This window comes from Bacillus sp. FSL W8-0645, from assembly GCF_038007905.1.
GTDB classification, from domain to species: Bacteria; Bacillota; Bacilli; order Bacillales; family Bacillaceae; genus Bacillus; species Bacillus pumilus.
In genome coordinates this window covers 634,201-749,543 of sequence record NZ_JBBOYC010000001.1, presented here as the reverse complement: position 1 = coordinate 749,543, position 115,343 = coordinate 634,201, and the positions used below count along the sequence as shown (strand labels likewise).

At 39.6% G+C, this 115,343-nt stretch carries 107 protein-coding genes, 2 pseudogenes, 2 riboswitches and 1 other annotated feature (1 of these 112 running past the window's edge); of the genes and pseudogenes, 15 read left to right on the top strand and 94 right to left on the bottom strand.

The features are described from left to right. The 15 genes from NST39_RS03685 to NST39_RS03615 all read right to left on the bottom strand — a co-directional run. On the bottom strand, positions 1-1,196 hold the 5' portion of the coding sequence (locus NST39_RS03685) for a non-ribosomal peptide synthetase (RefSeq protein WP_341027152.1). 1,474 nt of this gene lie to the left of the window's left edge; the window shows 1,196 of its 2,670 coding nt (coding positions 1-1,196); its start codon is at positions 1,194-1,196; the stop codon falls past the left edge of the window. A gap of 20 nt (positions 1,197-1,216) precedes the next feature. Further along, the gene (locus NST39_RS03680) at positions 1,217-10,306 is read right to left on the bottom strand and encodes a non-ribosomal peptide synthetase/type I polyketide synthase (protein WP_341027151.1); all 9,090 of its coding nucleotides are present in this window, start codon (positions 10,304-10,306) and stop codon (positions 1,217-1,219) included. A 19-nt stretch (positions 10,307-10,325) separates the two neighbouring features. Continuing rightward, positions 10,326-11,468 (bottom strand): acyl-CoA dehydrogenase family protein, encoded by a 1,143-nt coding sequence (locus NST39_RS03675; protein ID WP_003214249.1) that lies wholly within the window; start codon positions 11,466-11,468, stop codon positions 10,326-10,328. Then, entirely contained in the window at positions 11,455-11,724 is a 270-nt protein-coding gene (locus NST39_RS03670; RefSeq protein ID WP_003214412.1) for an acyl carrier protein, read from the bottom strand. Before NST39_RS03670 ends, NST39_RS03675 begins: the two co-directional genes overlap by 14 nt. A 27-nt stretch (positions 11,725-11,751) precedes the next feature. Then, a complete protein-coding gene (locus NST39_RS03665; protein ID WP_126741174.1) occupies positions 11,752-12,807 on the bottom strand; it encodes an HAD-IIIC family phosphatase in 1,056 nt (351 codons plus the stop codon). Positions 12,808-12,821: 14 nt separating this feature from the next. Continuing rightward, positions 12,822-13,679: a 3-hydroxyacyl-CoA dehydrogenase family protein gene (locus NST39_RS03660; protein WP_126741175.1), complete on the bottom strand. Its 858-nt coding sequence runs from the start codon at positions 13,677-13,679 to the stop codon at positions 12,822-12,824. Next, complete coding sequence (locus NST39_RS03655; RefSeq protein ID WP_126741176.1) at positions 13,676-14,386, bottom strand: thioesterase II family protein; 711 nt, start codon at positions 14,384-14,386, stop codon at positions 13,676-13,678. The genes NST39_RS03660 and NST39_RS03655 overlap by 4 nt, the downstream gene beginning before the upstream one ends. Further along, the gene (locus NST39_RS03650; protein WP_341027149.1) at positions 14,383-15,363 is read right to left on the bottom strand and encodes a C39 family peptidase; all 981 of its coding nucleotides are present in this window, start codon (positions 15,361-15,363) and stop codon (positions 14,383-14,385) included. Before NST39_RS03650 ends, NST39_RS03655 begins: the two co-directional genes overlap by 4 nt. Then, positions 15,326-16,867 (bottom strand): serine hydrolase domain-containing protein, encoded by a 1,542-nt coding sequence (locus NST39_RS03645; RefSeq protein ID WP_341027147.1) that lies wholly within the window; start codon positions 16,865-16,867, stop codon positions 15,326-15,328. The genes NST39_RS03650 and NST39_RS03645 overlap by 38 nt, the downstream gene beginning before the upstream one ends. After that, positions 16,864-21,333 (bottom strand): amino acid adenylation domain-containing protein, encoded by a 4,470-nt coding sequence (locus NST39_RS03640; RefSeq protein ID WP_341027146.1) that lies wholly within the window; start codon positions 21,331-21,333, stop codon positions 16,864-16,866. Before NST39_RS03640 ends, NST39_RS03645 begins: the two co-directional genes overlap by 4 nt. Positions 21,334-21,424: 91 nt before the next feature. Further along, positions 21,425-22,624, bottom strand: a complete 1,200-nt coding sequence (locus NST39_RS03635; protein ID WP_341027145.1) for an MFS transporter — start codon at positions 22,622-22,624, stop codon at positions 21,425-21,427. Positions 22,625-22,757: 133 nt separating this feature from the next. After that, entirely contained in the window at positions 22,758-23,945 is a 1,188-nt protein-coding gene (locus NST39_RS03630; RefSeq protein WP_427847107.1) for a CamS family sex pheromone protein, read from the bottom strand. Between the two features lie 15 nt (positions 23,946-23,960). Then, positions 23,961-25,967 (bottom strand): NAD-dependent DNA ligase LigA, encoded by a 2,007-nt coding sequence (gene ligA / locus NST39_RS03625; protein WP_212046324.1) that lies wholly within the window; start codon positions 25,965-25,967, stop codon positions 23,961-23,963. Positions 25,968-26,011: 44 nt separating this feature from the next. After that, positions 26,012-28,234: a DNA helicase PcrA gene (gene pcrA, locus NST39_RS03620; protein ID WP_341027143.1), complete on the bottom strand. Its 2,223-nt coding sequence runs from the start codon at positions 28,232-28,234 to the stop codon at positions 26,012-26,014. A 57-nt stretch (positions 28,235-28,291) separates the two neighbouring features. Continuing rightward, positions 28,292-28,984, bottom strand: coding sequence for a heptaprenylglyceryl phosphate synthase (locus NST39_RS03615; RefSeq protein ID WP_041816135.1), 693 nt, complete (start codon positions 28,982-28,984; stop codon positions 28,292-28,294). A gap of 272 nt (positions 28,985-29,256) precedes the next feature. On the opposite strand from NST39_RS03615, the gene NST39_RS03610 reads away from it, so the two are divergent. Beyond that, positions 29,257-29,652: a DUF2283 domain-containing protein gene (locus tag NST39_RS03610; RefSeq protein ID WP_283924205.1), complete on the top strand. Its 396-nt coding sequence runs from the start codon at positions 29,257-29,259 to the stop codon at positions 29,650-29,652. Between the two features lie 197 nt (positions 29,653-29,849). Here the strand turns inward: NST39_RS03610 and NST39_RS03605 are convergent, their stop codons facing one another. Then, positions 29,850-30,080 carry a hypothetical protein gene (locus NST39_RS03605; RefSeq protein WP_003214314.1) on the bottom strand — a complete coding sequence of 77 codons (231 nt, stop codon included), beginning with the start codon at positions 30,078-30,080 and terminating at the stop codon, positions 29,850-29,852. A gap of 139 nt (positions 30,081-30,219) precedes the next feature. On the opposite strand from NST39_RS03605, the gene NST39_RS03600 reads away from it, so the two are divergent. Beyond that, positions 30,220-31,800 (top strand): FMN-binding glutamate synthase family protein, encoded by a 1,581-nt coding sequence (locus NST39_RS03600; RefSeq protein ID WP_341027140.1) that lies wholly within the window; start codon positions 30,220-30,222, stop codon positions 31,798-31,800. 99 nt (positions 31,801-31,899) lie between these two features. Next, positions 31,900-32,388 (top strand): annotated as a pseudogene (locus NST39_RS03595) (DUF3916 domain-containing protein). 276 nt (positions 32,389-32,664) lie between these two features. On the opposite strand, the gene NST39_RS03590 reads toward NST39_RS03595, so the two are convergent. The 3 genes from NST39_RS03590 to NST39_RS03580 form a co-directional block, all read right to left on the bottom strand. After that, the gene (locus NST39_RS03590; protein WP_445662377.1) at positions 32,665-33,135 is read right to left on the bottom strand and encodes a bleomycin resistance protein; all 471 of its coding nucleotides are present in this window, start codon (positions 33,133-33,135) and stop codon (positions 32,665-32,667) included. Between the two features lie 93 nt (positions 33,136-33,228). After that, complete coding sequence (locus tag NST39_RS03585) at positions 33,229-33,543, bottom strand: YerC/YecD family TrpR-related protein (protein ID WP_003214053.1); 315 nt, start codon at positions 33,541-33,543, stop codon at positions 33,229-33,231. A 548-nt stretch (positions 33,544-34,091) separates the two neighbouring features. Further along, a complete protein-coding gene (locus NST39_RS03580; protein ID WP_106036058.1) occupies positions 34,092-35,834 on the bottom strand; it encodes an adenine deaminase C-terminal domain-containing protein in 1,743 nt (580 codons plus the stop codon). 124 nt (positions 35,835-35,958) lie between these two features. On the opposite strand from NST39_RS03580, the gene NST39_RS03575 reads away from it, so the two are divergent. After that, on the top strand, positions 35,959-36,180 hold the full coding sequence (locus NST39_RS03575) for a YgaP family membrane protein (RefSeq protein ID WP_044141533.1): 222 nt from the start codon (positions 35,959-35,961) through the stop codon (positions 36,178-36,180). Between the two features lie 215 nt (positions 36,181-36,395). Here the strand turns inward: NST39_RS03575 and NST39_RS03570 are convergent, their stop codons facing one another. The 4 genes from NST39_RS03570 to NST39_RS03555 are packed head-to-tail and all read right to left on the bottom strand — an operon-like array spanning position 36,396 to position 40,380. Next, on the bottom strand, positions 36,396-37,661 hold the full coding sequence (locus NST39_RS03570) for a peptidase (RefSeq protein WP_185107487.1): 1,266 nt from the start codon (positions 37,659-37,661) through the stop codon (positions 36,396-36,398). 14 nt (positions 37,662-37,675) lie between these two features. Next, positions 37,676-38,341: a 3-oxoacid CoA-transferase subunit B gene (locus NST39_RS03565; RefSeq protein ID WP_126741180.1), complete on the bottom strand. Its 666-nt coding sequence runs from the start codon at positions 38,339-38,341 to the stop codon at positions 37,676-37,678. After that, positions 38,317-39,003, bottom strand: a complete 687-nt coding sequence (locus tag NST39_RS03560) for a CoA transferase subunit A (RefSeq protein ID WP_081277220.1) — start codon at positions 39,001-39,003, stop codon at positions 38,317-38,319. Before NST39_RS03560 ends, NST39_RS03565 begins: the two co-directional genes overlap by 25 nt. Positions 39,004-39,015: 12 nt before the next feature. Further along, positions 39,016-40,380 (bottom strand): aspartate aminotransferase family protein, encoded by a 1,365-nt coding sequence (locus NST39_RS03555; protein ID WP_126741181.1) that lies wholly within the window; start codon positions 40,378-40,380, stop codon positions 39,016-39,018. 190 nt (positions 40,381-40,570) lie between these two features. Here NST39_RS03555 and NST39_RS03550 point away from each other — a divergent pair, with 190 nt between their 5' ends. Beyond that, on the top strand, positions 40,571-42,229 hold the full coding sequence (locus NST39_RS03550; RefSeq protein ID WP_126741182.1) for a PucR family transcriptional regulator: 1,659 nt from the start codon (positions 40,571-40,573) through the stop codon (positions 42,227-42,229). Here the strand turns inward: NST39_RS03550 and ablB are convergent. From ablB to NST39_RS03455, 19 genes are all read right to left on the bottom strand, one after another. After that, positions 42,224-43,069 (bottom strand): putative beta-lysine N-acetyltransferase, encoded by an 846-nt coding sequence (gene ablB / locus NST39_RS03545; RefSeq protein WP_341027133.1) that lies wholly within the window; start codon positions 43,067-43,069, stop codon positions 42,224-42,226. The two genes, NST39_RS03550 and ablB, sit on opposite strands and share 6 nt — an antisense overlap. Before the next feature lie 15 nt (positions 43,070-43,084). Continuing rightward, entirely contained in the window at positions 43,085-43,279 is a 195-nt protein-coding gene (locus NST39_RS03540) for a hypothetical protein (protein ID WP_106066658.1), read from the bottom strand. A gap of 113 nt (positions 43,280-43,392) precedes the next feature. Continuing rightward, positions 43,393-44,667: a phosphoribosylamine--glycine ligase gene (gene purD, locus NST39_RS03535; RefSeq protein WP_341027130.1), complete on the bottom strand. Its 1,275-nt coding sequence runs from the start codon at positions 44,665-44,667 to the stop codon at positions 43,393-43,395. 12 nt (positions 44,668-44,679) lie between these two features. Beyond that, positions 44,680-46,218, bottom strand: coding sequence for a bifunctional phosphoribosylaminoimidazolecarboxamide formyltransferase/IMP cyclohydrolase (gene purH, locus NST39_RS03530; RefSeq protein WP_044141523.1), 1,539 nt, complete (start codon positions 46,216-46,218; stop codon positions 44,680-44,682). 15 nt (positions 46,219-46,233) lie between these two features. Beyond that, a complete protein-coding gene (gene purN / locus NST39_RS03525) occupies positions 46,234-46,803 on the bottom strand; it encodes a phosphoribosylglycinamide formyltransferase (protein WP_341027129.1) in 570 nt (189 codons plus the stop codon). Continuing rightward, positions 46,800-47,840, bottom strand: coding sequence for a phosphoribosylformylglycinamidine cyclo-ligase (gene purM, locus NST39_RS03520; RefSeq protein WP_113768216.1), 1,041 nt, complete (start codon positions 47,838-47,840; stop codon positions 46,800-46,802). Before purM ends, purN begins: the two co-directional genes overlap by 4 nt. A gap of 95 nt (positions 47,841-47,935) precedes the next feature. Beyond that, positions 47,936-49,366: an amidophosphoribosyltransferase gene (gene purF, locus NST39_RS03515; protein WP_341027127.1), complete on the bottom strand. Its 1,431-nt coding sequence runs from the start codon at positions 49,364-49,366 to the stop codon at positions 47,936-47,938. Further along, complete coding sequence (gene purL, locus NST39_RS03510; protein WP_341027125.1) at positions 49,342-51,573, bottom strand: phosphoribosylformylglycinamidine synthase subunit PurL; 2,232 nt, start codon at positions 51,571-51,573, stop codon at positions 49,342-49,344. Before purL ends, purF begins: the two co-directional genes overlap by 25 nt. Further along, positions 51,557-52,240, bottom strand: coding sequence for a phosphoribosylformylglycinamidine synthase subunit PurQ (gene purQ / locus NST39_RS03505; RefSeq protein WP_044141518.1), 684 nt, complete (start codon positions 52,238-52,240; stop codon positions 51,557-51,559). Before purQ ends, purL begins: the two co-directional genes overlap by 17 nt. Continuing rightward, entirely contained in the window at positions 52,237-52,491 is a 255-nt protein-coding gene (gene purS, locus NST39_RS03500) for a phosphoribosylformylglycinamidine synthase subunit PurS (protein ID WP_003214349.1), read from the bottom strand. Before purS ends, purQ begins: the two co-directional genes overlap by 4 nt. Further along, entirely contained in the window at positions 52,484-53,206 is a 723-nt protein-coding gene (purC, locus tag NST39_RS03495) for a phosphoribosylaminoimidazolesuccinocarboxamide synthase (RefSeq protein ID WP_044141517.1), read from the bottom strand. Before purC ends, purS begins: the two co-directional genes overlap by 8 nt. A 72-nt stretch (positions 53,207-53,278) precedes the next feature. After that, positions 53,279-54,574: an adenylosuccinate lyase gene (gene purB / locus NST39_RS03490; protein ID WP_044141516.1), complete on the bottom strand. Its 1,296-nt coding sequence runs from the start codon at positions 54,572-54,574 to the stop codon at positions 53,279-53,281. Beyond that, complete coding sequence (gene purK / locus NST39_RS03485) at positions 54,571-55,713, bottom strand: 5-(carboxyamino)imidazole ribonucleotide synthase (protein WP_341027121.1); 1,143 nt, start codon at positions 55,711-55,713, stop codon at positions 54,571-54,573. The genes purB and purK overlap by 4 nt, the downstream gene beginning before the upstream one ends. Then, positions 55,706-56,194 (bottom strand): 5-(carboxyamino)imidazole ribonucleotide mutase, encoded by a 489-nt coding sequence (gene purE, locus NST39_RS03480; protein ID WP_044141605.1) that lies wholly within the window; start codon positions 56,192-56,194, stop codon positions 55,706-55,708. The genes purK and purE overlap by 8 nt, the downstream gene beginning before the upstream one ends. Positions 56,195-56,363: 169 nt before the next feature. Next, positions 56,364-56,465, bottom strand: a riboswitch (purine riboswitch). A gap of 79 nt (positions 56,466-56,544) precedes the next feature. Beyond that, complete coding sequence (locus NST39_RS03475; RefSeq protein WP_341027120.1) at positions 56,545-56,745, bottom strand: NETI motif-containing protein; 201 nt, start codon at positions 56,743-56,745, stop codon at positions 56,545-56,547. After that, entirely contained in the window at positions 56,742-57,296 is a 555-nt protein-coding gene (locus tag NST39_RS03470; RefSeq protein ID WP_003214176.1) for a DUF2179 domain-containing protein, read from the bottom strand. Before NST39_RS03470 ends, NST39_RS03475 begins: the two co-directional genes overlap by 4 nt. A 205-nt stretch (positions 57,297-57,501) precedes the next feature. Further along, positions 57,502-58,269: a hypothetical protein gene (locus NST39_RS03465; RefSeq protein WP_341027119.1), complete on the bottom strand. Its 768-nt coding sequence runs from the start codon at positions 58,267-58,269 to the stop codon at positions 57,502-57,504. A 399-nt stretch (positions 58,270-58,668) separates the two neighbouring features. Continuing rightward, positions 58,669-59,994, bottom strand: a complete 1,326-nt coding sequence (locus NST39_RS03460) for an NCS2 family permease (protein WP_106066648.1) — start codon at positions 59,992-59,994, stop codon at positions 58,669-58,671. A 144-nt stretch (positions 59,995-60,138) separates the two neighbouring features. After that, positions 60,139-60,240, bottom strand: a riboswitch (purine riboswitch). Positions 60,241-60,355: 115 nt separating this feature from the next. After that, positions 60,356-61,252: a LysR family transcriptional regulator gene (locus NST39_RS03455; RefSeq protein ID WP_106066647.1), complete on the bottom strand. Its 897-nt coding sequence runs from the start codon at positions 61,250-61,252 to the stop codon at positions 60,356-60,358. 101 nt (positions 61,253-61,353) lie between these two features. Between NST39_RS03455 and NST39_RS03450 the strand changes: the two genes are divergently transcribed. Then, entirely contained in the window at positions 61,354-62,541 is a 1,188-nt protein-coding gene (locus tag NST39_RS03450) for an MFS transporter (RefSeq protein ID WP_341027118.1), read from the top strand. A gap of 18 nt (positions 62,542-62,559) precedes the next feature. Here the strand turns inward: NST39_RS03450 and NST39_RS03445 are convergent, their stop codons facing one another. Both NST39_RS03445 and NST39_RS03440 read right to left on the bottom strand, forming a co-directional pair. After that, positions 62,560-64,005 carry a DUF4179 domain-containing protein gene (locus NST39_RS03445; RefSeq protein ID WP_341027117.1) on the bottom strand — a complete coding sequence of 482 codons (1,446 nt, stop codon included), beginning with the start codon at positions 64,003-64,005 and terminating at the stop codon, positions 62,560-62,562. Further along, positions 63,974-64,519 (bottom strand): sigma-70 family RNA polymerase sigma factor, encoded by a 546-nt coding sequence (locus NST39_RS03440; protein ID WP_341027116.1) that lies wholly within the window; start codon positions 64,517-64,519, stop codon positions 63,974-63,976. Before NST39_RS03440 ends, NST39_RS03445 begins: the two co-directional genes overlap by 32 nt. A 179-nt stretch (positions 64,520-64,698) precedes the next feature. On the opposite strand from NST39_RS03440, the gene NST39_RS03435 reads away from it, so the two are divergent. From NST39_RS03435 to NST39_RS03425, 3 genes are read left to right on the top strand one after another with little or no spacing between them, the layout of a single operon-like run. Further along, the gene (locus tag NST39_RS03435) at positions 64,699-64,884 is read left to right on the top strand and encodes a Fe3+ hydroxamate ABC transporter substrate-binding protein (protein ID WP_341027114.1); all 186 of its coding nucleotides are present in this window, start codon (positions 64,699-64,701) and stop codon (positions 64,882-64,884) included. Positions 64,885-64,888: 4 nt separating this feature from the next. Next, a complete protein-coding gene (locus NST39_RS03430) occupies positions 64,889-65,449 on the top strand; it encodes a GNAT family N-acetyltransferase (RefSeq protein ID WP_341027111.1) in 561 nt (186 codons plus the stop codon). A 31-nt stretch (positions 65,450-65,480) separates the two neighbouring features. Continuing rightward, on the top strand, positions 65,481-66,257 hold the full coding sequence (locus NST39_RS03425; RefSeq protein WP_341027110.1) for a hypothetical protein: 777 nt from the start codon (positions 65,481-65,483) through the stop codon (positions 66,255-66,257). Positions 66,258-66,738: 481 nt separating this feature from the next. On the opposite strand, the gene NST39_RS03420 is transcribed toward NST39_RS03425, so the two are convergent. From NST39_RS03420 to NST39_RS03405, 4 genes and pseudogenes are all read right to left on the bottom strand, one after another. After that, positions 66,739-67,776: a hypothetical protein gene (locus NST39_RS03420; protein WP_341027108.1), complete on the bottom strand. Its 1,038-nt coding sequence runs from the start codon at positions 67,774-67,776 to the stop codon at positions 66,739-66,741. A gap of 2 nt (positions 67,777-67,778) precedes the next feature. After that, positions 67,779-68,492 carry a hypothetical protein gene (locus NST39_RS03415; RefSeq protein WP_341027106.1) on the bottom strand — a complete coding sequence of 238 codons (714 nt, stop codon included), beginning with the start codon at positions 68,490-68,492 and terminating at the stop codon, positions 67,779-67,781. Beyond that, on the bottom strand, positions 68,489-69,004 hold the full coding sequence (locus NST39_RS03410; protein ID WP_341027104.1) for a TetR family transcriptional regulator: 516 nt from the start codon (positions 69,002-69,004) through the stop codon (positions 68,489-68,491). The genes NST39_RS03415 and NST39_RS03410 overlap by 4 nt, the downstream gene beginning before the upstream one ends. A 298-nt stretch (positions 69,005-69,302) precedes the next feature. Further along, positions 69,303-69,605, bottom strand: a pseudogene (locus tag NST39_RS03405) (GMP synthase (glutamine-hydrolyzing)); the annotation flags it as partial. Between the two features lie 129 nt (positions 69,606-69,734). On the opposite strand from NST39_RS03405, the gene NST39_RS03400 reads away from it, so the two are divergent. The 4 genes from NST39_RS03400 to NST39_RS03385 all read left to right on the top strand — a co-directional run bounded on the left by NST39_RS03400 (position 69,735) and on the right by NST39_RS03385 (position 74,547). Then, on the top strand, positions 69,735-70,622 hold the full coding sequence (locus NST39_RS03400; RefSeq protein ID WP_341027102.1) for an AraC family transcriptional regulator: 888 nt from the start codon (positions 69,735-69,737) through the stop codon (positions 70,620-70,622). 243 nt (positions 70,623-70,865) lie between these two features. Next, positions 70,866-71,130 (top strand) — a binding site (T-box leader). Positions 71,131-71,186: 56 nt separating this feature from the next. After that, the gene (locus NST39_RS03395; protein WP_341027100.1) at positions 71,187-72,848 is read left to right on the top strand and encodes a 2-isopropylmalate synthase; all 1,662 of its coding nucleotides are present in this window, start codon (positions 71,187-71,189) and stop codon (positions 72,846-72,848) included. Beyond that, positions 72,849-73,907 carry an AraC family transcriptional regulator gene (locus NST39_RS03390; protein WP_341027098.1) on the top strand — a complete coding sequence of 353 codons (1,059 nt, stop codon included), beginning with the start codon at positions 72,849-72,851 and terminating at the stop codon, positions 73,905-73,907. 154 nt (positions 73,908-74,061) lie between these two features. Continuing rightward, a complete protein-coding gene (locus tag NST39_RS03385; RefSeq protein ID WP_341027097.1) occupies positions 74,062-74,547 on the top strand; it encodes a YbaK/EbsC family protein in 486 nt (161 codons plus the stop codon). A gap of 148 nt (positions 74,548-74,695) precedes the next feature. On the opposite strand, the gene NST39_RS03380 is transcribed toward NST39_RS03385, so the two are convergent. The 6 genes from NST39_RS03380 to NST39_RS03355 form a co-directional block, all read right to left on the bottom strand. Continuing rightward, positions 74,696-75,928 carry a tyrosine-type recombinase/integrase gene (locus NST39_RS03380; protein WP_341027095.1) on the bottom strand — a complete coding sequence of 411 codons (1,233 nt, stop codon included), beginning with the start codon at positions 75,926-75,928 and terminating at the stop codon, positions 74,696-74,698. Positions 75,929-75,930: 2 nt separating this feature from the next. Then, the gene (locus tag NST39_RS03375) at positions 75,931-76,137 is read right to left on the bottom strand and encodes a DUF3173 family protein (protein ID WP_341027093.1); all 207 of its coding nucleotides are present in this window, start codon (positions 76,135-76,137) and stop codon (positions 75,931-75,933) included. Further along, complete coding sequence (locus tag NST39_RS03370; protein ID WP_341027092.1) at positions 76,130-76,744, bottom strand: replication protein; 615 nt, start codon at positions 76,742-76,744, stop codon at positions 76,130-76,132. The genes NST39_RS03375 and NST39_RS03370 overlap by 8 nt, the downstream gene beginning before the upstream one ends. A gap of 133 nt (positions 76,745-76,877) precedes the next feature. Further along, entirely contained in the window at positions 76,878-77,474 is a 597-nt protein-coding gene (locus NST39_RS03365) for a hypothetical protein (RefSeq protein WP_341027090.1), read from the bottom strand. After that, positions 77,475-78,545 (bottom strand): cell division protein FtsK, encoded by a 1,071-nt coding sequence (locus tag NST39_RS03360; protein ID WP_341027087.1) that lies wholly within the window; start codon positions 78,543-78,545, stop codon positions 77,475-77,477. Continuing rightward, entirely contained in the window at positions 78,545-78,859 is a 315-nt protein-coding gene (locus NST39_RS03355; protein ID WP_341027085.1) for a hypothetical protein, read from the bottom strand. The genes NST39_RS03360 and NST39_RS03355 overlap by 1 nt, the downstream gene beginning before the upstream one ends. A gap of 168 nt (positions 78,860-79,027) precedes the next feature. Between NST39_RS03355 and NST39_RS03350 the strand changes: the two genes are divergently transcribed. Next, entirely contained in the window at positions 79,028-79,999 is a 972-nt protein-coding gene (locus NST39_RS03350; protein WP_341027083.1) for a hypothetical protein, read from the top strand. A 107-nt stretch (positions 80,000-80,106) separates the two neighbouring features. Here NST39_RS03350 and NST39_RS03345 read toward each other — a convergent pair whose 3' ends face one another. From NST39_RS03345 to NST39_RS19930, 38 genes are all read right to left on the bottom strand, one after another. Continuing rightward, the gene (locus tag NST39_RS03345; protein WP_341027081.1) at positions 80,107-83,205 is read right to left on the bottom strand and encodes an HsdR family type I site-specific deoxyribonuclease; all 3,099 of its coding nucleotides are present in this window, start codon (positions 83,203-83,205) and stop codon (positions 80,107-80,109) included. Positions 83,206-83,246: 41 nt separating this feature from the next. After that, on the bottom strand, positions 83,247-84,443 hold the full coding sequence (locus tag NST39_RS03340) for an AAA family ATPase (protein ID WP_341027078.1): 1,197 nt from the start codon (positions 84,441-84,443) through the stop codon (positions 83,247-83,249). Between the two features lies 1 nt (position 84,444). Continuing rightward, on the bottom strand, positions 84,445-85,680 hold the full coding sequence (locus NST39_RS03335; protein ID WP_341027075.1) for a restriction endonuclease subunit S: 1,236 nt from the start codon (positions 85,678-85,680) through the stop codon (positions 84,445-84,447). After that, the gene (locus NST39_RS03330; protein WP_341027073.1) at positions 85,677-87,221 is read right to left on the bottom strand and encodes a type I restriction-modification system subunit M; all 1,545 of its coding nucleotides are present in this window, start codon (positions 87,219-87,221) and stop codon (positions 85,677-85,679) included. Before NST39_RS03330 ends, NST39_RS03335 begins: the two co-directional genes overlap by 4 nt. A gap of 577 nt (positions 87,222-87,798) precedes the next feature. Continuing rightward, positions 87,799-89,076, bottom strand: a complete 1,278-nt coding sequence (locus NST39_RS03325; RefSeq protein ID WP_044141490.1) for a tyrosine-type recombinase/integrase — start codon at positions 89,074-89,076, stop codon at positions 87,799-87,801. Then, positions 89,073-89,282: a hypothetical protein gene (locus NST39_RS03320; protein WP_044141489.1), complete on the bottom strand. Its 210-nt coding sequence runs from the start codon at positions 89,280-89,282 to the stop codon at positions 89,073-89,075. The genes NST39_RS03325 and NST39_RS03320 overlap by 4 nt, the downstream gene beginning before the upstream one ends. Next, positions 89,279-89,488 carry a DUF3173 domain-containing protein gene (locus NST39_RS03315; protein WP_044141488.1) on the bottom strand — a complete coding sequence of 70 codons (210 nt, stop codon included), beginning with the start codon at positions 89,486-89,488 and terminating at the stop codon, positions 89,279-89,281. Before NST39_RS03315 ends, NST39_RS03320 begins: the two co-directional genes overlap by 4 nt. Positions 89,489-89,760: 272 nt before the next feature. After that, entirely contained in the window at positions 89,761-90,261 is a 501-nt protein-coding gene (locus NST39_RS03310; protein ID WP_341027070.1) for a hypothetical protein, read from the bottom strand. A gap of 9 nt (positions 90,262-90,270) precedes the next feature. Then, positions 90,271-91,248: a bifunctional lytic transglycosylase/C40 family peptidase gene (locus NST39_RS03305; protein ID WP_341027068.1), complete on the bottom strand. Its 978-nt coding sequence runs from the start codon at positions 91,246-91,248 to the stop codon at positions 90,271-90,273. Continuing rightward, entirely contained in the window at positions 91,245-93,623 is a 2,379-nt protein-coding gene (locus NST39_RS03300) for a CD3337/EF1877 family mobilome membrane protein (RefSeq protein ID WP_341027066.1), read from the bottom strand. The genes NST39_RS03305 and NST39_RS03300 overlap by 4 nt, the downstream gene beginning before the upstream one ends. Before the next feature lie 800 nt (positions 93,624-94,423). Continuing rightward, a complete protein-coding gene (locus tag NST39_RS03295) occupies positions 94,424-96,925 on the bottom strand; it encodes an ATP-binding protein (protein WP_445662376.1) in 2,502 nt (833 codons plus the stop codon). After that, positions 96,828-97,334, bottom strand: coding sequence for a conjugal transfer protein (locus tag NST39_RS03290; RefSeq protein WP_341027064.1), 507 nt, complete (start codon positions 97,332-97,334; stop codon positions 96,828-96,830). Before NST39_RS03290 ends, NST39_RS03295 begins: the two co-directional genes overlap by 98 nt. Before the next feature lie 11 nt (positions 97,335-97,345). Next, a complete protein-coding gene (locus tag NST39_RS03285; protein WP_106031467.1) occupies positions 97,346-97,600 on the bottom strand; it encodes a hypothetical protein in 255 nt (84 codons plus the stop codon). A 12-nt stretch (positions 97,601-97,612) separates the two neighbouring features. Then, the gene (locus tag NST39_RS03280) at positions 97,613-98,611 is read right to left on the bottom strand and encodes a conjugal transfer protein (protein ID WP_341027062.1); all 999 of its coding nucleotides are present in this window, start codon (positions 98,609-98,611) and stop codon (positions 97,613-97,615) included. Next, positions 98,592-98,840 carry a hypothetical protein gene (locus NST39_RS03275; protein ID WP_341027060.1) on the bottom strand — a complete coding sequence of 83 codons (249 nt, stop codon included), beginning with the start codon at positions 98,838-98,840 and terminating at the stop codon, positions 98,592-98,594. Before NST39_RS03275 ends, NST39_RS03280 begins: the two co-directional genes overlap by 20 nt. Before the next feature lie 70 nt (positions 98,841-98,910). After that, on the bottom strand, positions 98,911-99,066 hold the full coding sequence (locus NST39_RS03270; RefSeq protein WP_216927811.1) for a hypothetical protein: 156 nt from the start codon (positions 99,064-99,066) through the stop codon (positions 98,911-98,913). Between the two features lie 27 nt (positions 99,067-99,093). Further along, positions 99,094-99,240: a hypothetical protein gene (locus tag NST39_RS03265; protein WP_341027057.1), complete on the bottom strand. Its 147-nt coding sequence runs from the start codon at positions 99,238-99,240 to the stop codon at positions 99,094-99,096. Between the two features lie 11 nt (positions 99,241-99,251). Then, positions 99,252-99,611: a hypothetical protein gene (locus NST39_RS03260; RefSeq protein ID WP_341027055.1), complete on the bottom strand. Its 360-nt coding sequence runs from the start codon at positions 99,609-99,611 to the stop codon at positions 99,252-99,254. After that, positions 99,612-100,370: a hypothetical protein gene (locus tag NST39_RS03255; RefSeq protein WP_341027051.1), complete on the bottom strand. Its 759-nt coding sequence runs from the start codon at positions 100,368-100,370 to the stop codon at positions 99,612-99,614. 3 nt (positions 100,371-100,373) lie between these two features. Then, positions 100,374-101,189: a hypothetical protein gene (locus NST39_RS03250; protein WP_341027049.1), complete on the bottom strand. Its 816-nt coding sequence runs from the start codon at positions 101,187-101,189 to the stop codon at positions 100,374-100,376. After that, entirely contained in the window at positions 101,173-102,408 is a 1,236-nt protein-coding gene (locus NST39_RS03245; protein WP_341027045.1) for a CpaF/VirB11 family protein, read from the bottom strand. Before NST39_RS03245 ends, NST39_RS03250 begins: the two co-directional genes overlap by 17 nt. Then, complete coding sequence (locus NST39_RS03240) at positions 102,405-102,794, bottom strand: hypothetical protein (RefSeq protein ID WP_341027042.1); 390 nt, start codon at positions 102,792-102,794, stop codon at positions 102,405-102,407. Before NST39_RS03240 ends, NST39_RS03245 begins: the two co-directional genes overlap by 4 nt. Positions 102,795-102,824: 30 nt before the next feature. Continuing rightward, positions 102,825-103,106 carry a hypothetical protein gene (locus NST39_RS03235; RefSeq protein ID WP_341027040.1) on the bottom strand — a complete coding sequence of 94 codons (282 nt, stop codon included), beginning with the start codon at positions 103,104-103,106 and terminating at the stop codon, positions 102,825-102,827. Positions 103,107-103,123: 17 nt separating this feature from the next. Next, positions 103,124-103,387 carry a hypothetical protein gene (locus NST39_RS03230; RefSeq protein ID WP_341027038.1) on the bottom strand — a complete coding sequence of 88 codons (264 nt, stop codon included), beginning with the start codon at positions 103,385-103,387 and terminating at the stop codon, positions 103,124-103,126. A gap of 31 nt (positions 103,388-103,418) precedes the next feature. Continuing rightward, a complete protein-coding gene (locus tag NST39_RS03225) occupies positions 103,419-103,694 on the bottom strand; it encodes a hypothetical protein (RefSeq protein WP_341027036.1) in 276 nt (91 codons plus the stop codon). 21 nt (positions 103,695-103,715) lie between these two features. After that, a complete protein-coding gene (locus tag NST39_RS03220) occupies positions 103,716-103,988 on the bottom strand; it encodes a hypothetical protein (protein ID WP_341027032.1) in 273 nt (90 codons plus the stop codon). A gap of 76 nt (positions 103,989-104,064) precedes the next feature. After that, complete coding sequence (locus NST39_RS03215) at positions 104,065-104,331, bottom strand: hypothetical protein (RefSeq protein WP_341027029.1); 267 nt, start codon at positions 104,329-104,331, stop codon at positions 104,065-104,067. Positions 104,332-104,564: 233 nt separating this feature from the next. Then, a complete protein-coding gene (locus NST39_RS03210; RefSeq protein ID WP_041092952.1) occupies positions 104,565-104,756 on the bottom strand; it encodes a hypothetical protein in 192 nt (63 codons plus the stop codon). Positions 104,757-104,781: 25 nt separating this feature from the next. After that, positions 104,782-107,349, bottom strand: coding sequence for a thioester domain-containing protein (locus NST39_RS03205; protein WP_341027021.1), 2,568 nt, complete (start codon positions 107,347-107,349; stop codon positions 104,782-104,784). 22 nt (positions 107,350-107,371) lie between these two features. Continuing rightward, positions 107,372-108,028, bottom strand: a complete 657-nt coding sequence (locus NST39_RS03200) for a hypothetical protein (RefSeq protein ID WP_341027017.1) — start codon at positions 108,026-108,028, stop codon at positions 107,372-107,374. Positions 108,029-108,093: 65 nt separating this feature from the next. After that, the gene (locus NST39_RS03195) at positions 108,094-108,384 is read right to left on the bottom strand and encodes a hypothetical protein (RefSeq protein ID WP_341027015.1); all 291 of its coding nucleotides are present in this window, start codon (positions 108,382-108,384) and stop codon (positions 108,094-108,096) included. Between the two features lie 6 nt (positions 108,385-108,390). Then, positions 108,391-108,648: a DUF3850 domain-containing protein gene (locus NST39_RS03190; RefSeq protein ID WP_341027013.1), complete on the bottom strand. Its 258-nt coding sequence runs from the start codon at positions 108,646-108,648 to the stop codon at positions 108,391-108,393. Positions 108,649-109,014: 366 nt separating this feature from the next. Then, positions 109,015-110,064 carry a replication initiation factor domain-containing protein gene (locus NST39_RS03185; protein WP_341027010.1) on the bottom strand — a complete coding sequence of 350 codons (1,050 nt, stop codon included), beginning with the start codon at positions 110,062-110,064 and terminating at the stop codon, positions 109,015-109,017. Further along, complete coding sequence (locus NST39_RS03180) at positions 110,033-111,484, bottom strand: FtsK/SpoIIIE domain-containing protein (protein WP_341027007.1); 1,452 nt, start codon at positions 111,482-111,484, stop codon at positions 110,033-110,035. The genes NST39_RS03185 and NST39_RS03180 overlap by 32 nt, the downstream gene beginning before the upstream one ends. 15 nt (positions 111,485-111,499) lie before the next feature. Next, the gene (locus NST39_RS03175; protein WP_341027005.1) at positions 111,500-111,883 is read right to left on the bottom strand and encodes a YdcP family protein; all 384 of its coding nucleotides are present in this window, start codon (positions 111,881-111,883) and stop codon (positions 111,500-111,502) included. Between the two features lie 351 nt (positions 111,884-112,234). Beyond that, positions 112,235-112,516 carry a hypothetical protein gene (locus tag NST39_RS03170; protein ID WP_341027003.1) on the bottom strand — a complete coding sequence of 94 codons (282 nt, stop codon included), beginning with the start codon at positions 112,514-112,516 and terminating at the stop codon, positions 112,235-112,237. Positions 112,517-112,574: 58 nt separating this feature from the next. Next, entirely contained in the window at positions 112,575-112,817 is a 243-nt protein-coding gene (locus NST39_RS03165; RefSeq protein WP_341027000.1) for a hypothetical protein, read from the bottom strand. An 82-nt stretch (positions 112,818-112,899) separates the two neighbouring features. Next, on the bottom strand, positions 112,900-113,109 hold the full coding sequence (locus NST39_RS19930; RefSeq protein WP_410552144.1) for a helix-turn-helix domain-containing protein: 210 nt from the start codon (positions 113,107-113,109) through the stop codon (positions 112,900-112,902). Between the two features lie 149 nt (positions 113,110-113,258). Here NST39_RS19930 and NST39_RS03160 point away from each other — a divergent pair, with 149 nt between their 5' ends. Then, complete coding sequence (locus tag NST39_RS03160; protein WP_012009095.1) at positions 113,259-113,645, top strand: helix-turn-helix domain-containing protein; 387 nt, start codon at positions 113,259-113,261, stop codon at positions 113,643-113,645. Positions 113,646-113,829: 184 nt separating this feature from the next. On the opposite strand, the gene NST39_RS03155 is transcribed toward NST39_RS03160, so the two are convergent. Both NST39_RS03155 and NST39_RS03150 read right to left on the bottom strand, forming a co-directional pair. Next, on the bottom strand, positions 113,830-113,967 hold the full coding sequence (locus NST39_RS03155) for a hypothetical protein (protein ID WP_189282673.1): 138 nt from the start codon (positions 113,965-113,967) through the stop codon (positions 113,830-113,832). After that, positions 113,964-115,082: an AimR family lysis-lysogeny pheromone receptor gene (locus NST39_RS03150; RefSeq protein ID WP_341026996.1), complete on the bottom strand. Its 1,119-nt coding sequence runs from the start codon at positions 115,080-115,082 to the stop codon at positions 113,964-113,966. The genes NST39_RS03155 and NST39_RS03150 overlap by 4 nt, the downstream gene beginning before the upstream one ends. Positions 115,083-115,343 lie beyond the last annotated feature (261 nt).

Below are 115,343 nucleotides of genomic sequence, written 5' to 3'. Positions count from 1 at the left end.
AGATTCTCTTTTATTGATGATTCTTGAAGCATGTCTTGAATCACATGAATCTCGACATCCAATCCTTCGTGTCCTTCTGTATCCGAGACAATAGCTGTAGCGCCGCTGTTTTTGAGCATATACCGAATTCTTTCAATCGGCAGATGGACATCAATCGGTAAATAAGCATAGCCAGCCTTTAATATTCCAAGAATGGCAATGACAAGTTCAGCAGATCGATACATTCTGAGTCCAACAGGAGTCTCACGTGTTATCTGACTTTGAGATAGTCTAAGCGCAATGCGATCTGATAAATGATCAACCTCTTCATATGTATAGGAGGTGGTGCCAAACACAACAGCCGTTCGTGCTGGATGCAATTGGACTTGTTGTTGAAATAACGACACAATATCACGATCCACTGGATAAGCGAGCGACTCCCCTTGAAACGAATCAAACAGCTGATTTTTCTCTATATCAGATAAAAATGAGTGTGTGCTCATCGTTTGCTCAGGCGTTTTGAGACATTGCTCTGTGAATCGCATGAAATGATTGGAGAACTGCTCCATCATGTGGTCATCATAAATGGAAGCATCCCAGTGAACTTCAACATGAAGTTGATCTTGTTCTTTCTTCCAAACAATAAGCACATCCGCATGCAGCTGCTCTCGGTCAGCTTGCCCATGCAATGGCTCAAATGCACATGCCAGATTGACACGCTTCTTGTCTTCTCCTACTGAACGCCAAAGCTCATCCATTAAAATATGAACAGGATAATTTTGATGACGCACTGCCTCCTGAAACGATTGTTTCACTGCCTCTAGCCCTGCGCTAAAGCTCATATGAGGCTCAATCTCTGCCTTAAGTGGCAGCATATGATTGATGGCTGATTGATTGGCAGACTGTTCCATTGTAGGAACAGTCACCATCAACTCAGTTTTCCCGCTATAACGTTGAAGCAAGCCAAAAGCAGCTGTGGTCAGCACGATAAACAGGCGCAAATCAGAATCTCCACATAATTGCTTTAACGAATGATTCATAGCCACAGGGAAGGACGAATGAAGCGATCGGTTCATTGCAGCAGGCTTGGCTTGTGAAACCGTATGAGGAATGCGGCCATCAAGCTGGACACCTGATAAGATCGATGTCCAGTAGGATCTTTCCCTCACCCTTTCCTTCGCCGCTGCTTTCAGTTGAAAATCATCATGTTCAATCACTCTTCCATTCACCTCTTTACTTATATTTTCAAGTCATCTAATTCGAAAAGAGATACGTCATCTAATTGCTCGAATGAAGAAGTCAGTTCGATCTCCTCTATTCTTACAGCATCTACTGAAACAGACCGCATGATGTCTTTCAGCAAGCCCGCAATCCGCTCGATGGTTTCCTCTGTGAAAAGCTCAGTATTATATTCAATCGTTGAAGAAAGACCGTCTTCCTGCTCATACGCAATCCAGAGTAAATCAAAGCGTGACGTTCCTGTCTCATACGGATAATCACTAAAGGTTAAGCCGCCTACCTTCAGTTCTGGCTGATTCATATTTTGCAAGGCAAACACAGCATCAAACAATAAATTCCGGCTGACACTCCGGCTTAACTGGAGATCTTGAACCATTTGTTCATATTGATAGTCTTGATGTCCGAAATCATCGATGACATGTGCTTTCACATCCTGTAGGAATTGCTGGTACGTCAGCTCTGCTTTAGGATACAAACGAAGTGGTAGCATATTGACAAAAATACCGATCACTTGCTGCAGCTCCTCTTGTTTTCTCCCTGCTACCGGAACCCCGACCGTGATATCTGATTGTCCGCTTAATTTATGAAGCAAAATCTGATATACACTTAACAAACCCATAAACAGTGTGGCGTCTTCCTTTAAAATCACCTGCTTAAACGCGTTCAGCTCCGCTTCTTCTATATGGAACGTATAATGTCCGCCGCGGAATTGCCTCACTTCCGGCCGATCGAAATCTGTTGGCAGATCAAGAAGCGAGGCACCCTCTAAACGGTTTTTCCAGTAATCACTCGATTCTTTCAGTGCTTCCGACGCAAGCAAGTCATTTTGCCATTCTGAAAAATCTTTATATTGCAGAGCGAGAGGCTCAAGCGTCCTACCGTCATATAACTGCATAAAGTCATTGACCAAAATATCTTGAGAAAGACCGTCTGAGATAATGTGGTGCATGTCTAGCATAAGTACGAATTCCTCTTCTGCCAGCTTCATCACGCCGACTCTCATCAATGGAGCCTCACTTAACGTAAAGGCAGTCAAAAATTGTTCAATCACTTGTTTTTGATCTTCCTCAGATCCTTGTGTCGATCCGTTAGTGAGGTCAAATAATGTGACTGCAAATGGTACCTCTTCTTCAATCTTTTGATAAGGGACGCCATTCTCTAGTACAAACGCTGTCCGCAAACTTTCGTGTCTCTTAATAAGCTGCTGAAATGCCCATTCCAACCTGCTAATATCGAGTTTCCCTTTGATTCGTCCCGCTTTAAACTCGTTGTATCCTGTGCTGTTTACATCCATTTGCTGCATGAGATACAACCGTTTTTGCGCAGACGACAGAGGATAATGCTCCTTCACTTCGGCTTTTTCAATCGCATGATAAATAGCAGTATCTGCTTGATCGATATATGCTGCCATTAATCGTATCGTAGGGATTTGGAAAAATTGTGGCAGCGTCAGCTCTACACTAAATGCACGATGAATGATGCCAATGAACGTAATCGCCTTTAGAGAATCTCCACCCATTTCAAAGAAATGATCATCTATGCCAATTTCATCAATCTTAAAGAATGCTTGCCAACGTTGACTTAATGCCTTCTCCAGCTCCGTTTCAGGTGCCGCATAATTCGTGGAAAGCGCTGGACGAGAATACAAGTTTCCATCTTGTTCATTCTCTCCGCCGCTCTCTTCCTCACGGGATAAACGGTCTACATATCGGTGAATACGATCATGTAAAGATGTTGTCGAAATAACCATTTGTTCCACTTGATCCAGCGAAAGCAATCGTTCAAAGATCATTCTTCCTTCTTTTTCTGTAATTAACGTTTCGGTGACATCATCTCCGATTGGAAGATCAAGCTGCTTCCCTTGCTCAAATTCCCAGCCGTCAAAACTAATGACAGACCACTGTGTTTCTGAACGTAGATTGCGTTCATACACATACGCATCGATGAAATGATTCACAGCTGTATAGGCTGTAAAACCGAGTCCACCCAAGATCGGTGACAAAGATGACAGGACAAAACAGAAATCAAGGGATCGATCTCCTAAGGCGGCATCAAGATGAAGCACACCATTCATCTTCGCTTCAAAATGCGGCTCTGAAAATGTGACATCTGTTTGCTCCATCACCTGGAAAGATTGGTCGCCTGTCACTCCAGCTGCATAGATCACGCCATCGATCTGCCCATATGACGCATCCACTGTGTTGATCAATTGCTGGATATCTTCCTTGTGACGAACGTCTACTTTCTGAATGAGAACGTCTGCGCCTGTCTCTTCCAGTGCCAGTACCTTTTGGATTTTTTTCTTTGTTGGATCCTGATCATCATGCGTAGACAGCCATTCTTGCCACTTGCTTCTATCAGGGAGTCCAGACCTGCTCGTTAAGATCAATGTTCCCTTCGTTTGCTCGGCCAAAGTCTGGGCGATATTCAATCCAATAAATCCAAGTCCGCCAATTAAAATGTATACACCATCTTTTTTAGCCAAATGAGCCTGTCCCATTTCGGGAACTGAACTATTCGCATACTTTTTCACATATCGCTTATTTCGTCGATAGACCGTGAGAAGCTGTCCATACGCTCGATCTAGCTCATCGCTTATTTGCTTTAGCAATCTCTTTTCTTGAACCCCATTTTCCACTGGGCGATCGATATCAAGAATGCGGTAACGTAAGTTCGGTGTTTCTTGTGAAATCACCATCGCAGGCCCTAGATGGATCGCTTTTTCAGGATAAAGTACAGGCTCACCGCCAACGGCATACGTCAATGAGGAAAGAACTGTAATTGACACCTTTTGGTCCAACACATATTTTTTCAGTGCCTGGCCGATATAAAGCAAGGAGTAATAAGCATCTTGCTGCGTTTGCTTCACCCATTCTTCTTCCGTGTGAGATGTGTGTCGTTCTGAAAGCCCCCATAGATGACAAACTTTTGACACGTTGATTTCATCATCTGCCAGATTTGATATGAGCCTTTCATAATCAGATGGCTCATGTGACCGAATGGTATAGCTTTTTTCGTCATGCTTCGTAAATTCATTTCCTTTACGAACCACTACGGACTCGTTCCGTTTCGTCATGAGCTCAGCCGCAATCTTCTCTCCAAAAGCAGATGGATCTGCAAACAAAAGCAAGGCTCCGCCAGATGTATCTTCTGATGGCACGCAAGGTAAAAGATCCGCTTCCCAATGAGGGGTATAGAACCATTCATCCATTTGCTGCTTTCGTCCAGACTGCTTTGGTTTTTCTTGTTTCACACGATCTGCTGCATCATACCAATAGGAGGTTTGATCAAACGCATACGTTGGCAGCGGCATTTTCCGCGGCTGACGGTTTAGATGGAACCTGTCCCAATCAATAGATAATCCGTTTGTCCATAGACGTCCCATTTGACTAAGTAAAAATTCAGTATCCGTCACATCTTGTTTTGCATGTCTTAACACATGACATACATGCTGGTTCAGACCGTTCAGCGACCGGTTGACCATCACGCTTAAATCTTGTCCTGGGCCAATCTCAATTAATTGAATATTGTCCTCTTGTAAAAGATTTGTGATACCTTCAGCAAAGCGAACTGTATCGGTCATATGCCTTTTCCAATAAGACATATCTTTCGCACTCGTATCTGTCATCCAATCTCCTGACAAATTCGAAATGAATGGAATACGAAGCGACTTGGCTTTCATATGCGTTAATTTTTCTCCGAATTGCTCCGCTGCCTCCTTCATGACATGTGAGTGGGCGGCAATGGTTCCACCTAATCGCATACACATCAATCTGTTGCTTTTCAGCTCTTGTTCAAATTCACTTATCGCCTCTTCTAGACCTGACACGATACATGATGAATCATTGACAACCGCGAGAGAAATATCTTTTGGAAGCATCGGTTTGAGCTCTGCCTCAGGTAATGGAACACTCATCATGACGCCGGGTGGTGACGACTGCATCGCATTCGCACGATAGGCGACCATGGACATTGCGTCCTTTAAGCTGAATAGCCCTGATATGGCGGCTGCTGTTAATTCGCCAAAGCTATAGCCGATCATTGCATCAGGACGAACGCCCCATTCAATGAAAAGCATGGATAAGGCATATTCAATGGCAAAAATGGCTGGCTGTGCATATTGAGTACTTGCCAATTGTTCACGTGCCTTTTCTGTTTCAGCCGCTAATGGGTACAGAATACGGGCAAGACTTCGTCCTGTTGCTTCTTCATATGCTTGAAAACAAGCATCCATTTGCTTCTTAAAGTAAGGCTCTTCTCGGTACAAATCTAATCCCATATTGAGATATTGATTGCCTTGTCCAGAAAACATAAAAATAATCTTTTGCTTCTCCACATGCGAATGCATGAGCTTTCCAATGCCCTTGCCTTGCTTTTCTGTTAATACTCTTAGAGCATCTTCTCTGTTTGCCGCAACAAATGCCTGACGGAAATCAAAGGATTGTCTTCCTGTTTGCAGCGTATAAGCTGCGTCTGCCAAATTGATAGAAGGCGTGTTTTCTATTTGGCTTGCGAGTTTGTCTTTCATTCGTTCCAAGCTCGTTTTGCTCTTTGCTGAAAGAACAAGCAGCTCAGCAGAACGAGGCATTTGCTGACGATCTCTTTGTGGTGCTTCTTCTAAAATGACATGTGCATTCGTTCCACCCATTCCAAATGAGCTCACCCCAGCCCGCCGCAAATGGGAAGCTGGCTGCTTCCAGTCGATCAGCTCAGTGTTGACAAAGAAAGGGCTATGTTCAAATGCAATGTTTTCATTGGCTTTTTTGAAGTGTAGACTAGGTACAAATGTGTGATGCTGAAGCGAAAGCACAGCTTTGATCAAGCCAGCTGCTCCTGCCGCTGCATCTAAATGTCCAATATTTGTTTTCACAGACCCAATGCGGCAAAATTGTTTTTTCTCTGTTTCGAAAGCCTTTGTGAGCGCCTCTATTTCAATCGGATCACCAAGTGATGTGCCAGTTCCATGTGTTTCCACATATTCAATCGTATCTGGTGAAACATCTGCTTGATGCAGGGCATCCTGAATGACACGTGTCTGTCCTTCGACGCTCGGAGCATTGAAACCAACCTTTTGATCACCATCATTGTTGATGGCAGAGCCCTTAATAACCGCATAAATATGGTCACCATCTTCTATGGCTTCACTCAGTGCTTTTAAAGCAACAAGACCAACACCATCTCCGCCAACAGTTCCATCCGCTTGATCGTCAAAGGCGCGGCAATGGCCATCGCTTGATTTCACCATGTTCTGTTGATAAACGTAGCCTGATTTCACTGGGTGCAGGATCGACACACCTCCCGCAAGAGCTACATCTGAATCACCATTTGCAATGGATTGACAAGCCAAATGCAAGGCGACCAAAGAAGTTGAACAAGCGGTTTGCAGCGTAAGCGCCGGTCCTTTCAAATTCAATTTATGGGCAATTCTTGTACTGACGGTATACGTATCATTGAGTGAACCCACTTCAAACAGCTCTGACATGCTGCTATCAAGGGAAGCGGCAAAACGCTGAATCCATTGGAAGTTCGAAGTGGACCCAGTAAACAAACCGACCTTCCCCGTATAATCTTCTTGCACATACCCCGCATCTTCCAGCGCCTTATAGGCGTACTCATGCAGGAGGCGTATTTGAGGATCCATCATTTCTGCCTGACCTGGCGAATAACCGAAGAAGGATGCATCAAATAAATCAGGTCCATCAATGACACCCTTTGCCCTCACATAATCAGATCGCTCGAAGGTTTGACGGTCAATACCAGCTTCAAGCAGTTCTTCATCGGAAAAGAAGGAAATTGATTCTTCTCCATTCTTCAAATTTCGCCAAAATGCCTCAACATTTTTCGCGCCAGGGAATTTACCAGCCATTCCAATAATGGCAATCGGCTCATTGGCTTTTCTTGTCTTTTGTTTCACAGGCTGCGCGCCTGCCGCTGCCTGCTCTGAATCGCCGCTTAAATATGCGGCAAGCTCTCTAATCGTTGGACGGCGGAACATTTCGACCATTGGAATGCTTTGATTCAATTGCTTAGCGAGCTGTTGATTGACGTGGATCAAATTGAGTGAATGCCCGCCAATATCAAAGAATTTGTCATGGACACTTACCTCTTCTAAGCCGAGGACCTTTTTCCAAATGTCTTGAATGACTTTCTCCGTATCAGAAAGATGGTCCGAGCCCGCCTGTTTTTTCGTTTGCTGCGCCTGTTTCAAAGCAGGTAAAGCTCGTTTATCTAGTTTGCCATTGGCAGTCAGCGGCATATCGTCCAATTGAACAAAGTGAGTTGGGATCATATAATCCGGCAGTTGATCAGCCAACGCTTGTTTTATTGCCTCTTGATCAAGTATGGCTGTCGTGACAACATATGCGGCCAAACATGGTGTACCAGAAACATCTGGCTTTACAACAACAGCTGCTGCTTTTATTCCTGGCTGTTCATTCAACCAAAATTCAATCTCACCAGTTTCAATCCGGTAGCCTCTCAGCTTCACTTGATCATCATTTCGACCTAAAAATTGAATGAGCCCATTAGGGAGAATGCGGGCTGCATCACCTGTTTTATAAATTTTTTCACCCGGCTGGAAAGGATGGTCGACAAATCTTTCTTCGGTTAGTTCTGGGCGATTCAAATAGCCTTTTGCGACACCTTTTCCGCCAATATATAATTCACCGACGGCTCCTTCCGGCATGAGATTCATATGTCTGTCAAACAGAAGAATATCTGTATGCTGTGCAGGCTTTCCAATCGGTACATACACGTCTTGATCAAGGTCCTGGTCATATCGATGAATCATGCAGCCAACGACCGTTTCAGTTGGTCCATATTCATTCACAATTTCAATTGGCTGCGGGAAGGACTGCTGAATGGATTTCGCTAAAGATGTTTCCAGCTGTTCTCCGCCTAAAATGAAACATTTCATTTGGCTGTCTGGGAAAGACAAATGCTTAATAAACTGTAAATGAGATGGTGTCAGTTTCATCACATGTACGCGATTGTCTTTTATGATGTCTTCGACAAGCAGCTGCCGGTTTTCATGGTGATAAATCATGATGGTATTTCCTGAAATGAGCGGCGTGAAAATAGAAGTAACCGTCAGGTCAAAGGACAGTGAAGTATACAATGCAAAATGCCTTGTTTCTCCTCGAACATATACTTGCTTCGCCCAATCAATATAGTTGGCTAAGCCAAGATGATGAATGAGTACACCTTTAGGTCTTCCTGTCGTACCTGATGTATAAATGCAGTAGGCTGTTTGGTCTGAGGTGATGGCTTCTGCCAAGTTGTCTGATGGTCCGGTGTATAGATCCGGCTGTGTGATATCAATTTTTTCTCCATGATAGGCATAGGTGAGCTCTTTCATTGGATGGGTTAAGAGCCATTCTACTCCGCTGTCTTCTAATAGATATTCTATTCGTTCCTGCGGATATTCAGGATCAATCGGCACGTAAGCACCGCCAGCTTTTAAGATCGCTAAGCATGCTATCACCATTTCAATGGAATGCTCTGCTAAAATGCCGACACGCTGCTCCTGTTTGACCCCTTTGTTTTGTAAATAATGTGCGAGCTGGTTCACTCTCTTATTGAGTTGTTCATATGTAACCGTCGTATCGCCAAACTCAACTGCGGCTGCCGCTGGCGTTCGCTCTACTTGTTCTTCAAATAGGTCAATCACGGTTGGCTCATTGCTAGATGTTGCTCCGCCATATTGCTTGAAGACCGCTAACTGCTTTTCTTTCTCTTTTTCTGATAGCAGCTGTAGTTGAGCAGCAGATTTGTGCGGATGTGCACATGCATCAGACAGGAGATGAAGAAAATGCTGACACCACTTTTCGATTTGTTCAGTTGAAAAGCTGACGGGGTTATACACCAATGAAAAGTGCAGCTGATCATCAAACGCCTGAACACTAAGCGTGAGATCGAATTCTGTCTGCTCAGTCATCTCAAATCCACGAATACGAATTGGCTGATCGTTTTTCGTGAGCATTTGATCTAGTGGATAGTTTTCAATGACGACGATTGAATCAAATAATGATTGCTCTGCAGTCATTCCTGCATATTTCTTTAAGTCAGATAGCGGGGTATGTTCATATTCATTTCTTACAGCGATCTCACGGCTCACTTCCTGCATCTGTTCAAGAATTGGCCGCTCTTGTTCGAATGAGACCCGCAGCGGTAATGTGTTAATGAACAATCCAGTCATCTTTTCAATATGAGGGACATCCGCATTTCTCCCTGAGACTGTTGTCCCAAAGACAATATCATCTTGGTTCGCATACTTAGATAGCAAAACTCCCCACAGCGTATACATTACAGATGCCAGCGTCACGTCATATTGATTCGTGAATTTGCTCAAGCTCTCCGCAATGGAAGTATCCACTTGATGTTCATATTGATGAAACACTTCTGAATTTTCATGTGCGCCGCTTGACTTCGGAAGCAGTTCTGCATAACTCCAACCGTTGAAAACATTTTTCCAATAGGCGGCTTGTGCTTCTGTCTGTTGAAGGTTTTTCTGCTGCCATTTGACAAAGGATTGGTAGGACGGTCTTTGTTCCAAAAGAGGTTTGTCCCCATTCGATAAGCGCTCATATGCACTCATCCAATCGCTTAATACAATCCCAAGGCTCCATCCGTCTAATAAAATATGATGGAAGCTAATGAGAACCCAGCTGACTTCATCATTCACTTCACATAACGTCAGACGAAATGGGACTTCCTGCAGATCAAAGCGTTCTTCTCGGTTCTGAGCCGTCACCTCCTCTTTCAGCACATGAAGAGGCTCCTTCGCTTTTGTCAAATCACGGTATCGAATGTCTGGCTGATGCTCCTTCAGCACAATTTGTACTGGTCTTGCGAGTTCCTGCCATCTGAACAATGTTCTAAGCATTTCATGCTGTTTGGTGACATTCGTCCATGATTGTTCAAAAATGTCTCGATCTATCCGTCCGTCTATTTCGATCAGCAGTTGTTCAAAATAAGCTGTTCCGTTCGGTTCCATTAAATGATGAAACAGCAGTCCCTCTTGGATCGTAGTGATAGCTAACATATTTTCAATGTTCTGTTTATCCAGCTTCTGCGGCTGTAAAGCCATGGGATCATCTCCTTTCTCTCTAAGAATGTTTCACGAAATAATGGCGTAAACCATAGTTAGCAATAACCTGTTGCTGAATTTGCGAAGTTCCTTCAATAATTTCAAGCACCTTCGCTTCACGATATAGTCTTGAAGCTGAGTTTTCCCGGCTAAATCCACTTCCGCCATGAATTTGGACATTTGTATTTGTAATGTCAACAGCGATTTTAGAGGTGAAATATTTTGCAATGGATGTTTCTGTGATTGCATCAGGATGATTCGCTTCTCTCATTTCCCCAGCCTTTAGGCATAAGGCTCTCGCTGCATGGAGCTGGGTCACCGCATCTCCGATCATGCCTTTGATCATTTGATGCTTGTACAATTTCTCATTAAATTGTGTTCTTTTACGTGAATACGTAACAAGAGAATCAACGGCTTCTTGTGCAATGGCAAGCCCTGCCCAAGCGACACTGTATCTTCCATGGTCTAATGCGAGTGACACCACATGGTTAAATCCGCCCCCAACTGGTCCTAAGACACAGTCTTCATGCACCTGGACATGATCGAGGGTGATTTCCGCTAAATATGACGCTCGGTTGGCCATCATTCCTGTAATTCTCTCAATCTCTACACCCGGCTGATCTCGATCGACAAGGAATGCCGTGACTTGTTCACCGTCTCTTGCAATCACAATAAAGAAATCGGCAATCGCTCCAAAGGAAATCCACTTTTTCTTCCCATTTAATACATAGGATTGTCCTTCCTTTTGATAGCTTGTTTCAACATGATTGGCATCTGAACCAATATTCGGCTCTGACAAAGCAAAGGCACCGATTTTTTCTCCTTTAGCTAATTCAACGAGCCAGCCTTGTTTTTGATCTTCTGTTCCATAACGAAGAATGGCTTCTCCTACAAGTGAATTCACTGTCAATAATGTCCGGACATTACAGCAAGCTTTTCCCACTTGTTCCGTAAACTGTCCATATGCGATTGGATCAAGCCCCAGCCCTTGATAGGAAGACGGGATACCTGCTGCCAAGTAGCCTCGTTTCGCCATATCTCGAATCAGCGACTCTGGCAAATGTTCCGTCTCATCGAATTCATTGGCAAACGGACGGATATGTTCATCGCAATACTGTCGTATTTCTTCAATGGCATTGATCGTTTGTTCAGCTGTTTTCATGAAGAGCCGCCCCCTGTTGTTTTCTCTCAATTAAGGCGACAATGCGATTGACGGTACTAAAATGAGCAATGTCGAGGTCTTCGTTATCTAATTGGAATTGAAAGTCATGTTCGATATAGTTCACTAGTTTCATCGCAAATAGAGAATTCACAAAGCCTTGTTCAAAAATATGATCATCATTTCCAAGCTCAATTTCCTCATCAAATACCACTAGGTTTTGCTCGATATAGGCTCTTACTTGTTCGTGTAGGTTCATGATTTAATCTCCTCGCTTTTCGCTTTTTTATTGTTTGGCCGGGTCTTTCTGATTTAATTCAATATTGACATCTACGTATTCTGGGAAAGGCTGAATCATGCTTAAATCATTCTCAAACAAGATATAGCCGTTCTCCCCCTTCTCGATTTCTTTGAAATTGGCAAACTTATATGTGATGTACATCATGCGGTTTCGGTCGGTTTGTTTAAAGTCAGCGACAAGCCGCTTTCCTCGCTTTTTCGCTTCTTGCAAAATCGTTGTAAGTAAGATGGTCCCGACACCACGAGACATGACGCGGCAAGACATCAGCAGCAGTTTGACATGCCATGTGTCACCTTTTTCTTCTATTAATGAGAGTCCAATTTTTCCATATGAACCGAATTTATCTTCAAGTTCACAGACAAGCAGTAAGTGAGAATCTGATTGACGGAAGAAATCAAGCTCTTCATAATCGTAGGTTTTCCCGCTCGCATTTAATTGATTGGTACGGACAGTCAATTCTTCAGCACGCTGGAGGTCTTGTTCTCCTGCTTCTGATATCACGAATTTCATATGTAAAGACGCCAAGAATTTCTCAGGCGGCCCTTCATATTTCTCTTCTTCCTGCTGCCTTTTGTCCGCTTCTAAGTACATTCTTCTGCGTCGTCTAGCATCTTCTGTGATAAAGACTGGACGCAGGCGATCATCAGTGAGTAATGACAGATAATCCACTGCATCCCAGCACGTAATCTCTGGATGAACAGCCTTCACTTCTTCTCGTTCAAACGGCTGATCATCAATAAAGAGAATGGTATCTTTATGAATATTTAAGCGCTGACTGATTCTCTCTAATGAACTAGATTTGGCATTCCAATGAATCTCTGGATAGAGAAAGAAATGTTCGATTCCGAAGGCAGAAAGCTTTTCCTTCACGGCTGTTTCATCATTCCGGCTTGCTATAGAAAGAAGGATGCCGCGCTCATCTAACTCTGTTAGTACTTCCTTCATCGATGGTTTTAACGTCACTTCATCTGACTCAAGTAAAATTCCATCCCATAATGTATGATCTAAATCCCAGACAACACACTTGATTTGCTTAGCCATTGGTTATTCTCCTCTCACATGTCATATTGGAAAAAGCCCTTGCCTGATTTTTTGCCGTACTCGCCTGCATCAACCATTTTGACTAGCAGAGGACATGGACGGAACTTCGGATCTTTGTAGCTCTCGTATAAAACAAGCAATGAATTCAAAATCGTATCAAGCCCAATTAAGTCTCCCGTCGCAAGTGGTCCCATTTTATGACCGAAACCTCCGCGGAAAATTTTATCGACATCCGCTGGCGTGGCGACTTGATCTTGCACCGCCCAAATCGCTTCATTGATTGTCAGCATCAGCACACGGTTGGAAACAAATCCCGGAAAATCATGCACCACAACTGGTGTTTTATCAAACGATTTCAAGAAATCTTTTGCCGTTTCCACTGTGCCATCAGAAGTTGCTTTTCCTCTAATGACTTCAACTAACGCTTTGAGAGGAACAGGGTTCATAAAGTGCGCCCCAATGACATTCTCAGGGTGATGCATAAGGGACCCTACCTTTGTGATGGAGATACAGCTTGTGTTTACAAAATAGATGGTTTCTTTCGCACAAATACCTCGTAGCTCTTCATAAATAGGTTTTTTAATCTCCCAATCTTCCGTCACATTTTCAATGACGATATGCGCGTCATGTAATCCTTCAAGTGAAGTTGACAGTTGGATTTGAGACAATACATCTTCTAAAGACAATGAGATTTTCTTCTTTCTCACAAATTGAACCAATTGATAGGTCTTCTTAATTTTTTCTAGCGCTTCGTTTAACTTTTCTTCTGTGACATCAACTAATGTGACTTGATAGCCATTTGCTGAAAGGTCTAATGCCATATCAGCCCCCATGACACCTGCTCCAATCACGCCTACGTGCTTCGTGTTCATTTCTCCAACACTCCAATTCGCTTTAAAATGACATTGATTTTTTCTACAACTTCATTTGTGAATGAATGAATAAAAAAGTGATCTCCATCGAATTCGAAAAACGCACAATCTTCGCTTGTATATTGAACCCAATCGTCTAAATCGAACAGCACAGAAGGCAAATCACGTGTACCATAAAAAATAGAAATTGGACAAGCAACCGGAACGACTTCATCACACAAATAGGTCTCCAAAAGCTGAAAATCTGCTCTTAAAATCGGCAGAAAGAAATCAAGCACTGCATGGTTATCAGCAAGTTCCTCTGGAACGCCTCCCATCGCAATGATCGCTTCTTTTAATTTGGAATCTGACAGCTGATGATAGACTTTCTTTTCTGGAATATGTGGTGGAAAGCGCCCAGAATAAAAGACATGGACAGGCTCTCTGTTTAACCTTGTTTTCATTCTTTTTTGTAATTCATATGCAAGGACGGCTCCCATGCTATGACCGAACATGGCATAGGGCTCTCCTTCTTTTAAGGAGGAGGACGCCTGTACATATAGATCATCTGCGACCTGCTGTAAATCGGTTAGTACAGGCTCTGTCATTCTTGTCCCGTGCCCAGGGAGTTCAAGTGCATGAATTTCTATCGACCGGTCTATATAAGATTTCCACGTACTGAATACGGTACTGGCTCCACCTGCGTACGGTAAACAAAATAACTTCACGACACGCCACACTCCCTTTTGCATTTGATTGCCAACACTTCCAGCCAATGTTTTTCATCATGGATGATTTGTTCTAAAGAGGCTGTGATATTGGCTTGGTACCTACTAGACATCTCACCTGAAAAAAGGAGTTTTGCTGCCTGATGCCTTGCTTTCTCCCATTCTGCTAAAATACGTTCCATCCATCCCACCAGCTCAGGTAGATCGCCTTTGATGAGATTCAGCCGATACAGCTCTATTTTCTTCGTATTGATGATCTGATTGAACGACGCCACGAGCTTCTCGATATCATCCCATTGCGAAAACTGCTCATAAAATGTTTCAAGAGCTGTGATTCCTTTTTCTATTACGTCAATCTGACCATGCATATTTCTCAGGAAATAAGTCGTTTTTTGATCAAATAACTCAGTCGAGAGTTTGTCTGGATCAAAGTAGAAGGCCGCATAGGAATGAAATTGATCATTCGGCTGAAAATGATCATGAAAGGTGTCATATCCTTTCTGTACATCTTTAAATGACAGCACTTGATGCTCATAAGACAAATTATCTAAATGCCGATTCTCTAATACTTGAAAGATTTGCTGATTTTCATCGAATCCAATCATTAAAATGGAATGACGGCTATGGGTTGTCAAATACTCTTTTCTGCCTCGCTGAACGTAGGGGTCTACCCATACAATTACCGGGCGGTCACGCCTCACATCTTGTTTGACCTTTTCAATGAGGTTGGGACAATACGTCATTTTTTCCACTTGAATGCCTTGTAAATTCATAATCTTTTCTGGATCGTGTGCCGACATCCAGTCAATCTGTAGCAAGCCATTCTCTGTAAGCCCGTAGGCAAATTGATCATTTAATAAGTATGGAAAAACTTCTTGATCATGCAGCTTCACAATTGGAAAAAAGCAATTGAAAAAACAGCTACGATAAAACAAATCATTATAAGGATGAATGCCCGAAATCTGTTTGAAGGTCATCTTTTTTTCCTCTCTTTCCAGCAGGAGATGTCACCATAAATCCTTTGATGAAACCAATCGTACAAAACCAAATGAAAAACAAATAATAAGAAATTGCTAATTCAATGAGAGAGGAAGGTCCCCATACAAAAGTCATTTTCCAAGGCAGCCCATTAAAGGCTAGCTGCGCAACAATGATTGGCAGGATCAATATCCCAATTAGCAGCAGCACCCAGCCGCTACTTTTCAGCCAGATGCCAAGTGACATGTCCCTGCGAACGAAAGCGCCGTTTTTTACACGCTTTTTCCACTTGATAAAACGAACGATAGACACTATTTGCAGCAATATGAAAAGACATGTGGCCCCAAGACTCAATTGATCGATGAGCTGAAAAGGATCCATTGATGACTCTGCTTCTTCATTTGCACCCGTGATCGTTTTCGCAATAAGACGTGCCGTTTGCTCTGTGTAGCTGCTATTCATATTCGCTAACACTCCGATCGCAATCTCTTCTTTTGGCTGGATCAGAAAAAATGATGAATAGTTTGGGTTAGAGCCTGCATGAAAAAGCGAGTCTACCTGCTCATGCGCCTTTTCTATATACCAGCCGGCATTGTAATAGACATGCTTCCCTTCTTCTGGGACATTCACAGTTAAGTGATCAGGATTTTTTACAAAGCGAGACCAAGTTGAATCGGTCAATTGATATTGCAGCCAAGTCCCCACATCCTGACTATTCATCACAATATAGCCTGCAGGCGTATTGCCTCGATATTCTGGTGCTTCATAAGCATGCGGAGCAAGGAATTGCAGTTTAAACCCTTCTGAGACAGCACCGGATGTCATCCGTTTTAGCCCAGCCTCTGTTTGGTCAAGATGATGCCTTTTAAACAGTTCCTTCATATGGGCCTCATACGATGTTCCTGTTACATTTTCAATGATGAGACCAAGGACATCATAGTTGATGGTCGCATATTCAAAGGAGCTGCCTGGCTTACGATTAAGCTCGATTGATTTCAGCTGATCAACTGTTTTTTTCAACGCATCCTTTGCAGTATCAGGCTGGATAAGCGCAATGGATTGAAAGGGAATGCCGCTTGTGTGATGCATTAATTGCTCCACCGTTAAACGCTGAGGCTTTCCATTGTATGTTGGAAAAAAACCTGGAATATAGTTGCTCACCGGATCTTTTAAATGAAGTTTCCCTTGCTTCTCTAACTCCACAATCGCAAGAGCGGTAAACGCCTTTGATGTAGATCCAATTTCAAAGAAAGTGCTGGCTGTCACTTGCTTCTTTTTCTTTCGATCCGCATAACCAAAGCCTTTTTGGTACACCACTTCGTCTTTTTTCACAACCACAATGGACATGCCTGGAATGCGTCCAAGCTCCATCTGTTCCTCTATCACTTGATCAATGGCTTTAGATGAAATCACTGCTTTTGCATGTGTCCCCCCGGCAAAGCTGCTTATCCATAAGACCGCTAATAAAAATGAAATGTAGATAACATACTGATTTTTCCTCATGTAAATAATGAATCCATTTCTTCAAGAGACATATCCACTGTTTCAAAATCAGACGGTGTAAATTCGATTCCTTCTTTCTCTAAGCAATGCTGTACAAGACGCTCAATTTGCTGTTCTACCGCTTGTAATAGCTGCGTCATGTCTGTTTCACATAGCTGTTTTTCGCTGAAAGAAAGATGGAAAATCAGCTGACCGCCCTTGATGGTAGCGACCATATCGATGACGGTTGTTAATGGATTATCCAATGACGAATCAATCCCCGATGTAAAGTAAGACATCTCATAATCAGATGATTGTTTCAGCACTTGATCAATTTCACCTAGATAGTTAAAACGTAATTGCGGCGCTGAATGAGGAGGAAGCTGCTTATTGATGAGTGACAACAGCCCATAGTCTGCACCTTTATTTGGCACTTCACGTATCATTTCTTTGATAGTTCGTATGTGATCTGAGAGAGATTCAGACACATGAACATTCACAGGATACATGGTGGTGAACCAACCAAACGTTCTAGATACATCGATATCATCCTCTACTGCATCCCTGCCATGACCTTCTAATTCCAAAGAAATCCGCTCTTGATTCGTTTGCTCATAACAGGCTTGCGACAAGGCTGAAATTAACAGTTCATGCGGCTGCGTTTGATACGCTTGATTCGCTTGATTGAGCAATTGATTTGTGAGTTCCACTGATAATGCCTTGGTTAATTTGATTTCGTCTCTGACATATCCTTCATTTGAAGAAACTTGATACAGAGGCTGAATATCCTGCACCGCTTTTTGCCAATAGCTGAGCGACTCTTTTACACCCTCTGATACTGCATACTGATTCACCCGCTCGGCAAATGTTTGATAGGAATGGGTTTTAGGCGGAAGCACTTCAGCTGTGACCTTCTCTGCACGCAATAATTGAATCAAGTCCTCCACAAGAATTTGCCATGACATACCATCAGCTAATAGATGATGGGCGGCAAAAATGAGATGTGATTGAGAATCAGTTTGACAAAGTGCTGCCTGAATCAATGGTCCTTGATAAAGATGAGTCCTTTGCTTGACCTGATATCCTACTTCTTGTAGCGCTTCTTCCACATTCTCTTCTGACAATGCCGTGAAATCGTGTACCATCAGCGGAATATCTTGAATGTCTTCATCATAATAAAGTGTGTTTGTTGCCTCATGTACTTTTAACCTTAGTCCGTCGTGATGAGTGACGAGCTCTTTGAGAGCATCCTGCACGATGGTTTCATCCATCTTTTTCTTTGAATGAACAATGATGGATTGATGCCAGAAATGTTCATCTTTTAACCGTTGGGACCAGAACCATTCGATAATTGGAATCGATTTCACATCACCCACAGCTTGCTCTTGTGAGATATGTATGACAGGTTCCTGCTGAACGACTTGTGCCATTTCTCTAAAAATGGGGTAAGTAAAAAGATCCTTGGTTTTTAAATAGAGTCCTTTGTCTTTTAACTTCGCAATAAATTGAATCGCCTTAATGGAATCTCCGCCAAGCTGATAAAAATGATCAGCCGGTTCGATTGTTTTATGTCCTAAAATGTCTTTTGCTGTATCTACTAAGATCTCTTCAATGTCCGCTGTTTCCTTGGACCATTCAACGGCTGTTTCCACTTGGGACAGCATTGGATCAGGCAGTGCTGACCGATTGATTTTTCCGTTTTGGGTAAGCGGGAGCTCATCTAGTACAACAAAATAGGCCGGTACCATATAAGCTGGAAGCTGATCTGATAATTTCTTTCTAAGTAAAAAGGACGTCATCTTTTTTTCTTTTAATTCAATATAGGCAGCCAGCTGTTTTTCTCCAGATTCATCGGTTAGATCAATGACAGCTGCTTTATCAACTTCTTCAAGTGCCATAAGCGCAAGTTCAATTTCACCGAGCTCAATCCGGTATCCTCGCAGCTTGATTTGATGATCAATTCTGCCAATGTAATCAATCTTTCCATCATTTGCTCGTGTGGCGATATCACCTGTTCGATACATGCGGCGGTCGTTTACAAATGGGTTGGGCAGAAAGCGCGATTCCTGCAAATCAGGTCTTTGCCAATATCCTCTGCCAACACCCGCGCCTGAAATATAGATTTCTCCTACTGTCCCTGGCAGCACGGCTTGCTGATGCTCATCTAAAAGGTAAATCTCTGTATTTGGCATTGGTACACCAATTGACACAGATGTCCCCCCATCATCTTGATGGAATTGATGAATCATACAGCCAACGGTTGCTTCAGTTGGTCCATATTCATTAAAGATGGATATCCTTCCATCACTTGCCTCTGTGATTCTTTTGGCCAAAGCGGTCGATAATTGTTCTCCGCCCACAATCATCCGTTTCACAACTGATTGAGAAAGTGCAGCATCAGTTAACAGTGCCATATGAGCTGGTGTCAGCTTGATGACTTTTGCTTTTTGATCAAGCAAAATATGTTCTAATAAAAAGCCTGGCTGATCCTCTTGACGATAGATCATCACGGTACTGCCAATGACCAATGGCGTATAAATAGATGTCACGGTTAAATCAAACGCAATGGATGAATACAAGGCAAAATGATCATCTGATGAATCAGTATAGTGTGTTTTGGCAGACATGATATAGTTCACTAAGCTTCTGTGCTCAATCATGACTCCCTTTGGCTGTCCTGTAGAGCCAGACGTATAAATCATATATGCGACGTCTTCAGCATTCCCAGTGAATGGATGTTCCGGATTATACTGAGCCAGCTGATTCCACACGCTGCTGATATTGTACGTATCGCCATTAAATTGGTATGAAGATGCGTCATTTGTGAAAAACAGCTTTACCTGGCTGTCATCCAAAATAAACTGAATGCGTTCCTCCGGATACTCAGGATCAATCGGTAAATATGCGCCTCCAGCCTTTAAAATCCCCAGCAGCAGCACAATCAGTTCTGGTGAATGATTCATACATACAGCAACAAAGTCATGTCTTTGTAAGCCATGTGTTTGAAGAAAATGCGCCATTTGATTGGTTTTTCTCTCAAGTTCACCGTATGTCATGCTATGAGATCCGTCCTGAAGTGCAATTCGATCAGGAGAAGACGTTGACATGTCTGTAATCAATTCATGGATTTTTTGTTTCTGTGGAAACAGCACGCTTGTGTCGTTCCATTGATATAGCTCCCGATGTTCCTCGTCTTCTGTCATGAGAAGTACGTCTTTTAACAGCTGCTTTGGCTGAGCGAGTATCGTTTCGACGAAGAGAAGCATTCTTTCGTGTAGAAAGTCGATATCTTCATTGCTGTAATCTGAGATCTTGTAGTCATATTGAAGCTCGATTTGCCCTTTTTCATCCCATTCTTTCACAGCAACTTGTAAGCCATATGGCTGGAAGCCATTGTAAAGCTCTATGTATTCAACTTTGTATCCTTCCATCTCCTGCACCATATTGGTGCTGTAGGAGTTGATATAGATTTGAAAAAGCTGATCATACCCTGCTTTTGCAAGCTCTAAATCTTTGACAAGTGCATCATAGGGATAACGCTGATGCAGGAAGTAAGCCTTATAGCTTTTTTGAACGTCTGTTAAACTTTCTAACAAAGATAGATGAGGATCGATCTTCATTCGATATGGCATTGTACTCACGGTCATACCGGACGTGGCTTTTTCCTTTTGTCCGGAACGATTGAGAACTGGTGTCCCAATAATAAAATCTTTTTGCTGATATCTTTTATGCAAGTAGACGAAGAGTCCTAAAGTAAATAAAGAGTTGATTGAACAATGATGGACATCTATAAATTCATAGATTCGTTCTGAGAGTTGTCGATCAAGGTAATGGCTTTGTCGATGGCCTTTGATTTGGTCAGTTCCCTGTACCAAATAACTATCGGACACATCAGATAATGCTTCTTTCCAAAATTGCTGATCTTTTTTAAATCTTGGGGAGTTCATATATTTTGATTCTTTATCAATAAATACAGAATGATTGTCTGCTTCTTGTTCGATAGAGGAGCTTTGGGTAAGAGCAGTGTAAAGCTGGCTAATTTTATCGATGATTACTTTCATCGACCATCCATCTGCTACTGTATGATGGCATTTGATGAAATAACCAGATTGTTGTTCACTGATTTTTAGTACAGCAAATTCGGCGAGAGAGGTTTCTGTTAATTGAAATGGTGTTTTGAAGGCTTTTTCGGCCCATTCTAGCATGTCTTCATGTGTGGAAAACTCATAGGTAGGAATAGGGCTATCGGCGTTTGGATCAACGTATTGAAGCGTTTCACCATCTTTCTCTACTAGCTTGAGACGAAGAGATTCTGTCATCATGATACAAGATGCAATGGCCTGCTTCAGTTTATCGAGCTGCAATGGCCCATTGACGAAAATGATACCGCCAATATGATTGATCGGTGTTCCTGGATAAAATGTTTCCATGTTCATCACGCGCCGTTGCGGATGTGTTAATGGCCAATATGCTAAACTATTAGTCAATTACGCCACCTCTACTTTTCATATAGTTAACATTTCTACCAACATATTAAATCATATAATGGTATTTTTGTAAATAATTGAGATAAAATGTCTAAATTTGTTCATTTTTTAATCTAGACGCTAGGAAAGCCGACACAGTAAACAGGGCAACGTTTATAAAAAAGACGACTCTTGCCCCAAAGAGATCGGTCATGGTGCTCATAACGAGGATGGACATTCCGTATATAAAAGTTGATAGTGTATGTTGAGCTGATAGTATTTTGGGCAATTCAATTTCACTCAGTGTATCTTGTACATAGGTACGAATGGAAATACTGCGAAGCTGAAAGGCTGGCCCTAATAAAAAGACAAACAATAAACTCATCCATGCAGAATGATTCAATCCTAAGCAAAGGGTTAGCACAGCAACGATCACCGAACTGTAAAAAATGTGATCAAACAAACGCTGTTCCACATGCTTGGCGAACCGCAACACAAGCAGGCCGCCTAGAATGGTTCCGCCAAAATAGCTTGCGTTAATAAAGCCCCACCATGTTTCAGGCTGATGTAAGACTTCTGTGACATACACAAGGATAATGGCACCAGTCCAAATACTTCTACCGCTCATGGATAGCATTTCTAAAATCGTTAATGTTCGAATAGTTGGCTTTTCATACATGAGCTTCCACCCTGAAAAGACCCTTGTAGCAAATGATTCAGACTGTTGCTCTTGTTTGGTTGCAGCCCCCGTATCAATGATAAAGAGCATAGATATGAACGACAAACTGTATAAAACAAGTGTCGTCAATAGGAGAATCTGTGGTCCAAGAATGCCAATAAACAGCCCTCCTAAAAGCCAGCCTAGTAAAAGGACCATTTGATCAGAAGTTAAGATATAGCTATTTGCTTTTAGTAAAAAGTTCTTTTCTACTAGACGTGGGATCATCGAATTTCGAACTGGAATGGTTCCTCCATCTATCAAAGAAAGGAAAAATACAATGATAAAAAAGAGAGGAATAGTAAAAGTTGATAGTTGTAGAATATAAATGAAAAATAAGCAACCGAAGAAAGCAATTTGACACATTTGCAAATAAATAATGAGTCTTTTCAGCTTAAATTGATACATAAAGAAAGGAATGAGTACCGCTCCAAGTGCTTGTCCAACAAACTGTGAGACAGCCACCATTGAAGCAATCAGTGTAGAATTTGTTAATTGATATGTCAGGATGGTCAAAACGAGGACATATAGCGAATCCCCAAAATTAGCTAGGGATTGTCCCCCTAATAAAAAGTAAAATGATTTGTTTTTCATAGTGATCTCCATTTTCTCTTCATTATCACCCATAATAATACATTATTTTCTACACTTCTACTTTTTATAGCAATATCTTCATAATTTGATACATTATGACTATTTTAAAAAACCGCCAAAAGGCGGTTTTTATTTAGTCATATATATGGACGGTTGGTTCTTTGTCTTCAGTATTTTTCGTGATCAAGGCTTCTTGTTGATCTGAAGATGTGATGTTAATTTCGATATTGGTACTCTTATAGTAATCCATGACTTCACCTGTTAAATATTGCGTGAAGGCTACGACTTCCGTTTTTCCGTAGAACTGCATTGGAATTTCGACTTTCATTTTTTGCAGGTTGCCGTCTTTGTAAAACCCTTTTCCTACGACACCAGTATAATTCGGGAAGTAGTCTTCGACTTTTGTTTTGAAGCGGTCAAATCGCTCGGAATCATCTTTGTAGTTTCCTTTCGCATTATCTGAAGGGAAGAAGACATTCTCCTCTTTGATCGTATCCCAATTGCCGATATCAGCTGAGCCTGCTTTCACATCCGTTTTGGCGATAAAGTTTCCTGGAACGATAGATGATTTTGGTGCTTGCTTATAAAGGGCAATCATGACAGGCACTTTTTGCAGCCCATCCATTTGACGAATTCGTTTGATCACTTGTTCAGCAATTTTTTCGCCTTCTGTCAAAAGTTTCTTTGAATTTTTCGAAGAATCGATCGTCACTTCTTGCTGCGGGTCACCGATATTTTCACGGTAATAATAAACAGAGTTCAGCGCAAGTCCAATGACAACTCCGCCAAGCTGTAAGCTGTTTTTATCTTTTCGAATTAAGTAATTATGCTCTAGCATCGAAGCTAAGTAAATTGGACTATTTTCATTTTTAGACTTTGTTGAACCTGAGTTCGGAAGAGCAGGGTTTAACCCTAGATTCTTAAAGTCTTTATCTTCTTTTTCTGCCTTTTTCAAATCACTGCCTGTTTTTTTGCGCGCCAGCCAGCCTAGAACGGTGTCCTCATCTAAATGCTGTCCTTCTTGGAAAAGGTAGTCGTTTGTATTAAATGACTCTGTTGCGAGACGCATGAGTCCTGTTTCAAATTCATCGATGTCCAAGCGTGTGTTGAGACGCTCTGCTGTTAATCCTCTCGCAGCCCCTTGTTTAAACGGCAGCACCATTTTGTAATAGGAGTCAGAGATATTGTACATCGGGATGATGGCTGTTTCCTTCGTTTCATCCGTTTTTTGTGTGACCTCTTCCTCTTCCTTTCCCCCAAAAGGTGCACACGCTGACAATACCAATGTGAGCATTGTCAGCAGCAATAACAACTTTTTCAATAGAAAACACTCCTCTTATTTCTTTAGCTCCTCGAGCATTTTAGCTTCGTCCCAAATTTCAATATTGAGTTCTTCTGCCTTTGTCAGCTTACTTCCCGCTGCTTCTCCGGCTATGACTAGATCTGTTTTTTTACTCACACTACCTGCCAGTTTACCGCCTAATGCTTCGATCGCTGCTTTTGCATCGTTTCGCGCCATTTCTTCTAATTTTCCTGTCAGCACAATGGTTTTGCCTGCAAAATAGGAATCACTTTCTTCAACCTTCACCGGTTTTGGCCCTGTATAGGTCATATTGACCCCAAGCTCTTTTAGTTCATTTAGCAGATTGAGTATTTCTTCTTTCTCAAAGTACGTAACGACAGCATCAGCCATTTTTTCACCGATTTCATCGACTTCGAGTAATTGTTCTTTCGTCGCTTGCTTTAATTGATCGATATCGCCGAAATGCATCGCCAAGGTCTTCGCCGCTTTAGAGCCAATAAATCGTATACCGAGTCCAAATAGTAAACGCTCTAGAGAGTTTTCTTTCGATTGCTCAATCGAACGCAGTAAATTGTCGACAGATTTTTCGCCCATTCGCTCAAGCTGAATGAGCTCTTCTTTCGTTAATCGGTAAAGATCAGACACACGAGAGACAAGCTGTTCTTGGAAAAGCTGTGTAATGACCCGCTCGCCAAGCCCATCAATATTCATTGCATTGCGGGAAACAAAGTGAATGAGTCCCTCACGTATTTGGGCAGGGCATTCTGGATTGATGCAACGCAAAGCCACTTCGCCTTCAATTCTCACCAGCTCACTATGACACTCCGGGCATTCAGTCGGCATGTGAAACGGCTTTTCTTCTCCTGTACGCTGATCGATCAGTACGCCTGCCACTTCCGGAATAATATCGCCCGCTTTTTTCACAATCACTTGATCAAAAAGGCGAATATCCTTTTCTTTGATCAAATCTTCATTATGAAGAGAAGCACGCTGCACTGTCGTTCCTGCTACTTTGACAGGCTCAAGGATCGCCGTTGGTGTGATGACACCTGTACGCCCGACACTTAGTTCAATATCAAGCAGCTTTGTCACGACCTCTTCAGCTGGAAACTTGTACGCAACAGCCCAGCGGGGACTTTTTGCTGTAAAGCCGAGCTCTTCTTGCTGAGCTAACGAATCGACTTTGATCACAATTCCATCGATTTCATATGAAAAATCGGCACGCTTCGTTTTCAGTGTTTCAATAAGCTCGATCACTTCTTCAATTGTTTGGCACATCCGTCTTTCTTTGTTCGTTTTAAAGCCAAGTTCGTCGAGAAGATCAAGTCCTTCGCTTTGCGATTCAACACCGATTTCATCAAGCTCCGCTATACTGTAGACGAAGATATCAAGGTTTCGTTTCGCCGCAATTTTCGTATCAAGCTGACGAAGCGAGCCTGCCGCCGCATTACGCGGGTTCGCAAACGGCTCTTCTTCGTTTTGTAATCTTTTTTCGTTTAATGCTTCAAAAGAAGGTTTTGGCATAAATGCCTCGCCTCTCACTTCAATTGACAAAGGACGTTTGATTTTGAGCGGGATGGAACGAATGGTTTTGAGGTTTTCAGTAATATCCTCACCCGTTGTCCCATCTCCACGTGTGGCACCTCGGACAAACAGGCCATTTTCATAACGGAGAGAAACAGCGAGTCCGTCAATTTTCAGCTCGACATTGTATGCGATATCGTCACCGACTGCTTGACGAACCCGGCGGTCAAAATCAAGAAGGTCCTGTTCATTAAACGCATTCCCAAGGCTGAGCATCGGTGTGCCGTGGCGCACTTTTTGGAAGGCGTCTAACACAGCGCCTCCTACTCTTTGTGAGGGGGAGTCCGCTGCTTTTAAATCAGGGTGCTCTTCCTCTAAAGAGATCAGCTCACGCATCCGCGCATCATATTCAGCGTCAGGAACACTTGGACGATCCAGTGTATGATATTCGTAGTTGTATTGGTTCAAAATCTGGTGCAGTTCCTCGATCCGGCGTTTCGCTGCTTCTTTATCCATCTGCTTCTTCCTTTCAATTCATCCGTTTTATAAGTTCTACCAGTTTATTGCTTCTCAATTGGCGCAAATGCTGCGAGAAGACGCTTAATGCCTGTAGGGCTTGGGAAGGCAATATCAAGCTCTGTGCTGTCTCCACTGCCTTTTACGCTCACAACTGTTCCAACGCCCCATTTTTTATGAGCCGCTTTATCGCCCACAGCCCAGCCAATACTTCCGCCGCCTGTGTTTTGAATGGTTTGAGTTTGTGGACGTGAGACAGGTCCCCGTCTTTGTGGTCTTTCTCTAGTTTGGCCAAATGGTGTTTTCGTTTCTTTTTTCTCATTTAGGTTGTCCAATAAATCGGCTGGTATTTCTCGAATGAATCTTGATTCAAGGTTCATGTTTGTCCGGCCGAAGAGTGTTCTCATCTTGGCACTTGATAAATAAAGCTCTTCTTCCGCCCGTGTGATGCCCACATAAGCAAGACGGCGCTCTTCCTCCATCTCTGCATCTTCCATTAATGAGCGGCTGTGCGGGAAGACACCTTCCTCCATGCCCATTAAGAAGACAACCGGGAATTCTAGACCTTTTGCGGCGTGAAGCGTCATTAAAATGACCGCATCTTGATCTTCTTCCTCATTTTCATCCAGCTTATCAATGTCTGCGACAAGGGCGAGATCTGTCAGGAAGGTCACAAGGGACTTGTCTTCATTTTGTTCTTCAAAGTTCTTAGTCACAGAGAGAAACTCGTCAATATTTTCTAGACGGCTTTGTGCTTCAATCGTTTTTTCAATCTTCAGTGCTTCACGGTAGCCTGTTTTCTCTAGGATTTCTTCTGTTAATTCTGTGACAGATAAATACTCTTGCATATTTGTCATTTGATCAATGAGCTGTTTGAATTCATCAAGCGCATTGGCTGCCCTTGCACTGAGTCCAATGAAATCTACCTGACCAAGCGCTTCAAACATAGACAGGTCATTCATCTCCGCATATGCTGCGATTTTATCAACAGATGTAGCACCGATTCCGCGCTTTGGTACGTTAACAATTCGTGCAAAGCTAATGTCGTCATCTGGGTTAGCTACTAGGCGTAAGTACGCCAAAATGTCCTTGATCTCTTTTCTGTCATAGAACTTCGTGCCGCCGACAATGTTGTATTGAATGTTTGACTTCAATAATGTTTCCTCTATGACACGAGACTGCGCATTGGTCCGATAAAGAATCGCAAAATCGGATAATTTACGCTTACCGCTCTGATGAAGCTGATGAATCTTTCCAGCAACAAATTGACCCTCGCCGAATTCATTATCTGCACGGTAATAGGCAATCTTCGCCCCTTCATCATTTTCTGTCCAAAGATTTTTCGGCTTACGGTTTGAATTGTTTTGAATCACCGTGTTTGCGGCATTCAGAATACGTTTAGTCGATCTGTAATTTTGCTCAAGCAAAATCACTTCACTGGATGGATAATCTTTTTCAAAGGAGAGAATGTTTGTAATATCTGCTCCGCGCCAGCGGTAGATGGACTGATCCGAGTCACCGACCACACAAATATTTTGAAAACGTTGAGCGAGCAGTTTCACAAGCATGTACTGCGCTCTGTTTGTATCCTGATACTCATCGACATGAATGTATTGGAATTTTCGCTGATAGTGTTCTAATACTTCAGGGATCCGCTCAAACAGACGAATCGTCATCATAATAAGATCATCAAAATCGAGTGATTGGTTCTTGAGTAATCGCTTTTGGTAATCTGTGTAGACGTCGCTGACCACTTGATCATAGAAATCACCGGCTGTTTTGGCGTATTCCTCTGCGTCAATGAGTTCGTTTTTTGCACTGCTGATTGAACCTAAAATGCTACGTGGATCAAACTTTTTCGGATCAATATTTCGTTCTTTTAAAATATTTTTAATGACTGAAAGCTGATCAGATGTGTCTAATATAGAGAAGTTGCGATTCACACCAATACGGTCAATATCGCGTCGTAAAATGCGCACACACATGCTGTGGAACGTAGAGATCCAAATGTCATCCGCACCAGGCCCTAAAATGGCTTGGACACGCTCACGCATTTCACGTGCTGCTTTATTTGTAAACGTAATTGCTAAAATGTTCCACGGAGCCACATGCTTTTCTGCCATTAAGTAGGCAATTCGATGTGTCAGCACCCGCGTTTTTCCGCTTCCTGCTCCTGCCATCAAGAGTAGCGGACCGTCTGTTGCTTTGACCGCTTCTTTTTGCGCGTCATTCAGTCCTTCTAATAGATGATTCGATATTTCATTCATTCCATTCACCGCCATTTCGAACTTATGTTCTATTTTAACCCGTTTCGTCTTGTTTGACTATGATGACTTTTTGACTGCGCTCACTGTCTTTAATGCTTCTTTGAAATTGTCATAAATGACGTTTCCTACAACAACCACGTCCGCATGCTGCGCAAAATCTTCCGCCTGCTTTGCGTTTTCAATGCCCCCGCCATAAAAAAGAACCGTATCAGAAAGCACTGCTTTCGTTTCTTTCACAAGCTCTATATCTCCAAGCGTTCCGCTGTATTCTAGATAAAAAATGGGCAGCTTCATTAAATGCTCTGCCACTCTTGCATATGCCCTTACGTCATCGATGTCCAGTGCTGTATTTGCCTCTGTGAGCTTGGCCGCTTTACACTCTTCATTTAAAATAACATAGCCTTCAGGCACGATCTCTTCCATTGACATCAAATCACCGAATTCCTTCATCGCATCCTTGTGAAGCCCAACAATCCAATCAGGATGAGAGCTGTTTAAAACGGTCGGGATGAAATACAGATCGAAGCCCGGCACAATCATTTCATGTGTTGAGATTTCGAGCACACATGGCACAAGAAACCGGCGGACCTTTGACATTAATTGAAGCACGTTGTCCTCTGTCACATTGTCACTGCCGCCAATCAATATAGCATCCGTACCAGATTCGCAAATCGCCTCCAGCTGTTCATCGGATATTTCTTTATTTGGATCGAGTTTAAAGACATGCTTCCACTCGGTAACATCATACATGAAAAACGTTCCTCCATTCGTTTCATTCCATTTAAATATTATAACAAAATCAGTGACCGCAAAAAATGGGTAACCTCCTTCAGCTAAAAGTTTCATTCTTTTGAAAATGGTGTTCGTGACTTTAAGTTAGAATACTGAAAACATATAGGAGCTGAGAGGGATGATCTTTGACCGTTCACTGATAGGAAAACTTTGTATCACCACATGTTATTATACAATAAAGGGACATTTTACTATTGATCAAAAAACCATACATAAAGCAGGTGACTCATTTGAAAAGAACCATCACATATGATCAAACAATCGACATCGGATACATCTATCTCCTGCCTGTGGGAATCGGGACAATCAAAGAAACCATTGAATTAGATGTGAATGAATGTATGAACGCAGATATCGACAAAGAGGGCCGAGTAGCTGGTCTGGAGTTATTTGCAGAAGAAGCCGAAGTTTTGAAGCATGCACCCGTTTATGAGGACGAGCTTTCTTTACGTTTTACAGATCAGGACGTTCTCTCAACCTATCATTTATCAGGCATTGAATTTCATTTCTCGACGCCTGATCACAAAGGGCTGATCGGTTTTACGATTGTCGATCCTCATCGATATCACGTCAAAAAAAAGACAAGAAAAAACCGTTTTGAATGGTCAAAACGGTTAGATTGTTGACAAAGTGCTAAAATGATGTTTATTTTAGCACTTTGTCTTCTTTTCAGCGTGATAGAAAACCTTTGCAGTCTAGGAAGGGCAGCTACTTTTGCGGAGCGAATTGAACATTCGTGAGCACCAGCGCGCAGACCTGCGGGCGAATGCGAGGGTTTGGCTACACGCTGACCGTTTTGAATGGTCAAAACGGTTTTTCCAAGCTATTGTCTCACTTCATTGAAATAATGGACGGATGTCATGGCCCCTTCATCGACCATCTTGTTGTCTTGAATATCTAATGGATCAGGGTGTCCAGCTTTTTCAGGAATTTTTTCATCTGAGCGGAACATGCTTGCCCATTTTTTGAGATGCTGTTTATTTTTCACTGCTAATAACACAGCACCACCAACCCCTAATCCTGCAAGTACATACGCATTCGGTCGCTTATTCATGTATGTTCCCTCCCCTTATGATCTTATTTGTAAGTTACCCCGCCTTTTCATTTCTAAACGTCACAATCTGTTGAAGTGGTTTCTCTTTCAATGAAAAGTGGAATAACAACAGCAATGATAGAGAAAAGAGGGGATCTTCGTGACAACAACTTTCATTGTCATTGGCACACTATTAGTGATTTGTTTCATCATACCAATCATTTTATTCATCTGGATTTGGGTGAGAGATGAAAAACAGGAAGAGCATTCTGTCCTGCGAAATTATCCGGTCATTGGAAAGCTGCGGTTTATTTTCGAAAAAATAGGGCCTGAGCTTCGCCAATATCTGTTTCTGAATGATCGCGAGGAGCTTCCTTTCTCAAGAAGAGAATACGAGCAAGCTGTTATGTCTGGGAAGTACAAAAGCCGGACGATGGGCTTTGGATCAAAACGTGATTTTGACAAGCCTGGTTACTACATTCGCAACGTCCTATTTCCAAAGCAGCGAGATGAGTTACGTATCGATCAATCTGAAAAAATCCAAACAAAAGTGTACCAGATTGATCAAGACAATTTACTCCGAAGAAGTGAACATACCAAAGAGGTCGAAGCAAAACCTTACTATCTCCATCAAGACGATGTACAAGTGATTGGCGAGCACACATGTCAAAAGCCATTCCGTGTAAAAGGCCTGATTGGACAGTCTGCCATGAGCTACGGATCTTTAGGCGACAGGGCCATTACAGCACTATCCTCGGGATTAAAGATGGCCGGCGGTACGTGGATGAACACAGGTGAAGGCGGGCTTTCTCCATATCACCTCAAAGGCGGAGCCGATATCATATGCCAGATTGGGCCCGGTCTATTTGGCGTGAGAACAGAGGATGGCGCTTTTTCCTTTGAAGAATTTAAGAAAAAAAGCGAGCACGAGGAAGTCAAAGCCTTTGAGCTGAAGCTGGCACAAGGAGCTAAAACACGCGGCGGTCATATTGACGGCAAAAAAGTCACCGAAGAAATTGCGAACATCCGTAAATTGCCGCCCCACCAATCCATTGACAGCCCAAACCGATTTGAGATGTTCCACTCCATTCCGGATATGCTTGATTTCATTGAACAGCTGCGAAGTATAGGCGGAAAGCCTGTCGGCATCAAGCTTGTGGTCGGACATAAAGAAAACATTGAAGAGCTTGCAGCGTACATGAAAAAAAGCGGAAAGCATCCTGATTTCATTACAGTGGATGGCGGAGAAGGAGGCACTGGTGCATCCTTTCATGAATTAGCAGATTCCGCAGGGCTGCCGATTTTCACGGCACTCCCAATGGTTCATCAAATATTGAAGGAATACGGTGTCAGAGATCAAGTAAAACTCTTTGCTTCTGGCAAACTTCTCTCACCTGATAAAATTGCAATTGCCCTTTCCATGGGTGCTGACTTTGTCAATATCGCACGGGGACTCATGTTTTCAGTCGGATGCATTCGCGCCCAAGTGTGCCACACGAATAAATGCCCAGTCGGGGTCGCCACAACTGATCCAAAACTGCAAAAGGGTTTATCGATTGAAGAAAAGAAATACCGAGTCTGCAATTATATCCTTTCTCTAAGAGAAGGCTTGTTTAATTTATCCGCAGCCGCTGGTATTGAATCTCCCATTCATTTTAATGAAAAACATATTGTCTATAGACAAGAAAATGGTCAGACGAGTGAAGTGCCTATTTTTACAGGGACACAGCCATCCGTCTAGTTTGAGAAAGGTGCGTTTTTGCACCTTTTTTCAATTGACATTTTGGCTCAATCGCGTATAAAGAACTTAGACAAATGACAGGAAATGGAGAGATGGAAGATGCGTGAGAAAAAGGTTCGCGGGATGAAACGGAAGACGAATGAGATGGTGACAAGAATTGAGGAAAATACACAAGAGTTCCCGGCAGATATTGAACAAGGTTATTGACATCTCCCACTACCAGTTGCGTATGATTTTATTTGTTCAAGCAAAACACCTCAAAAAATCAAGCGATTGTCCATTCAAACACTGCTAAATAGAGCTGAACATCTCATTGATTTGAAGCCACTTGATGGAGAAGTATATCGTGTCATGGTTGCAGTAGATGCCACTGAATGATGGGGATCACAAATCATTGTGTTTAAAGGAGATTCCTATATTAAAGACTTTTTCAATAGACATGATGATGATCAGAGATGGCTGCCTCTTTCCGATGCGAGAAACATTCAAAGGGAATGGGGTTTATCTGTGCCAAAGGATAGGCAAACCATAGGTTTTAAAGACATCATCGCAGACGAAGATGGCATCTCTGGTTTATGGGCGAGCTAAAATAAAAACAAGAGGGTTCGGGTTTGGCGAAATTAGTCAACTCCTTAAATTCCTTCCCGTTGGTCAGTCAGACATTTACCGTTGACTAATGCCAAGCCTTTCCCTCGACCGATTACGAACAGTAACACAAATTTAAAAATAACCGTTGTCCTTTTCGGCAATAGTCAATTTTTTGTATCTGTTACTCATGTATCTCAAAATAAAAAAGAGTAGCCGCAGCCACTCTTAATTTTACTTATTCAACAATCGCGCCCTATTCAGGAAGAGACTTTCATGTTAACTTGCCATTTCTTGCGAGAACCTAAGTAAATATCCATCAGGATCTTGAACAAGAAATTCCTTTTGTATAAACGTAGTATCATTACTTTTATATTTGCTAACAGTTGGCTCTCTGAATAGTGGAATGTTTTGCTTTCTTAAACGGTCAATGACAGGCTGTACGTCTTCAATGTCTATTTGAAAATTGATTCCCCGTCCAAATGGGTATTTTAACTCCCCAGTGTCCCAATGGCCATTGATTTCTTCTAACATCATTTGTGTTTCCTCTTCCAACGAAACAAATATAAATTTATCGTCTTCACGCTCATATTCCAATTTAAAACCAAGCAATTCTATATAGAACCATTTAGACTTTTCGATGTTTGTTACAGATAACTCTGGTATCAAAGCATTGAATCTCATTTTTTCTTCTCCACAACCTTCTGATAAAGTTATTCGGTTAAATGACCCGTTTGTTGCTTCTTTCAAGCCAGTCCTTGCTTGCCTTTTCAGCGCTCTCCATAAAAAAACTGTAAACAACTCCATTCTTGTTGAAAAGGATTGTTTACAGTGAAAACTGCTTTATTTTGTTTCGTCATTTGCCTGCTGTTCTGCTACGCGGTCAAGTGCCATTGTATAGGCATCATTTCCGTAGTTCAAGCAGCGTTTGACTCGTGAGATGGTTGCAGTGCTCGCACCTGTCTCCGTCTCAATTTTATGATACGTGTTCCCCTCGCGAAGCATACGCGCTACTTCAAGACGCTGTGATAAAGATTGGATTTCATTGATGGTACACAAATCATCAAAGAATCGATAACATTCTTCCAGGTCTTTAAGGGATAAGATGGAGTTGAATAACTGATCTAAGCTTTTGCCCCTTAATTTATCAATTTGCATCTTTATACATCTTCTCCTTTACTATTGGCACCGCTTCGCACGACATTCTGCAGAGAAAGCGGTATCTTTCCTGACTATTTTTTTCAACCTCAGCAATGAGCTTTGAACGAATCATGACAGGTTTGGTTCTACGCTGGAAATGCCATCAGTTCTTTCGTAAGCCGAAGCTTCTTTATCGTATACAAAATCGACAAGTTCTGTCATTTTCCTTGTTCGACAATCTGACAAACTTGTTTGCTTACGATATCAGAATCACTTCTGCTTCATTAGGTCTGCCCTAAAAATACAGGTTGTGCGGAAAGCTCGGCGAGACCACAAACATGCGCCCCGCCTCGCTCAATTATTCAACATATGTTGGTCGGCCAGCGTAACCGACAGAATCATTTTTCAATCAGGCCATTTCACTCGTCATGTCAAAGCCCTCTGCTTCAACAACTCCACATAAGTATTTTCACTTACATGGCAGTGAAGAGATCCATTGCTCATGTCTGCCCTATAACAGTTGTCAGAAATGTGGCAAAGATGATACAGCTCCACTCTGTTATATTTTAACGCATTATAGACGGAAAGAGTACAGTTTTTTTCATGACATCAAATATTCCTCTTGGTGTCACTCGAATATACGGCAAATGTGTACTTTGGAAAAAGACGAGTGTATCAATTGGGCAATCAAATGGATAGCCTCGCTCAATGAGCAGCTTGCGTAAGGTTTCTATCTGCTGAAGAACAGTCTCAAACGGTTCAGCCGATGCACAGCCTGATAATTGCAGCGGGATTTCGTGCAAAATTTTCCCGTTCTCTGTGAGGACGATTCCCCCGCCAATTTCTTTCATTCGCTTATGCGCCAGCATCATATCCTCTTTATTTTTCCCGATCACTAAAATGTCACCCGTGAGCGAAAATGAGCTGACAAAACCTTGCACTTTATTTGCAAAACCTTTGAGCATCGTATTCACACGCCACTCGCCTTTTCGGTCAATCAGGCTAAAGAAACTTTGATCATGATCACATGACAGCTGGTTCACAGAGTTATCAATCTCCACTGTATAAGGCTCCATGATGACAGCATTTCTCATTTTGACACCTAGCGGCATGGAAAATTGCAAATCACTCGTCGTCAGATCATAGCCTAAATCTAATGGAACAAGCCCGCCATTTTCCCATTTAGTTTCTTGAAATTGATGCTGGTTCTCTCCATCTAATTTGAGGATAACCCCTTTAGATATCACCGTTTCAGGATTTGGATTCATTGGATCATCTAACACATTCAATGAAGCCAGACGTCCTGGACCGACAACCCCTAATAGGTCATCAATTTGATAGTACTTCGCAATGTTAAAGGTCGCCATATTGTATGCATCGATGATAGGCACGCCTTCTTCAAGGGCAATTGAAATCAAACGATTAATCATACCCTCCTCATAAAAATGAGGCGCCGCTCCATCCGTTGTATAGAAGAAGTGATCATAGTGTCTAAAGTCACGCTCGTGCAGCTCTCTTAAAATGTTCACTAAATCTGGGCGGATGGAAGAATGACGAAGTGAGACATGGTAGCCAAGGGACAAGCGCTTTAGCACATCGTCTGCATTCATCGCTTCATGATCGCTATCCGCGCCAAACAGCTTCATTTTTGTTAGCGTTTTCTCGGAAGCTCCGGGGAAATGCCCTTCAATTCGTTTCCTCTGCTTCTTCGTTTCTTGCATGCAATATAAAATGAGATCATCACCGTCCATCAATCTTGGCCAGCTTGTTAATTCGCCGCCTTGAAGGACATCAGGATGATCAATCCATTCCTTCCGGTAGTTGATAGGAAGCATCTCATCTTCATATCTGACTTCAGTTTGAAGATCGTATCTAGACCACCAGAAATACTGAAATGGCTGCTGTTTTAATTCACATAGAGTGGAAAGCGCTTTCTTTTCATTGCTCTGCAAAAGAAGAAATAAGTTATCACTGACCATCGTTGTTGTGCCAAATTGAGACACATATTCTGCAAGTGATTGGGGATTATAAATATGGAACGGATGCGCGTGAGGCTCTATATACCCAGGCACAATGTATTTCCCTTCACAATCAATCACACGTTTAGCTGATTTATTTTGAGGAAGCTCTGCTCCGACATAAACAATTCGATCATCATGTATCCAAATATTTGCCTTCACCCATTGTTTTAAAAACGGGTTTAGCACGAGTCCATTCGTTAAAAGGAGTGTTGGAACTATTTTTGAGTCGACTACATCGATTTGTGTGCGGATGTCATTGTTTCTCCAATTAAAAGTACGTTCGGACATTCACATACTCTCCTTCATTTGTATTAGCCCTATCGTAACATAACGAACCACGTTACGCATTAATGAAACGTTACAATTTCTTGAAATCACACTTAAAATATTTAAAAAAGGAGATTTACCTTTAATGAAACCTAATCTCGGCTTAATGGAAGCGCTCATTCGAATTGCCTGTGGAATGACAATATGTACTGTGGCTGGTTCTTTATATGCTAGAAAACCATGGAGTAAAATGCTGCTTTTCAGCATCATGTGCGGCGGGATGAAACTGGCATCTGGCATTCTTCGTTTTTGTCCAGTGACATACATGTGTGAGCAGCAGGACACACATGAAGAGAAGGCTGAGTGACAGCCTTCTTACAAATTATTGACAAATGCCCTTTGTCACCCTTTCAGCGTAATAGAAAATCTTTGCAGCCCTAGGAAGGACGAGTACTGGCGCGGAACGAATTTGACATTCGTGAGCACCAGCCCGCAGGACTGACACCGAATGCGAGGGTTTTTCTACACGCTGAGAGAAGGCTGAGTGACAGCCTTCTTTTTTTATGATTTCCACCTCTGTCATCACTCCGCGGCTTCACACCATTCTACCATCGTACCTGCGATAATTTCCGCGGCTTCAATGACATGCTCAATGTCGATGGATTCATTCGGAAAATGGGCAAGCTCCGTTGTTCCAGGTCCGAAGACGATGATCGGGATACCTGCCGCCTGTGACAGTAATCCTCCGTCTGTTCCCCAAGGAGCGGCTTCGATCTTTGGCGGCTCCTTCTTGACCGCTTCATATTGTTCCTTCAATAGACCTAAAAGTGGATGGTCCGTATCGATTGAGCCTGGAAGCCATCTTGCACCAAACCATTCGACCTCAACAGGATGCTCTTTGAACCATTCATCCTTTTCCCCAAGTCCCATCATCCAATTTTCTAATTCCTTCTCTGCCTGCTCAACCGTTTCACCTGGCATCACACCAAGTCTGCCCTCCATTGTGAGCAAATCCGCTACAGAGGACGGCCAATCACCGCCTTGAATTTTCCCTATGTTGATAGGGATTGGAATCGGGATATGCTGAAATAACGGCTCTGTGATGCGCTGATTTCGTTCTTCTTCAAGTGCTGCTATATGCGAAAGAACGATCATACTTTTTTCAATAGCGGAAACGCCGTGATATCTTGTTCCGCCATGAGCTGCCCTTCCTTTGATATGCAGTCTGAACCACTTAGATCCCTGCTGAATCGGAAAGATTTTCATATGACTTGGTTCTGGAATGATGGCCGCATCTGCTGTATACCCTCTCAGTATGGCTGCAAGGGTGCCGGCGCCGCCGCTCTCTTCTTCGACGACACTATGAAACACGACATCTCCTTTCAGCGGAATCTGAAGCGCATGCAGTGCCTCTAGTGCAAAGAGTAAAGAAACATTTCCGCCTTTCATATCTGTTGCCCCGCGTCCATAAAGTCTCCCGTTTATGATATGCCCGCTGTAGGGCGGATATGTCCATTGTTTCGTATCTCCTGCTGGCACAACATCGACGTGCCCGTTTAATAAAATAGATTTGCCGTCCCCTTTTCCCTTCAATCGTCCGGCGACATTGGGACTTCCTTTAAAGGAACGTCTCGGGGAATAGAAATACGCGTGTTCTAGCAAGTCTTTTCCGCCAATGTCCCATACATCTACATCAAAACCAATGGCAGACAGCTTATTTGCTACGATTTGCTGCACACCTTGTTCATTCCCTTGGGTGCTCTCACATTGCACCATTTGCTGAAGAAGCGCAATCGCTTCATCTTGGTGCTCTCTCATCCAGCTTCTGATACGTGTGATTGGCTGCAAGTCATTCATCCTTTCTACACAACAGATTTGACATCAGGCGCTAAAATTAAAGGTGCCTCTGTCGCCCTTATGACATCTTCCGGCTGATACGGCGGCATGACTTCACGTAAAATGAGCAGCTGCGATTTGACCTCAATGACTGCCATATCCGTTATAATCAGATCCACACAAGACTTAGCAGTTAAGGGCAGTGTGCAAGCAGATTTCACCTTTGACTCACCGTGTTTATCAAGGTGGCTCATCACCACCACAACCTTTTTCGCCTTTTGAGCAAGCTCAATCGCTCCGCCCATCCCAGGCACTCGTTTACCTGGCACAATCCAATTCGCAAGATCACCCTGACTGCTTACTTCAAGTGCACCTAAAATCGTCATATCCAGCATGCCTTTTCGAATGATGCCAAAAGCGGTCGTGCTGTCCATGTATGAGCCGCCTTTTGTTAACGTAATAGGAAAACCACCGGCATTGCACAAATTCGGATCTTCTTCCCCTTGTGCTGGTGAGAAGCCTGCCCCCATAATGCCGTTTTCTGCATGAAGCCATACGTTGTAATGCGCTGGAATGTAATCAGCCGCAAGGGTTGGGATGCCGATCCCAAGATTGACGATCATGCCATCTTCAATTTCCTGCGCCGCCCGTTTGGCTATGCGATGTCTTAAATTGATGTCTCCCATGCCCATGTCCAGTTCACTCCTTTTGATTGCACGATCTGGTTCACAAATACGCCTGGTGTCACGATTTCCTCTGGATGAAGACTGCCCACAGGCACGATCTCTTCCACTTCCGCAATGGTCCAGTCTCCTGCCATCGCCACAATCGGGTTTGTATTCCGTGCACTTTTATCAAATATCAGATTTCCTGCTTCATCTGCTTTGAAGGCATTCACAATGGCAATATCCGCTGTCAGCGCAGGCTCAAGGATATATGTCTTTCCGTTTAGCGGCACGAGCTGCTTCTCATCGAGATTGAGGCTATCCATGCCGACATCTGTCACAATGCCTGCCAAGCCCATCCCGCCAGCTCGTATTTTTTCTGCTAGAATGCCCTGCGGGTAAAAATGAACGTCTAGTGTACCTGCCTGCATTTTCTGTCCGGCTATTGGATTTGAGCCAATATGAGAAGCAATGATCTTCTTGACTCTTCCTTCTGTGATCAGCCGGCCAACACCTATTTGCGGGAAGCCTGCATCGTTTCCGATCAATGTCAGATCTTTGATATTCGCTTCTAGAATGGCGTCGATCAATGATGGCGGCGACCCTACGCCGCCAAACCCGCCAAACATGATGGTCATGCCGTCCCTAAAATGCGTGATCACTTCATCTACATTCACTGTTTTGTTCATCATCTTTCCTCCCTACATCGCAGATGGGAAAAACCCTCGGTTGATGACTTCTTGTTCGACCTGCGTGATTGTCTGCTCAAATAATTGAATGAGTTCATCCATCTCCTGCTGCGTGATAGAAAGCGGCGGTGCGATCATGACCGCTGCACCTCCCAATCCATCCTCGCCGGCGCTTGCTGGGTATACGAGCAAGCCATTTTGCTTTGCCGTCTCAACGACTAGATTGGTCATCTGTGCATGTGCAGGAAATGGTGTTTTTGATAAGCGGTCTGCGACAAACTCAATGCCAATGAGCAGTCCCTTTCCTCTCACATCTCCTATGATGAAATGGTTTGTTTGCATATCCTTTAAAGCATTCATTAAATAGCGGCCAGACAGATCCGCTCGGTCAGGAAGCTGATGTTTTTTCATATATCGAATGACAGCCAGTGAGACGGCTGCTGAAAGCGGATTGCCGCTATAGGTATGACCTGCCATCACAGATCCGGAACCGCTCAGAATTGGCGCGATGACATGATCCGCTGAGACGGCTGCCGCAATCGGTGAATAGCCAGCACTCATCCCTTTGCCGAGAACCATAATATCTGGTACGACGCCCCAATGCTCCATCGCAAACATTTTCCCAGTTCGTCCAAAGCCTGTCATGACTTCGTCTGCAATCATTAAAATATCGTTTTCCTCACAGACACGCTTCATTGCTTCAAAATATCCGTCTGGCGGCACTAGAGCCGCTCCCGATGCTCCGACAATCGGCTCTGCAATAAAAGCGGCAATCCTCTCTTTTCCTATACGCTGAATGACGGTTTTAAATTCCTGGACATACCATTCAACCTGCTTGCCCTCTTCCTTTGGCAGCCATGAACGATAGCTGTACGGCGGAGACAGCACTGGGTTCTTTTCGAGCAATGGTTCAAAGCGCTCTCTCCTTGCAATATGTCCGGACATCGACAGCGCACCGAGGGTGATGCCGTGATAACTCATCCATCGAGAAATAATGTGATTCTTCTCAGCCTTTCCCTGCTCCTGCCAATGCTGAATAGCAATTTTCATAGCCGTTTCCGTTGCCTCTGATCCGCTTCCGACAAAAAAAGACCAGTTCAGGTTACCTGGACAAAGCGCACTCAATTCATAGGCAAGTTCTTCTGCTGGTTCATTTGTGAATTGTGATCTGTACGTAAAGCTCACTTTTTCCGCTTGCTCGGTCATGGCATCAATGATTTCACGTATGCCATGTCCAATACTTGCCGTGACAGCCCCCGATGAGCCATCTATATATTTTTTTCCGTCCCGATCATATAAATAAATTCCCTCTCCTTTCACAGCCACAGGATAATGCTGATTCAACATCGGTTTGATTAAGTAATCCCGGGTCTCCACTTTGCCATTCCTCCCTCTCTCGTCAGCAGCTGCCTCTTTCTTTTTCATGAATCGCAAGAAAATTTTGTATACTTGTTATAAGATTAGCTTAATCAAGAGGGCAGTCATCCTCCATTCGCCACATGCCCGAATTTCAGACGCATTTTTTATACATCGTGTATAAGAGTGTTCAAAAGGAGGTCATGAGTCTATGGCGATTCTCGTCAAAGATGCACTCTCGCTCGATATCATGAAGGGAACAAAGCTGCTTGCTGGAGAAAATGGACTGGATCGCCTCATTCAGTGGGTGACCATCGTGGAAATCATCGAGGACACGTCGAGGCTTTCCGAAGGGGAATTACTCGTCACAACCGGATTTGGGCTTGCAGAAAATAAGGAAAGACGCATACGGCTTGAGGAATTGATTCAATCTCAAAGGCTATCAGCTATCGCCATTTATAAAGGTGTGTACTTAAGCGACATTCCAACATCACTCATTCAAGCGGCGAAAAATAGCGGCATTCCGCTCATCGAGATTCCGCCACACATCAATTTCTCAGATATTACAAAAGCCGTGTTAGAACAAATCGTGAGTAGCCAGCTTCATCAGCTTAAATATTCATCCGCGATTCATCAAAGACTGACCCAATTAAATGTAAGGAATAAAAATGTGACGCAAATTACAGAAGAACTGGCACATCTCACTGCAGCTAACATTGTCGTTCTTGATGTCTTTTTACATCAAACAGCGGCTCATCTCATCAAAGATGAAGTGACATACTCTCCTGCTTTTGGCTTTCTGACAGATCATGAACCAATTGAAACCATGCCCCTTCTCAAGCAGGCAGAGGAAAAAGGGCGGCTCGTCTATGACACGTGCGGAGCATTTGTCCTCGCCGCATGTCCGGTGATTGCGATGGGTGATATTTTCGGGTTTATTGTGTCTTTAAAGAAAAAGGATACGTGGCATCATCTCGACGCGATTGCGATCGAGCATGCCGGGGCCGTGTATGCGATTGAATGGCTGAAGCAAAAAGCCATTCAAGATACAGAAAACCAAATGCAGGGACATTTGTTAGATGATATTTTGCAGCAGCAATATACAGAAGAAAGCTACGTGGTCGAACAAGCAACAAAGCTGCAATATGATATGAGCGAGGAGCAGGTGGTCATCTACTTTCAATTTCAGCATCAGCACACACAGCTCGATCACCAAATGATGCAGCGTCTATCGCAATTACTCACCTCGATCTTTGAACGCAGACATATTCCTTTTTTACTAAAGACGAGACTCGATTCCATTTTTGTCCTAACACCCGCAGGAAAAAAAGCGTTTCAAGAAGCGGAATGGTATCGCGCAGCAGAGGAGTGCCGGAGCACTTGGTCTTATTTTTTCCCCGTCCATCCGATTGTCATTGGTATTGGGAGAGCCTATGACCAGATCAGTCTATTTTCTAAAAGCGCGAAGGAAGCGCAGTATGCAGCAAGGCTTCTTCCGCTTTTAAAGACAGACGACAGCATCATTCATTATCAAAAGCTCGGCTTATATGGGATGCTTCTTGAAATGAATGAAGCGGGTATGAATTTGCATGATTTTTACGTGGAGCTGTTAAGTCCTTTGCTATATACGAAAAAACAAGGGGCTGACCTGATCCATACACTCGAAGTGTATTTGGCGCACAATGAAAATATTCAAAAATCTGCGGGAGAATTGTTTATTCACAGACATACATTAAGCTACCGGCTGAAACAAATTGAAACGAGAACAGGCTGCAGCCTCAAATCCACTGATGATCGGATGAAGCTGCAGCTCAGTATCATGGCGTACCGCCTATCTGGTCTGCTTGATCAGATGAGAACCATTTCATGATTCATTCGGCTTTTTGACCCATAGATTCATATCTTCAATTTTGTCAAAAATATAGCAGTTGTTTTGGAAGCGCCCGGTATACGTATAACCAAGCTGATAAAACACTTGATTCATTCCATAGGACAGTGCACGAGCAAGTGAATAAAAGACATAGATATGCATCGACTGGAGTTCTTTTTCAAGTGCTAGAATCAAATGATGCATGAATCCTAGTTTTCTATATGCAGGAAGGGTCGCACAATCTGTTAATTCCGCATGACCATACGGAGCATTGATTTCAGCAGATGCTGCACTCACAATGTGTTCGTCATGTTCAACAACATAAAAAATTGTCCCTTCCTCCATTACCTTTTGAATATAATCTGGCTCGTTCATTGGGGTAGGATACGTTTCAAAGACCGTATCATAGAGCTTTGCCAGCTTGTGCACATCCTTCGGATCGGCTTTTCTCATCACATACTCATTCTGCCATGTGCCTTGGTCTTTTTTGATTTCTTTTGCTTGAATGGATGCTACGATCTCATCTTCCTCCAACCAATACGAACTGTTCATTCGATCCTCAGTGAGAAAAAGCGACATACCGTAAGCGTCACTTCCAAGAAAATAATGAGAAAATACGCCTTCAAGCCGAAAACCTTTTTCTAAAAAAAGCGGCACATGCTCACGTCTTACTTTCACAATGACCTTAGAAGCCTTACAGGCCGCCGCTTCCTGAAGAACGGATTGAATGACATCCTGTACCCTCCCGCTATAATCATCTAATCGGATTCGCTCATTAAATGAATCAATACAGATCAAGGCAGAAAAACGCTCGTTTGCAAGTTTCTTCAATTGCACCATACACTCATTCCTCTCTTAGCTAATGAAAAACTTCCAAATTAAAAATGCAGAAATAGCGATGCCAGAAAAAATCGAAATGATCATATAGCTAATGGCTAAGCTTTTTTTCAATTTATTTTGCTTAATAGCAATCAACATGATGTTATTTATAGTTATTAGAAATAAAATAAGTATGACGATTGCAAAGATAATAAATGCTTTGATTTCCATGTTTCCTCCCTAATTCTATGCGTGATCCCATACTACTTCTTCATTTTCAATCGGCATCCCTTCTCATGAACAAAAAACACCTTTCCATCTCATCAGATAGAAAGGTGTTTTGATTAAACGGATTTCCCCGCAGCCTTCAGCGCACGGGCACCAATGTCACGGCGATAAAATAGCCCTGGTTGAATGATTTCTTCAACCGCTTCATACACTCTTGATCTTGCCGCTTCAAATGTGTCGTCAAATGCCGTCACATTCGCTACACGGCCGCCATTTGTGACGAATTGATCGTTTTCTTTTTTTGTTCCTGCGTGGAAGGTCACGACATCAGACACCGTTGTTTGCAAAGCACCGATTGGCGCGCCTTTTGCGTAGTCCTCAGGGTATCCTTCTGAAGCAAGAACGACACTGACAGCGGCAGTGTCTTTCCACCGCAAGTCCACATCTTTTCCGTCCAGAATGTCGAGGAAGACTTGAACTAGATCTGATTCAAGACGAGGGAGAACCACCTGCGTTTCAGGGTCGCCGAAGCGTGCATTGAACTCAATGACCTTTGAGCCTTCTGGTGTTAGCATTAAGCCTGCATATAAAATGCCTGTAAACGGACGCTCCTCCTGCACCATGGCGCGAGCAGCCGGTTTGACGACATCTTCAACCGCTTTTTGGACAACTTCATCTGAAATTTGCGGAACTGGTGAATAAGCGCCCATTCCGCCGGTATTCGGTCCTTTGTCATCTTCAAATGCCCGTTTGTGATCCTGCGCGATCACCATTGGGTACACCTTTTCTCCATTAACAAAGGCCATCAGTGAAAATTCCTCGCCTGTTAAAAATTCCTCGATGACGACAGAAGCACTTGCATCGCCAAACTTTTCATCCTCTAAAAAGTCGTGCAGACAGTCGATCGCCTCTTCAAGTGTCATCGCAACGGTCACGCCTTTTCCTGCTGCGAGACCATCTGCTTTAATGACAATCGGCGCACCCTTTTCTTCCACATATGCTTTCGCTTCTTCAAACGATGTAAAAGTGGCATAAGCGGCGGTAGGGATATCGTAGTTTTTCATTAAGTCTTTTGCAAATTCCTTTGAGCCTTCAATAACCGCAGCTTTTGCATTTGGTCCAAATACCTTTAGACCTGCCTCTTCAAATGCATCCACCACACCTGCAATTAAAGGAACCTCTGGACCGACAATCGTTAAGCCTATTTCATTATCTTTTGCAAAACGAATTAATGCCTCATGATTACCTTCATCGATTGGGACAAGCTTCGCAGCATCTGTCATTCCATCATTGCCGGGTGCGACAAATACTTGGCTGACAAGTTCACTTTGCTTCACTTTCCATGCGATGGTATGCTCTCTTCCGCCTCTGCCGATAATTAATACGTTCACACTGTCATCCCCTTAATGTTTGAAATGTCTAACGCCAGTGAAGACCATGGCGATGCCGTATTCATCTGCCTTTTGAATCGATTCTTCATCACGAATGGAACCGCCTGGTTGAATGATCGCTGTGACGCCTGCCTTCGCAGCAGCTTCCACTGTATCGCCCATTGGGAAGAACGCATCAGAGCCTAGTGCGCTTCCTTTCGCTTTTTCACCTGCTTGTTCAATCGCAATGTTCGCTGAGCCCACACGGTTCATCTGACCAGCGCCGATACCTGCTGTCATTTGATCCTTCGCGAGGACAATGGCATTTGATTTCACATGCTTGACGACTTTCCATGCAAGCTTTAAATCTTTCCATTCGTCTTCTGTTGGTTCTCTTTTCGTTGGAATAGAGATGGTTGCTTCCTCTAAGCCGTACGTGTCAATATCCTGCACGAGCAGTCCGCCATGGACACTTGTCAGCTGCTTTTCTTTTTTCTCAAGATTCGCTTCTACATCTAGTGTTAATAGACGAAGGTTCTTTTTCGCTGTTAACACGTCAAGTGCTTCTTGGCTAAAGGATGGGGCGATGACGATTTCTAAGAAAATCGTATGCAGCACCTCAGCTGTTTGTTTGTCTACTTCACGGTTAAGCGCCACAATGCCGCCAAAAATAGAGGTTTCATCTGCTTTGAATGCACGGTCAAAGGCTTCTGCAATCGTTTCTCCTGTACCAACGCCGCACGGATTCATATGTTTTACAGCCACAGCCGCTGGCTCCGTAAATTCACGTACGATTTGAAGAGCTGCATCTGCATCTTTGATGTTGTTGTAGGAAAGCTCTTTTCCGTGTAATTGCGTTGCAGTAGCTAAAGAGCCTTTGCTTGGAAGAGCATTTTCATAGAAAGTCGCCGCTTGGTGCGGGTTTTCTCCATAACGAAGGAATTGTTTTTTCTCAAACGTGACGGTGAACTGCTCTGGCTCCGTTTCGCCAACATAGTTCGTTAAATAATCCGCAATAAGGGCATCATAAGCAGCCGTATGACGGAATACCTTCGCCGCAAGCTCACGTTTTTTCTCTAGCGACACGCCGCCTTCTTTGATTTGCTGAACGACTGTATCATAATCACGAGGATCGACAATCACTGTGACGTCTTGGTGGTTTTTCGATGCCGCACGAAGCATTCCCGGTCCGCCAATATCAATGTTTTCAATTGCTTCTTCATACGTTACATCGTCTTTTGAGATCGTCTCTTTGAATGGATAGAGATTCACGACAACAAGATCAATCGGCTGAATGCCATGCTTTTCAATCTGTGCCATATGCTCATCGTTTTCTCTCACTGCCAATAATCCACCATGAATGTTCGGGTGAAGCGTTTTGAGTCGTCCGTCCATGATTTCAGGGAATCCAGTGACTTCAGAAATCCCAATGACATCAATGCCATTCTCTTGAAGAAGCTTATGAGTACCTCCAGTTGAAATGACTTCAACACCAAGTTCTGTTAATTCTTTCACAAAAGGTACAAGATTTGTTTTATCAGAAACACTGATTAATGCGCGTTTGATCGTCATGCCTTCGTCACCTCATTAAGATAATTCTAAAAGTGATTTGATCACTTTTGGATATAGTGTGTGTTCTAGTTCATGCATTCTTTTTTCAATCGATTCAAGCTCTTCGCCTTGTTCAATATAAATTGCGGCTTGGTCAATAATCGGACCTGTATCCATCCCTTCATCGACAAAATGGACGGTGATGCCTGCCACTTTGATGCCTGCTTGATAAGCTTGTCCGATGGCATCAAGACCTGGGAAGGCTGGCAGCAAGGATGGGTGGATATTCACAATTTTCCCTTTGTATGCTTCAAGTAATGTCGGACCGATCAGTCTCATATACCCCGCAAGGAAAACCCATTCTACTTCATGAAGCCTCAGTTGTTCGATGATCGTTTGTTCAAAAGCGGCTTTATTCGGAAAAGCTTTCGGTGTAAAAGCAAAGGAGGGAATGCCCTCTTTCTCAGCACGCTCCAGCACCTTTGCACCCGGTTTATCACAAATCACAATGGCGGCCTCTGCCTGCCACTTTTCTTCTTTTAACGTATCTATAATGGCTTGAAAGTTCGTCCCGCTTCCAGAGGCGAAGATCGCAAACTTCTTCATGAGAGGCTTCCACCGCCGAATGTGACACCTTCTCCTTTTTGAACACGTCCGATGAGAAATGCTTTCTCTCCATCTTGTTCAAGCTCACTAATCACATCCACAAGATCGTCCTCTTTTACAGCTAGGACAAAGCCAATGCCCATATTAAACACGTTGAACATCTCTTCTGCCTTCAACTGACCCTTTTCTTGGATAAAGGAGAAAATGGGTGGTACTGGCCATGAGCCGTTATCAATCTCAACGCCAAGACCTTCTGGCAGCATACGTGGTAAATTCTCAATAAAACCGCCGCCTGTCACATGTGCCATGCCGTCAACTTTGCCGGCTTTTACTTGTTTGAGTACGGGCTTCACATAAATTTTTGTTGGTTCAAGAAGCTCTTCACCGAGCGGTCTTGTAAAAGGTTCATACGTTTGGTGCAGATCAAGACCAGCGTCTTCCAGCAAAACTTTACGAACGAGGGAGTATCCATTGCTATGAATTCCGCTTGAGCTGAGTCCAATGAGCAAATGTCCCTCTTTGATGCTGTTTCCTGTCACGATTTCGTCCTTTTCAACGACACCTACCGAAAAACCAGCAATATCATATTCTTCTTCTGTGTAAAGACCTGGCATTTCGGCTGTCTCACCGCCGACAAGTGCTGAACCAGACTGCTCACAGCCGTCAGCCACACCTTTGACAATGGATTCAATTTTGACCGGATCTGCTTTTCCAACGGCTAAGTAATCTAAGAAAAAGAGCGGTTCTGCCCCTTGTGCAAGCACATCGTTGACACACATGGCCACGGCATCGACGCCGATCGTATCGTGTTTATCCATTAAAAAGGCAAGCTTTAATTTCGTTCCGACACCATCTGTTCCTGAAACAAGAACGGGCTTTTTGTATGGCAGCTCAGATAGATCAAACATACCGCCAAATCCACCTAGAGCGCCCATGACACCTGCTCGTTTTGTACGTTCTACGTGTGTTTTCATTCGTTTGACGGCTTCGTACCCTGCTTCGATGTCGACACCGGCGTTTTTATATGCTTCTGACATCCCATTCACTCCTTTTAGCTGCTGCTTTCCATGTATTTTCGGCAGAATGAAAGAGCAGCATATCAACTCATCTTGACTGCTGCTCCTTTATTCGATTATTTCGTCAGGACTGTTTCCTTCACATGCGGAAGAACTGTATCTTCATATATTTCAGTCGGGTATTTCCCAGTAAAGCATGCTAAACACTGACCGCGTTGCGGATCATCATACTTCCTGCCAATCCCATCCATTAAACCGTCTACAGATAAAAATGCAATGGAGTCTGCACCGATTTCCTGTCTAATTTCTTCCACTGAATGAGAAGAAGCAATCAGCTCTTCGTGTGTGGATGTATCAATTCCATAAAAACACGGGTGTGCGATTGGCGGTGAACTAATGCGTACATGGACTTCCGTCGCACCCGCTTCTCTTAGCATCGTGACAATTCTGCGGCTCGTTGTCCCGCGTACGATGGAATCATCCACCATCACGACACGCTTTCCTTCGACTACACCGCGCACAGCAGACAGCTTCATCCGTACGCCCTGCTCACGCAATGCTTGAGACGGCTGGATAAACGTCCGGCCAACATAACGGTTTTTAATCAAACCGAGCTCATACGGAATACCTGTTGCTTCGGCATATCCAATCGCTGCAGAAATACTGGAATCTGGTACACCTGTCACAACATCTGCTTCGACATGCGCTTCCTCAGCAAGCTTTTTGCCAAGACTCTTTCTCGCACTATGCACATTGATGCCGTTGATATTGCTGTCAGGTCTTGAGAAATAAATGTATTCCATGCTGCACATGCTGCGGTTAATGTTCATCGAGAAGCGCTCAGATTTGAGGCCTTCGTCATTAATGATCAGCATTTCGCCAGGCTCCACATCACGTAAATACGTGGAACCGACGACATCAAATGCACATGTTTCAGAAGCGACAACATAAGCATCCCCAAGCATACCAAGTGAAAGTGGGCGTAAGCCGTTCGGATCAAGCGCCACGATCATTTCTGTTTCCGTCATGATTAAGAAAGCATATGCTCCCTTAAGCATGGACAGTGCATTTTTGATCTGCTCCTTTAATTCCATATGCCCGCTGCGTTTAATTAAATGAGCCAGCACTTCGGTATCAGAAGAGGTCTGAAAAATACTCCCTTGGTTCTCTAGCTGCTGCTTTAACTGCGTTGCATTCACTAAGTTCCCATTATGAGCAAGGGCAAGGCTGCCATTGTTTTGCGAACGGAAGAAGAGGGGCTGCACATTTTCAAAGCCGCCTCCACCTGCTGTCGCATACCGAACGTGTCCGATCGCACCTTTTCCTTTCAAATCCTTTAGCTCACCGTTTTGAAAGACTTCCGTAATCAGTCCAAGGCCTTTGTGTGACGTCAGGTTCTCACCATCTGTTGCAATGATTCCCGCACCTTCTTGTCCTCGGTGCTGAAGGCTATGCAATCCGTAATATGTGATTTGCGGGGCTTCTTCGTGTCCCCAAACCCCAAAGACACCACACTCTTCATTTAAGCCTCTGATTTCAGCAAGCATGGGATCGCTCCTTTCCATGCACGTTCAAGCTCGTTGACCGCTGCATGAATCCATTGTTGTCCTTCTTGATTTTTGACAGTAAATACACCATCATTTGTAACCGTTCCGACTTCTTTCGCATCTTTGACCGCCGCAGCAAACGCTTCGCGGTGCTCCGGTTTGACTGTGACGACAAAACGTGACTGTGTTTCACTGAATAATGAAGCTTCGCTGTTTAAATCGATTTGGATATCTGCGCCAAGCCCGTCAGTTCCAAATGTACTTTCAGCAAGTGCTACACCAAGTCCGCCTTCAGACACATCGTGTGCTGATTGAACGAGATCGTTTTGAATCGCGGCTAGCAGAGCTTCTTGACGCGAAAGCTCTACGTTCAAATCAATTTCCGGTGCTTTTCCGTAAATACGGCCTTCTGTCATTTTTTGAAGCTCACTGCCTGCAAATTCTTCCTTCGTCTCACCAATGACGAAAATGACATCGCCAGCCTGCTGGAACGATTGAGTCGTAATATGAGCAGTATCTTCAACCAAACCAACCATCCCAATGACTGGTGTTGGATAAATCGCTGTTCCATTTGATTCATTATATAAAGAGACGTTCCCACCGATAACCGGTGTGCTTAGCGTGCGGCATGCTTCGCTAATCCCGTCAGCAGATTTTTCAATTTGCCAGAAAATTTCTGGTTTCTCCGGGTTACCGAAGTTTAGGTTATCTGTCACTGCTAGTGGACGAGCGCCTGAGCAGACAATGTTACGTGCTGCTTCTGCGACGGCGATTTTCCCGCCGACCTCTGGATCAAGATAGAGATAGCGTGCGTTACAATCTGTTGTCATCGCTAGGGCTTTTTTCGTTCCGCGGATTCTTAGTACGCCCGCATCAGAGCCCGGTGCAACGACGGTATTTGTCCGAACCATGTAGTCATACTGATCATAGACCCATTCTTTACTTGCAATCGTTGGCTGCTGAAGGAGCTGCTTTAATGTCTGAGCCGCATCTGTGATCGCTGGAGCTTCCACTTTTGTTTCTAAAAACTCACGATAGTATGCAGGCTCGCTTGACGGCTTATGATAAACCGGTGCTTCTTCTGCAAGAGCGTCAACAGGAAGCTCACATACCACTTCCCCTTGATGGAGTAAACGAAGCATTTTATCGTCTGTCACATGACCGACTGATACTGCTTCAAGATCGTATTTTTCGAAAATATCAATGATTTCTTGCTCACGGCTTTTTTCAATGACCAGAAGCATTCTCTCTTGCGATTCAGACAGCATCATTTCGTATGCGGACATGCCTGTTTCACGCTGTGGAATGAGGTCTAGATTCATCTCAATACCAGAACCTGCTTTACTCGCCATTTCCGCACTTGAGCTTGTTAAGCCAGCCGCACCCATATCTTGAATCCCAACGAGCGCATCGTTTTTGATGACTTCAAGGCACGCTTCAAGCAGCAGTTTTTCCATGAATGGATCGCCGACTTGAACAGCTGAACGTTTTTCTTCTGATTCATCGGAAAATTCTTCAGACGCAAATGTTGCACCGTGAATACCGTCACGTCCCGTTTTAGCACCAACGTACATCACCGTGTTGCCGACACCTTTTGCCTGCCCTTTTTTGATGTCCTCATGGTTGATTAATCCAACACACATCGCATTCACAAGTGGATTGCCTTCATAGCTTTGATCAAAATGAACTTCTCCGCCGACTGTAGGAATTCCGATACAGTTTCCATAGCCTGCGATCCCTGCCACTACTTCTTCAAACAAGTACTTCACGCGCGGTGAAGTCAGTTCACCAAAACGAAGAGAGTTTAGTACAGCAATTGGACGCGCACCCATGGAGAATACATCACGGATAATTCCGCCGACACCAGTAGCTGCTCCTTGATACGGTTCAATCGCAGATGGATGGTTATGTGATTCGATTTTAAATACAACCGCTTGGTTGTCTCCAATATCAACGATTCCAGCGCCTTCCCCAGGACCTTGAAGAACATGCTCTCCTTTTGTCGGGAATTTGCTTAAAACAGGCTTTGAGTTTTTATAACTGCAATGCTCTGACCACATGACAGAAAAAATACCCGTTTCTGTGTAGTTTGGCAGCCTGCCAATAATGGATTCGATTAAAGCGAATTCTTCATCACTCAATCCCATTTGCTGATACAATTTCTCTTCTTTAATTTGCTTGTGACTTGGTTCAAGCAGTAGTGACATGAGTGTCCCTCCAATTTTTCACGATAGATTGAAACAATTTAAGTCCGTCTGCGCTGCCTAGTAATGTATCCACCGCGCGCTCAGGGTGCGGCATCATGCCGAGTACATTGCCCTCTTCATTCGTAATACCTGCAATTCGATTGACACTGCCGTTAATATCGTCTCCGTAAGTGAAAGCGATTTGGTTATTTTCAATAAGCTTTGCTAAAGTGTCTTCATCACAGTAGAAGTTGCCTTCACCGTGCGCTACAGGAACCGAAATGGATTCGCCTTTTTGATAGCCGCTTGTAAATTGCGTTTCGTTGTTCTCTACAATGAGTTCAACTGGACGACAGATAAATTTCAAGTCTTTATTTCGTCTCATCGCACCCGGAAGAATGCCAAGCTCCTGAAGAATTTGGAACCCGTTACAAACACCGAGAACAGGCTTTCCTTCCGCAGCTGCTTTTTTCACCGCCGGCATAATGTTTGAAAAGCGAGCAATCGCACCACATCTTAAGTAATCCCCATAAGAGAAACCGCCTGGTACGAGTACACCGTCAAATCGGTCTAGACTCGTTTCGTCGTGCCATACATATTCAACTTGTTCACCTAACTCATCTTGAATCGCATGGTACATATCGATATCACAGTTAGAGCCAGGCAAGACGATCACTGCAAACTTCACTGTGCGACAACCTCCTCCACCTCATAGCGGTAATCTTCAATCACCGTGTTGGCCAGTAATTTTTCACACATTTCTTTGACGACTGTGTCTAAATCACGATCTGATTTTTCAATGACAAGCTCCATGTATTTCCCGATACGGACATCCTTTACTTCCTGATAAGACATGCTGTGCAAGGCGTGCTGCACGGCACTTCCTTGTGGATCAAGAACGCTCTCTTTTAAGCTGACAAAAATTTTCACTTTATACATGTTTATGGCCTCCAAGTCTTTTGAAAATTTCTTCGTATGCATTTGTTAAGCCGCCCAGGTTTCGTCTGAACACGTCTTTATCAAGCTTTTCGTTTGTATCTTTGTCCCAAAGCCTGCACGTATCAGGTGAAATCTCATCAGCTAGCAAAATACGATTCTCGTGATCTATTCCGAATTCAAGTTTGAAATCAATTAAATTCACATGGCAGTCTGAGAAGATTTGCTTTAACTCTTCATTTACTTGTCTTGTGATCTGCTTCATTTCCTCGACTTGCTCTGGTGTCGCTGCATCTAAAATGCGAATATGATCTTCTGTAATGAGCGGATCGCCGAGTGCATCATCTTTGTAGTAAAACTCGATCAATGGTGTATCCAGTTTTGTTCCCTCTGGAATGCCAAGGCGCTTTGACATACTGCCTGCCACCACATTTCGTACAACGACTTCAAGTGGCACAATCTGCACCTTTTGAATGAGCTGCTTTGTTTCAGAAAGGCGTTTCACAAAGTGATTGTTGATCCCTTTCTCATGCAGCATTTGAAAGATTAAGCTTGAAATTTCGTTATTCAGTCTGCCCTTGCCTTCGATTTCAGCTTTCTTTTCGCCGTTAAATGCTGTCGCTGAGTCTTTATATTCGACATATAGAATATGCTCGTCATCGGTCTGATAGATTTTTTTCGCTTTGCCTTCGTAGAGAAGTTCTTGTTTCACAGTCATTCAGGTTGGCCTCCTAATTTGAATGTTGGCAATTTTCAGGATTGGGCACCTGACGAGCAGGCGACCCATTTCTTACGCAAGACCTAGACGTTCGAAAATCATATCGACATTTTTCAAGTGATAGTTGTAATCGAAGCAGTCAGCGATTTGTTCAGGTGTTAAGCGTGATGTGATTTTTTCTTCCGCTTCTACTAATGAACGGAAATGCACTTGCTTTTCCCACGCTTCCATTGCCTTCGGCTGAACCGTATCATATGCTTCTTCACGTGCCATGCCTGTATCGATTAATGCAAGAAGAACGCGCTGTGAGTAAATCAAGCCAAGTGTGCGGTCCATGTTGCGTTTCATGTTCTCAGGGAAGACCGTCAAGTTTTTCACAATGTTTGAGAAACGGTTTAGCATGTAGTTCAGTGCAATCGTTGCGTCTGGTAAAATGATGCGTTCAGCAGACGAATGAGAAATATCACGCTCATGCCAAAGTGGTACATTTTCATAAGCTGTCAGCATATATCCACGGATGACGCGGGCAATTCCCGTCATATTTTCAGAGCCGATTGGGTTGCGTTTATGCGGCATTGCTGATGATCCTTTTTGTCCTTTTGCAAAGAACTCTTCTACTTCACGTGTTTCACTCTTTTGAAGTCCACGAATTTCAACAGCAAATTTCTCAATGCTTGTTGCGACGAGTGCAAGAGTTGCCATGTAATCGGCATGACGATCACGCTGCAAGGTTTGGGTTGAGATTGGTGCAGCTTTGATGCCAAGCTTCTCACATACATATTGCTCAACAAATGGGTCGATGTTCGCATATGTGCCAACAGCTCCAGAAATTTTGCCGAATTCAATGCCAGCTTTTGCTTGTTTAAAACGTTCTAGGTTACGCTTCATTTCTTCGTACCAAAGACCAAGCTTCAGGCCAAATGTTGTCGGTTCAGCGTGTACACCGTGTGTACGGCCCATCATGACGGTATATTTGTGCTCTTTTGCTTTTTCTTTTAGGATGTCAACAAATCTCTCAATGTCCTTGAGCAAGATATCGTTCGCCTGTTTTAATAGATATGAAAGCGCCGTATCCACTACGTCTGTAGAGGTTAACCCGTAATGAACCCACTTTCTTTCTTCTCCTAGAGATTCAGATACAGCACGCGTAAAGGCAACCACGTCATGGCGCGTGTCTTGTTCAATCTCTAGAATACGATCAATATCAAAGCTTGCATTCTTGCGCATAGTCACAACGTCTTCTTTTGGAATAACGCCGAGCTCTGCCCAAGCTTCACAAGCGAGAATTTCTACTTCAAGCCATGCATTAAATTTGTTTTCCTCTGTCCAGATTGCTGACATTTCTGGTCGTGCGTAACGTTCGATCATTTCCCGTTTCCTCCATCTCTTTCAGTCCATATCTTTGTGATGTTTGTCATCCATTCATCATCAAGCTGTTTCATAAAAGTCATATGCCCCATTTTGCGGCCGGTTTTCACTTCATGCTTTCCATATAGATAAAGCTTCGCTTCTTTGAGAAGCTCAGGTTGTTCTTTTGGGATGTCTACTTCATCGCCTAATAAGTTCACCATCATGCCCTCTGATAAAAGGGCTGTACCGCCAAGCGGCAAACCGCATATCGCGCGAATATGCTGTTCAAACTGACTCGTCTCACATAAATCGAGCGTATAATGACCAGAATTATGCGGGCGAGGCGCCAGTTCATTGACGAGCAGTTCTCCTTCGTTTGTCAGGAACAGTTCTACAGCAAGTGTACCCACTAGCCCCAGCTTTTCAGCCAGTGTCGTTGCCAACACTTTTGCCTTCTCCTGAATGCTTTTATCTACTCTTGCAGGCACAATGCTTTGGAACAAAATGTTGTGCTTATGAATGTTCTCAGCGACAGGGAATACCGCAATCTCCCCATGAATAGAACGAGTGACGATGACCGAGAGCTCCATTTGAAATGGGACCCAGCTTTCTAAAACACATGTTCCATGTGTGAGCAATGCAGTTGCTTCATGAAGCTGTCCTATTTCCTTGATCACATACTGCCCTTTTCCATCGTAGCCGCCTCTGCATGTTTTCAGAACGGCTGGCAAACCAACTACGGTTACTGCGTCTTCCAGCTCTTTTTCATCATGAATGATACGATAAGGCGCGACTTCACAGCCTGCATCTACAATCCCTTTTTTCTCCGTTTCACGATTTTGAGTTAAAAGAAGAAGTTCACTTCCTTGCGGTAAATTGGCTTCTTCCTTCAATTGATTAAGTGCATCATAATCAATATTTTCAAATTCATATGTCACGACATCGCTGATTTCTGCGAGCTGCCTGATTCCATCCAGGTCACTATATGCAGCTGTGATTTCTGTATCAGCAACCTGTCCACAAGGAGATTGTGCGACTGGGTCTAAGACAGCTGCCCGGTACCCCATTTGCTTTGCGCTGACGGCCATGTATCTGCCAAGCTGTCCTCCGCCGATAATACCGATGGTTGCGTTTGGAAAAATGGTCTGCTTAGCCAAGCTGATCACTGCTTTCTAGTACAGTCTGTTTTGTTTGCTCTCTTCTTTCTTCAAGGCGAGCAGCGATTGTTTCATCAAATGCTGAAATCATTTGTGCAGCTAGAAGCCCTGCATTTGTTGCACCGGCTTTGCCAATCGCCACTGTCGCAACTGGTACACCGCCTGGCATTTGAACGATGGATAATAAGGAATCCAGTCCATTTAGTGCTTTTGATTGTACGGGCACACCAATGACCGGCAGTGTCGTTTTCGCTGCGACCATCCCCGGTAAATGTGCTGCGCCTCCAGCACCGGCAATGATGACTTTTAGTCCTTTACCTCTTGCTTCTGTCGCATATTCAAACATCAAGTCAGGTGTCCGGTGTGCGGATACTACCTGTTTTTCATACGGAATGTCTAATTCCTCTAAGATATCGCACGCATGTTTCATTGTTTCCCAATCAGATGTACTTCCCATGATGACACCTACAAGCGGCTTCATTTTGTCCCCACCTTTAAGCTGATATTCGATTTTGTATCGTTTGACACGCTTCCCAAACCTAAGCAGCTTGTCAAACGCCGAACAAAAAAGCCCGATTTGCATTGCATTGTTAGGAAGCAACACAAACCGGGCCATGGTAAGCGCTGTTCGCTTTTGAAACGCCATGTCAGTTTTGTTCACTATCCTGCATAGTCCAGTCATTTACGGTAACTGGGTAGAAACTTATGGGCCATATTCCCAAGATTATATGAGGTTCGTGTTTTGAATTCATGTTTATCTTAACAACGGATGTTCATGATGTCAACGGATTTATCGAACAATCTATGAAGTCGTCGTTTTAATGTTCGGATTTAGACTATTTTTCCTTCAAATACGATTTTTTTCCCAACCGGAATGATCTGAATCGACCCATTTTCCTTCTTTTCTTGAAAAACCGGCTCCTCCATTCGTCGGACAGGCGAGTAGCCTTCCACTGCCATCTGGGACAACACTTGATCGATCGTCATGTTGTCTTCCACATAGAATTTTTTCTTCTTTGGTTTTGCGGTCATTCTTTAATTCTCCTTTTCTTCACAGCCTTCACCCAGAAGCCGCCGTGAATTGATTTGGGCTCATAAGAAATGATAAACGCCTTTGAATCAAGCGTTTTAATCGTTTCATATAATTGCAGTTCATATTTTCTCGGTGTTAAAATTTGCATTGCTGACCGGTCTCCTTCAAGACCGCCTGCTGCCCAGGTGGTGACACCATATCCTTTTTCTCTCAATTGTCTTGGGAGATCGACATCTAATTCTTTTGTGATCACGTTAACCGTTGTGTAGCCAAGTGCCAGCTTCTCTTCAATTTTCATCCCGACAATGATCCCCATCCCATAACCTAGCGCATACGCAATGACATTTTGGATTTGATCTAAGTTATCAAGTACGATACTTAATCCAATCACATAAATAAGCATTTCAATCGTACCAGCAAATGCAGCTGCGTACCGTCTTCCTTTCATTGTTAAAATCAAACGCATGGTGGAAAAAGAGACATAGACAATATTAATGACTAAAATGATCAAAACCATGGTGAACGCATTGGATAAAAGTTGTTGAAGCACGATTCGAACCCCCTGCACTAAAAATCAAATAAAGCACCCCATATTCTACTAGAGAACAAACCTTGATACAATCAAATTTGCGCGAGAAAAACACATATATCTTTCGACAACAAGGGTGGTCTTTGTTACCAAGAGTTTACCCGTTTTTTTCTCTTCTCAACATGAAAACCTCCTTTTTCAAAAAAGGAGGTTTTCAGTGTGTGTATTATCCAAATCGAACAGGCACAAGTGATGGAATCAAATACTCTCCGACAATGCTCCAAAGCAGTGCAATGATGACAAGCTCCACCAATAAAAAGATCCAGCTGGCATACATTAAATCACCGCGCACCGCTTCATGCTCCGATTGAACCGAGCGAAACAGTACGACCGCAATCAACTGGAGACCAAAAAACATCATCACAGATAAAATGACCGTCACATATGGAATATTCAGCATGGCAAATACAAGCCAAAGGATAGATAAAACCAAAACCGGTACAAGTGCGGCACCAAACTTCATGATCACTTCTTTCAGTGATATGTTTCCTTTTAGCATGTACTTTCCGAGTAACCAGACGGTCAACATCATCAATGTGAGCAGAATGAGTGTAAAGACCGCCACCCTCAAAAAGGCGTCACCAAAAGAGTAATGAATGCCAAAGCCTAATAAACGAGTCTTTGACGCCTTTAATTGAACATAGTTGCCTAAAGCAAAAAACACGCTGAATAACACAATCGAGATCCAGGCGTACTTCATCCGTAATGTTTCCGCTTGATTGATGGACCGGCTCGGTGATTTTAACATCGCAAGTCCATATGAACCATAGCGCTTAAACGCGCCTCCTACACCTTGCAGCATACGCTGAATGGCAGAACGCTCATCACCCGCTGCTTTTGTTTTCGACGTTCTTCCACGTTTTGCGGCGCTTCTGCTGAGGCGGGATTGCCTCGTTTCTTGATCTATTGATGGCTCTTCATTTTTTTCTAACATCTCATATCAACTCCTATCCAGCACAATCCTTATAGGCTCATACGAATGACCTATTCGGATGACTCCTTTTAAAGTAGCGGAGTCTCTCTGTTTAAAGTAGCGGAGTCTCTCTGTTCAGTCAAGATTCCTTGACGTTCATACGAATAGACGGATAAAGGGCAGCAGAGGTTTTAAAATGCCAAGAAAATAAGACAAAACAAAAAACAGCAGCTTCCATGAGCTGCTGTTTCAGCGTGTAGACAAACCCTCGCATTCGTTGTCAGTCCTGCGCGCTGGTGCTCACGAATATCAAATTCGCTCCGCAAAAGTAGCTGCCCTTCCTAGACTTCAAAGGTTTTTTATCACGCTGAAAGAAAACAAAGGGCTAAAATAAAGATCATTTTAACCCTTTGTCAACAATTAATGATTTAAGAAAGCAAAGTAGAGAATAAAGATCACAAACAATCCGTACATAATCGGATGTACTTCTTTGGCTTTCCCTTTAAAGATCATCGTAATCGGGTAGAAAATAAAGCCAACCGCAATCCCTGTTGCAATACTGTATGTGAGTGGCATCATGATCATCGTTAAGAACGCTGGTACGGCAATTTCAAAACGATCCCATGCAATCTTCGCAAGCGGAGCGACCATCAGTGCACCCACAATAATCAAAGCAGGTGCTGTCACATTCGATGTAACGATGGATAATAGCGGCGAGAAGAACATCGCAAGCAAGAAGAAAATACCTGTCACGACAGCTGCAAATCCAGAACGTGCACCAGCCGCAACACCTGAGCTAGATTCAACATAAGATGTTGTCGTCGATGTTCCAAGAACAGAACCTACAACGATTGAAGATGAATCCGCTAGAAGTGCTCTTCCTGCACGCGGCAGCTCATTATTTTTCATTAAACCAGCTTGGGTTGCAACAGCCACAAGCGTTCCTGCTGTATCAAAGAACCCAACGAATAAGAACGTTAAAATCACGACAAGCATTTGAATCGAGAAAATGTCTGGCAAGTGAATCAAAGCTTGTCCAAAGGTTGGAGATAAGCTTGGAATACTTCCCACAATTTGCGTCGGTACTGGGATAAGACCAACAATCATTCCTGCAATAGCTGTCACAAGCATCCCAATGAAGACACCTGCATTTACTCGCAGAACCATTAAAATGACAGTCACCACGATACCAAACACCGTTAATAAGACAGGACCACTATGAATGTTTCCAATCGAAACGAGCGTATTATCATTATTGGCAATAATGCCAGAGCCTTGCAGACCGACAAACGTAATGAATAGGCCAATACCTGCACCAACCGCCAGCTTCAGCTCAGCCGGAATGGCATTGATGATTTTTTCACGGAAACCTGTTAAAGAAAGGGCAACGAAAATCAACCCTGAAACAAATACACCAGAAAGTGCTGCTTCCCATGTGATGCCCATGCCAAGAACAACCGAGAAGGCGAAAAAGGCATTCAAGCCCATACCTGGTGCAATCGCAATCGGATACCTGGCAATTAGCCCCATCAGAATACACCCTGCGGCAGAGGCTAACGCCGTCGCTGTAAAGACAGCACCCTGATCAATTCGTAATTTATCTGGAAAATCCGGTACTGCTACTAAAGCAAGTGTGGTCGGATTGACAAACAGAATGTAAGCCATCGACAAAAATGTGGTTAAACCACCGATGATTTCTCTGCGGTAATTCGTTCCTAACTCATCAAACTGAAAAAACTGTTTCAAGCCAACTGACTCCCTTCATGTCCTTTTACTTTAGTCTGCCCCATTCACAAGTCAAATAAAAAACGCCCCAACAGTTTTGGGACGCTTGACTACATATGTGAATTCAGACGGTGACATAAAACAAGAACAATGCATGATTTATATCAAACGAGTGTGAATTGACGTAGTCAAGCCATTTACGGTAGCTTGGTAGAAACTTGCGGGCCATATCCCCGCTATTATACGACTTCTATCTATTTGATTTCTGTGTCTATTGTACCAACTTCATTTTTAAAACACAATACGAAAAGCGAACATTTTTCAAAGAAATGTCCGCTTCATTCGTCTTATTGCACGAATTTGGAAAATCGCATCTAGTTCTTCATACACCCTTCTCCAAATCCTTCTCTTTTGCAAAAACCGCTTCGGCTACATGGAAAAACTCTTTCACAGCTGGAGAAGCTTGGGAGAGAGACGGACAGGCGAGCGCAACCTCACGATGATGAGAGACATTCAACTTTCGAATGTGCACAAGCTGCTGCGTTTTTAAAAACAGCTCAGGACCTATCGTGACACCAAGTCCTTCCCCAACCATACGAGCAATGGTCGTACAATCGTGTACTTCAAATAAAGTAGCTGGCTTCAATTGAGCCTCAGAAAATATATCCTCTACATGTGATTGATACATGCCAGTAGGCATAATAAATGGTTCATCCGTCAAATCTGTGATGTCTACAATGGACTGCCGGTGAAATCGATGATTTGGATGATAGGCGACCACCATCTCATCTTTGATCAGCGGCAACAAGTCAAAGGCTTCATCCGCATGGCCTTTCACAACAAATCCAACATCAATGATGCCAGAGTCTAGCCACTCCAATATTTCTTCATACGTTCCCTCATAAAATTTAAATTCGATTTTCGGATGCTTTTTCTGATAGCTCACAAGCAGCTTAGGTAATAAACAAGCTGATGCACTGGCAAAAGTTCCGATACGAATCAAGCCAGTTTCGATATTTTTCGTTAACGCAATCTCCTGCTGGATCTTCTCCACCCTATTTAACACTTCTCTAATATGCGGGAGAAGCGTTTGACCGATGTCTGTCAGCATAATGCCCTTTTTTCGATCACGAATGAATAAAGACACACCCCACTCCGTTTCTAAACTTGCCACTGCATGACTCACGGCGGACTGCGTCATATTTAATGCTTCAGCTGCTGCGGTAAAACTGCCAAGCTCGACCACTTTTGCAATAATATCAAAGCGAACAAAGCTCATGAGTATTCACTCATCTCCTTCATGAAAAACATCAATTTTACTTATGTTAGCACGGAATTTAAACTAAATACAACGTATCAAATTGAAGGAAGGGTTCAAAAATGAAAAACACATCACATCAGTTATTGATTATTCTTTTAGCTGTCGGTTCATTCGTCACAGGCACGTCAGAATTCGTCGTGTCAGGCATTCTAGATATTATTTCTGTTGATTTAAACATCTCCATTCCTGCTGCCGGGCAGCTTATCACCGTTTACTCTCTCTTTTATGCAGTAGGTGCTCTCTTTTTAGTGATGGCAACATCGAAATTGAACCGAAAAAAGGTTCTGTTATCGGCTATTTTTGTGTTTATTTTAGGCAATGTGGTCGCCTTTTTTAGCCATCACTTTGTGCTGTTCCTGCTATCCCGAGTCATCATGGCCATGAGTGGCGGCTTATATATTGTCGTCGCCACGAATTATGCAGCGCAGATCGCCCCTCCAGAAAAAAAGGGAAGTGCAATGGCGACGGTCATTACTGGTTTTACCGTTTCACTCGTACTTGGTGTCCCTATTGGCACATTTCTATCAGGTCATGTAGATTGGCACTATATTTTTCTCATCATTGCACTAGGTACTGCTTGTCTTTTACTACTGCTTTATCAATTACTGCCACGCATGGAGGGACATTCACAACTGCCATTGAAGCAGCAATTACATCTCCTTCAAGATAGCAGGGTGATCAGCGGCTTAGCCACGACCGTCTTTTGGATCTTAGGCTACACAATGGTGTTCACTTATATCTCACCTTTATTACGACAGACCGCTGGCTTCTCTCTTGAAATGACAAGTATCGCCTTACTCATTTTAGGAATCGCTGCTTTTATAGGCTCACGATTTGGCGGCTTCGCCGTTGATCAATGGGGACCAAACCGAACCATCTCGATCAGCATCATGATCCAGATGCTCGCTCTATTCACCCTATTTTTTACACAATTTTCTACAATTAGCGTCTTGATCACATTAGCCATATGGGGCATCGCAACATGGACAACAACTCCAGCGAAGCAGTTTTACCTCATCTCTCTAAAACCCCAAGCATCAGAAACCGTGCTGAGTTTTAATACAGCGATTATGAATATCGGCATGATGCTCGGATCGTCAATCGGCGGTGTGATGATTCAATATACAAATGTCACAAACTTAAGCTGGATTGGCGGTTTAGCTAGTTTTGTTGCGTTCATGTTGATTCGATACTCGTTCCATCGTAATCGACTGGTCCAAAAGCAGACAAAAAGCGAACATGGATAACCATGTTCGCTCTCTTATTTATTGACTAGCTTTTGAAGTTTCTTTTTTGACTGGAATGGTTACCTTTATCGCTTTCTGTGGTGCCAACATATTCAGTTCTGACAAATCAAGATAAAGCCCATAATCTTTAAAAGAAAAATGGTTTAATGATAAAGTCTCTAGATTCTTATCATCAAATTCAAAGGTGGATTGCATGGAAGCTGTCTTTACATTCGTCATCTTCGCATGGTTCCCCTTCAAGTAATATCCGCTTTCATAGTCTGCTTGTGGATTGGGCCATGATTTCATCTTTTCAACATCGCCTAATCCAATGAATTCACCTATATTCTTCATCACATCCTGATCTAATTCTTTTTGATCTACTCCAGTAAATTGATAATCAACCATCACAGAACGGTCTTTTTGCTCTATCTTATTGATTTTGATTCCGATGCCATGGTGTTTTGTTTTGAACTGAATAGGCAGCTTTGTCTTGAGAGGAATGATGTGGCTGTATTCTCGTTCGATATCCACAGATGTGTCAAATGTCAATTCGGTCGCCTTTGGATTGATCGGCTGATTCAAAATCGTCAAATGTTCTTTTCTATTTTTATCAGAAGTCAGTTGTTTTTTCCTTAAAACAGTTCCAATCTCAAGCTCATACTCATTTCCTAAATTATCTTTCATCCCATGTATACTAACTTTATCATCTTTGGCAAAACCATTGTAATCAATGGCATATTGAATAGCAGAGCCATTCACTCCGTTTTCAACCTTTACGTTTCTTATTTGATAACGTCCATTTAAAATAGACACGTCTTTTTGTCCCGCTAATAAAGTGGTTTTTTGCTTGACCACAGGTAACTTGAAGCGCCAATTCCCTACAATATCCCCAATCTTCGAAATAACAAGCGGGACTTGTTGACCTTGTTTGATCGTTTGTCCATTTGTATAGACTTCCGTCTGCCCAACATAGCGGCCATCTTTTAATTTTTTCAACTCTGTTTTATCAAAATTCAGTTGAAAGTTTCCATCGATTTTTTCTGGATTCACTCTAAACGATACAACATCTTCGTTTGTATGGAAATTCTCCACAGTAAACGTATAAACAAGCCGCCCGGCATCATAATACACACTATTTACTTTCACAGTAACCCCTCTTGATTCAGCCCCCTCATTGACATGCTTCACCAAATCACTCTGAAAAAGAGACATTCCTACTTTATCGTGAAACATCATATAAAACTGTCCAATAATCGGGACACGTGCCATCGCTGTATTAAGAGAAGGAAAAAGAAAGCCTGATGAAAAATAAAGAACGATTAGTATGATGACAGAATATATTGGCGTTCTCCAATTCCATGTGAACAAAAGTCTTTTCTTTTCCGCTTTCACATCTCCTATTGCTTGGCGAATCGCAGAGGTTACTTCAACCGTTGGTACATCAATCTCATCATAAAGCTTTTTCATTTCTTTTCGTTCCATCGACACTCTCCTCCTTCTCCAATGTTTGCTTTAATAACTTTCTTGCGCGATACAAATGAGTTTTGACCGTTCCTTCAGGCATACCCATCTGCTGAGAAATCATTGAAATCGAATAATCTTGAAAATAAAATAGCTGAATCACAATCTGGTATTGCTCGTCTAACACATCAAGTGCATGTTTTAAATCTAGCTTGTCTTCCAAAAAATCATTCCGCTCAACGCTTTCATGATGCTGTTCAAACGGAACAACATCTTGCTGCTTTTTCTTCATCGCAAAAATCGTATGAATCAAAATCCGCGTCAGCCAGGTAGAAAAATAAGCCGGTTCTTTTAAGCCAGATAGATGCTTAAACGCTTTAATGACTGTTTCTTGAACAGCATCTAACGAATCCTCTTTATTTCTTGTGTAGAGAAAAGCCGTTTTATATAAACGCTCCTGATACATCAGCATTAATTTCTCAAATGCCGGGACATTCCCTTTTTGTGCTTTTTTAATTAGACGCACTTGCTTCATCTCACTCACACCTCCTACACCTGTTAGAGCAAGCTTTCTCTCAAACGGTTTCAACAAATGAAAATTTATTTTACTTAGCATATGTCGGATAAAAATAGAAAAAGTGAAGAACGAGCAGCAAAGATTATGTTGAACATTTGATATAATGGAAGAAATATCTACAAAAAGGAGTATGTCGATTGTTTCTATTTGAAGAACCCACGTGTACTAGCTGTAAGAAAAAGATAGAAGGAAACGAAGAAGTGTACGTCAAGCTGATCTATCCAAAGAGAAGAGGAATGACAGAGGTGAAGGCTTGGCTGAGGAATGAAGGGGTTTTTTATTGTAAGGCATGTACAGAACAAAAGACATCACATGGAGGATAAACACATGAACAAAATGACCTTTCCACAATCATTTCCAACAATTCATACCGAAAGACTAATCTTAAAACAAGCAACGATCGAAGACGCTGAGGATATGCACATCTATTTATCCAATGAAACCGTGTGCCGATACATGGGAATTGATGCTCATGATTCCATTGAAGACACAAGAGGAGAAATCAAGTGGTATGACAATATCTTCAAAGAACAAACAGGGATTAGATGGGGCATTTCTTTAAAAGATGACCCCGCCATCATTGGCAGCTGCGGCTTTCTCAATCTAGAAAAACAGCACTGCCGCACGGAAATTGGCTATGAATTGCATCACGATCATTGGAGAAAAGGCATTATGAGCGAGGCGATTGCTGCGGTGTTACGATATGGGTTTCAGGAGATGAATCTGAACCGGATTGAAGCCATCATTGATCCAACAAACACGTCTTCTGTTCAATTATTGGAGAACTTTGATTTTTTACGTGAGGGTTTATTGAGAGAGTATGATCTTGGTCAGAATGGGTTTGATGATGTGTATATGTATGCGATTTTGAAGAGGGATTATGAATAAAATTCTTTGAGATAGAGGAGAAACAAGCGACATGTGGGTAGAAGACTGGTTTAAAAAGTTTGAAGCACAAACATTCATTAATATCCTGAAAACCATCATAGCATATCAAAATGAAAGAGGTATCTTCATGTTAGAATTTTTTAAAATCATAGTACCAACTCTAGTATCTATTAGTATATGTTGGATAACTCTTTATTTAACAAATAAAATAAATATAAGGTCACTGGCACATCAGCATAAACTTCATTTAGAAAGTATGGAAAAAGCAGAGGAAAAATACCAGGAACAATTGGCGAATAATAAAGAAGTTGACCGTTTGAAGCATTTACCATATCTATCTCTAATCCCCAGAAAGCAGATACATAGATTTGAAGGTGAAATGAAAATATTAAACAATGGTACCATCTCTATTCCTTTCAAAATAAGAAATGAAGGTGCAGGTATTGCCTTCTCTGTTCATGTTAAAATTTTGAAGGAAGATAGTAAACCCAATAATATGCAATACAATTATAATATTACATCTTTTCAACAAAATAATAAAGATGGTCATGATATTTTAGGAGTCAGTGAACCAATTGATACAGATGTTTTACGTGTTGATAATCACAGTGAATTTTGTTTATATTTGACTGCAATTGATGGAAATAATCAAGAAATCAACCCCTCAGAAGCGATAGAATGGGAATTCGATGTTACTTTCTACGATATTCAAGGAAAACATTATAAACAGAGATACTCCTTTTATACATCAACAAAAAACAATAAAATATATAGGGTTAATTCATGTATGCCTGAGATAATTGAATGACCTGTTTATTTTAGAAATTTTATTATCTTCTTTTTTAAAAGAAAAAGAGCCTATAATCTCTTTTAAATAAGGATTATAGGCTTTCTATTTTTTATTCCCATTCAATCACAAAAAATAGTGACATAAAACCTTATCGAGATTTCTTACTATCTAAATTGATATTAATCGTAATTACGGTTGGGAAGCTCATTGCAAATCACATAATAACAAAATAGATTATTGTTGAAAAAACATTTTAACTCTTTAATTGACTAGCACCTGATTATTTTAATACTTTTCATCAGATAAACATAATATGGTCTCAAATTTTATTAATGTTTATGATTACAATTTTAGTCCTTACAATTTCCAATTTTTCATAAAGGGGTATTAACCTAGAGATAAATAATCTACTTCCCTACTCTTTACTTTAAATTCATCATAATAACAATAATCATCGTCTTTATTCTCACCACACAAAGCGGAAAATAAAACTAATTTTCTAAGAAATATTATCAACTTGTTGCAATTGTATCGAGTTTTCAAATAACATTGAAACATCTTCTAAGGTTAGAGAGTTTTGTTTGATTATCGAATCTATTACCTCTAAACCTATTTTTTCAGAAAATTTTCTCTTTTCTTTAGAAAGAAACTGAGAGGAAGCACTATTATATAAAGATTTTAATTCAGGTATCAATTTACTGTATAGATAAATAACAAAGAAAGTATCATTATCATGAAATTCAAGAAGTTTTAATACATCTGATTGACGTGTATAGATTTGAGTATTAGACTGATCATCAACAGTAAAAATTATATCTATATCTTCATTTTTTAACCTAGCAGTAATTGTTTTTAGCGTTTCCCCATTACTTATAAAAGCTTTAGTTATTATAAGTTCAGATGTTTGATCGGAAGTTCCTTCAAAAATATTGTGTTCATCACCAATGTTACCAATAAAACCATTTATATTCATCAGAGTAAGTTCATCAGTTAAAGTGCCTTTATCCTGAGTATACTTAAAAAATAGCCAATTAAATAAATCAGGTTGAATAGAATAACCATCATTTTGATCGGATATGTAATTTAGACCAATAAGTCTTCTTACCCTCTCTATACATGTCTCATTTGAAGAGCAGATAATTATATAAATAGAATCTTCCATACAGAAAAAGTATGTCTTAACTTGAGTATAGTTAACTCTTTCCTTTTTAGGAAGAAATATCCCTCGTTCATCTTTCTTTATTTTCTTTGTATATTCAATATTTGCTGTAGCAAATAAAAACTTACAAATTGTCTCCTTAGATTCTTTACTTGCTTTATTTAATTCAATTTCATTTAGTTCAGAAATACCTTCCCAAGTATAATAAAAGCTTTTTTCATCATCAGATAAAGTTTCTGCTAGCTTAATATCTTTTTTAGATATAATAAGTTTTTCTGTATAAGTTTTATTTAATATTTTCTTTTGCACATGGTCCAAATTTTTTATATAATTATTTTTTAGTTTGAAGAATTTACAAGTCACTTTGGTAATTGGCAATTCTATTCCTCCTTACAAGTTACTTTCAATGAATCACAATCAATGGATAATAAAAATCTTGAGACTGTCCTTGTAATAAAACTTTCTGACGATATCTTAAAATCCAAAGTAGTCACATCATTCTTCACTCTAATAGGTTTCATTTTAAACTTTTCTATTAATTTAGGGCTACTTTCCAGAAACTTATTTCCTTTAATTTCAATTTCTCCAAGTAAATCAATGTTTATATTTCTTTCAGATAGTCTAAATGGTCCTTCTATATCCGAATCCCACTTATTATAAAAAGATATGTCTAATATTTCAGGATTAAAGTATACATTAAGTTTTAACCCTATTTTTTTTAATAATAGATTCGATAACCTTCCTCCTGGTTTAAGAACAACTTCTATTTCTATATCTTTTTCAGCATATTCATAATTATTAGGCGAAAATTTACAAGTAGTTTTTTTTGTCCCATCCACTTTAGTTATTAGTGTAACATCCACTTTTGTTAAATTTTCTTTTAATTTCGACCAAGAGTATGAAATAAAAATTAATATGATTGTTATAAATACTGTAATTACACCACTTAAAACGGTTTTCTTTAATATTTCATCTTTTTCATAACCTAATTTATTCAAAATATTATATACAATGTTCTCTTGATCAGTCACTATAAATGCAACAACCAGTGTAATTATAAATGTTTTTAATGCTTGAAAAATTTTCTCTTTCATACAAGCATCACTGGACCAAAACCAAGAAAATCTATTAGTTTTTTAATATCGTTGACTTCATCTTCCGATAAATCACTGTCTATTCCTAGTACACCATTAGCTTTTAAAGTAACCATGTGGCGATTTTTTGTCCTCAAGTAAACTTGCATGATTTCATATTCATAGGAATCTATAACTGATTTTAGTAATTCTGAATCAAACTCTTCACCGTATAATACATCATCAATATCAATATTTTTAAATTTACAGTCAACAAGAGTTAGATTTAGTCTTCCTTGCTCTTCTATAAGATCTAAGAATCTTTGATTACTCATTATAAGTTGTTTTACTGTACTATCCAAAAAAACTTTATATATATTATCATTCATTAACCAGTCATTAAAAGATTTTGGAGAATACTGAACCCCACAAGAATATCCATTTTCACCCACTATAACATTATCCAAAAATAGCTGCTTATGAAAAGGTTTTTTCTTATCATTTGGCTGAAATAGAATTTTAAAGTAATTCATAAAAATCCCCTCCCTTTTCTAATAGCTAATCTTGAAACTGATATATTATGACAAGATCTTTAAATATGAAATTTCTTACAAGAATATTATAGCAAATATAAACAAAAGTATGGTTAAAAATTCTTAAATTGATAATTTTTTAAAAGCATCAATATTTATTTTAATGGTGATTTTTTTGATGGTGAGCATGTTGTTATTTAAATGTTTTCAGTCATATTACAAGCTTTAAAACGTTGATAGAACTGCATATAACTTCAAATAACGTTATGTCTTTATTCTCTCTCCATCGTAGCAAGTCTTAATCGTAATCATACACCACACGGTTAATATGCTCCTCTTCATTCACGATACAAGTTGAAATCTTGTCCCAAGGGATTCTAACTGCACGGATGCCATTGTGTAGTCGTATGTTCTTTCGTCACCTATGACCCTTAAGCTACGGATGTCTGTGGGACCGTGAAGTATTGACAGCTATCACACTCTAAACCGAAACTGTCAATTTCTTCGCGTAGAATCGCATCAACTTCACGGATGATTTCTAGTTTTTCTTCAGAAATTCAATCAGTATACGAATGCCTAGTCCCAGACCTAGGAACAACTGACTTCAGATATATCCAGCTCTGAACCTATGATAAGAAGATCGTTCTAATATTGCAACATAGCACAAAAAGTCAAGTTTCTAAAAGATGATTTCCGCTATACTAAACTCGTAAGGCAAGGAGGTGCTCGGTTGTCCTATCAAGAACATGAGAAAACAATTCAAGAAACATTGAATTATATTGAACAACATCTAAAAGACGATTTACCGCTACAAACTCTAGCGAAACATGCTGGTTATTCTAGGTTTCATTTTCACCGTATGTTCAAAAATGTGATTAAGAAGTCAGTGGTTGATTATATACGGGAACGACGGATGACCCAAGCGGCAAAGGATTTAATTCATACGGATCAACGGGCGATTGACATCGCATTGCAGTATCGATTTAGTTCACAGGAATCCTTCACTAGAGCCTTTAAGAAGATATATGACATGTCACCCGCACGTTATCGGAAATTATTAAGGAATGTGATTAATGAGGAGGAAACAAATATGGCTGAGAATCAGAACACACCTACTGGCTGGATTATGACGGGGGATACCCCAACTGACTATGAAACAGGTTTGGATAACAGAATTGTACACAGTGGGACTAACTCCGCTTATTTAAAATCAAAAAATGAAAAAGCTGGAGGTTTCGCAACATTGATGCAGCAAATTAAGTCTGATCGTTACCGTGGAGAACGTCTTCAATTTTCTGCTTTTGTCAAAAGCGAAGATGTGAAAGGCTCAGCTGGTTTATGGATGAGGATTGACCATTCTTCAGGTGAAGTTCTTGCGTTTGACAACATGATGAACCGTCCCATTACAGGAACAAATGGATGGAATCATTTTAGTGTCGTACTAGATGTTCCAGTAAAAAGTGAAGTTATTGCGTTTGGCATATTACTACAAGGTCCAGGTCAAATTTGGATGGACGAACTTAGTTTTAAAATTGTAGATGAAAGTGTGCCAGTGACAGAACAAAATACTGTGGATGATTTAGAGGATGAACCAGTGAATTTAAATTTTGAAGGCTAACAGACTGAAGTGAAGAGGAGATTGATTGCCATGAAAACAATTGGTGCGATTTTATTGTTCGCTGTGAATTCTCTTACCTTTATTTGTGGCCTCGGATTTTTATTTGGTGAAGAGGATACCACATTAAAACAGAAGTAAAATGAAGATAAGACACCCATAGGACAAAAAAAATCAATTAAAAAAGATATCCCTACCACTATCTCTTTTTTGTCATCTTGGTATAATAGAAAAAATCAGAAAAATTAGAATGCGATGATAAGGAATAGTACTTGCCGAAATGTTTTCAGAAAGTTGCTGGTTGATGAGAAGCAATAACAAAAAGGTAGGGAACTCACCTTAGAGTAGCCTTAGTGAAATGAAAAGTATTGATGTAGTTAAGGTCGGCACCCCACCGTTATATGGGAAGGATACAAGATATAACAATCTGTATCCGAATAAGGGCATGATAATGTATGGTTATCATGAAACAGGGGTGGTACCGCGTAAGAAGAAGTCTTTCGTCTCCAAGTTCAATCTTGGAGATGATAGGCTTTTTTTATATTCCAATTACAGGAGGAATCGATTATGTTTAACCACAAAAAATACGAAAAGAAATACTTTTTGCCACCGAACCTTACTTATGATTGGGTGAAGAACGAAACTTTAGAAAGTGCTCCGATATGGTGCAGCGTGGACTTACGGGATGGAAATCAAGCATTACCTATTCCTATGAACTTAGAAGAAAAATTGGAAATGTTTCAGTTACTAGTAGAGATAGGTTTTAAAGAAATTGAAATCGCATTTCCAGCTGCTTCTGATACGGAGTTTAGGCTATTACGGACACTGATTGATCATCATATGATTCCAGACGATGTAACGATTATGGTGATCACGCAAGCGAGAGAGCATATAATCCGCCGAACCTTCGAAGCAATTAAGGGGGTACCGAAAGCGATTGTTCATTTATATAATTCGACTTCAGAAGCGCAGCGCAGACAAGTATTTAAGAAAACAAAAGATGAAATTAAACAAATTGCAATTGATGGAGCTATTTTAGTAAAAGAACTGGCCGAAAAAACAGAAAGCGATATTTATTTTCAATATAGTCCTGAAAGCTTTCCAGGAACAGAAGTGGATTATGCGTTAGATATTTGTAAGAGTGTTTTAGATATTTGGAAACCGACACCAAATCATAAAGCGATCATCAATATTCCGACAACAGTTGAATATTCAATGCCTCATATCTTTGCAAGTCAGATTGAGTATATACACAAAAATCTGTCTTACCGAGACAGTGTGACATTATCTGTTCATCCTCATAATGACCGTGGCTCTGGGGTGAGTGATGCAGAATTTGGTGTGCTAGCTGGCGCAGAAAGAGTCGAAGGTACATTATTTGGTATCGGTGAACGTACAGGGAACGTAGACTTGATTACTTTGGCGATGAATATGTACTCACAAGGTTATGATCCAAAATTGAATTTCAATAACCTAGAAGCGATTCGTAAAAAATATGAAAAACTAACCAAAATTACTGTTCATGAGAGACAGCCATATTCTGGCGAGATGGTATTCACCGCATTCTCTGGGTCACATCAAGATGCGATATCTAAAGGTATGAAATATAGAAAGGAAAATCATGTTGATAAATGGGACGTTCCGTATATCCCAGTAGATCCAGTTGACTTGGGAAGGAATTATCAAACGGATGTAATTCGAATCAATAGCCAGTCTGGAAAAGGCGGCATAGGCTATATACTAGAAACAAATTATGGCATTCAACTTCCTTATAAAATGAATGAAGCCATGGGATATGAAGCGAAGAAAGTATCTGATCAGACAAATAGGGAATTGTCTGTCGAAGAAATATATCATGTTTTTGAAAAGCAGTATGTTGATTTTCACCCTCATTTCCAGCTGCTTGATTATCAATTTCATAAAGGAGAGAAGCAGGAAGTCACCTTCACTTTGCTGAGAGATCATCAACAAATTGAAATACAAGGAACTGGCACTGGAAGTTTAGATGCAATCAGTAATGCGTTAAAAGCATATTTTCATCTCGAGTATGTTTTGGAAGTCTATGAACAGAATTCTTTGGGCAAGGATTCTCAAGCAAAAGCCTGTGCACAGATTGGTATTTCATATCAAGAAAAAATGCATTGGGGTGCTGGAATTGATAAAGATATTATTGAAGCAACAGTGAAAGCCCTGGTGGTTGCAGTAAATAGACTAGAGGTTTGGATGTAGATGAAAAAAGATAAACTTGAAAAACATGAAGCGATGCAATATTTAAGAGAATATAACGAGCAAGAAATCTTTTATCAACAATACCAACAGAAAAAGCATGACAATCAATCATTGCAATTATTTTTGAAGGATTATGATAAAAACAATTTAATGCATAAGCAAATATATATAGAAGAATTTTTACTTAAAGGGCAGAACGAATTTGAAAAAGAGGATACCATGTGGTTAGGTCAGGAGAATGATATCGAAGTGAGAAAGTATAGCCGTTTTATGCCTCAATTGTCGGCTATCCATGATTTCTTTGAGATGATCTATGTTCTGGAAAATGAGATGTATGTAGAAGTGGAAGATAAAAAAATGACTTTAAAATCAGGAGATATTGCCTTTATTCCACCTGATACAATACACAAGCCAATTGTCATGGAGAATACAATCGCAATGCAAATCATGATCCGTAAAAGTACTTTTCAAAAAGTGTTTTTTAAAATGTTAAAAGGCAATCATGTCATTTCAGAGTTCTTTTTGAATGCAATGTATATAAAAGAAAATAAAAATATTCTTATTTTTCATAGTCGCTTGGATAAAAATTTGCTAGACTGCTCTCTTCAACTATTTACAGAAAATTATAATCGGTTCCCTAGTTACCAATTGATTATGAATAATTTGTTTGAGATATTATTATGTCTCTTATTAAGATTCAAACCAAGTCATATGAACGTAAATCAGGTCAAACAATATAGTGATATACGTATGATTCAAATGCTCCAATATATTCAGCAATGTTGTGAGCATATCACAATCCAGGAGATGGCAGAAGAATTTAACCTTTCACAATCTTATCTGTCAAAATATATAACTCGTAAACTTGGCAAATCATTTAGTGAGATTCGACAAGAAATAAGATTGGAAAAAGCCTGCAAAATGCTCACAGGTAGCAATTTACAAGTAGATGATATCGCGGCAGCCGTTGGTTATCAAAATGTAGAGCATTTCATTCGTTTATTTAAGAGAAAGTATCACCTAACACCACAACAATATCGTTTAAATAATAGATCATGATAATCATGACTCTATTGTATTAGCACTTGAAGTGACTGTACTTGTTACTTTGAAAAAGAAAAGATTGCTTTAGAATGAGCAGAATGTATCTTAAAAGTACAATTTTAAAATCGAGAAAATGTCAAATCAATACTAATAAAAAGGAGAAATCATCATGTCAATCAAAAAAGTAAAAGATTATTTTAAACAATATGATATGGATACTCGAATTCAAGAATTTACAGTATCTAGTGCAACCGTAGACTTGGCTGCTTCTGCATTGGGCTGCGAACCTGAAAGAATCGCAAAAACACTCTCCTTTCTAGTGAATGGGCAAGCTATTTTAGTTGTGACCTCTGGCGATGCAAAAGTTGACAACAAAAAATTCAAGGAATATTTTAAAACAAAAGCTAAAATGCTTTCTCCTCATGAGGTCGTTGACTTGGTCGGTCATGAAATTGGCGGAGTATGTCCTTTTGCTATAAAGAATGGCGTTTCTGTTTATTTAGATATTTCACTAAAACGTTTTGAGACAGTCTATCCAGCCTGCGGGAGCAGTAACAGTGCTATTGAACTAACAATCAAACAATTAGAAAAATACTCCGGTTATTCACAATGGATTGATGTGGGTAAGGGATGGAATGATGAATTCACACATTAAAACAAAAGGAAAAAGTGCAATTAAAAATAAAAAAGAGCTAAAAACCCTTGATACCCAAAGGTTTCTAGCTCTTTTATAACTATTCCCACTCAATGGAGCGGGCAGGGCTTATAAAGCCTGTTGTTATCATATTTCTAAGGTGTCTTCATTACCTTGGAGACAGTTTTGGCGACAATTGTTTCACCGCTTGATTACCGACAAATGTAAATTGCTTACTCGTTGCAGTTTCAATTTTGATTATGCCTGCCATTGATTCGGCGACACCATCATCAATCCCACGCCACAAATGTGCATAGTGTTTAAGCGTAATTTCTGGCGAACTGTGCCCGAGACGTTTTGAGACAACCAAGACCGAAGCATTCAATTCATTGATGAGAAAGCTTACATGAGAATGACGTAGTCCTTTTGCCTGTATTACTGGAGCACCTGCAAGCTTCGCATATCGTGCAATCACTCGGGCAATCGTTGATTTGATCATGGGTAAGCCATCATAGGAGAAAATAAAATTCATATCTCCATGTTGGGTTTGTCGCTCTTTCCATACACGCAATATTTCAAGAGTATCATTATCTAAAGCAAGCACCCGTTTTCCATCAGCAGTTTTAGTGTGGTTCTTGCGATTGTAATTCTTGCGACTCTTAGTAACTAGCATATGATGAACACGAAGCCGTTTTTTCTCAAAATCAACATCATCCCACCAAAGACTTGTTCCTTCGTTCACACGAACACCTGTCATGTAGTAGACCCACAACATCACAAAGCACAAATGCTCATAAAAATCTTCGGTGTAAATCTTCGAGATTACTTTCTCAAATTGGTCTTTCGTCCAGTAAGCAACATCCGTTTTCCCTTTCGGAATTGGTTTCACTTGTTGAGCAATATTCTTATCAAGGTAATTTAGAGTTACGGCAAATTCAAGAATTTTTTTCAACATTCCAAAGACCATTGAAGCGTATGACTGTGAATATCCCGCGGCATTTTTATCCAAAAGCCACGTTCTGAAAAATTGAACATCGTGCAGAGTAATCTTCCGTATTGGTTTCTTTCCAAAACGTCCTAGTAGAATTTTCAAAGTTGGTTTCCGTGACTCAAATGTATCTTCCGTCACTTCCGTCTTATAATGTGGAATGTACACATTGTTCATCAATTGTTCAAAGGTCATGCCATAATCTGAATAACCTTGAGTTTGCAAAAAGTTGTTTTTTACACGGATAGCTTCCGCATAGGCTTCTTTTGCTGACTCAAATTTCTTTCCAGATTGTGACTTGCGACCTTTACGCTTGATACGTTTTCCTGTGATTTTGTCCGTACCTAAGCTTACCTCGTAATAGTATTGCCCATTTTTGTCTTGATAGACATCTTGGTAGCTAGTTTTTGGCAAAGTTATTCCTCCGTTTTTTCGGTCAACTCAACATCACCGATAACGGATTTTACTGCCTGTATGGGAACAACAGAAATACGCCGTCCCTCGTAAAACTCATAACCTTGTTGTACCATATAGTGTTTTGCTTGTCTAATGATATTGGAAGCCGTGTAAGGTGGGAAGCCAGCACGCTTTAAGTCTTCTGAGTTCACCATTGTTTTACTCATCATCATCCCCCATTACTTTATAAATATTTCTAGTGGGTTTTTCTGAACTGTAACGCCTTGAGTCTAGTAACCTTGAAAAGAAATACGTTTTATCTACGATTAACTTAAGCAACAAATAATCATTTTTTCTTGCGTACATTACAAGATCTTCAAATTCCTTAAAATCATGTTCTGCTATCACATCAATAATGCTGTTCAAAAATTCACCCGTATTATGCTCAACAAGGAATTTTCCAAGTTCAAATCCACACCCCCATTCAATATCTTCTGTTTGGTAGGGTGTCTTATCTGGATTTTCAGCGTGTGTGAAATACTCATACATTCCTTTTGGAGACATCACAACCTCAACATGCTTTGGAGCGTTAAGCTTTTCGCTAATCAGGCTTGAAACCTGCGAATAACTTTTTAAAGAATCAAAGTATAGTGCACCATGCTTGTGTACCTTTTTAATTTCCCCTGTCTCTTTATTCACGTCCTTATCGTGCCAAGGGCTCAACACAAAGGGTATGTGCATTTCTTCTAAAATTTCCAAATAGGTCTCTGGGGCACTCTCTTCATAGAAAATGAACGCCCATTTATTACTTCTCTGCTCTTTTTTCTTTTCCATAGTTCACCTTCCTCGATTATTGATTATTGATCCCACGGGGGTCGTAGTAACCCCGTGGGATGTTTTCTACCATCCATAAAAATAGCGGAGCTTCTTTGCCTCTGCCTAAGGCAGGCAAAAGCTCCGCTATTCGTTACCTCATTTTTGTTCCTTCAATTCTTAGCCAGTGTTTGTACCGTTCGAAATTCGATAAGGTGTAGTCTGGAAAGCGACTTGATATTTCTTCACGAAGAATTTCTTTTGTGTCTAAAATAAGTTTTTGCGCTTGAACGTCATTTGGTAATTTAACAATATAAGTGATTTTCTTTTTCCTAACATCAATGATGGATTTTCGGATTGCTTTATTATGCTGTTCAAGCTTGAAAATCCCTTCACCTTCATGGTCTGCCTGTCTTATTAGGAATTTCCTCAAACGGAAGCTAACCCATATTGAATGGAACCAATTCGCTAATGAGTCCTGAATAATCCTTGTTATTAGTTCTGGAACTACCAGTAAAAGTAAAATCCCGACAGATAACACAATCATCCCATCCAATGTATTAGAAATAGCCCCCAATACTTTAGCCATTATTTTTGAATACTCTGTCAGAGATGGACTTGTTTCATTTATCAAAGAAACTTCTATTATTTTGAACGGAACTCGAACTAAGACGAGTATCATGGAAGTAAATAGCAGGATTCCATTAATATGGAATGTTTGGATAAAGTATGATTTACCTGTTTTTTTCATCTACATTATTCCTTTCAAATTATTAAATGTTGGTGTTAATAAAGGAACAATTTGAAATGGGTGCTCGGAGTCAATAACCTGTATCAGACCCGTTCCAATTCCTTGCGGTATAACTATCCCTTCAAGTGACAGGTCTGGAAATAGGAATTGTGTGGTCTTGGAATTTATATTCCCCACCTGAATCAACACGTTAAGTTGTTCCCTACAAGAAATAGGAATCGCATTGTTGTCAAATCTCTGTGATACCAGTAACAAATGGATCTTTGTAGCTCTACCAAGCAATGAGATTTGAGACAGTAGACTAAAAAAAGCTTCTTTAATCGGCTTAGCAGTACCATCTGACAGAGCTAGAACCTCATCAATTACCACCGTATAGTGTTCAAAATCAGCTTGTGGGTTATTGTATAGCACCTGTTGCCGTTGATGAATCAGCTCCAAGCACTGGCTAAGTTCTGCATTTACACTTGAAACAAAATCGCTCTTGTTTCTGTTATCGCTTGGAGCTATAACTTTGACATTGTTCTCCCTTCCCCATCTACTTGGCATATCAAATTTGGGGTCAACAATCACAAGCTTTGAACTTTTCTTCAATACACATAGGAAGTAGGTAAGGACATAAGATTTGCCTGACCCAGAGTTTCCTGCAATAGCAATGCTTGTAACCTTATCTAGATTGAACTCGAAATTTTCCATGACGGGGACTTTGTTTATTGGCAATTTTGCAACATATTGGTCTATGTCTCGGATAATCAATCGCTTAGAAATGCCAATTATCCACGGAAAGAAAAGAGCACGTTTAACGTGAATATCTTGGGTTTTCAATGGGACAAAATAGGCTCCTGCTTGCTTTAATAACGTAAAATCAGGATACAGAACTGCGTTACTAATAAGATAAATTTTTTGATAAAGCTCATCATCAACAACATAGCTTGCAGGAAGGCGAGGGATGAAGTAGAAGCCCTCATCCGCTACCTTTACATCAAATGAGTTTGTGTAAGAAGTCTCACCGTTAATCTGCATTGCCATATTCAAAGCTTGGAGCAAGTAGCCTTCAAGTTCTGAGTTTGTCATCATTTAACAACCCTTACACCTTCTGAACGAAAATACACGTTTGAACGAATCTCGATTGCTTGAAGGTTATCCAATTTTACTTCGGAAAGAAATGGTGGCAAAACTGGGTTATTGACAAATTTTATTACGAATGGGTTAACTCCCTCTTGTGTGAAGTAGAGTTTGTAACCTGTCACCTCATCTGTCCGTTTGCCCTCAATCCATTTATATTGAGTTTCGACTTCGGAAGAGACATTGATGATTGGTTTGTCGTCAGAAATATACTGCTTTGCTGTTTCTTCGTTGTATTCGCTTTTCGAATTTTTAGTTTTCATGATTTTCTCCTTTTTTTGCAAATATGACTAGTACATATTGCATCCATTTATTTATCTCAGGACTCGCGATTCCTTTGACTTTTTCATTGTATATTAACATAGAGTAGTAGATGGTATGTTATTATTTAGGTGTAACCTAATTCATTTTCTACCACCCTAGGAGGCACAATGATTTATACAGAAACCAAAAACTACATTTTTTCTAAGATTGGAAAAAGAGTACATGCAAAAAAAGATGAGTTAAATTTGACGTACTACCAATTAGCAGGTTATGAAAATAAGGCTGACTATGATGGACATCAAAAGGATTCTACTCAAGATAGTAAAGAAGATAGGCAACTAAGATACGAAAAATACGACCTTTCTATTATTAAAAATATTGCAGGAGGGAAAGCCTATCCCAAGAAAAATCCCAATCTAATATCTGAATCACTATTAATACATTTAACAAAGGAGTTGGGATTCAAAAAGAATAAACGTAAATTACTATGGGGAGATTTTAAAAATAATGACCTATCTAAAGTTTTATTTAAAAAACTTCTTATTGATGTTTTATATGGGGATGATGGCGAATTAAAAAAACTATATAATAACTTACTGTTCGACTATGTTCCGTATGCTGAATATCACTCGTATTGGCAAATGTTTGTGGTTGGTGAAATAGATATGCCTAAATTCCCCAATAGTCAATTAAGTATTTCTTCTCATTTTTATAATCTTAATGAAAATGATATTTTCAAAGAATATGAATCCTTACAAAAAAACGCAATTGAATTTCTTTACTATAAGTGCGGAAAACAAATTCATAGTTTGTTTGTAGATTTCATAATGCAAGAAGGGGAATCTTTGAAGAAACTAGATAAGAAATTAAATAATTTTGTCTCACGTTTAACTAGATTTCTTCAGAAATTTGTTCCGAACGAGGATTCATTGGGGTTAAGGGCTCGCAATATAATTATTTCAGATTATAAGAAATTTGGGAATTTGATAACTAAAGAAATGAAAGGTGAGCCATGGACATTAGATGAACACACGTTAAAATTATTGGTGGAATCTTCTTTGGCATACATTACAGAATTAAAAAGAGTGCAAACGATAGAGCTTGAGGTGATTAACAGACTCAATTTTAGCGGAGAATAAAAAGGTGATAATGTAGACTGAAATAATTCTACACCACCACCAATGCAATTTTGTTCCTTTAGAATGAGACTAAAATATTCTGGTGTTTAACCGCTTCTTTAAATTTATTAAATACTTCCACCTACTCCTTTGAATTTATCTACAAAGACTGAGATTTTCTGAAAAACGCTCTGCTTTTTTGTTAAATACTGAGGATTAAGAGGACTCATTTTTGGAAGAACATCATTAAGCTCAGTTCCATTTTCACTGGCATATTCTCTTTTTAATGAGGTTAAAATATATCTTTTTGCAGCCTCTTCATTCAATTTTTCAGTATGAATCAACTCTTCAGCCTCACGTCTTTGCTCAGTTTGAGCAAATGAGAAAAAGGCATCGATAATACTTGCTTTATCTTGAATACTATCTAAATCAGCTTGGTTGATAAAATCAACGACTAAGCTTTCTTTTGCACGGTTTCCTACGCTAGAACGAATGATGCGACGAACTTCTTCAACCAAGGATGCTTTATCTTTTACTTTTTTGTTATGTTCAAAAATAAGTTCAAGAATGTAATCTAAATTGATCTCTTGGGATTTCAAAAGATCTACTTCAAAGACAACATCATCCCAATCAATAGAGGAATTATCTTTTTCTTTTCCAGTTTTTTCACGGCGAAGCCAATCACGAATGTCATTATATGAAGAGCGATAATCTTGAATCGTTCTTTCTTCTGGTACTTGAATCTCTTGCATAGCCGCTATATCTTCATCTGTTACATAATGAGTCGATTTAAAATCTTCAAGAGCCATAGGATCACTCACATCTAGTGTTTGTAGAGCTTTAAAACTTGTAAATTCATCATAGTTCTGTAGGATATTTTCAATGCGCAAATATTCACCAAACAGTTTCGCAAAATCCTTTTTATCCTTCTCCGTAGCAATATCTTCAACATTAGGAAAACGCTCTTGTAGCTCTTTGACTACGTCTACATAACCACGACGGGCTTCACCCGTTGCCACATCTGAGAATCCTTCCATATACTCTTTATAGCTTTTTTCCAGCACCACATTTTTAGTGTTTTTATCCCCAAAAAGAGTAATGGCGTCTATGCTTGCTTGTTCTAAATCTCTAAAAGTAACAATATTACCAAAGGTTTTGGTGGAATCATAAATACGATTTGTTCTTGAAAAAGCTTGCATTAAACCATGATACCGAAGATTTTTATCAACAAATAAAGTATTTAATGTAGGTGCATCAAAACCTGTTAAAAACATTCCTACAACAATCAATAAATCAATCTCTTTGTTTTTTACCCGTTTAGCAAGGTCCCTATAATAATTTTGAAATTCCTTACTTTCAACGCCATAATTGGTTTTAAACATGGCATTATAGTCTTTAATGGCTAAACTTAAAAACTCTTTTGCACTACTATCCATAGCTGTAGGTTCAAAAGTTTCGTCAAGAATTTCACCTATAGCATTTTGCTCCTCATTCGCTGCAAAGGAGAAAATTGTCGCAATCTTAAGGGGGTTACTGCTTCCCTGTTGTAAGTTATTTAGTGATTCATAGTAGAGTTTGGCTGCGTCAACACTACTCACAGCAAACATGGCGTTAAATCCTTTTCCATTCGCGTTTAAACGATGGGTTTTTACTCTAAAATTAGAAAGAATGTATTGGGAAATTTCTTTAATCCGTTCAGGATGCAGCAAAGCTTCTTTATTTTCTGCTGCTGATAGCTTCTTCTCATCCTGTTCTGTTTCAATTGATTTGAACTTTGGTCGTACATCGTTATAATCTACTTTGAACTTTAAAACTTTTTCATCTCTAATGGCATCTGTAATGACATAAGAGTGTAATTCTCGACCAAAAACAGAAGCAGTCGTTTCAGAACCCAAAGCATTTTCAGGAAAAATAGGTGTCCCTGTAAATCCAAACTGATAGAACTTTTTAAAATTTTTCTTGATATTCTTTTGAGCTTCTCCAAATTGTGAACGATGAGCTTCATCAAAAATAAATACCACTTGCTTATTATATATAGAGAGTTCCGCTTCGCTTTTAATGAGATTATTCAGTTTTTGAATCGTCGTCACAATAATCTTATTATCATCTTTTTCAATGTTACGTTTTAATCCTGCGGTACTTTCTGAACCATTAACACTGTCAGGGGAAAAACGCTGATACTCTTTCATCGTCTGAAAGTCCAGGTCTTTCCGATCGACAACAAAAAATACTTTATCTATAAAATCCAGTTCAGTAGCCAATCGAGCAGCTTTAAAACTCGTAAGCGTTTTCCCCGAACCTGTTGTATGCCAAATATACCCCCCGCTTTCAGTGGTACTCCATTTTTTGGCTTGGTACGTACTCTTAATTTTCCATAAGATTCTCTCTGCAGCGGCAATTTGATAAGGACGCATAATCAACAGGTTATCACTCACATCAAAAACGGAATATTTCAGTAGTACATTCAATAAAGTATCTTTCTGAAAAAATGTAGCTGTGAAATCTTTTAGATCTTTAATCAGGATATTATCCGCTTTTGCCCAATTCATCGTAAAATCAAAACTGTTCTTATCACGTTTCGTCGTATTCGCAAAATAACGGCTGTCTGTCCCATTAGAAATCACGAAAATCTGTACATATTTAAACAGAGATTTTTCAGAGTTAAAACTCTCTTTACTATATCGATGAACCTGATTAAAGGCTTCACGAATAGCAATCCCACGCTTTTTAAGCTCCACTTGTACTAAAGGTAATCCATTGACCAGGATGGTCACATCATATCGATTGGCTTCCGTTCCTTTTTGCTCAAATTGCGAAATGACCTGCACTTTATTGTTGGACATATTGTTCTTGTCTACTAGGTAAATATTCTGAATATGCCCATCATCAAAGACAAAGTCATAAATATAATCATTATGAATTTTACGGGTTTTATCAATGTGGTTATCACCGGGTTTATCTAAAAACTGCTCACAAAATCGAATCCATTCCTCTTCTGAAAACTGAACATTGTTAAGGTTTTGCAGTTGCACACGAACATTAGCAAATATTTTTTCGCGAGTGTTTAAACTTGGTAGATGCTCATAGCCTTGATTAACTAAATCTTGAATTAGCTCTCGTTCTAAATTAGCTTCCGTTTGATAGCCAACCCCTTGTTCTGCTATCTTGGTATACTTATCTAAAACTATATAGTGATTTGATTCTGCAATGGTTTTGAGATCGCTCATTAAATTTCCGCCTCCTCTACTTCAATTTTATATCTTTCATCTTATTTAAAATGATATTTTTCCTTAAGTCCCTTTAGTAAATAATTCAAAACACGTTTATCATCATCTAATAATTCAGCTATTTCATCTCCTGAATGCTTAGAATGACTCGAAATATTAATGATTCTTGTAATATAAGGTTCAGGGTTTCCCTCTGTAATTTCAAATAAAAGTTCTCCCCAGTTGTCATAACCCAAAAATGTCGATGTTTTCTCCAAAATATTCCTAAGGTAATTAAAATGATACTTTTTTAATTGATCTGTTTCAATAGCTCTCTCTATTTCATTTTTTAAGAAAAGATGATAGGAAAAAGGTGAATCATTCCTTTGGGAAACTAATTCATGTTCCCCATCTCCCTTTTTTTTAAGAAAATATTTTTTGAATTTATCTTTCCTAAACTCATTATGTAACACATTATAAAATAAGGGATTATGTGTGGTTATAATAAACTTAAGTTCTGACTGACTTCGCTTAATTAATTTTGCCAAATTTACCGCTAATTCAATCAAACGATTGTCATCCAATGAACTTACTGGGTCATCTATAAATACATATTCCAACTGATTAAATTGATCTGTTTCTCTATCACTTGGTTCAGCTACATTTAATACATCAATAACTTGTTCAAGTAGAGAATTAAAAACACACCATACAAAGTTACTCTCTTCACCTTTTGAAATTTTAATGCTATCTGAAATCTCATCATTACCACGTTCATATGAAAAGGTTATTTCTGTAAAAGCCCCTACTGTTACATTATTCCCATTCTTATCTTTAATAGAATATTCTTCATTAAAATGTGGAGTTAATTTTTCATCGGTATAGTGTTGAAAGTTAGAAATAATATTCCTGTCTTGTCCTTGCTTTTCTAAAATCCAGTTTGTAAAAGTATTAGGATGAATTTTAAGTTTTAGTTCAGTATCATTTTCTAAGTCATTATCCCAATAAAACAAATCTTCCGTAAAAGCATTATAATAAAGATAATTTTTACCCACTACTTCCGATAACTCTAACTCCGTATCCCCATCTAAATCCGTTGATAATAACGATTTGAATTCTCGTGAAAGCCTAGTTTTCCCCGTCCCATTAAAAGCATAAACCAACTGAACTTTTACATCAGATTCACTCGCATCTTTAGCTTTAGTTTTATGTTTGGCGTCTTTCAGCGTTTGTGCAATTTCAGTTAATGAAGTTCCCATATTAATCCTCTACCTCCTCTTTTGGAAAACTAAGAAGCATATTACGATAATATTCGTATTGTTTTTCACGCAATTCTATTTCACGAGGTAAACCCTCGGTGATCGAAATGGTTAATGCGTCTAATTTATCTAAAATAGATACTATACGCTCTTGTTCCGTAAGAGGTGGGATTGGGATTAGAAACTTTGTAAATTCTTCTTTTGTAATAGTTTTTATCGTACTGCCACGAGCTTTATCTTTTTCAATCGCAAATTTGGCTTGTAGTTGATATGCAAAATATTTTTTGTTGATATTGACAAGAAAACTCTCAAAAATAGCAAGAGTTCTATCAACATAGCAATCATATTGTGTAATAGCAACTCTACCTATACTTCCTTGTAAAGTTACAATGACAGTGCCTTCTTTTACAAACACACTTTTAGGTTGTGCTAATTTCGAGATTTTGTTTTTTGTGTTTTGTACAAGTCGCATATCTTCCCCAACATCGACTACTTGAACAAAAGGCATTGCACCGTCACCGTCGTACCACTCACCTTTACCATAAGGTTGAGGGAATGAGCCACGACGAAAATTAGCAACCTCCCCCAAAGATTTCCATTCAACTTCACCCTCTTCAAAAGTAAACAACTTTTCACGATAATACTCATATTGCTTTTTAAGAGCTGTAAGCTCTACTGTAAGCTCTGCTGTAAGCTCTGCTGTATGGTCTGAGAAGGAGTCTAAAATACGAATGATTTCTTCTTGCACTTTAAGAGATGGGATAGGGATTTTAAACTCTTTGACCTTAGCATCAGAAATTGCTGGATATGCTGATCCACTTTGATTCTCTTCTAAATACCTTTTAAAATCAGATGAAAAAATATAATGATAAATCCATTTAGGTAAAACTTCATTTGTTTTGGCTCTTAAGATACAATAACCAGTACTAGCAACTCCTCCGGAAAATTCTTCAGTAATCAAACAAACTCGTTGCTGGGTAGGACGAGTTGTTGCAAAAATAACATCATTTTTGATTACTAACTTTTTGGCTCTGCTTGGTGCATCTTCGGCGGATATTTCAGTTGTTTTAATTATTTTGTTTGTTTCGCGACTAACTGAAGTTAAATCAATATACCGATAAGTATCCTTTGTCTCTCTCCACTTAATATTGGAAGTTGGTAATGTAACTTCCCCTAAGGCTTTCCACTCAACCTCAACCTCATCAAGTAGTTTCTCTATATAATTCGGCTTAATCATGATTCAATCACCTCAATAATGTCATCAATTTCAGCACGCAGTTTGTCTATCTTTGCTACAGTCGTTTTTATCTCGGCATTCAGCTCATTAATATCAATGACTTCCTTTGCGTTTTTCGCTTTCACGTATGAACTTACTGAAAGATTGTAATCATTTTGAACGATTGCCTCATAATCAACAGAGTTTGCAACATAATCAATATCTTCTTTACTGTCAAACATTTTCATTATTTTCTCTATATGTTCATCTGTAAGTATGTTATTATTCGTTTCTTTTTTATAGAAATCTACTCCACTTGCATCAATAAATTGAGTTTTATTATCGGTTTTATGCTTAGAAAGTACCAAGATATTAACTGCTATTGAAGTCCCGTAAAAGAGGTTAGGTGCTAATGAAATAACCGTTTCAACAAAGTTATTATCAATCAGATACTTTCTAATTTTTTGTTCTGCACCACCACGGTAAAAAATACCTGGGAAACAAACGATAGCAGCACGACCTTTACTTGAAAGGTAACTAAGTGCGTGAAGTACAAAGGCAAAATCGGCTTTAGATTTTGGCGCTAATACGCCTGCAGGGGCAAATCTTTCATCATTAATAAGCGTTGGGTCATCACTACCAATCCATTTTACGGAATAAGGTGGATTTGATACAATGGCATCAAATGGCTTCTCGTCACCAAAGTGAGGATCTCCAAGCGTATTTCCTAAAGCAATATTAAACTTATCGTAGTTTATATTGTGTAAAAACATATTCATACGAGCAAGGTTATAAGTTGTAAAGTTAATCTCCTGTCCATAAAAACCATCTTCGATAATATGAGCATCAAATTGTTTTTTTGCTTGTAATAAAAGTGAACCTGAACCGGCTGCAGGGTCATAAATCTTATTAATGGTTGTTTGCTTGTGTATTGCTAATTGAGCAATAAGCTTTGATACATGCTGAGGTGTGAAGAATTCTCCTCCAGATTTTCCTGCGTTGGCAGCATAATTAGAGATTAAAAACTCATAGGCATCACCAAAAAGGTCAATTTGATTATCTTCAAATTTACCAAAATTAAGCCCTGCAACACCTTTAATGACAGCAGCTAAACGACTGTTTTTGTCCTTCACAGTATACCCTAGTCGATTACTAGTTGTGTCGAAATCAGCGAATAATCCTTTAATATCTAGTTCAGATGGATAACCATATGCTGAACTTTCAATAGCAGCAAATATAGCTGCTAAATCTGTATTCAAGCTTTCATTTGTGTTAGCAGTTTTCGCAAGATTAACAAACAGCTGACTTGGATATATGAAATACCCCTTTGTTTTAATGGCATCCTCTTTGATTTCTTTCGTTATAATATCATCTGGAAGTTCTGCATAATTGACGCTTTCATCTCCAGCTTCAATATAACTAGAAAAGTTTTCGCTAATGAAGCGATAAAACAGTGTTCCTAAAACATATTGTTTAAAATCCCATCCGTCTACAGAGCCACGGACATCATTGGCTATTTTCCAAATTTGAGATTGTAATTCGGCACGTTGTGCATAAGACATTTGTATACCCCCAAATTTTCTTCTGATACATTGATTATAAAGTTATTCTAGATAAGTTTGAAGATTCTTCCACCTTTTAGTTTCTTACCATATTCAAACAACAATACAATGTTCTTATTTTCTCTTCTAGTATAACATTTACAGGCATGTGTGGATTATCTGTATATCTTTTTTATTATGTTTCGCAAAATATTCTAATGACAAGATTGTACCTCCACATTATAAACCCTGCCACCGTGATGACCGTAATCAGAATCACCCGTCCATTGGACTTCACTTACAATTTAGATAATGTCTAACTTTATGGGGTCACTTCAATAGCCGGTGGTTTAATGTTTCGCGCGTTTAAAGCACTCACCCGGCTAAAGCCTAAATAAAAACTCCCACCGACAATCATTCGGCGAGAGTTTTTGGCGACAATCTTGGAGACAATTCAAAAGAAACTTGGTCTCAGAAAGTCATATGAGTTTTACCTAAACGGCATAAAATCAGCGTTTTTCGGTGTATAGAGTGTCGCTTGATTATTCCCACTCAATCGTAGTAGGTTCCCCAAACCCCTTTAAAACAAAGGTTTCTTTTAACCTTTTGCTTCCTTGGTGGGGTTTTTGGTGGGGTTCTTCTTATTTATCGCCTGATTACCATTGAATCGAAGTTTTGTTTCAGATGCAGTCTTTATTTTAATATTTCCAGCCATCATTTCTGCTATCGTATTATCTGCTCCAGTCCACATATGGGCATAATGCTTTAATGTGATTTCTGGACTTGAATGACCCATACGTTGGGATAAAACAAGAACTGAAACATTAAATTCATTGATGAGATAAGATGCATGTGAATGACGCAGCCCCTTCGCTTGTATCTTCTTCACTTCCGCCAATTTTGCATATCGAGAAAGCATCCTACCAATTGTTGATTTAATCATGGGCAAACCATCATAACTAAAGACAAAATCATCTACTTTTCCTAAACCTATAGCTAGCTGGCGTTCACGCCAAACTTTTAATATGTTTATAGTGTCATCATCAAGCGCAATGGTTCTCTTTCCATCTTCAGTTTTTGTATAAGAGTTTCTTTTCCATTCTGTCCTCGTTTTAAGAATCAACATATGATGGACACGCATACGCTTCTTCTTCAAATCAATATCACACCAGTTTAAAGCAGTTCCTTCATTCACTCTGATACCGGTCATGTAATACACCCATATCATAACAAAATTTAAGTGTTCATAAAAATCATCAATATATATTTGATTTATTACTTGTTCAAACTCTTCTTTTGTCCAATATGGAACAACTGCTTTACCTTTTGGTATTGCTTTAACTTTCTTTGATATATTGTATTCCAAATACTGCATATCAACTGCTTTATCTAAACTCTGTCGAAAGACACCAAAAACCATACTAGCGTAGGATTGAGAATATCCAGCTCCTCCCCTTTTTTTGCTCGTTAATAGCCATGTACGGAAATTTTGTACATCTTCAATTGAGATTGATCTAAGAGACATCGATCCAAACCTATCTTTTATTTTTTCAAGAATCCCTTCCTTAACTTCAAAGGTACTTTCTTCAACTTCTGTTTGGTAATAAGGTATATAGACTTGGTTCATGAATTGCTCATAAGTCATCTTATAATTCGAGAAGCTATTGACTTTATGGTATTCTCTTTTCAATCGTGTTAACTCTTTATTAGCCTCAAATGCTGATGCAAAGGGTTTTCCATTAGCATCTTTTCTTCCTTTTTTTCTTATCCTCTTACCTGTTATACGATCTATTCCAAATTCAGACTGATAAAAAAACCTTCCTTTTTCGTCTAAATAGACTCCCGGATATTTTGTTTTTTCTTGTTTCTTTTTCAAAGGTGATCATTTGACCTCCTTTTATTTATTTCTCCTTTTAATCTAGTTACCTCTTTATGAGCTTCAAAAGCAGACAAAAAAGGTTTACCATCACTTCCCACTTTAGATTTTTTACGTATTCTTTTCCCTTCACTCTGACACTCTATTTGATAAAAAATAACTCCGTTATCATCAATGTAAACATCATCATACTTAGTTCTCTTCATTGGGAAACTCCTCTCGCTTCTTCTGATAAGGACACCCCTAAAATAGATTCAACTACATCTCTCGGAACTCTTCCGAGCCTTTTATTATTATAATAAGGGCAACCTTTTTGAACCATGATTGCTTTTGCTTCTCTAATTAAATTCACAGCTTGATATTTTTTATATCCGATTTTGATCAGATCATCTTTACATATTGTCGTACCCATTAAAATGCTCCTTTCATAATACAAACTTTGCTTGACCTGCACATCATCAATAATCCTTTTTTACATTCTTCGTTTATTGCCTAAAGCTCAATTCAACTCTCACCCACTTCATTAAATTTCTGAAATAAATGACAAGAATTAAAAAACCATCATAGCTTTTCCTGATCTTTGGTCTCGATCAAGTTTGCTTTGATGGCTTTTATTTTGTTTAATGACTTTTTATAACGAATTGTGCTAGAACAAACTTTATTTAAAACAGGTAGGGAACTTCATTAATTACTCCCTTTCACTTGAACATTATCAACAATCCATCCACCTTTTTCTTTTTTCAATTCTGTTTGAATAATCAATTCCTGTTTCGTTGTAACAGCATTCACCGTAAGCGCGATTTTTGCTTCATTAAGGTATAATTCATGCTTTTCATCAACTTTCTTTGAATAGCTTTCTAAAGAAAGTAAATCCCCCTGCATGGTCACACTATGTTTTTTTGGAGCCTTCGAGGGAAACGCATAACTCATAGCCTTATCGGTTGCTAGCTTTCTAACTGCACCTTCACGATCATCCGCATCTTCATATTGAAAGAACGCTTCAAAAAACTTTTGATTCATGTCAGCAGCTTCTGAATTTGCCATATGATTCATTTTATTCTCGATCCTTTGTTTTTCTTTTAGAGCTTGATTTTTTTCAGCACTTAACTTGCTGTATGTCATGTAATAACTCGTAATCCCTAAAATCAAAATCACACCACCCAATACCCAAAATACTTTTTTCATAAAATCCCCCTAATTTTTTATTCTTCCAAACGACACCAAGTGTTCACGCCAATATCCCTTTTTAAGATCAGAGTATTGGACGCCACCGTCATTACTATTATACATTCTTCCATCTCCTACATAAATTCCCACGTGTGTGATAAATTTACCTTGATACGTACCTGTGAAGAAGACTAAGTCTCCTGGTACTGCCTGACTTTCAGCAATCTTTTTTGTGGCACCGTATTGTTCTTGTGCCGTTCTGGGCAATGAAATGCCCGCTTTTCTGTAAGCCCACTGCACCAGGCCCGAACAATCAAAACCCGTTTTAGGAGTTGAACCAGCCCATTGATATGGATTACCTTCATACTTAAGGGCTTCGTTCATTACAGTTTCATATCCCTCCATAGCGCCGTTGACAGGCTTTACAGTGCCTCCACCCTTCAAATAGCGCATGACATGATCAACATAATTCGGATCACCATAGCTTCGCCAACCTAATTTCAAGGCTTGGAATTTGCTAAATTCTAGCGCAAGAGCTTTTGTATATTTCCCTCCTCGCTTTTTAACAAAGTCTATAAATCCTCCTCCGTAGTTGTAAGACTGCAATGTTAATCGAACGTCTCCCCCTGCCTTTTTAAAAACAGCCGCAAAGTGTTTCACACCCACTTGAATAGAATACTCTGGACTTGTTATAGAGTTAGGCGGCAAACCTATTGATTCGCTTGATTGCATGATGTCGAGGTAACGCCCTCCACTTTCCTGCATAGTAAGAGCCATAATGATATTCAATTGATCATAGACCCCTTCTTTCCTTGCATATTTCTCAAAAACATGGCGGAGCCTTTCGATCTCCGGTGCAATACCATTTGTTACAAACTCTTCATCCCCACCGCCGATTTCTTCTTTTTGATTACTCCCCCCAAAAATCAACACAACCACAATCAACAATCCCCCCAAAAATACGATTGGAAGAACAGTAAAAAAAGCCGTCAATAGCTTTTTCATGATCCATTCCCTCCTCGATCATTTTTGCTTTGACGGCTCTCTATGTGGTCTAACTCAATTTTCACATGTTTCTGTTTAGGTTGTTCCTGAACAACTCTTTTAACTTTTGGTTGAGCATCTGATGCCTTAACTTTTTCATTTTCAGTTTTCGGAACTGATGCACTTACTTTTTCTTTTGATTGTGTTTGTTCATTTCTTGCTACGTTAGCATTAGGAACAGGATTCACAGGCTTTTGATTACTGATACTTTCCTCTGTTAACGTTTTTTCAGAAACACCTTGATCACTTCTTTCAACATCAACCTTAGGAACCGATGTTGAACCCTTTGGACTATTGGTCTTTTCTTCATCGGCAATATCTTCTTTAATTTGATCACTTCTTTCAGCATCCACAATTGGTATTTTGCTAGATGCTCTTGGATTATTTTTACTTTCTTCTGCTAGTTGATCTTTTGTTGCTTGCTCGCTTCTTTCCACATCCACTTTCGGCGTTGGATTTGAAGCATTAGACACATTGTTGCTTTCCTCCGCTAGTTGATCTTTTGTCGCTTGTTCGCTTCTTTCCACATCCACTTTCGACATTGGATTTGAAGTGTTAGACATATTGTTGCTTTCCTCCGCTAGTTGATCTTTTGTTGCTTGTTCGCTTCTTTCAATATCCACTTTTGGTAGTTGATTAGAAGCACTTGCACCCGTTTCCTTTTGATCTGTTCTTTCCACATCTTCTCCATCTGCCACATACAATGGTGGCTTATAATCATCTGCTTTCGAATCTACATTTGACCCATCAAGCTGCCGTCCTCTTTCGATTTCTTTTTTCGCAGAAGCATCTTTGTTGAGAGGATTATTTTGGGACGTTCTATCAAATTTAGAATTTCCAGTATTTGACTGGTTTTGTGGCGCGCTTCGTCTTTCTGCTAAATACCGTTCTTCTTCTGCTTTCTTTTCTTCAGCAGCTTTTTTGGCATCACGTTTCTTTTTCCATTCGCTAATACCACTACCGACTTTTTTCGCACCTTCCCATGAAGGCTGAACGACTGCCTTTCTAGTATTCTCTAATAAATTTGCGTCTACAGACTGGACTTTACCAGCCGTAACAAAATTGATGATCTTGTCTCGTTTTAAAAATGCAAAGATCAGAATAGCCGACAATGCTGCCACATTTAAAAAATACATCCCTAAATTGGTAGGAGGGATGGTCTTATTAACAATTACGCAGACAGCATAAACAAATACAAGAACAAGAGTTAGCATTGCTTTCATAATAAACAAAGCGAACATTCTCCCAAGCGACACAAAGCCACTATAGGCAAATTGCGGAACATATGAAAGAATAAACGCAAAAGGAAGAAAGAATGCGATCGCCAGAACGATAATTTGAATCAAGAAGTTAAGAAACGGAATCAAAAAGAATGGAACACCTAGAGAAATTGCGGCAAGCATCCCTATAAATGAATAGCCTAACTGTGCATAAATACTTCCCTCTGCAATACTTTGGTTTTTATATTCTTTTACCTCTTTGTCATTAATGAACTCTTTCTTTGCACTTCGACCCTCACTGGTCAATTTGAAAGAAAGTAGCGTGTCTATACGATCAAGACCACCTCTTCCATCCCCCTTCTTCAAAATTGTTTTTTCATTTGGTGTACCATAGTTAGTCACCAAATAAGGATTTTTCAATGCAGCATTAAAATAAAAATTTCTCAAAACGGCTGTCGTTCCTTTGAGCTCTTGACCTTTTTTTACGTCACCCATAGTTAAAGAAGAATCACCTTTACTCGAAAACGAATCGGTTAACTTATTACCAACTGTGATTAGTTTCCCCTGCGTTTCTATCGACAAAGCATTGAGAGATTCTATCCAATATCCAGCTTTACTGACCCAAAGCCCTGCCACAATCATGACCATAAAAAATAAAACAAAACGCCTCATACCTTCCTTAAAACTTCCACGAATCAAAAATAGATAGACTACGAAGCCTATCATAAATACAAAGATGATTTCTCCGAAGCTATTCTTTAGCACGCTGTACATTTTCTTTGAGACATCCGTCACAGCATCACTAAATCCTTCTATCGGTTCAGCACTCATAAATAGGTCCATTGCTTTATCAACAACAAGAACTATTATTTGCGTTGTGCCTAACATTACATTAGACAAAGAAACGATAGTTCCCTTAATCATTCCATCCTCGGCTTGGTTGTGGGCTTGATAATGTTCCAATGGAAATCGACTTATTTCAAGCTCGACTCCTCCCACTTTCTCTACTTTCGGTTGTACTGTTTTATCACCATCTTTATCCTCCGCACTTGCAACTGCCATAATAGAAATTAATATTAAGAGGATTATAGAAACAATGATTAAATGCTTTTTCATCTCATCACTCCCAAAAATTGAAATAAAAATAGCCGTCCATTTAAGGAACGGCTTAAAAATGAATATTTACTATTCGATCAGATAGTTCAAAATACGCTTTTAGCAATATTGCATAAAACACACCAATTGATGGATGTTTTAAGGTATAATCTAAAAAGAGCCTAGGCTATTGCAGTAGCCCAAGCTCGTTCCACCTCAAAGGAGGTGAATAAAATGAAGCTATCAACGATAATTATCATATTGATAGCAGTAGCTCAATTGATTTTGAGTTTAATCGCCTTAATCAAATGAGCTGTTAAACTAAAATGGTCCTTAGTTGGGCCATTTTTTTGTTTTTTCCTCCGCCTTCTCAGATAGAAGACCTCATCGGATAAAACTTTCCAAGACTGAATGTATGTTATTTGTAGTTTATTAACGTCTTGCTTTCGTCCTCTTTTCGCCCTTTAGCTCTAAGAAAAAAAATGGGATATCATCATTTTTTAATTATTTGTTGCGCCTGTTATCGATGGAAAATCACCAGAAACACAAGAGAAGATGTGTGTTAATTGCAATACTTTTGTTTAATCTATTATGCTGTGCTTTATGGATAATTTTTAATGCTCTAATTCATTGCAATGGTTTTATTTTAAAAAAGTGTAGTAAGAGTCATTAAACATAATTCCAGATTAACGAGTATTATGTTAAATCACTTATACTTGGATTATAACACAAAAACACAAATAACATATATCTACATACATGTAGATGGGTATGTGTAATTTTTTAATTAGTGACAAATTTTAAGGTCATTAACTTAAGAATTACAAATACATTTCTTCAGCATACGCAACCTCACTTTTATTGATGGTTTCAAATGCTCCCATCCACTCATCAAACAAGCATTCAATGGAGATTTTAGCTGTACGACCATAAATGTCCTTAAATAAGCATTGACCTTGAAACATGGATTCAAGCATTTTTTTATTTTCCTCGCTTGGTTCAAGGTTCATCCATTTCAAGACTTCTTCACGTTCGTTTGGTTCGTCAAAGGCGAATGCTACACCAAAGTTTCCAGTGTCATCTTCATGAAGTGCGTCCTTAGTGGATTGAGAGATAAAGAACTCGGCATTGTTGTAAGAACGCCCAATACGTCTCATTTGACGCTCTACTTTTTTCCCCTGTGGTGAAGCTGTAAATATCCATGCTTCATCAATAAATTCCGCTGTTTTTTCTTCTGCATTCATTCCAAAAAGCTCGCAAAACTTACCAAGCGCAAACATGACCGCACTTGACTTTAATTGTGACTTCGTGAAATTTTCTATACGTTCCCCAAAGTCTGGTAAGTCCATGTTCTCAACTTCTAAAATTGTGATGCGCTCTTTTAAAGACAGGGAAGGATTAGAACCATCATGAACTAGCAACTTCATGATAGAGTCTTTAACAGACTCATAAAGAAAGTCTCCTGCTTTTCTCACAGGCTCTTCTTTATGCTTTTGCATCTCATAAATGACATGCAGCGATCCAACTTGTTCACCCTGCTCTTTCATTTCAAGAACTTTTGTAATTGCTCTCAAAAAAGCAGTGCTCACATCATCTTTCCCTTTAAAATCATAAATCTGCTCGAATATAACTTCTAACAAATCTTTCGCTTTACTTGGCGGCATAAAGGCAATTGGGTCTAATGCGCCCCAGTTCTCCTCTTGTTCATGATCAAGCGTGATGAAATGATACTTTTTCAAATGATCAATATACAAAGGAAAGTTTTTACGTGTTTGCGGATTATTGATAACTTTCGTAATCCACTTTCGCATTTCTTTTTTAGGGTCGATGTATAATGACTTTATATCCATGAAGGAAATATATGTGTACAACAGTTTCGCAAGGAAAGACTTCCCATTACCCGTATCACCTGTTATTAAGCAATGCGGCGATCTGGTTTTTGATCCTTTTATTTGCTGGTTAGCAAGAAAAGGATGAAACAATACAAAGTCTCGACTTGATCGAATGGCACTTTCTAAATCTGTATGCTTATCAAAACGATCTCCCCAACCGAGGAAAAAGCCGATTTTGGAACCAACGAAAGAATCAACGCCTAGTAAACATTCTGCTAAACCATTTTGTGCTGTCTTCTGAATCCAATTTTTATCCATCAAATCCAACTTTTCAGCAGGCAGCATTTTATAAAACAAAGACAGTTGATCAGCAATAGGAATCCTGCATTTAATTCCTGCCCCTTTTAGGTGTCTCACGACTAATCGAGCCTTTTCAGCGCATTCCTTTTTCGTGCGTCCGTCAACAATCACAACCGCAAGCCAGTTGATCAAAGACACTTCTTCTTTCTTAATCTTGTTTTGAAGGTCTTTCACCAAAAACGCACTTGTCATTGTTGACTGGTCGCTTTCGTCTCCCACACTATATTTTTCATTTTGTTCTTCTCTCAATTGCTGGTGCTTAATATTTAATGCTGTCTTTGTCATAGACTTACTTTCTACTTTTGCCTTTACTTCTACTTCTACTGGAAAGGGCAAAGACTGAACCTCATAAAACAAGTTGCTATTCGCCATATTGTCTAGAAATTCGTCAACAACAATCATTGAAATATGCCCCTGATCTTGATCACTAACGAGTTTTAAAGAGCCTGGAATTGTTGGGTCTATAACAGTGTTTGTAATTGAATGAATATCTCCATTTTGGCTTTCTTCCTCAACATCGTGATAAAGCCCTCTTATAAAGTGATAACGATTGATATATTTAAGCTCGGCTTCTCTCAATCTCTCTCCAAACACAGATGTAACCGTACTCGCCAAATCGTCCTCGATTTCTTTATATTGTTCAAAAAATTGGGATGATACATCTTGTTCCCATCCAAGCATATTTACAACGGTGTCTGTGACAGTGTTAAACATTGATACAACGTTGTCTTTAATATCAGCATCCATACTAAGAAGGGTTTTGTTCAATTTAATACCTATAATAAAGTCAGGTCTGGTCAATCTCCCCAAGCGCTGCTGCAAAACATTTACTTTTTCCTGCATATAGTATGAAGCTACTTCTAAAGCATCCTCATGTATATCCTTTTTCAATACATTCAAACGTCCTTCCAAATCAAATCGACTCGGATACATCATCAAATGGAAATCTTCATACTCTGTTATTTCTTCATAAAAAGACGTCCACTTGCCTTTATAATCTTCTATCTCACTTTGATTTCTGCTTGGGATCGAGCTACTTTTGATCCGATAATACGCCCAAACGTCTCCCGTTTTCGTCAAGATCATGTTGTTTAATATACTCTTCATCGGTGTTTTCAGATTCACCACCATTTTTCCGCACCACCTTTACTAGAGACTTGAATTTTATTTCTTGATCATTTGCAAAGTCCATAATTTTATCATTACAATATTTTTTCTTTGGCAATTTAATTAGAACAAGGTACTTTATCAAACCCCAAAAATACAGATAAATATTTTTTCCTTCTGGTTTAATCTTGGTTATTAAAATTGTTAAACCTAGTGGAATGCCAAAGATCACGATCACATAAGTATTTTCAAAGGCGCTAGGAAAAAACTTCCTAACACCTAAGAAAAAGCCAAAACTAATAGCGACAAAAATAAAATAGTTGATCATGGGAATCAACTCTATCGCAAATGGTAAACTATAATTTTCCGTTATCCTTTGTATTTTTTTAGGCTCACGCATCGCTTTTCTATAGTTGAATACAAATCTCGACACACTATCACCTCTTACATCGTTTTAAGTAGTGCACCAACCCAACCTGTGACAGTAGACCAGTTTTGAATGCACCATACACCAGCACTTGTAAACACTATTGCACCCACCATTTTACCGATACTTACTTTCGCAAGATGCTTTGTAATCAAGTACATAGCTATAATTGCTATAACCTGCGCAACAATTTGCTTTCCCCAACTTTGTACACCGCCTATTGTTGGTAAGTCTGCTTTGGCTCCTAAGATCAGATAATCTAAAAACTCCATTTTTTCCACTCCTTATTGATGTTTTAGTTGATTTACATAATACTGACCACTATTTTTGGTAACGAACAAAGTAAATCGTTCCTTTACCGGTATGCTCGTTTCTTTTTCTTTGAAAATGACAACAGAAGATATTTCAAAGCCATCATCATTCTTGTAAATGCTGAAGTTTTCGACATCACCAAATACCAGATGACCATTTAAAGTCTCTGGTGTTTTCATAATGTAAGTCATATCGTTCTTTGTTTCTTCGGCGTATTTCCGAAAGAACGTATGCAAAAATTCCTTTATGGCTGCTGTTTGATCTCCGTCATATTCCTCACGATCCTCTTTCGAGTTCGCAATATCACCTTTGAGGTCATATATCTCTGAAATGTAGGGAGTTCCTCTGACTGCAAATTGATCCCCCTTGTTTTTTACTGGAATGTTCAACAATGCTTGTTTTTTAATTTCATGTTCCTTCTTTTTAACCTTTACAACGTTTGAATACTCGATTTCGTATTGAAATAGAGTTTCATCTTTCTCCTGTTTCACATTGAAAAGAGTGTAATTGTTTAAAACTCGATCACCTTGCGCACCAGATATAGCAAATAATGTTTCTTGTTCTAATTCATCGCTTTCTTTAGCAAGGTAAGTCATTAATTTTTTATGACGGTTTTCAATAGCCTCATTGTCGTTCTTTACGTTGATATATTCAGCAACGAAGCCCGACAAAAAACGTTCCCCTGCTACAATAGACACTTCTTCTTTTTGATTACTGTTTCGTTCTTGATTTCGTTCAATATCATTTACTACAGATCTTGTATTGATCGACAGCAACACAGACAAGAAAGCAAAAAAGATGAGCGTTACAATCATTGACCATATACCTACGGCAATAATCTTTGTTCGATCTTTGGGGATTGATTTTGGCTTTTTCTCTGGCTTTTTAACACTTTTCAGCTTCTTCTTAAAAGCTGATAATAATGAGTTGTTTCGAATGGCCATCTTACCGTCATTCTTTTTCTTTTTCATTTTCTCCCTCCTTTACTTTTATTGAACACGTGAGCACACGAATGAAGCTGTAAAGAGCTAGTAATACAAAAGTAAAACCAAAAGAAGTAACAGCAAAGTGACGTACAACAATAGATTCATGAGTAAACAATTTATACAGAAAGCCACCAAAAGCAATAAGTATTATGAAAAACAATAAAGCAAGTGAAATATACCTAGCAATAATGGCGATCCATTTCGAAAAAGTCATGATGCCCCCACTTTCTTCAAGATTCTCGCTTTAAAAAGAGCAAGCCCCGAGAGACTTGCCCTAAATAGTATTACTTCTTAAAAAACCCTAAAAACATATCCTTCGCCATGCCTAATGCATCTTCAAAAAATTCGGGGAAGAATCCTTTTAATACCACCAAAGCGACTCCGATTAACACCGCTGCTACTGCTCCATAACCAATTTCTGTAGTATGTTGTCCTGTCATTTTTCATTTCTCCTTTAATTATCTTTTTTAATACATTCCTTCTGTAATACAATCCACCATTACTTGAATACCTGTTTTAAAATCAGGGTAATGGCTTTCTAACATAAAAAGACATATTCCTAAAATGCTAATCCAAACGGAGAGCATTCCGATTCTAATGATGTGACCACCCATTTACCTCCCCCCTATCTAATTCGAGATAGCGCACCTCCTTTTGCTTCGATCTCTTTTTTAATACCGAAAATCTGCGCAACATAGATTGTTTTAATTTTATAAGAGACTTCACTTCCATGAGGTAATGTCTTATTCAAAGCATCACTTTGAATTTGAAAACTGCCCCCATACGACTCTTTGTTCTTCTTCTCAATTTCCTTAAGAGCATTTGAATTCAACCCCCCATTCCTCTCAATTTGATAGTTAACCAATTGTTTGAAATCAGTGGTCTGGTTAAATCGAACACAATAACCTGCTACATCCAAAATCAACACGACTGACATGCACGCAATATAGATTTTTACAAATGTCATCAATAACCCATCTATCATTTAACCGCCCCCAAATTGCATAGACATGATACTATCCACCAGAAGCGAGATAAAAAAGACAAGCACTACACCAATTACAGGCAATGTTAATTTCATTGGATAGTTAAAGAACTTGCTATGTTTAAACTCTATAATGTCGTCTACCACCATAAAGGATTGTTCGCTTGTCATCTTTCCAAGATGGTAAATGATCGTATCGTCATTTGAATTTTGATGATACTCAAAGAGCGTTATCATAAAGAGCTTTGACCTATCGCTGCCACTCGTTCTTTTGGCAAAATCAATAAATGGTTGAACATCATCGGGACGCTCATGCAGGTCTATTAACAGGTCTCGCAAAGCGCCTTTTAAAAAGCCTTCCTTCACCCTCTCTTCCATCTTCTCAAACGCCTTATAGATCGTTGTTTTGTTTTCTAATAGATAAATATAAATCTCTTTAGAAAACTTTATGAAGACTAGCTCTTTTTGAAAGCGAGCAACATTATATCTTGATTTAACCTTCATATACTCCAAGTAATATACAGCAGCAGCAAGACCCAAAAACACCAAAGGTAGGAATGGTTTCAAAGCGAATACAGGAATACCCAACAGCAAAAATATGCCTGCCTTAAACAAACGCTTCTTTTGGAAAGTTTTAATATTTGTTTCGTTTAAGTAGTCAATCATATCTTTTAAATCGCTTTCCGCGATTTTTTCCCAAAAGGAAAAGACCGCCTTAGATCGACCGTCTGAATTGCGTTTCTTCTTTTTACTTTTCATGTTTTAAATTTTCACCTCCGTTATGGAATCATCAAAGAATTTTTTGTTAAAAGAGTGATAGATTCCAAAGATGATCAACAGATACAAGGAACTTGTAATCATTCCAAAGGGAGTATGTGCATAAATGTCGATGAATTTTTGCAAGGTAAACGAAAACATTAAAGCAGCAATAAACCCAACAGAATAAAAGATCATTGTATTGAAATCACGCCTACGGGCTTTTTTTAACTGAATAAATTTATCCTGCTTTATCAGAATTTGATTGTGATGATCTTTAGTATCTTTCAAAGACTTTATAGGTGTACGTCCTTCTACAAACATAATAGCCAATTGTTCTAGATACTGATCGAATTGCACATCACTTTTATAAAAATCCCTCAATTCACGAAAAGCCTCAATTATTTCTGTTTCAGACCCATCAACCAAAACAGTCTGTAAGTCAATGAGCTTTTGTTTCAACTCCCCTTCTGCATAACCAGAAGAGATAGAGAACGCTTCTATTAATGTCATATTCTCATTGGTTAGCATTTGCGTGATGTTGTTTAGAAATCTGTTTCTTTCATAGAGGGCATCTTTTTCATAATCATTCTTTACCTGCTTTTGCAATAAAAAGAACCAACCATACAAGCTGCCAATAAAGCCGCAAATCAAAGCCGCCCACCAATAATGAAAGAAGAGATAAGAAAATCCACCAAAGCAAAGAAATGGAATTAAAACGAATTTTGCATACGCCACCCCTTTCATTGGTCGCCCAAACGCTTGGGACATAGCATGAATTTCATCTAATCTATACAGCTTTTTCTTACGAAATGGTTTCATAAACCCCCCACCTTGCTTTAATTTGTTCTTGAAGTTCCAAAGGGACTTTTCTTTCCATCATTCGTTTGAAGAAAAGATCACTTAACTTTCCATAGTGATACTCAATTCCATCATTAGTTAAATCGCACCTAAAAACCGTCAAGGTTTCGCCATTAGGCAAAAACTCTACGATTTCTTGTTGATACCTTCTAGTAGAGCCGTCATCTCCTTCTGTTTTCTCAATATGCGCTCCAAACCCTAAATTTTTGCTCAAGTCTTCCAGCATGGATGTTTCATTGATCTGATAACCCATTTTCATCATATTAATGTATCTTGATTTAATGGCACGTGCATTCACAGCGTGCAGCGTGGTAATAATTTTGTGACCAGTTAAAATCCCTTGCATCATTTCATAGGCTTCCTGCCCCCTAGTTTCAGATACAAGTAACCATGTAGGATTATTTCTTAAAGCCGCTTTCACCAAATCCTCAATACTTACAGAAGAATTAGTTATCCATGACTTAATATTTTTTTCGGGGTATAAGATTTTCACATGACTTTCAGGCGTATCTTCAATCATTATTACCTTCTCTTTATAAGGCACATGTGATAGTAACAATTTTTGAAGTTCTGTTTTTCCTGTACCAGTCGGACCACTGATAGTCACATTCGATTTTGATGCAATTATCGCTTCAAACAAGTTAAAAATATCCATAGGAGCAAACGCATCAAAGTTATCTTTACGAAGCGCCAATCTTGGCTCTACAATGCGTAATGCAATTGTAGTACCATATTGTGCTATGTCCTTATGAACCGCATTCAAGCGCAAATTAGAATAGGTTGCATCCATAATTGGAGACTTTGGAGAAAATTCTTCTCCAACAGCATTCGCAAATTTTTTGATAATCTTAACAATATCTTTTTCATCCATTTCTCCATGTCTATGCATTCCCCTAATCGTTTCAACTTCAAGGTGCGTGCCATTAAAAGATATATCCGTTACATCTTCATATTCTTTAACGATAGTTTCAATGATGCCTAAACCTACGATTTCACTTATGACATAAGAAACTTCATCTTGATTAAGAGCAGAAAAATCATTTTTGACTTTTTCACTGATCTTCCTTCTTGCTCCAACATCAACAAAAGCTTTCAGCAATTCAGATGGATAGTTTCGTCTCAGATGTGTCCTCACCTTATCCACCAATTGTTTTCGTTCATCTACCGCAGCATTATTCATTTACGTTCCCCTTTCGGTCTATCGACAACTAATGTTGTCCGATAGGTTTTCTTTTTTCCATCTGTCAAAGCAATTTTTACAGCTTTCATCTTTCCGTCTGCATCTTTTAGATACTTATATTCGAAAGTTGTTTTACCAAGATTCACGTTAGCTTTTTCTTTTAAAGAGTTTTCGAAATTCAATTCAAAAGATTCAGATAATTCAACTTTTCCTTCTTCTGTGCGGATGCTGTTATCCACGTTTTTAAGGCTTGCTATACTTGCTGATTCGTTCATTGAGCTTATAATGCTATGCTGCCTATAATCAGTCGTATAGTAATAGACGAGAACACCGACAACAAATACTGAAAACACCAGTATGATCATTTTTAAGGGTAATTCCTTCAAATCCCCTCCCTCCTTTCAAATAACATTTTTTCACCAATCAACTTCCGAGACATTGACACGTTCAAAAGACATTTCACATACCCCATCGTCACTCATATGAACATTGAAAGAAACAGTCACAAGGCTTAATTTGTAATTCCCATCACTGTCCTTATCACCTAAAGTGATGTTACCTGTAAGGTCAATGGCTCCAGTTTCTCCACCTTTTATACGTTCAACAAGTTGAACATATAAATCTTCCGCTAAGGAAGAACAGCCGATTTCAGACATTTGTTTTTGATAAGCACCGTAATTTATAAAATTATGCTGCATAATCTTTAACCTCCTTTCTAGCTCCCTCGCTCTCTTTTTTCTAAGGTCAAATGATCAAATGACCATGATCGCCAAAGATGATCTCCTTTTCCTTCATTGCGCACAAAAGTCACCGCTAGTCTATGGCGAACTCCTTCAATTTTGACAAATTCAACAACGGTCGCATTCTCATCTTCCGGAAAATAATCGAGTTCCATCATAATGTTGTGATAGACCCCTAAACATCCAACTCTTTCTAACTCATTTACCAAGTCATTTTGATTCTTTAAGTCATAGCTCAATTTTCAATACCTCCTTATTCACCTTTAATTTTCATTCGTTTTTTTCCAGCCACAAACAATCAAAACTGCAAATCGGTAAAGCAGCAATAGGCGTTTCAGCTTCTTCCTTTGGTTCTTCTATTGAAAAGAAAACTCTTAAATTATAAGTCTCTTCACCTTCTTCAATTTCTGTCCCAACATCAAACGAGACCGCCCCAGCTTCTACATTTTTACGTACAGCCTTTAAAAATGAACCACTGGGGAAAGTGCACCCAACCTTTTTTAGTTCATTTTCAAATTTCATGATGTTCTCAAAAACAAAAGCCATTTATATTCTCCTTTCTTTAGGTCACTTTTGGACTTCATGCCCTGTATATATAACTGGTCTAATCACTTCACCATCGTCAGTCATTTGCGGATAATACGCTTCAAAAGTAACTTTTAATAAGCATTCTTTTTCGTCCATCACAATGCCCTTATGAATAACAATTGTTTCTATTGATTCAGATCTTAACTGGTCACCAACTTCTAACCAAATGTTTTCCCATGCAACTTTAGCCTTTCTTTCAATCTCTTCTAACTCTTCTGCAAAGTGTATAGCGTTAACTAAGTGTAATTTCATTGTTATTCCTCCTTTTTTAGAAACAAAAAGGACAGTCTTTTGACTATCCTTTAACCTTACTTTTATAAAAACCTGTTTATTGAGTATTAAAAAGCTCTCTGCAATTATCAACGAGTTTCTCCATAAAAGGCGTATCTAATATTTTAAATTCATTGGTTAATTCCATAATTGCAAATGGCTTTTCAATATTTTGGGGATACTCTTTCTTTAAGAAATCGTTGGTGTCTTCCAAAGAAGCAGCATTAAGAGTAAACACACGTTCATCAAGCACAATTAGAAAAAGCCTCATTGGGTCAGGATATTTCCCTCCAGTAGAAGCACCATTAATAGGTCCAATTGCCATTACAATAACTCCTCCTTTCTTGAGCCTTGTCCAATCCCACCAACGAAAGCCCGTTGGATCACAAATATCAATCCCCCTATTCCCCCGATTCTTCGGGGGACTCCCTCGCCGGTAGGCAGCTCAAAAGGTGTGATGACCTTTTGAGACATTAAAAGGGTTTGGGGGCGCTGATTGTTTCAACTCCTTATCCTCACTACGTTCCGGTATCGTTGACACAAACGATATACGCGTCACTAATCTAAATTTACATCTAAGTCGGCAATCATTTTTGAGAGATTACTAGATAATTTATAGCCAAAGTCATCTAACATCCCTTGCAGTTCATCTAGTTGACCAATTACATCATCAAGGCTGTAAACTCCGTCTTTTGCTCGACTAGCGCATTCCTTCACACGCTCAATCTTTTGATTAATTTTTTCATTCATAATTTCACCATCTTCCACTTTAGATTTAACGAGACATAACCCAATCTATATCCTTTTTAGTCCATCCTTCTGGCAGACCATTAGGAAATGGATTGTCAGCATACACAGGTTTCAGCAACACTTCATCTTGATCTAGCGTCTTTGAATCCATATGAGCATACATGGACGCATAAAGCTCCAATTGTTCGGTGACTTCTGTCTTTATTAAATTTACACCCATTGGCTTTGACTTGATTTTCGTTTCGTATTTCCCTAACTCCGCCCAAATAGGGGAATAGAATTTACGACCGCCATCAACCAGAGCATACGAAATTCTTTTGTCTTTGCTTTCTACTTGATCATCACTAAACAGGCTGCCTGTGTGTCGTTCCACATTGATATGAGGAAGCTCATACACAAGGTCATGGACTGACGTTTCACCCTGTTTTTTGTTAATGGCTTTCGTTTGTTCCATAGTGATCAATGAGCGATCACCGCTTTTTTTGTACGTCAAATAACTATCGACTAAACGTGTGGGAACTTCAAAGTCAAATGATGGCTTAATACTGCCGCCAATTTCATTTTCATAATGAAGATCAATTTCACGCTCAAATCCATAGCCTGTTTTCTTCTTTTCGATTCTTTCTAATGGAAAAGTAAGTCTTTCATAATAAACCTTTCCTGTTGTGGGTGTTTTCTCTGTCATGACAACACCCTTATAGGACAATTCCTTTCCGTTAGATGAACTTGCCTTGATCGTTTTTTCGCTTGCTGCATATCCATCCGTACTTAATTCGGATGCAGCAGCAGTAATTTTAAAGTCATTTTTGTCGAAGCCAGTGAATTTCACAGTGTAAAGAGCCTTGTCATTAATCTTCAAATACTTTGCAGGGATTGTCATATTAATCTTCTTAGGCAATTCTTTTGCGGTATACGTTTTTGACGTGACCTTTGTCGTGTCCCGATATAGCCCCACTGTGATTTTTTTGTCATCCATATCTTTCAAGCTAGACTTGTAATTCAATTCCTTTGATAGATACACTTTGACAGGAAGACCCTTTTCCCATTGCGCTGTATAAATTTGTAGCTTATCAAACGAAAGCTTTGCCAATGGCTTATCATAATGATAATTGATGACAATATTCTTGCCGCCAATCGTTCCACTTTCTTTGTCTCCATCAGTTCTTATATAACGATACTTGTATTCTCCACTTTTGATAGAAGGGTGCTTTTCTGAATACTTTTCTCCACGCACCTTTTTGTATTTCTTACTTTCCTTAATTTTTTCACCTGTACGGTTGTCATAATAATTAACCGTCACAGATCGCTCCAAATTATAGTAAAACTTGATCGTCACATCTTTGCTTCCTAATGTGCCTGTTTTCTTTTTCAGATCAACAGGGATAAATTTTTCTTTTCCTTTAGTGATAGACGCTTTAGGCGCAAATGAATACGAGGAACCTATGTTTCTTGTATAGCTCTCCTTTTTCAAGACTTCTCCAGAATATTTATCAATGTGCTGCACATTGATTTTCTTCTGGCGCACTTTAAATACAGCTGTAAAAGATGTTGTATTGTTCGGGTCAGTAAACCAATCCCCATAACCCAAAACCTGTGTATTTCCTCCACTAGGCTTCGTTATTAAAGGCTGAAATATTTTCATGTTGCTACCTAATTTCCCGGTGCTGTAATTATATTTTTTATCTAAATCAGCTTCTAGATGTATTTTCTGTTCCCCATAAACTTTCATTTTGCCTTCAGTTACCTTCTTACCACTTGTTTCATTAACTAAAGTTATGCCATTAGGAACAGAAACTGTAACATAATTCTCTTTGTCCGCATTAAGTTTCGTCGTTTCAGAAACTTGCTTGTTACCCTTTACAGCTACCGACAGTTTAGTATTTGTGAATCTTACTTTTCTATTTAAATCTTTGCCATTCAAGACTAAATCCCACAATTTTTCATAGCTTGGGAGATTCTTTCCCGAATCACCATTTGAATACAGCCTATCGAGTATTAAAGAAGTAATTACAATCCCTTGTTTTCTATCCTTAAAAATATTACCTTGACCACCCCAACCATAATACAAAGCCCTTTGTACCTTTTCGTTGTCGTAAGGAACAGATTCTTTATACTTTGATCCTGTAGGGGGAGACGCTTTAGAATGCTGAAAACAAAATGCTTGTTTACCGTCTACTCTAAAATCCCCTACTACTGAACCACGATAATTAATTGCACCTTTATATTCAATCTTGGGCGCTGCTGCCTTTGCCTTATCAGTAGCAAAAAACGAGAATATAAAAGATAAAACTCCTTTATCATTCTCTTCAATATCGCTTTCTAATAATAGTTCTTGATCTTTGTCCCCATTCTGGATTAATCCTTCTAGCGTTGCTTTCTCTCGTTTACCATCAACTGACATATACAGAATTTCACCATTCATTTCTAAATAGCCATCATAATTTATACCGAAGGTTTTCACGCCTCCCTCAGTCGCTTCCGCCTTCGGAAAAACAGAAAACATAACCACAATCATGAGTAAGACTATACTTTTAAATGATCTTTTTCTAATCATTAAAAACTTTTCACCCCCTAAAAATAAAAAGGTGCTCAAATTTATGAACACCTTCAATTAATTACTTATTCAATTCATCCCAAGGGACACCATTTAAATCATTTGCATCAAACGTACCGGTTTCATAAGTTGAATCAGAATTTTTTATTTTCCCCCCGCCAGTTTTTTCACCTGTAGTAGATGTTCCACCAGAAGAACTAGGGGATTTTTTAGGCGCACTGGATTTACTTTGGTTTGAACCTCCATTACTCACGTATTTCTTTTTTGGCTGAACATGATTTTTTGAAGGATTGGAAGAACCAGTAGTATTTCTATAAACCTTCGGTTGTTCTTTCTTCACTACTGGAGCTTTACTAACGCTGCTATTGTTATTTCTTTTCTGTTCACTAGAAGCAACAATTCTTTCTTTTTGTTGCGGCTGCTCACTAACGACCTGCTGTTGCTGCTTTTCGACTTTCTTGACCTTTTTAGGCTTTACTTTCTTAACTTCTTTTACTTCCTTCTTCTTTACTTTTTCTTTTTTCGTTTCTTTTGTTTTCTTTGTTTCAGCCTTTGTTTCAGCCTTTGTTTCTTTTACAACAGTAGCTGTTTTTGGTTGCTCTTTATCTTGTGTCTCCTGCTTCGCTTCATTTTTAGCATTAGCAGAGAACCCCCAAATAGTTCCACCAACTAAAACGCCCGCCAACCCTAGACTAATTACAACTTTTTTCGCTTTCATAGTCTCCCCGACTCCTTTTTTTTCGTTTTATTCTTAATACAATTATACCATTTTTTTGTAGTATTTTACATCAAAATTTTAGTTTTTTCCAAATAATTGATGTGATTCAGCACCTTATTATACACCTGTCTAACACTACTTTTATCAATGAATACCTTTGTACTGGTCATTCTTCCATCATCCATAAATTTCGTCTTGTAAAATGAATAACGATATTCTGAATAGCCTTTTATTCGTTCTCCCTCAACCACTAAAAACCATTCTCTACTTATCTGCCTTACATAAACCTTAGAAGGAACACCAACCATAAAACCCAAATTAAATAGTCTATGATCTAACCCTTTCCATTGGCTCATGTTACCTTACACAGCTTGATCCAATTTAAGTCTTTTAAAATTCAAGACAACATAATCATCCTGTTGCTGATAGTCCGTAATGAAGCTAATTCTGCCTAATACGCACCTTCCTGTATAATCACCATCTTTATACTCACGTAACTGAATCAAATCCCCAACTTTAAAGTCTCTATCATTTTTTCGTATCTCAAAGCATTTGTGACCTGTTTTACAAGCCCAAAAGTATTGAGGTAGTATTTTTAATTCATGAAATCCTTCCTTCAAGAAAATCTCCCCTTTCTTATCCAAACAAAAAAGGACAGTCTTTTGACTATCCTTTTAAATCTTTATTCAAATTCCTCTCCTCAAAACAAATGAGAAAAGTATTATTGCTGTATTTGCGCCAAAGATAGACAGTAGCATTTCCAAAAACGCCACCCCCTCAACATTAAGAACTCATCCCCCTATTCCCCCGATTCTTCGGGGGACTCCCTCGCCGGTAGGCAGCTCAAAAGGTGTGATGACCTTTTGAGACATTAAAAGGGTTTGGGGACGCTGATTGTTTCAACTCCTTATCCTCACTTCGTTCCGGTATCGTTGACACAAACCATATACGCATCACCTGTGTTTAATAGCAGCAAGCACCTAAAATCAAACCACCATTTCATGAATTGGCGTTAAGAATGTTTCTAACATTTTTTCATGTTTTTCTTGCAATTCCGCATTGATGATCATGTCTGATAAATCATTTTGCCCTAAGGCTCTATCAGCTTCAAGAATCATCTTCATCGTTGGCGCACAGCTATTTTTCAACCAATTACGGGACTTTTGATAAAAGTCAGTTTGCGGCTTTGTATACAACCTTAACTTCTTTACATCACCGATAAATTCTAACCAAAAAGGACTTGTTTCTCTCATCCTTTTTTCTTCTGGTCCGTCTTCTTCTACAAAGCGAACATAGTTGTTTATGATAGCCATTCCGATGCTGGTCAAATTTCTATCTTTAATTAGTTCACAAACAGCAGAATGAGCACGTTCATTTTTCAACCTTATTTCATACCTATTCCAATCTTCTATTTCATCATAAGGAATGTTATACTTTTCAGCTTGTTCAAAATTCTTTTCGTAAAAACAAAGATACGCATCTGATTTTTTAGAACCGAAATATAACGTTGTTCCCCCAAGTCGACCATCACCAATATCAAATGATCCATTATAATCAGATTTACGAAATCTCGAAACGCAGAGCCCATTTTGTGCTTTTTCCAGAAGAGAAGGTATAGTGAAATAGGTTCGCTTGTCATCAATCGCTATATCTAACCTTGTAAAGCTTCCTTTCTCATTTAGACAATCTTGAAAGAAATCGAACCACGTTTTCTTTCTACATTCGAGAAAAGATTCAAATTGTCTACAACCCTTACCAGAAAATTCAATCAGTGTGCCCCTTTCATCATCTGGAGCACTGTACATGACTTTGATCATATCCATTTCCCACGTTCCAACATATCCGTAAAAGCCTTTCGGCTTCTCTGTCATAAAATCTTTGTGGATATGTAAAATATTTTGAATGATATGATCTACATCGTGAGTCTTAAAACTAACCCTTACATAGTCGACCATTGATGTTAAATTTTCTTCATCTTTTTCATCCTTGCGTACTACCCCCCTGTTAGCGTGGGGGGGTTTCACTTTCCCCGTCATTCGCTACGCTCACTCCTCCTAAGTCACTTCGGGCGCTTTCGCTGTCGCTTGCGGCTGTCGCCGCCTGCGCGCCCTGCGCTCCTTTAGCAAGTCGGATTTCTTCTAGGAAATCATAGCCACTAGGTATTAAAGGGCTGTAAAATTCCATAATGTTGCCCGATCCTGCATAGGCGTATCCTCTACCTTTAATATCCTTTTCAACAAACTTTTTATCAGCATCACCAAATAACATTCCGTAACCAGTTTCGCTCATTTTCCCCAAAGAAACTCTAAAATTGAATTGGTCCCTTATTCCGTCAGCAAAGTATTTAGCATCTGGTCTTTGAGCACCAGCAACGAGAAAAAAACCTGCCTGTCTACCTAGCATTACAATTTGCTTAACGTTCTGTATCGCTTTATCACGTTCCTTAAAATCAAGCATATCCATGAACGCAACGTATTCATCGAATATGATAAATACAGGTTTATATCCCAAATAAGCATAGTTTTCACCAGTCCTATAATTCGGATGATTTTTCATATCATCCATTCTTTGCATCATGTCCTCAACAGAATTTTGCAAGGTCATCATAATACCGTTTTTACGAGAAAACACTTTCCGATCAAAAATTCCTTCTAAATCAGCCAAATCAGCATTTTTAGGGTCTAATATACGAACATCTGCCCCAGAAGCAACCAGAGACTTCACAAGCGTAAGTATAAAATACGTTTTCCCACCACCTGTACCACCGCTAATTAGCATGTGCGGCAGCTTATCAAATGCCCAATCAATATGCTCCATCAGCTTCATAGAACCTTTATTTACAACAGCCTCATCAATGGATATACGATTTTTCCCTGCATCATATAGCAGCTTGTAGGTGAAAAAGCCATCTTCCATATCAGTAGACACTAAATCACAAAAGAACCCATTTTCAAATTCCTTCCCTAATTCCATAAATCTAGACTGAAATCTGCTCATATCCATTGCAATTTTGATAATAATATAATGATTATCCTTGACCCTATAATAAAACCTAGGAAAATAGGAGATTTTTTGAACCATCCTATCAGTCACCTTACTCTTTACGTTTTTTGTTTCATAGAATTTATTAGAAAATATCATTCGTGCTATTTTCTGCCTATGATAAATTTTTTTGTAGTTATGATGAAAGATGAAATACCACACAAAAATCAAAGCCGCAGGTACTATGGCAGACACCAATAAACTCTTAATAATTAACGGTTTATTAAAGGTGAAGTTTTGAAATGTATCCTCTAAACCCTTATCATATATAATCCAAAGATGATCTTTCCAAAAAAGAGTCATCAGCAACAAAAAAACAGGCACACTTATTAATGCACCTGTTTTCACCACGTTGTTTTTATGCCTTGGTTTTATCCTAAGACCTTTATACTTCCATAGTTTAGAAATGGTCATCCACCCCTAACACTATTATTTTTTATCATTCGTTGCTGGGGCTGCTGGCGTAACTTTTGGAGCATTAGCATTTGAACCCTTTTGCACAATATCATCAGCGACAACAGTCCACGCTAAATTAGCAAAGTTTCCATTGGCACGAGCTTGTGCCTGGATAATCGGGTTTACCAATTCAACATCACTCATAAAATCGAACTCTTTAAGTTCGACCGCTGCTGGTACTGTAACTTCGATCTGACCACCTTGGCAACTAGACCCTAGATTATAAGTTCTTGATTCCAATTGATCCGTTCTTTGTTGACGCACTCGATCATAAACGAATCGTTCACGATTAAAGCCCATAAATTTTACTTCGCCGAAAGTTTCTTTAATATTAGGTACAATAAATTTCAATTCCATTATAAGTTCTCCTTTGATTCGTGTTCATCACGATTTTTATTTTTTTCATAAAAGTTAAAATCGCTCCGACCTAGTCATCATGGCGCTTATCAGTCGCTCAAAGTATAGCCAGTCATGGCAACCTAGTAGACCATTTATGATCATCAAGCTGCTTACAGCTATTTCGCACGCTTATTCTAGCCTGCTACAGTATTCGAAACATGATTACTGTTAATCGTCAAATACTCACGCATGACATTTCATTCAAGAAGCCTTATAATAAAAGTGTCTAGGTTTTATTATCGGCGTTCTTGATTCAGTCAAGGGCGCTTTTTTTGTCTGTATGTATTTTTCAAAGATCGTCATTCCCTTCTAACAGCCCCCACCTATGTAAGGACCATTAAGCAACAGAACTCTAGGCTTCCCCCCATAAATTAAAGGGGATTCATCAACCATTGGCATTCTAAAATAGAACAATGGATTTCCTTTTACATCGTAAAAAGATTGTCTAAACCACTTGTGAAATTCCTCAAATTCTTCGTTCAATCCGTCATCATTTTTCTTTTGAATGACAATTGCTAAAGCTAGTGTAATAGGTTCTTTTTCATCTTCAAATCTCTTTAGAGATTGATTGAAAAGTTCCAAAAGACTCATTCCACTTCACTTCCTTTCATTTCTCTATCGCTCATATAGTGGTGTAAAATCACACTATTCATTTAGCAAGTAGAGAAGAAATTTCTTGCATTCCGACATTATAATGTTTTTTGATTCTACGAAACGACATCCCTTTTAATAACAACTTTTCAATTACTTCTCGTGTCAATGGCAGCGATAAATAATGGTCTATGTACACATTATTTAGTGCCATCTTCATTCTTGCTGACCAATTTCCTTCAAACTGCTTCGCTAATGATACAGCCTTTTTCATCACATTTTTGGTATCTTCTAAAACCATTTCTTCAAATCCTTTCACCTTCTTTTATTTATGAAGGAGAGTTTTTCGTGACACCACCAAAAGTTGATATATATGACGATTTTCATTTAAAAAAATTTTGAAGTGGTACGCTAAACTCCTTAGACAATATTTTCAAGAATTTCAAACTAGGGTTCACTTTATTCCTTTCAATTTTGCTAATATAGGAGTTAGAAACGCCCAATCTCATTGAAAATTGTTCTTGAGTTAGAAAATATTCTTTTCTGACTTTCTTGACAAAAGCCCCAACGTTCAACCATTTCCCCCCTTCCACAAACTTGACATATATGACGATAAATAAAGTATATCACCTTTAGTTTTATCTTACAAGGCTTTTGAACACTTTTTTTAAACTATATGTCAAGTCTTCATGATATAATACATTATGTGATGCTAACCCTTTAGCGAGTAGGTGAAATGTAAGTGGATAACTTAGTCGGACAAAAAATAAAGAAACTAAGAAAACAAAAAAAGTATACTCAAAAATATGTTGCCGAAAATTTAGGTATTACAGACAGTTATTTATCTAAACTTGAAAAAGGACAACCACCTTCAATTACATTACTCAAAAAAATGGCTGACTTTTTTGATGTAGATCAATCTTATTTCTTTATCAAGGATGATGAATTAAAAAATTTCAATGAGACCGAAAAAGAACTGATATTCGAAAAAGATTTATCATTAGAAAACATAAAAAATAAATTCAATATCTTAAAAGTAGATGATCAAGAAATTTCTGATGATGAACTCAAACTCATGCTCGAAGTCTTAAAAGCCTATCGGGTTTCGAAAAATGATATTGATTCTTAGAATTGTTACTTTCAGGTGAAAGTAACTTTTTTAATTCTTCTATAAAATTTTCATAAATAATATTCTCCTTTTTCATTTGACACCCTCCCAGATTTTCAGTGTTTCCTATTTCTTTGTTTATAAGATTTAGGAAACACCTGTAAAAATAACGAAAGACGCTGCCTAAAAAGGCGACGTCTCTTTTTTAATAATACTTTGGATTTTTTATACTCATACCAATTGCTGGATCAGCAGCTTGATTTGTATTATTTAGCTGCCATGTATGATTCAATGTTGCTACTAAAACCACAGCTGATAAAAATAATGTAATTTTTAATTTCATACATATTCACCTCCTTCATTATTATTAAATTGGACTCCCAGTCCCTCCAGCAAATATCTTGGAATACTGGCTCTGAAATTATCCTTTTGAGTATAAAAATAATGCATTGCTAACAACAATTTTTCTTTATTTTGCTTTCTTTTTCCTTCAAACAAAAGAATTAGAGGAACATATTTACTTTCACTATTGAACTGGTCTATTTTTTTTAGGCTAGCTAAAGCTCTTATAAAGCAGCTATTCTTTTCAGTGTTAAGAGGTTTCTCCCAAAAAATTTGCAATAAACCTAATTGTTCACATGTTTCTTCAAATGTAGAATTCCGACCTATTTTCTTACTAATCGCTATGACCTTTTCAAAACAATAGCTTGCAACTTCATAGGATTCAAGAAAAAAAGAAAGACCTTTGACAAAGTATCCAGTTATTAAATAATTGGGCCCGAGATTTTCTTCAATTAAATCATCGGCGATTTTTCTTGCATTTAGTATATCGTTATCTTTTTTTAAGAAAATGTATGCACTAGCCTCATTTAGTCTACATTTAAATGATTTTCTAATGAAGGGATCTTGAATTTTTAATATTAAGTCATTTATATTCCTGACATAATAAGCAGCCAATTCATATCTCTTTTTAAAAAAGTGACAATACATTTCTAAAATCAAGAGTAGTGTTTTCATTTCTAAAGTTTTTGGCGTTAACTCTTTCAAATTTTTCAAATAACTTTCTTCATCGTAGTAAACCATTTTTTTAGATTGAAGCTGCCACTGATAAATAATTCCCCATTCTTCACTCTCTTGATTGCCAACTAAAAAACATCTTTGAATTAATATATCAGTTAGTTCTCTATAATTTTTACTATGTGAATATTCTAGAGAAGCACGCATATTTTCATTTCTTTTGATTATATCTATGAAGCCTTTCATCAGTTCTTGTTCATTTTCAGAGTCCAAAAAACAGATCAACTCATAAACCATCCAAAAGGCAATTTCCTGTTTTTTATTAATAAATTTACTTATGTAACCTGAACTAAACCCCAATTTCTTTGCAATTTCATTTTGACTTAAGGTATTAATGTCGATTAGTTTCTTTAGCTGATCTCTTACATCAACTGATTTCAATTCAAATCACCATTTTCCTTAAAATTTAACATACGTATTTTAAAGATATTGTCGATTCGTGACGAAATTATTCAAGTAATTCAAGTAATTCAAATTCTTCTTTATTATACCATTTAAATTGAATTATATGACGCTTTTTATCTTTTGTCTAGTTTGTTTTTCTATAAACGTACTATAAGTCAAGTTTTAAATTATACTTCAGTTGATTTTTTTTCATTACAGATGAATATTTTTACATAATTTCCTAGGACAATATTTTTT

Excerpts from the sequence above, each read along its gene's own strand:
- NST39_RS03680 (WP_341027151.1), bottom strand. The coding sequence starts at position 10,306 with ATGGCTTTACAGCCGCAGAAGCTGGATAAACAGAACATTGAAAATATG.
- NST39_RS03675 (WP_003214249.1), bottom strand. The coding sequence starts at position 11,468 with ATGAAAACAGCTGAACAAACGATCAATGCCATTGAAGAAATACGACAG.
- NST39_RS03670 (WP_003214412.1), bottom strand. The coding sequence starts at position 11,724 with ATGAACCTACACGAACAAGTAAGAGCCTATATCGAGCAAAACCTAGTG.
- NST39_RS03665 (WP_126741174.1), bottom strand. The coding sequence starts at position 12,807 with ATGGCTAAGCAAATCAAGTGTGTTGTCTGGGATTTAGATCATACATTA.
- NST39_RS03660 (WP_126741175.1), bottom strand. The coding sequence starts at position 13,679 with ATGAACACGAAGCACGTAGGCGTGATTGGAGCAGGTGTCATGGGGGCT.
- NST39_RS03650 (WP_341027149.1), bottom strand. The coding sequence starts at position 15,363 with ATGACCTTCAAACAGATTTCGGGCATTCATCCTTATAATGATTTGTTT.
- NST39_RS03645 (WP_341027147.1), bottom strand. The coding sequence starts at position 16,867 with ATGAGGAAAAATCAGTATGTTATCTACATTTCATTTTTATTAGCGGTC.
- NST39_RS03635 (WP_341027145.1), bottom strand. The coding sequence starts at position 22,624 with ATGAAAAACAAATCATTTTACTTTTTATTAGGGGGACAATCCCTAGCT.
- ligA (WP_212046324.1), bottom strand. The coding sequence starts at position 25,967 with ATGGATAAAGAAGCAGCGAAACGCCGGATCGAGGAACTGCACCAGATT.
- pcrA (WP_341027143.1), bottom strand. The coding sequence starts at position 28,234 with ATGAATGAAATATCGAATCATCTATTAGAAGGACTGAATGACGCGCAA.
- NST39_RS03615 (WP_041816135.1), bottom strand. The coding sequence starts at position 28,984 with ATGTATGATGTTACCGAGTGGAAGCATGTCTTTAAACTCGATCCAAAT.
- NST39_RS03605 (WP_003214314.1), bottom strand. The coding sequence starts at position 30,080 with ATGAATAAGCGACCGAATGCGTATGTACTTGCAGGATTAGGGGTTGGT.
- NST39_RS03585 (WP_003214053.1), bottom strand. The coding sequence starts at position 33,543 with ATGCAAATTGATAAATTAAGGGGCAAAAGCTTAGATCAGTTATTCAAC.
- NST39_RS03580 (WP_106036058.1), bottom strand. The coding sequence starts at position 35,834 with ATGTCCGAACGTACTTTTAATTGGAGAAACAATGACATCCGCACACAA.
- NST39_RS03575 (WP_044141533.1), top strand. The coding sequence starts at position 35,959 with ATGAAACCTAATCTCGGCTTAATGGAAGCGCTCATTCGAATTGCCTGT.
- NST39_RS03565 (WP_126741180.1), bottom strand. The coding sequence starts at position 38,341 with ATGGGCATGGGAGACATCAATTTAAGACATCGCATAGCCAAACGGGCG.
- NST39_RS03560 (WP_081277220.1), bottom strand. The coding sequence starts at position 39,003 with ATGAACAAAACAGTGAATGTAGATGAAGTGATCACGCATTTTAGGGAC.
- NST39_RS03550 (WP_126741182.1), top strand. The coding sequence starts at position 40,571 with ATGGCGATTCTCGTCAAAGATGCACTCTCGCTCGATATCATGAAGGGA.
- ablB (WP_341027133.1), bottom strand. The coding sequence starts at position 43,069 with ATGGTGCAATTGAAGAAACTTGCAAACGAGCGTTTTTCTGCCTTGATC.
- NST39_RS03540 (WP_106066658.1), bottom strand. The coding sequence starts at position 43,279 with ATGGAAATCAAAGCATTTATTATCTTTGCAATCGTCATACTTATTTTA.
- purH (WP_044141523.1), bottom strand. The coding sequence starts at position 46,218 with ATGACGATCAAACGCGCATTAATCAGTGTTTCTGATAAAACAAATCTT.
- purN (WP_341027129.1), bottom strand. The coding sequence starts at position 46,803 with ATGAAGAAGTTTGCGATCTTCGCCTCTGGAAGCGGGACGAACTTTCAA.
- purM (WP_113768216.1), bottom strand. The coding sequence starts at position 47,840 with ATGTCAGAAGCATATAAAAACGCCGGTGTCGACATCGAAGCAGGGTAC.
- purF (WP_341027127.1), bottom strand. The coding sequence starts at position 49,366 with ATGCTTGCTGAAATCAGAGGCTTAAATGAAGAGTGTGGTGTCTTTGGG.
- purL (WP_341027125.1), bottom strand. The coding sequence starts at position 51,573 with ATGTCACTACTGCTTGAACCAAGTCACAAGCAAATTAAAGAAGAGAAA.
- purS (WP_003214349.1), bottom strand. The coding sequence starts at position 52,491 with ATGTATAAAGTGAAAATTTTTGTCAGCTTAAAAGAGAGCGTTCTTGAT.
- purC (WP_044141517.1), bottom strand. The coding sequence starts at position 53,206 with ATGACTGTGAAACAAGAACTTCTCTACGAAGGCAAAGCGAAAAAAATC.
- purB (WP_044141516.1), bottom strand. The coding sequence starts at position 54,574 with ATGATCGAACGTTACGCACGACCAGAAATGTCAGCAATCTGGACAGAG.
- purE (WP_044141605.1), bottom strand. The coding sequence starts at position 56,194 with ATGAAGCCGCTTGTAGGTGTCATCATGGGAAGTACATCTGATTGGGAA.
- NST39_RS03475 (WP_341027120.1), bottom strand. The coding sequence starts at position 56,745 with ATGACCGCAAAACCAAAGAAGAAAAAATTCTATGTGGAAGACAACATG.
- NST39_RS03465 (WP_341027119.1), bottom strand. The coding sequence starts at position 58,269 with ATGTTAGAAAAAAATGAAGAGCCATCAATAGATCAAGAAACGAGGCAA.
- NST39_RS03455 (WP_106066647.1), bottom strand. The coding sequence starts at position 61,252 with ATGAGCTTTGTTCGCTTTGATATTATTGCAAAAGTGGTCGAGCTTGGC.
- NST39_RS03450 (WP_341027118.1), top strand. The coding sequence starts at position 61,354 with ATGAAAAACACATCACATCAGTTATTGATTATTCTTTTAGCTGTCGGT.
- NST39_RS03445 (WP_341027117.1), bottom strand. The coding sequence starts at position 64,005 with ATGGAACGAAAAGAAATGAAAAAGCTTTATGATGAGATTGATGTACCA.
- NST39_RS03440 (WP_341027116.1), bottom strand. The coding sequence starts at position 64,519 with ATGAAGCAAGTGCGTCTAATTAAAAAAGCACAAAAAGGGAATGTCCCG.
- NST39_RS03430 (WP_341027111.1), top strand. The coding sequence starts at position 64,889 with ATGAACAAAATGACCTTTCCACAATCATTTCCAACAATTCATACCGAA.
- NST39_RS03425 (WP_341027110.1), top strand. The coding sequence starts at position 65,481 with ATGTGGGTAGAAGACTGGTTTAAAAAGTTTGAAGCACAAACATTCATT.
- NST39_RS03415 (WP_341027106.1), bottom strand. The coding sequence starts at position 68,492 with ATGAAAGAGAAAATTTTTCAAGCATTAAAAACATTTATAATTACACTG.
- NST39_RS03410 (WP_341027104.1), bottom strand. The coding sequence starts at position 69,004 with ATGAATTACTTTAAAATTCTATTTCAGCCAAATGATAAGAAAAAACCT.
- NST39_RS03395 (WP_341027100.1), top strand. The coding sequence starts at position 71,187 with ATGTTTAACCACAAAAAATACGAAAAGAAATACTTTTTGCCACCGAAC.
- NST39_RS03390 (WP_341027098.1), top strand. The coding sequence starts at position 72,849 with ATGAAAAAAGATAAACTTGAAAAACATGAAGCGATGCAATATTTAAGA.
- NST39_RS03385 (WP_341027097.1), top strand. The coding sequence starts at position 74,062 with ATGTCAATCAAAAAAGTAAAAGATTATTTTAAACAATATGATATGGAT.
- NST39_RS03375 (WP_341027093.1), bottom strand. The coding sequence starts at position 76,137 with ATGAGTAAAACAATGGTGAACTCAGAAGACTTAAAGCGTGCTGGCTTC.
- NST39_RS03370 (WP_341027092.1), bottom strand. The coding sequence starts at position 76,744 with ATGGAAAAGAAAAAAGAGCAGAGAAGTAATAAATGGGCGTTCATTTTC.
- NST39_RS03365 (WP_341027090.1), bottom strand. The coding sequence starts at position 77,474 with ATGAAAAAAACAGGTAAATCATACTTTATCCAAACATTCCATATTAAT.
- NST39_RS03360 (WP_341027087.1), bottom strand. The coding sequence starts at position 78,545 with ATGACAAACTCAGAACTTGAAGGCTACTTGCTCCAAGCTTTGAATATG.
- NST39_RS03355 (WP_341027085.1), bottom strand. The coding sequence starts at position 78,859 with ATGAAAACTAAAAATTCGAAAAGCGAATACAACGAAGAAACAGCAAAG.
- NST39_RS03350 (WP_341027083.1), top strand. The coding sequence starts at position 79,028 with ATGATTTATACAGAAACCAAAAACTACATTTTTTCTAAGATTGGAAAA.
- NST39_RS03345 (WP_341027081.1), bottom strand. The coding sequence starts at position 83,205 with ATGAGCGATCTCAAAACCATTGCAGAATCAAATCACTATATAGTTTTA.
- NST39_RS03340 (WP_341027078.1), bottom strand. The coding sequence starts at position 84,443 with ATGGGAACTTCATTAACTGAAATTGCACAAACGCTGAAAGACGCCAAA.
- NST39_RS03335 (WP_341027075.1), bottom strand. The coding sequence starts at position 85,680 with ATGATTAAGCCGAATTATATAGAGAAACTACTTGATGAGGTTGAGGTT.
- NST39_RS03330 (WP_341027073.1), bottom strand. The coding sequence starts at position 87,221 with ATGTCTTATGCACAACGTGCCGAATTACAATCTCAAATTTGGAAAATA.
- NST39_RS03320 (WP_044141489.1), bottom strand. The coding sequence starts at position 89,282 with ATGAAGAGAACTAAGTATGATGATGTTTACATTGATGATAACGGAGTT.
- NST39_RS03315 (WP_044141488.1), bottom strand. The coding sequence starts at position 89,488 with ATGGGTACGACAATATGTAAAGATGATCTGATCAAAATCGGATATAAA.
- NST39_RS03310 (WP_341027070.1), bottom strand. The coding sequence starts at position 90,261 with ATGAAAAAAGTATTTTGGGTATTGGGTGGTGTGATTTTGATTTTAGGG.
- NST39_RS03305 (WP_341027068.1), bottom strand. The coding sequence starts at position 91,248 with ATGAAAAAGCTATTGACGGCTTTTTTTACTGTTCTTCCAATCGTATTT.
- NST39_RS03300 (WP_341027066.1), bottom strand. The coding sequence starts at position 93,623 with ATGAAAAAGCATTTAATCATTGTTTCTATAATCCTCTTAATATTAATT.
- NST39_RS03295 (WP_445662376.1), bottom strand. The coding sequence starts at position 96,925 with ATGGTGGTGAATCTGAAAACACCGATGAAGAGTATATTAAACAACATG.
- NST39_RS03285 (WP_106031467.1), bottom strand. The coding sequence starts at position 97,600 with ATGGAGTTTTTAGATTATCTGATCTTAGGAGCCAAAGCAGACTTACCA.
- NST39_RS03280 (WP_341027062.1), bottom strand. The coding sequence starts at position 98,611 with ATGAAAAAGAAAAAGAATGACGGTAAGATGGCCATTCGAAACAACTCA.
- NST39_RS03275 (WP_341027060.1), bottom strand. The coding sequence starts at position 98,840 with ATGACTTTTTCGAAATGGATCGCCATTATTGCTAGGTATATTTCACTT.
- NST39_RS03270 (WP_216927811.1), bottom strand. The coding sequence starts at position 99,066 with ATGACAGGACAACATACTACAGAAATTGGTTATGGAGCAGTAGCAGCG.
- NST39_RS03265 (WP_341027057.1), bottom strand. The coding sequence starts at position 99,240 with ATGGGTGGTCACATCATTAGAATCGGAATGCTCTCCGTTTGGATTAGC.
- NST39_RS03260 (WP_341027055.1), bottom strand. The coding sequence starts at position 99,611 with ATGATAGATGGGTTATTGATGACATTTGTAAAAATCTATATTGCGTGC.
- NST39_RS03255 (WP_341027051.1), bottom strand. The coding sequence starts at position 100,370 with ATGAAAAGTAAAAAGAAGAAACGCAATTCAGACGGTCGATCTAAGGCG.
- NST39_RS03250 (WP_341027049.1), bottom strand. The coding sequence starts at position 101,189 with ATGAAACCATTTCGTAAGAAAAAGCTGTATAGATTAGATGAAATTCAT.
- NST39_RS03245 (WP_341027045.1), bottom strand. The coding sequence starts at position 102,408 with ATGAATAATGCTGCGGTAGATGAACGAAAACAATTGGTGGATAAGGTG.
- NST39_RS03235 (WP_341027040.1), bottom strand. The coding sequence starts at position 103,106 with ATGCAGCATAATTTTATAAATTACGGTGCTTATCAAAAACAAATGTCT.
- NST39_RS03225 (WP_341027036.1), bottom strand. The coding sequence starts at position 103,694 with ATGGCTTTTGTTTTTGAGAACATCATGAAATTTGAAAATGAACTAAAA.
- NST39_RS03220 (WP_341027032.1), bottom strand. The coding sequence starts at position 103,988 with ATGAAATTACACTTAGTTAACGCTATACACTTTGCAGAAGAGTTAGAA.
- NST39_RS03215 (WP_341027029.1), bottom strand. The coding sequence starts at position 104,331 with ATGGCAATTGGACCTATTAATGGTGCTTCTACTGGAGGGAAATATCCT.
- NST39_RS03210 (WP_041092952.1), bottom strand. The coding sequence starts at position 104,756 with ATGAATGAAAAAATTAATCAAAAGATTGAGCGTGTGAAGGAATGCGCT.
- NST39_RS03200 (WP_341027017.1), bottom strand. The coding sequence starts at position 108,028 with ATGAAAGCGAAAAAAGTTGTAATTAGTCTAGGGTTGGCGGGCGTTTTA.
- NST39_RS03195 (WP_341027015.1), bottom strand. The coding sequence starts at position 108,384 with ATGAGCCAATGGAAAGGGTTAGATCATAGACTATTTAATTTGGGTTTT.
- NST39_RS03185 (WP_341027010.1), bottom strand. The coding sequence starts at position 110,064 with ATGACGGGGAAAGTGAAACCCCCCCACGCTAACAGGGGGGTAGTACGC.
- NST39_RS03180 (WP_341027007.1), bottom strand. The coding sequence starts at position 111,484 with ATGACCATTTCTAAACTATGGAAGTATAAAGGTCTTAGGATAAAACCA.
- NST39_RS03175 (WP_341027005.1), bottom strand. The coding sequence starts at position 111,883 with ATGGAATTGAAATTTATTGTACCTAATATTAAAGAAACTTTCGGCGAA.
- NST39_RS03170 (WP_341027003.1), bottom strand. The coding sequence starts at position 112,516 with ATGAGTCTTTTGGAACTTTTCAATCAATCTCTAAAGAGATTTGAAGAT.
- NST39_RS03165 (WP_341027000.1), bottom strand. The coding sequence starts at position 112,817 with ATGGTTTTAGAAGATACCAAAAATGTGATGAAAAAGGCTGTATCATTA.
- NST39_RS03155 (WP_189282673.1), bottom strand. The coding sequence starts at position 113,967 with ATGAAATTAAAAATTACATTATTTTTATCAGCTGTGGTTTTAGTAGCA.